Raw genomic sequence first — 91,600 nt, 5'->3', positions numbered from 1 at the left:
AGCTGTGTCGAACCGTGCTCACTCGATCTCGCTCAGGGTGATGTCCAGGCCGCCCACCAAGTCAGCCGCCAGGTTGTAGATCATCGCCCCAACCGTGGCCAGTGCCGTGATCAGGATGATGTTCAACGCACCGATCAGCCCCGTGTACCCGAGCACCCGGGCCGGCGCGAACCATGTCTCCGGGTTCATCCCGATCGCATCCTCCTCGGCCTCGCCACCTTCGACCAGGGAGGAGATCAGGTCGGTCACCGCGTCGAAGACACCGAGACTCGCGAGAATCACGTAGATGACGGCGACCGCGACGAACAGGATGATGAAGCAGACCAGCGACACAATGAAGCTGAACTTCATCACCGACCACGGCTCCACCCGGCTCAGGGTGAGGTGTGCCCGGCGAACCGCCTTGATCGCCGCCGGCGATGATCCCCGGCCGGCGCCGCCCACGCCCGCCACGCCGGTTTGGGTGCGGTCCTCGGCAGCAGAGTCCGAAGAGTCTGTACTGTCGTCCTGCTGCGCAGACGCCGCCCCCTTCTCCTCGCCTCCGGAGCCGCCGTCCGTCCCAGCCGCGTCTCCGTCCGTCTCGGTGGAGTCCGTGCTGTCGTTCTCGCTGGTGCCGGTGCTGTCGGTGGTGGAGTCGGAGTCCACAGCATCGGCGTCGGTGGTGGGATGCTCCTCACCATCCGTGTCCGTCGTGACTGGCTTCTTGGCGGCCTTCTGGGACTCTGTCGACTTTGCCACGTTATCGCTGGACTTTCCGTTCATTGGAGCGAACCAGTGTCGATACCCGACCCGCCCGCGCTGCGAGCCGGGTAGATCACCCTATTCACAGGGCAGACCGCCGGACCAGCGACCCGCCTACGGCCAGAGCACTAGGACAGTTCCTCCTCGAGATCCTCGTCCTGGATGTCCTCGTCCGGGCCGTCCCCAAGGGCCTCCGCATTCCTCGCGATCCCGACCACAGTGTTCCCGGGGTCGAGATTCACCAACCGGACGCCCATCGTGGTCCGGCTCGACCGCTTCACCTCCTCGGCCCGGGTGCGGATAACCCCACCGGCCGTGGTGATGGCGAAGACCTCGTCGTCCGCCTCCACCATCACCGCACCGACGAGCTTGCCCCGCGCCTCGACCACCTTGGCGGTCAGTACCCCCTTGCCGCCGCGATTCTGCACGGGGTACTGGTCGGCGGGAGTCCGCTTCGCGTATCCGCCCTCGGTCGCCACGAGCACGTCCGCCTGCCCGTCGGACTCGGAGATCACGTCCATGTTGAGCAGGTAGTCGCCCTCCAGGAAGCGCATACCGATCACGCCACTGGTCGCCCGGCCCATGGGGCGAAGCGACTCGTCGGAGGCGGAGAACCGGATCGCCTGCGCCTGGCTGCTGATAAGCAACAGGTCGTCCCCCGGATGCACCAGCCGGGCGGAGATGAGCTCGTCCCCCTCCCGCAGGTTGATCGCGATGATCCCCCCCGAACGGGAGGAGTCGAAGTCCGCCAGGCGTGACTTCTTCACCAGCCCGTCTCGTGTCGCGAGCACGAGGTAGGGAGCGACGTCGTAGTCGCGCAGCGCGAGTACCTCGGCGATCTCCTCGTCGGCCTGAAACTCCAGCAGATTCGCAACGTGCTGTCCCCGCGCGTCCCGAGCCGCCTCCGGCAGTTCGAACGCCTTCGTGCGGTACACCCGCCCCTTGTTCGTGAAACAGAGGATCCAGTGGTGCGTGGTGGTCACGAAGAAGTGCTGCACGATGTCGTCCTGCTGGAGTTGCGCCCCGCGCACACCCTTGCCACCGCGCTTCTGTGCCCGGTAGGCGTCCAGCTTGGTGCGCTTGGCATAGCCCCCACGCGTGATCGTGACCGCAACGTCCTCCTCGGCGATAAAGTCTTCCATCCGCATATCACCCTCAGCGGGGACGATGTGCGTGCGACGTTCATCGCCGTACTTGTGCACGATCTCGGTCAGTTCCTCGGAGATGATGCGACGCTGCCGCTGCGGCGATCCCAGAATGTCGTGGTAGTCGTTGATCTGGGCCATCAACTCGTCGTACTCGTCGGTGAGCTGGCGACGCTCCAGCGCGGCGAGTTTCCGCAACTGCATGTCCAGGATCGCGCGGGCCTGCACGTCGTCGATCTCCAGTAGCGAGATCAGGCCGGACTTCGCCTGGTCCGCCGAGGCGCTTTGGCGGATGAGGGAGATGACCTCGTCGATCCGGTCGATCGCACGCAGCAGGGCACGCAGGATGTGTGCGCGCTCCTCGGCCTTCCGCAACAGGTACTGGGTGCGGCGGACGATGACCTCGACCTGGTGATCCACCCACAACCGGATCAGCTGGTCCAGCCGGAGGGTGCGGGGCACACCGTCGACCAGCGCGAGCATGTTCGCGCCGAACGTCTCCTGCAACTGCGTGTGCTTGTACAGGTTGTTCAGGACGACCTTCGCGACGGCGTCCCGCTTGAGGACGATGACCAGACGCTGACCGGTGCGTCCGCTGCTCTCGTCCTTGACGTCGGCGATCCCGGTGACCTTGCCGTCCTTGACCAGCTCGGCGATCTTCAACGCCAGGTTGTCCGGATTGACCTGGTACGGCAGTTCGGTGACGACCAGGCAGTGCCGACCGCGGCTGTCTTCCTCCACCTCGACGACGGCCCGCATGGTGACAGAACCGCGACCCGTACGGTAGGCCTCCTCAATCCCCCGAGTGCCGACGATAAGGCCGCTCGTCGGAAAGTCCGGCCCCTTGATCCGCTGGATCAGAGCCTCCAGCAGTTCCTCCTCGGAGGCCTCGGGGTTGTCGAGGAACCAGTTCACCCCGTCGGCGACCTCCCGCAGGTTGTGCGGAGGAATATTGGTAGCCATCCCCACCGCGATTCCCGCGGAGCCATTGACCAGCAGGTTCGGGAACCGCGCCGGGAGCACCACCGGCTCCGAGGACCGCCCGTCGTAGTTGGGCCGGAAGTCCACCGTCTCCTTGTCGATGTCCCGGACCATCTCCATGGTCAGGGGAGCGAGTTTGCACTCGGTGTAGCGCATGGCGGCCGCAGGGTCGTTGCCCGGCGAACCGAAGTTCCCGTTGCCGTCAACGAGCGGCATCCGCATCGCCCAGGGCTGTGCCAACCGCACCAGGGTGTCGTACACGGCGGTGTCACTGTGCGGGTGGTAGTTACCCAGCACGTCTCCGACCACGCGCGCGCACTTGAAGTAGCCGCGGTCCGGCCGGTACCCGCCGTCGTACATCGCATACAGCACCCGCTGGTGCACCGGCTTGAGACCGTCGCGCACATCGGGTAGGGCCCGACCGACGATCACCGACATCGCGTAGTCGAGATAGCTGCGCTGCATCTCGACCTGGATGTCGACCGGCTCAACCCGGTGCGTCTGGGTCTCGGTGTCCCCGGAGGAGTCCGGGGTGGGCGAATCCGTCACTGGCGGCTCGATCCTCTCCGTACGTTCGCTGGTCTCAGCGGTCGACTCGGGCCTTCTCGATGGGCACGGAGCGGGCAACGCACCACGTCGGCCAGCCGACGGCGGGCTGGTGGGCGGGCAGCATCCATGCACAAGCCCCTAGATGTCGAGAAACCGAACGTCCCTGGCGTTGCGCTGGATGAAGGAACGCCGCGAATCCACGTCCTCGCCCATCAGCACGCTGAACATCTCGTCGGCCTGTGCAGCGTCGTCCAGAGTGACCTGCATCAACACCCGACGCTCTGGATCCATCGTGGTATCCCACAGCTCGCTGGCGTTCATCTCACCCAGACCCTTGAACCGCTGCACGAGGTCCCGCGGTCGGGGATCTCGTTTACCGGCTTCCAGCCCCGCCGCGATGACCTCGTCTCGTTCCCGGTCGGAGAACGCATAGTCGGCGTCGCTGCCGCGCTGGTCCCACTTGATCTTGTACAGCGGAGGGCGGGCCAGATAGACGTACCCCGCTTCCACCAGCGGCTTCATGAACCGGAACAGCAGGGTCAACAACAGGGTCCGAATGTGCTGACCGTCCACATCGGCGTCAGCCATCAGGATGATCTTGTGGTAGCGCAGCTTCTCAATGTCGAAGTCGTCGTGCACGCCCGTGCCCAGGGCCGTGATTATCGCCTGGACCTCGTTGTTCTTCAGGATGCGGTCGATGCGGGACTTCTCGACGTTGAGGATCTTGCCTCGGATCGGCAGGATCGCCTGGTAGTGCGGATCCCGTCCGCCCTTCGCCGACCCCCCGGCGGAGTCTCCCTCGACGATGTACACCTCGGAGGACTCCGGCTCGGTGGACTGACAGTCGGAGAGCTTTCCGGGCAGGGACGTTGACTCCAACAGGGTCTTGCGGCGGGTCAGGTCCCGTGCCTGACGGGCCGCGATCCGTGCGCGCGCAGCCTGACTCGCCTTGGTGACGATGTCCTTGGCCTCGCCGGGATTCCGCTCCAGCCAGCCACGCAGGTGCTCGTGGGTGACCCGCTGAACAAAGGACTTCGCCTCGGTGTTGCCCAGCTTCGTCTTCGTCTGCCCCTCGAACTGCGGATCGGCGAGCTTCACCGAGATGATCGCGGTCAGGCCCTCCCGGATGTCGTCCCCGGTCAGGTTGTCGTCCTTGTCCCGCAGCAGGCGCTGTTCCCGCGCGTAGCGATTCACGACGGAGGTCAACGCCGTACGGAACCCCTCCTCGTGGGTTCCCCCCTCCGCCGTGTTGATGGTGTTGGCGAAGGTGTGCACCGAGGGAGTGAAACTCTGGTTCCACTGCATCGCGATCTCGACGGCGATCCCCTCGTCCTCCTCCTCGAACGAGATGATCGACGCGTGGGCAGGCTCCCGACGGGCGTTGATGTGCCGCACGAAATCGGACAGGCCCGCGTCGTAGTGGTACGTGTGCACCACAGGAGAACCGTTGACGAACTCCGGCCGTTCGTCCCGGATGGTGATGGACAGTCCCTTGTTCAGGAAGGCCATCTCCTGGAGGCGCCCGGTCAGCGTCTCGAAGTTGTAGGTCGTGGTTTCGAAGATCGTGGGGTCAGCCCAGAAGGTGATCTGTGTTCCGGAGCTGTCCGTGACCCCACCCCGGGTCAACGCGGCCGTCGGTCGGGTGACTTCGTAACGCTGCTGCCAGATGTGACCGTCCCGGCGGACCTCCACCTCCAGGGCGCTCGCCAGCGCGTTCACCACGGAGACGCCGACACCATGCAGTCCGCCGGAAACCGCGTAGGACTTTCCGTCGAACTTCCCCCCAGCGTGCAGGGTGGTGAGCACGACCTCCACCGCCGGACGATTCTCCACCGGATGCTGGTCCACCGGGATACCACGCCCGTCGTCGGCGACCCGCACCCCACCATCGGCCAGCAGTGTCACCTCGATCGCCGAGCAGAAACCAGCCAGCGCCTCGTCCACGGCGTTGTCGACAACCTCGTAGACCAGGTGATGCAGCCCCCGCTCACCGGTGGTACCGATATACATTCCCGGGCGTTTCCGAACCGCCTCGAGCCCTTCCAGTACCGTGATTGACTCAGCGTCGTAGGCCAAGTGAGAACACCCTCCTGCTGGGGACACCTACCGGGCTCAAGGGAGCGCCATCCGGGAGCGCACAACACCACAGGGCGGAGTCAAGACGCACCCGGGGCCTCCACCGACTGCACGCACTCTGGTCCTCTGCCCCCGCGGGAAAGCCATGCCGGCGGAAGCGCCCGAAGAACTGTTTCCATAATACCCGGATCACGGACAGAAAGTGGCACGCACGGCGCTGTGCCGCACAGGAATGGACGAACGGCGCGGGGGATGACTCCCCACACGTGGAACCAGGATCGAAGCGACGCAAGGGAAACTGAGTGGCCGATGTCGGTCGGACAGACCTCCTTGGGCGTGCCGAACCCGCCCAACGCCACAAAAAATTCCTGTGACCTGCGCAAACGAAAGCCCTGACGAGGATGGGTGCGTGGCGGGCACGGGTGGTTCCCAGGCACGGTCAGCTCCCCCGCCCGCCACGCCGACGCTTCGTTCCGGGGCCACGAACCGTGATTTCGGCGACACATCCATCACCCAGCTCCTCGTTGAGCCGACGCCGTAGGTCCGAACGCAGCACGCGAACCTGACTCGCCCACGTCGTGGAGTCCGCGACCACGGTCAGCTCGCCCTCGGCGAAGGACTCCGGTCGCACGTGTTGCGCCACATGCTCTCCCACGATCTCCGACCACCGACCGAATACGCCCCCCATGGCCACCTGGTCGGCCCAACCGTGTTCGTTCAGCCATGCACGCACGGCCTCACCGAACATCTGAGGCTCCCCCCGGGGCCGTCGCGGACGCCGATCCGCCCCCCTGCGCGGGGCGCCGGCCCCAGCGCTCGCGCCCCGCTCTCTGGCGCGCGCACGTGCCTCCGCGAGTGCCTGGCGGGCAAGGTCGGCCCCGGCGGGGCGTGGACCCGCCCCACCTCCGGCAGGCGCCCCCGGTGGCGAGGCCTCCGACGCGCCGGGGGACTGGTTCGACGACTCGCTAGCGTCCGACACCGTTCACCTCTCCCTGGTCCACCTCGAACCGCGTTCCCCGAAGCTCCACCGGCACGTCCTCGGGCACCGCGGCAGTGACCAGTACCTGCTCCGCATCGCGCACGTACCGCGCCAGTCGGGACCGCCGGTCGGCGTCCAGCTCCGCGAAGACGTCATCGAGGAGCAGGACGGGGTCGTCCCCGTCGGCCCGGAGGGCCTCGAACGCCGCCAGCCGCAACGCCAGGGCGTAGGACCAGGACTCACCCTGGCTCGCGTACCCGCGAGCCGGAAGGTCTCCCAGGTAGAGCACCAGGTCATCGCGGTGTGGTCCCACAACAGTGACGCCGCGCTGGAGCTCCTGTTGCCGCACGGACCGAAGTGCCTGCTGGAGGTGCTCCGCGAGGACGTGGGCATCGTGGGGCCCCGCCTCCACCCACGACTCGTCCGGTGCGGCGGAACAGCGGTAGTCCAACCGAACGTCGGCCTGCACCGCCGCCAGGCCCGCGTAGCTCTGTGCCACCAGAGGCCGGAGCCTGCCCACCAGCTCCAGCCGCGCCGCGAGCAGCTCCCCGCCAACCTGGGCAAGCTGGGCGTCCCAGATCTCCAGGGAAGGTTCGTCCAGACGTTCCACCGATCCCGCCGCGGCACGGAGGAGGGCGTTGCGTTGCTTGAGAATCCGCTCGTAGTCGCCACGCACCCCAGCCATTCGCGGGGTCAACGCCACCAGCAGGTCGTCGAGGTAGCGCCGCCGCTCGGTCGGGTCCCCCCGCACCAGGGCCAGATCCTCGGGAGCGAACAGCACGGTGCGCAGGATTCCCGCCACCTCGCGTGGCCGGGTCGCGGGTGCGCGGTTCAACCGGGCTCGGTTGGCCCGTCCCGGAACGATCTCCAGCTCAATGGTGACCCGCCTCTCGCCACGGACCACCGCGACTCGGACCACCGCTCGCTCGGCGCCGGAACGGACCAGTGGGGCGTCGTTCGAGACCCGGTGGCTGCCGAGGGTGGCCGCGTAGCCCACGGCCTCCATGAGGTTCGTTTTTCCCTGTCCGTTCTGGCCCACGAAGGTACTGACCCCCGGCTCCAGTTCCAGATACGCCTCGGAGTAGGAGCGGAAGTCGGCCAACTGTAGGTGGGAGACGTACATCGTCGCTCCGCGGAGGTCGGGGACCGGGCCAGGAGAGGTGTCGGCTCCCAGGGCACGACGTGGGGAGCTGGATCAGGCGAACACGTGCCCATCGGCTGCAAGCTAGCCGGTGGGGGAGTGGTCCCCACCATCGTTTCCCGGCGGGGTAGTGCGTGGGACGCCATGCCCCCCGAACTGGTGTCGGAGGGCGGCGACCACCTTCATGGCGGGGGAGTCGTCCTGGCGGGAGGAAAACCGCGCGAACAGGGCAGAGCTGATCACGGGGGCGGGGACCGCGTGGTCGACAGCCGCCTGCACCGTCCAGCGTCCCTCCCCGGAGTCCTCGGCATAACCGCGCAGTCCCGCAAGCTCCGGATCTTCCTCCAGCGCACGCACGAGCAGATCCAACAGCCAGGACCGGATGACGGTGCCCTCACGCCAGCTGGCGAAGGTTCCCGGAACGTCGGTGACCACGTCGGAGGCGGCCATGAGCTCGTATCCCTCGGCGAAGGCCTGCATCATGCCGTACTCGATGCCGTTGTGGACCATCTTCACGAAGTGGCCCGCACCGGTGTGGCCGGCGTGGATCGCGGCGCCCGGTGTGGGAGTGAGCGAGTCGAGGATCGGCTGGATCCGGGCGATGTCGTCGGTGGAGCCTCCGACCATGATTCCGTAGCCGTTGTCGAGTCCCCAGACTCCACCGCTCACCCCCGCGTCCACATACGCGATGCCTCGTTCGGCGAGCTGGGCGGCATGGTGGCGGTCATCCCGGTAGTGGGAGTTTCCGCCCTCGACGACCATGTCCCCGGCATCGAGCAGGCCGGCGAGTTCGGCGACTGTCTCGGCGGTCGGGTCGCCGGCGGGAACCATGAGCCACACCACGCGGGGCGCGGGCAGTTGGGCCACGAGCTCGGCCAAGGTGTCCACATCCCCGGCTCCGGGAGTGGTGTCGTAGCCCACGATCTCATGGCCGTCGCGCCGCAGGCGCTCGGCCATGTTGCCGCCCATTTTCCCCAAGCCGACCATGCCCAGCCGCATGTTCACTCCTTGTCTGTGCCGGGGCTACCGTTCCGTGGTCCTCGATCCGGTGTGTCGCGACGGAAACCGCTAGGCACGGTCTAGCCGGAGAGCCGGACCGGCATGATCAGATACCGGTAGGTGGCGTCCGCCACGTCCGGCGACTCTGACTCAGTGTCCGCGTCCGCGTCCGCATCCGCGTCGACGGGTTTCGCGGTGATGATCGCGGGCTTGGTGGGGGTGGTGAAGTGCATGCGGGCGATGTCGGAGTCGATGGCGTTCAGACCGTCCTGGAGGAGGGATGGGTTGAACGCCACCTGGATCTCGTCGCCGTCGAATTCGGCCGGGAGAACTTCCACAGCCTGGGCATCGTCGCCGGTTCCGGCCTCCAGAACAACCTGGCCCTCGCTGAAGGCGAGGCGCAGCGGAGTGTTGCGTTCCGCGACGAGGGACACGCGCTTCACGGCCTCGATCAGACTCGAGGTCCGGAGTTCCGCGGTGGCGTTGAAGGAGTCCGGCAGCAGCGCACGGTACTTGGGGAAATCTCCGTCCAGCAGCCGCGTGGTGGTACGACGGCCACCACCGGCGAATCCGATCATGCCCTCCCCACTCTCGGTTGTGGACAGGGCGATCGAAACCTCGGCACCAGAGGTGAGGGACTTGGCGGTGTCGGCGAGTGTCTTGGCAGGAACCAGCGCGACCGCGGAAATGTCGGGCTGCTGTGGATTCCAGTGCAACTCGCGCACGGCGAGACGGTACCGGTCTGTTGCGGCGAGGGTGAGGGTGTCCCCTTCGATCTCGACACGCACGCCGGTGAGCATCGGCAGGGTGTCGTCGCGTCCGGCCGCGACCGCGACCTGGCTCACGGCGGCGGCGAAGGCGTCGCTGCCCAGACTTCCGGTGACTTCGGGCATCTGTGGGAGTGCCGGATAGTCCTCGACCGGCAGTGTGGGCAGGGTGAACCGGGCGCTGCCACAGACAACGATGACCTTGGCGCCGTCGGTGCTGAGCTCCACAGTCTGTGGAGGCAGGTTCCGGGTGATCTCGGCGAGGAGCCGCCCCGATACCAAGGTGGTTCCCGGCTCCTCGCAGTCGATGTCCACGGAGACCTCGGCGGAGACCTCGTAGTCGAAGCTGGACAGCCGCAGTCGGGTCGGGGATTCCCCGTCCGTTGTGGCGCCGGCGTCCAGGAGGATGCCCGCGAGCACGGGCACGGACGGCCGCACCGGAAGAGTGCGTGCGGTCCAAGCGACAGCGTCGGCGAGTACGTCGCGCTCGACCCGGAACTTCACGATCGGACTCTCCATCCTGCTGGTTGAACCTGCTGGGCACGGGCTATCCGACCAACCCGGGGCCGGTGGACCGGTGTGCCGAGGAGTGGGGAACGGGTTCTTACCGTACCGCCACTGCGGGGTGGTCGTTGCCACACAACACGTCCTCCACGTGCTTGGGGACAACCAGCCGTTGTCGGTGAACGGAAGGGGGCACGTGTCCACAGATCAGTCCCGTCCCGGGGATGACGCGGTGGGGGTGTGTTTATAGGGGCGTCGTAGTAGTAGGGGGTGTGGAAACTGGGGACAACTATTGTTTGCGCAGGTCATCCCGGAAGTTTTTATCCACCGACCTTGTGGGTAGCGCTTGGGGACAACTGTGGAACCTGTGGAGGTTCACTGCGGATCCACAAGCATCCCGATGTTTGTCCACGAGTTGTCCACGAGTTGTCCCCCGGATACCCACAGGACTAGTGAGCCGATGATGTGATCTCAGTATCGACTATCCACCGGCTGTTCACAGCTCCTCCCCAAGTTGCCCACAACTTTCGGGCTGTTGTCCCCAGAGTTTTCCACGAGTTTTCCACAAGTGGTGGGTATGCCGCAGCGAGACGAACGAGGGACTCCAGCCCGTCGAAATGTCGGAAATCTAGCTGGAGTGACGTGCGTGAGCAGTCCGGTGGATCTGGTTCGGGGGGAGTTCCGTACTCCCAAGCCTGTGGATAACCACGTGTGATCCTGACCAGATCCGCGTCCGTTGACGTGGACAGTGGTCCCTCGGGGGACCACCGGGTGGGGTGGTCAGGACTTGGACTGCTGCTTGATGCGGTTGGTCAATTCGGTGACCTGGTTATATATCGACCTGCGCTCGGCCATGAGGGAACGGATCTTGCGGTCCGCGTGCATGACGGTGGTGTGGTCCCGGCCTCCGAACTGCTGCCCGATCTTGGGCAGGGACAGATCCGTCAGCTCTCGGCACAGGTACATGGCGATCTGGCGGGCAGTGACGAGCACCCGGGACCGGGAGGTGCCACAGAGGTCGTCCGTGGTCAACCCGAAGTAGGATCCGGTCTGCGCCATGATCGTGGAGGCGGTGATCTCCGGCCCCGCATCATCGGGAATCAGGTCCTTGAGGACGATCCCGGTCAGGTGCAGGTCGACCGACTGTCGATTGAGGCTTGCGAAGGCGGTCACCCGGATCAGCGCACCCTCGAGCTCCCGGATGTTCGTGGAGATCTTGCTGGCGATGAACTCGAGAACCTCGGGAGGAGCAGCGAGTCCTTCCTGGGCGGCCTTCTTCCGCAGGATGGCGATGCGCGTTTCCAACTCGGGGGGCTGGACGTCGGTGATGAGTCCCCACTCGAAGCGGTTCCGGAGCCGGTCCTCCAGGGTGTTGAGCTGCTTGGGCGGACGGTCGCTCGACACCACGATCTGCTTATTGGAGTTGTGCAGGGTGTTGAAGGTGTGGAAAAACTCTTCCTGCGTCTGCTCCTTGTTCTCCAGGAACTGGATGTCGTCCACCAGCAGGACGTCGATGTCGCGGTAGCGCCTGCGGAACCCGTCCGCCTTGCCGTCCCGGATGGAGTTGATGAACTCGTTGGTGAACTCCTCCGAGCTCACGTAACGGACCCGTGCTCCATCGTAGAGACGTTGCGTGTAGTGCCCGATCGCGTGGAGCAGGTGTGTCTTTCCGAGTCCGGATCCCCCGTAGATGAACAACGGGTTGTAGGCCTTCGCGGGCGCCTCCGCAACGGCCACGGCGGCCGCGTGGGCGAACCGGTTACTCGAGCCGATCACGAAGGTGTCGAAGGTGTACTTGGGGTTGAGCCGCGCCGGTTCGGCCGAAGTGTGTGGCTGGTTGCCCGAGGTTGTGTCCGGACCTGCCGGTGTGGGCGGTGGTGGGACCGATGTTTGACCACCACTGTCCGCCGGGGTGGGGGGAGTTTCGTCGATCTCTGCGGCTGTCCCGGTGGTCTCCGAGAGTTCTTCGTCCGCGGGGGCGGTGTCGCTCTCGGTGGGGCCGGCCTCGGTGTCGTCGGGTGCTACCTCGGGATGGTCGCCACGGTCCTGGGGAGCGGTCCCGCTGGTGCGGGGAACGGCTGTGTGCGGCCCACCGGCCGGGGTGGCTGTCTCGGCGGTGGCCGGGGACGGTGCGGGGCCTGGGGCCGGCGCGGGACCGGCGGAGGGCTGCTGTTCGTGGGCTGGTTCGTGACTGGGCTCGGGCGAACCGAACTGACCGGTGGGGACAGCTTCGGAGGTTCGGGCGGGCCCGGGAAGGTCCTCGGTGACGGAGCTGGAGGCCGGTTGGGCTGGCGCTGCCGGGGCCGGCGCTGGGGGCGGTGGGGAGGTTTCGGCCGATGTGTCCGGCAGTGTGTCCGGGAGCGCGGCAGGTGTGCGGGATGTCTCCGAGGTCACCGGTGTTGGCGGGGTGGGGTGGCTGAGGGCACTCGGCGCGGTCGGCTGCATCGCGGACGGGTCGACGGTGACCGCAACCCGGATCTCGCGGCCGAGCTCGGCGGACAGGGCGTGTGTGATGGTGGCGCGAAGCCGGTTCTCCAGGACGTCTTTGGAGAAATCGTTGGGCGCCGCCAGCAGCGCGGTGTCCTCGATCAGTCCGAGCGGGCGAGTCTGGAGGAGCCAGGCGCGCTGTTGCGGTGGGACCTCGGTGTTGTCGAGTTTGTCCAGCACGCTGGCCCAGACGGTCGCGAGATTCGTCTGTGCGTCAGCCACAATGACCTGCCATGGTTACGCCCTCCTGGCCGGATGCTCTGTCCCGCGTCTCGCGCGACAGAGCGTATGCCGCGATGTGGACGGTGCGTACCGTCGTCCGCGGACCGGTCTGCTCCTGTGGATCAAACTGTCGTCGTTGCAGGCGCCGCTTTGGACTCGCCGCGCCGTGACGGCCGGCGTGCCCGGACGGGCCGATGGGGCAGATCCATGTCACTGTTTGTTGGCAGCCATGGATTTCTCCACGTCACATGGGTTGGTTCGGGCTGGAGAGCCGGATGGACGCAGGTCGGCTCCGGAACGGTAACGCCTCTGTCTCATGCCGTTCAACTTCCACGCTACCGAGCCGCAGGGTGGACGTGCATCACAATGCACAGCCTGTGGAAAACTGGATGACCCGGGGTGTATCGGTTGTGCGCGCCGACGAACCCCCAGCGCCTGGCGAACCCCTGGGGCCCGGGGCGCCGAGAACCTCGGATAGGGCCCGCGCCAATCAGGCCAGGTTGACCATGGCTCTTGTGACGCATAGAGTTTCTACGTTCTGGCTTTTGTTCCGATGGCGCGGACCGCGCGGTCGTCGCCGCGGGTGCCGTTCGGATGCAGTCCGTATCGTGGACGTGAGGTCTGCGGACCCATGCCCCCGGGCAGCCAGCACAACACACGCATTCCGATCAACGTCCCTGGAGCCCAGCAGTGAGCAAGCGTACGTACCAGCCGAACAACCGGCGTCGCGCGAAGGTCCACGGCTTCCGGCTGCGCATGCGTACCCGTGCCGGGCGTGCCATCCTGAACGCGCGCCGGCGCAAGGGCCGCGCGCGCCTGACCGTGCAGCACTGAGCGCGCGGAGCAATAACGCGACGAAGGGCCGGACGCCCGCCGAGGGCGCCGGCCCCCTTCGTGTGTCTACGGGGCGCCCCGTTGGGATGTGGCAGGCATGTTGCCAGTGGAACGCCGGATCCGGCGTAGACATGACTTCGAACTGACGCTTCGGCACGGGCGGCGTGCCGGTCGAGCCGGGCTCGGGGTGGCGCTTCTCGTTCCCACCACGAGCGAGAGCGCCACCCCGGCGCGGGTCGGTTTCGTCGTCAGCAAGGCGGTCGGCAACGCTGTGGTGCGGAACCGTGTCCGACGTCGATTGCGGGAGCTGATGCGAACGCGGATCGACTCGCTGCCGGCGGGTAGCCTGCTAGTAGTACGCGCCAAACCCGTTGCCGCAACCCTTGGATACGACATGCTCGCCAGTCAGCTCGACGGGGCGCTGCGCAGCGCGCGGCGCCCACGGCGGGATGGGCAGAACCCCGGGCAAGGCCGGAAGCGGGCCAATGAGTGAGGTCAGACCGACACTGCCAGCCCGGATCCTCATTCTGCCGATCCGGGCTTACCAGCGCCTCATCAGCCCGCTGCTGGGGCCGGTCTGCCGGTTCGAGCCCTCCTGTAGTCGCTACACCGTCGAGGCACTTCAGGTGCACGGTGCTGCGAGAGGATTGTGGTTGGGTATTCGCCGCATTGCTCGGTGCCAGCCGTTCCACCCGGGAGGGTGGGATCCGGTTCCCCCGCGGAGGCCGGATGTGCAGGGCACCGAGCCAAGCACGGGCGAGAACGGTACGCCGGGTTCTGCCGGCGGATAAGTGGTCTCGAAGACGATCGAAGGAGTGACCCGTGGAAGGGACCATGGAGCTGGCATGGCTGAGCCCGTTGTACAACGTGATCGGGACGGTGCTGGTCTGGATCCACTCCGGGCTCAGCACGGTGCTGAATCCGGACAGTGGATGGGCGTGGGGGCTGTCCATTGTGCTGCTGACGGTGTGTATGCGGCTGCTGATGTTCCCGCTGTTCGTCAAGCAGATGAACACCCAGCGCAAGATGCAGGATCTTCAGCCGGAGATCCAGAAGCTCCGGGAGCGGTACAAGAACGATAAGCAGCGGTTGCAGCAGGAACAGATGAAGCTGTTCCAGCAGAGTGGAACGAACCCGGCAATGGGATGTCTGCCACTGCTGTTGCAGTTGCCGGTGTTCTTCGCACTGTTCCAGGTGTTGCGCAGTGTGGCCGAAGGGCAGGCCCGTTACGGCTTCAGTGAGGAGCTGGCCGAGAGCGCCCGCAGCGCCATGGTGTTCTTCGCTCCGATCGCCGCGAACTTCACGATGTCAGACAGTGACCTGGCCCAGTTCGGAGCGGAGCCGATCGCGGCGAAGGCCGTGATCATCGTTGCCTGTGTGATCATGGGTGTCACGACCTTCCTCACCATGCGCCAGAGCATCTCCCGCAGCATCAAGCAGATGCCGGACAATCCGATGATGCAGACCCAGAAGTTCATGATGTACCTGGCGCCGGCCTTCGGGCTGTTCGGTCTGGCGATGCCGGTGGGTGTGTTGATCTACTGGGTGAGCAACAACATCTGGACCATGGGCCAGCAGCACTACCTGTTCCGGAAGAATCCCGCGAAGACGGCCGCCAGCAACGGGGCTTCGGGGGCCGGAAAGTCGACGGGCGCGCAGGGACACGACGCAGACAGTGCCGCTGAGGGGGATGCGGAGTCTAGGATCGTGCGGCAGCAGCCGAAGAAGAAGCCCCGGTCCAAGCGGCGGCAGCGCAAGTAGTCGTGACGATGGGGCAGGGCCGAGAGGCCAAGTTCCGGTCGGTATCCGCGGGGAAGTGAGGAGAGAGCCCACCGTGAGTGAGAGCAGCACGCAGGACCCTCAGGCCAGCCTCGGTGCGGTGGACACGTCCGCTGATGGTGAGCCGGCGAACCCCCCGGTCGTCGATGTTGCCGCGCTGGAGAATGAAGGGGATATCGCCGCCGACTACATCGAGGGTCTGCTCGATATCGCCGATTTCGATGGCGATATCGATATGGACGTCGAGGGTGACCGCGCGATGGTGTCTGTGGTCGGAGCGACTCTGGACGAGTTGGTCGGCCAGGACGGTGAGGTGCTGGAGGCGCTCCAGGAGCTGACGCGTCTGGCCGTGTTGCGGGGCACGGGGGAACGTAGCCGGTTGATGCTGGACATTGGCGGCTATCGCGCGGATCGGCGCAAGGCGCTCGCCCGAGTGGGGGAGGATGCGGTTCAGGAGGTGCGGCAGTCTGGGGAAGCCAAGTCCCTGGAGCCGATGACCCCGTTCGAGCGCAAGGTGGTCCATGACGTCGTTGCGGCGGCGGGGCTGGCGAGTGAGTCTGAGGGGACGGAACCGGATCGTTATGTGGTGATTCGTCCCGCGTAGACGCTGCGATACAGCCGTTTCTGCCTCTGGGTTTCACGTGAAACAGGGGCTTTGGGAGCACAGTCGCGCCCCCCACGAACTAGGATCGTGGGGGGCGTATTGTACGGCGAGCGAGAGGCAGCAGTGGGTCGCACCTGCGGTGCCGAGGGGCTGCAACAGCCACCCCGGGAGGCCGAAGAGCTGTTTGGCTCGGCGTTGTCGCATGTAGAGCGATACGCGGAGCTGTTGTCGAGTGTCGGGGTTGACCGTGGGCTGATCGGGCCGCGGGAGGTACCGCGACTCTGGGAACGGCACCTGATGAACTGCGGTGTCGTCACTGAACTGGTTCCGGAGCGAGCCGAACTTGTGGATGTGGGCTCGGGCGCCGGACTTCCGGGCGTGGTGTTGGGGATTATGCGCCCCGATATCGTAGTGACCCTGATTGAGCCACTACTGCGTCGAAGCGTGTTCCTGCGAGAGTGTCGTGAGGAACTCCAGCTGGACAACGTGACGGTGGTTCGAGGGCGCGCTGAGGAGCTTGCGGGCCAGTACTCCGTCGACGTGGTTACGGCGCGGGCTGTGGCTCCGTTGCCGCGGCTGGCTGGGTGGGCGTTGCCCCTGCTGCGGCCTGGAGGGCAACTCCTCGCCCTGAAAGGTGCGCAGGCCGAGGCGGAACTGGAGTCCGCGCGGAATGATTTGTTGGGGCAACGCGCGAGCTCTGCCGAAGTGATTCGAGTCGGGAACGGTAAGGTCGATCCCGCTACGACGGTTGTTCGTGTCACAGCCGATTCCCGAGTAGGTGAGTCCCGGACTTCCACGGGGCGCCGAGGGTCGGGCGGCGGACGGAAACGCGGACGGAAGAGGTGACCCCAATCGTGGTCGAAACTCAGTGGAGTGGCGCGGAGACGCCCGGGGGCCGCGAATCCGGGCTCCCGACCGGTGAGCATGGGGACGTGCTTGCGACGGTTTCCCGTGAAACATCGCCACACTCCGGTGACGCCGGAGAAGAACTGGGCTCGGAGAACGGCGATACGCCGATCGCTAGAGCGGCCCGGTCCGCCATGGCGGTGCAGGGGCGTTCCGGGGAGGACAGCTGGCCCCGGCCTCCGCAGTGTCGTGTCATCAGCGTGGCGAACCAGAAGGGCGGCGTTGGCAAGACAACGACAACGGTGAATCTCGCGGCATCCCTGGCCATGCACGGGAATCGGGTACTGGTCGTGGATCTCGACCCCCAGGGCAACGCATCTACCGCGCTCGGAGCGGACCGTTCCAGTGGGGATCGCTCGGTCTACCATTGCCTTGTCGAGGGGGACAGCCTGACGAATCTGGCGCTCCCCGTGGAGGGTATCGAGGGGTTGTGGTGCGTTCCCGCAACCATCGATCTTGCCGGGGCCGAAATCGAACTCGTGTCTCTGGTGGCACGGGAAGCGAGACTGAAACGTGCCTTTGCCGAATACGACTACAGCCAGCTGGACTACATCCTGATCGACTGTCCTCCCTCACTGGGGCTGCTTACGGTGAACGCGATGGTCGCCGCAGACGAGGTGATGATCCCGATTCAGTGTGAGTACTATGCTCTGGAGGGACTGGGGCAACTGCTGCGCAATGTGGAACTGGTTCGCTCGCACCTGAACACCACCCTCCAGATTTCCACGATTCTGCTCACCATGTACGACGGTCGGACTCGGTTGGCCTCCCAGGTTGCAGAGGAGGTGCGTGGGCATTTCGGAGAGCTCGTACTCAATACCGTGGTTCCCCGGAGTGTGCGTGTCTCGGAAGCGCCCAGTTACGGGCAGTCGGTGATGACATACGATCCTGGCTCGTCCGGGGCCATGGCCTATCTGGATGCGGCACGCGAACTCGCGTTCCGCGCAGAGACGTTGGCTGGGAGCGCGACGGCGTAATCCGCGCTGAAGGGAGTGCCAGTTGAGTCAGCAACGGCGGGGGTTGGGCAAGGGTCTGGGGGCATTGATCCCTCAGGGGCCCGAAGTCTCGGGCAGCGCAGGCAGCGCTGACGCACCGGAGACCACGACCGAGATCCCCGTGGAGGAACTGCCGGACGGTACGCATCTCGCTGAGATTCCCGTGGCATCGGTTGTACCGAATCCTCGGCAGCCACGACAGCACTTCGACGACGAGGCGCTCGCCGAGCTCACGGCCTCGATCGTGGAAGTCGGCCTGCTCCAGCCCATCGTGGTTCGCAAGCGCAGCAGCCAGGAGCACGAGCTGGTGATGGGGGAGCGCCGCTGGCGCGCCAGCCAGGAGGCCGGGCTGGACTACATCCCCGCCATCGTGCGTGATATCGGAAACGATGAGCTGCTGCGGAATGCGCTGCTGGAAAACCTGCACCGCCAGGAGCTCAATCCCTTGGAGGAAGCCGCTGCGTATCAGCAGCTTCTGGATGACTTCGGTGCGACCCACGATGAGCTCGCTCGGCGGATCGGGCGCTCCCGTCCCCACATCACGAATACCCTGCGGTTGCTCAATCTGTCCCCTCCGGTGCAGCGTCGCGTAGCGGCGGGGGTCATCACCGCCGGACATGCGCGCGCGCTGTTGTCCGTGGAGGACAGCGAACAGCAGGACGAGCTGGCGCGCCGCATTGTGGCCGAGGGCCTCTCCGTGCGTGCGCTCGAGGAGTTGATTACCCTCAACCAGCGCGAGGCGTCCAGTACGACCCCGGCGCGGTCCCCAGCGAATGTCGACAAGTCCACATCGCCGCAGGTCGACGAGTGGGCACATCGACTGTCGGATCGCCTGGACACGCGCGTCAAGGTCAGTATGGGGCAGCGCAAGGGTCGGATTGTCGTCGAGTTCGCCTCGATGGAGGATCTTGAGCGTATCGCCGCGATGATGAGCGACCGCGATTCCTCCTCCCGCTAGCGGGAGGAGGTGTGCCCCGTGGGTCTCTCGGCCGGGGCCGGTTCCGGCGGGCCGTGCCGGATCCGGCCCATCACTGCGCCCGGCCGGGGGATGCCGGGAGCTATTGGATGGTTGCGGCGGTTGGGGCGTGCGTCCATGGGGCCGGGAAAGGCCGATACGAGGTAGGAAGCGGGCGATGACGATGACGAGGCCGGCCGCACCGTATCGTCTGCGGTGCCGGTGCCCGCAACACCGATCCGGAGTGTCCTCGGGGAAGCGCAGACACTCCATGCCACGGCTCAGGTAACTGGAGCGCACCGGGGCGTCGATTGCCAACGAAAACGGGGCCACGTTCGAAACGTGGCCCCGTTTCACGTGAAACGCCTACGGCTCGTCAGACGTAGCCGTCCAGTTCCTTGAGGAGGAGAGCCTTGGGCTTCGCCCCCATAATCTGCTTGACCACCTGGCCGCCCTGGTACAGGTTCATCGTGGGAATCTGCATCACGCCGTACTCGCGAGGCGTGTTCGGGTTGTGGTCGATGTTCAGCTTGGCGATGGTGAGCTTCTCGCCATGCTCCGAAGCGATCTCCTCCAGAACCGGGGCGACCTGGCGGCACGGACCGCACCATTCCGCCCAGAAGTCAACGAGAACGGGCTTCTCGCTCTGGAGAACTTCGGTCGCGAAGTTGTCGTCGGTGACCTCGATGAGGTTAGCCACGATGGTTACTCCTGATTCGGTGAAGACATCGGCGATTTGCCGACGTGACCTGTGCTACGCGCCCTGCTCCGCCAGGTAGCGTTCCGCGTCGAGTGCGGCCGAACATCCCGTCCCGGCGGCTGTCACGGCCTGCCGGTACCTGTGGTCGACAACGTCCCCGCTGCCGAACACCCCAGGAATACTGGTCTTTGTGGTGGGGGCCTGAACGGCGAGGTACCCTTCCTCGTCGAGCTCCAGCTGATCGGCGAACAGTTCCACCCGCGGGTCGTGACCAATCGCGATGAACAGGCCGCTGATCTCCAGGGTGCGTTCCTCGCCGGTGACCCGATCGCGCAGGCGCACGCCGGTGACCTTCGTGTCCCCGAGAACCTCGGTCACTTCGCTGTTCCAGATGAAGTTGATCTTTTCGTTGGCGAAGGCGCGTTCCTGCATAATCTTGCTGGCTCGCAGCTCGTCGCGTCGGTGAATGACGGTGACCGAACGCGCGAAGCGGGTGAGGAATGTCGCTTCCTCCATGGCCGTGTCGCCACCACCAACCACCGCGATGTCCAGGTCACGGAAGAAGAAGCCGTCGCAGGTGGCGCACCAGGAGGTGCCGCGGCCGGAGAACTCGTCCTCTCCAGCGACTCCCAGTTTCCGGTGCTGTGAGCCGGTGGCGATGATCACGGTTTTGGCGTGGAAGGTTTCCGCGCCCGCCTTGACGACCTTCGGGGTGGCGGTCAGGTCCACCTCGGTGGCATCGATCGGTCGCAGGTCGGCGCCAAAGCGCTCGGCCTGCTTCCGGAAGTGCTCCATCAGCTCCGGCCCGAGGATCCCGTCCTCGAATCCGGGATAGTTTTCTACCTCCGTCGTGTTCATCAGTGCGCCACCGCTGGTGACGGACCCTTCGAACACGAGCGGCTGAAGCTCGGCGCGCGCCGCGTACACGGCGGCTGTGTAGCCGGCTGGCCCGGATCCGATAATGATCACATTACGTACGTCGCTCACGCCTCAGGCCCCTTTTGTCCCTGTGTCGTCCCGTTGGCTGCCAGAACTCGATCCTGCCAACAGTCGACCCTCCCGGACAATTCCCGAGCCGATGCCGATCCATCTGACCTGCTGGTCCCCGAGCCTGGCCCCAGTTCCTGGAGGTGGCATGTGTCGGATGTCCGGGTGGGGTCAGGGCCGTGGAACCGTGGTCTGGGCCATGAGGTCACTCGCGCCGGAGGGGCAGCCCGGAGTGACCACCTGGATGCGGTAGTCACCGTTCTCACCCGCCGGCAGGGCGAGCATCCACGCGGGATCTCCCGCGAAGCTCGCCACATCCACGAGGAGTGGGGTGGTGGTGTCGAAGGCCTCGATGCAGGTCTGGATCGCCTCGTCTTCAGGTGTTCCGTCCGGCTCGGGGAACGACAGGTCCGTGCCCGGTTCGGGCGAGGAACCCGAACCGGGGGCCGCGACGCCCGAATCGCTCAGGACTCGGGTGGCCGCGTCCTCGAGGTCGGTGGTGGCATAGTCCGTATCACTGGCAACCAGCATCGGCTGGGCAGGAAGGACCGCATCTGGCGATTCTTCCTCGGGGGCCGTATCGGTGTCGTCCTGGGATGCGGCCCCGTCCAGTGCCGGGGGGTCATCGGAGCCGAGAGTGGCTTGGAGGATGGCAGTGCCCCCACCGAGGAGGAATACGATGGCGGCTGCGGCTACGAGGTAGGGCATCCAGCGGTTGCTGCGCGTGTGCGCTCCGCGCGAAGGAAGAGTGAGTACCGTCCCGGATTCTGCCTCCGCTCCGTGGGGCTCCTGCTGTTGGTCGGCTGCACCGGTCCCGTCGACGCGTGGGTGTGGCTCCTGTCCTCCCGTTGGTGCGAGCTCCGATTCCGCCTGGATGAGTGCACTGACCGAGTTCGCAGTCTCGGCATCCAGGGATGGGTACGCGACCGCGGACAGGATTCCGGGAACCTCGGACAGGTCACGTACGTAGCGTGACCATGACTGTGAGCACTGTGCGCATGTGTCGATATGCGTACGCAGTATCTCTTCGTCCTCCGAATCGAGCAGTCCCTCGGCGAGCAGCGGAAGGAACTCCGCAGCCCATGCCTCGAAGCACGGCTCGCACTGGTCAATGTGCGCACGCAGCTCATGCTCACTGGCAGGATCCAACAACCCATCCGCCAGTTGAGCCAGCCGCTCCGCCTCAACGTGTGACGTCACGACTACTTGCCACCTCCTCCATGAACTGTGACGTCTCGGAGCGGCTAGCGGTTCCTGAATTGCTCGAGATATGGCATGAGCCTCGCCCGTCCCCGGGCACAACGACTCTTCACCGTGCCGGTCGGGACCTCGAGGATGGCCGACACCTCGTCAACTCGATAACCCAACATGTCGACAAGGACGAGGGCGCTGCGCTGGTCCTCGGGGAGTTGCTCCAGCGCCTGGTTCACGTCCAGTGCGATATCGCTGACTCCCGCGGGATCCCCTGTGGACTTCTGCTGCTGGTGCGCGTGCGCCAGCAGGTCCAGATTCTGCTCGTCAGCGGGATCGCTGCGGTTGGAACGCCGTCGGCGAATCCGGTCGTTGCAGGCGTTGACGACAATCCGGTGCAGCCACGTGGTGACGGCGGAATCACCGCGAAAACGGTGTGCCGCACGGAACGCGGAGAGGAAGGCGTCCTGGAGCGCGTCCGCGGCCTCCTCCGGCTCGCCCAGCACCCGGATCGCCACAGCCCACATCCGGTCTCGGTGCCGCCGTACGAGTTCGTCGAAGGCCTGCCTGTCGCCCGCCGTGTGTCTGGACAACAGCTCACTGTCGGAGAGCTCCTGCACTGCGTCCATCACCGTGTTCACACGTTCCCGCGCAGTTCGACATTATGGATCGTCGCTCGGTAGTCCGAACCGTCCGAGGGTAGTTCCGTCAACCAGATCAGTACGTACTGACCCTCGGCTGGCTCGGACAGCGTAACCGGAAGCTCTCCGGACACCCCAGTCTCCGAGTGGACAGGAGACAGTGCCCCCAGATCAACCTCGTCGCCGACCCGCACCTCCAGATCCGTTCCCCCGTCGCCGAGGTGCAGGTCAAGCTCGGAAACTTCCACATCCGCACCCATGTCGACAAGGAGACCCACACCGCTCTTGAGATTCCCGAACTGTGCCGAGGTGTAGCCTTGGGTGCTCCATCCGGTGGAGTTGTCGCCGTCGATCGCCTCGCCGGCGCGGTCGCTGTGCTCGTCCCCATCGCCTTCGGGGTCGAAGCTGTCCGCGCCCGCCGGGGTCAGCAGTTCGAGGTCCTCGTCGTCCGGGTCCTCCTCGGATTCGCTGTCGGCCGCACCGTCGCCCGGATCGGACTCCGCGCCCGCGCTCTCGACGTCCGGGACACCCCAGGAGCGTCCCAGCATCCAGGCGCCTACGACCACGGCGAGGACAACCACCAGCGCTCCGGAGCCGAGGGCAACCACCCGCCAGGCAGGCCCGCGCCTCTCGGACGCGGGAGCGGAGCGTGACCGCGTGCGCGGCGATGGTGTGGCGGCGCGACCGTGGGCGGCGGAACCTCCCGGATCCGGTGCCGTGGAGGGGGCCGGGCCCAGTGCTGGCGTGCTGGGTAGTGGGATCCGACGCGGCATTCCCGTCAGCTCGGAGGCGAACTCCTGGACACTGCGTAGGACGGGACGTGCGGGGGTGGGGGACACCTGGAGGGCCGACCGGCAGACGACCTCGTTGAGCTGTGGGGGAATCCCGGCGCGCAGATGGCGTGGTTCTGCCGGATGCCCCTCGTGAATGGGGGCGCTGGGGAGTCCAACCGGGTCGTTGCCCGGCCACTGTGCCGTCAGCGCCGCGTACAGGAGGCGTCCCAGGCCGACTGTGTCCACCACGGCCGGGTCGGCCCCGGCTGGCTGGCCGTTGATGGCGGCATCCACACTCAGCCCGGTGATCTTGACAGCGCCACCGGCACTCCAGAACAGCTTGTCCGGAGTCAGGCACAGGTGGAAGATCCCGGCCGCATGGGCGGCTGCGATCGCCTCGGCAGCCTCGGCAACCAGCCCAACCGCGTGTTCATGGCCGAGTGGCCCCTCACTGGTGAGGAGATCGTGGAGGGATTGCCCGGTGACCCATTCCTCGACCACGTAGGCGACCGGGCCACTGTCGTCGGCATCGAACACCTGGGTCAGTCGGGAGTCGGCCACTCTGCTCGCGGCTCGCGCGGAACGCACGACGTCCTGAGTCCGCCCGAAGGCGTCGGTCAGGGTCCATATCGCGACACGTCGAGCCAGAGTCTCGTCGGTCGCTTTCCATAACGCGGCACCACCGCTGTCATGGACACGCTCGTCGAGACGGTAACGGCCGGCGAGTCGCTCGCCCGGTTGGATGACGAAGGTGCTCATACTGGGAGTCGTGAACGGGACGTCAGGCTTCGGCGAGCGTTTCGGGAGCGTGGAATGCTCCTGGGGGAGCGGGAGCCGCTCGATCCGGAGGCCATGTCGTCTGTCCCCAACCTCCCCTCCAGTCCATAGCTGCTCTTCACCCGCTCGTGAAAGATCCGTTCCATGCTAGGACGCACGACGTCCCCCTGAGGAGGACAGAGTACGTCGAATTCATCATTCACGTATTCGACGCACTGTGTCCGAACTGCACCTGAGCGCTCAACCACGGCGGAACAGGCGAGCTCGTACGAGTTCCCAGCATGTAGTGACCTCAGTCACATTCATGCGTTGTGCCACAAGTAGGTATAGCACGCCGCCGACGAGCCCTCCCGTGAGGATGGCCAGTACCGCCGGTAGGTAAGTACCGGGCAGCAGGTCGAAGGTAAGGACCATAGCTACCCCGAAGATCATGCTGGGTATACAGGCGAGATACAGGCGGACGACGGTGCTGGCCATGCGACGGCCGTCCAGGCCGTTCAGACGTTGACGCAGCACCCACCAGGCGAGGGCACACCCGATCACGTAGTACAGGCCGTAGGCGAACGGGAGTCCGAGCACCACGTATGCGGGATCGAGGAAGAACAGCAGGCCAATCGCCGTCGCCGCGTGGGCGGCCTCCGCCGGGAAGACGATCATTGCCGGGACCCGAGTGTCACCGAGTGCGTAGAAGACACGGAGTAGCAACTGGAACAGGGTGAACGGGATGAGCATCAGGGAGAAGCCCATCAGGATCCAGCCGATGCTCTGCGCATCCTCGACCGAGGTACTTCCGCGGGCGTAGATGAGCACACAGAACGGGACCGCGAACACCACCATGGCCATGGAGATCGGTACGATCAACACGGCGGACAGGCGGAAGCCACGGGAGAAGTCCGTGCGCACCCGGTCCTTGCGTCCTTCGGCCACGTGCTCACTCAGCCTCGGGAGCAGGGCGGTGATGACGGAGACCGCGATGATGGCGTAGGGCAGCTGGAACAGCAGGAACGCGTACTTGTACGCCGTGATTCCGGCGCCGGCGGCCCCGGCCTCCGCGGCCGCGACACCAGCCCGGGTCGCGACGTTCGTGGAGACGAGCATGCCGAACTGCGCCACCCCGATGTAGACCATCATCCACGAGGCCGCCCGGAGAGCTTCGCCCAGCCCCGATCCCCGCAGGTCCAGCCGGGGGCGCCAGCGGAATCCCGCCGCCCACAGGGCCCACAGCAGCACCGTTGCCTGGATCGCCTGACCTGCGGTGGTCCCCAACCCCAGCAGCGCGATGTGCTCTGGCCGCATATCCGAGGGGGTCATGCCGGGGCCGGCAACCACCAGGAACATGCTGCCGACCGTGATGATGGTCAGATTGTTCAGGACCGGTGCCCACATAGGGGCGCCGAACCGGTTCCGCGCGTTGAGCATCGCGCTGACAATCCCGCTAGCGCCGATGAAGAAGATCTGCGCCAACAGGAAACGCGCGAGGTAGACGGATACCTCGTGCTGTTCCGGAGTGAAGCCGCCGGCGTAGAGCCGGATCAGCCATTCCGCGCACAGGATCGCCACCGCAGTGATCAGCAGCAGAGCCAGGAGCACGGAGCTGAACAGGCGCTGTTCGGTGGCCGCGCCACCGTCGGCGTCCGCCTTCCGGCGTTTGACGAGAAACGGAACGAACACACTGGCCAACAACCCGCCGATCAGCAGGTCGTTGATGATGAACGCCACACTGTTGGCCGTGTAGTAGGCGTCCCCGAGCAGGTGTGTTCCCAGGGCCGCGGCCAGCACCACGGTACGCAGGAAACCCGTGGCCCGGGACACCACGGTTCCGGCGGCCATGAGCATGCTGGATCGCACCATGCTGGGGCCGGCCGAGTGCTCGGCCCCACCGATCTCGTCCCCTTCCTCTCCGGGACGATCCGCGGTCCCCGGGTCGCGGTAGTCGTCGGGAGCCCCGCTGGTGGTGAGTCCCGACTCCGGTTCCGTGGGTGGTTCGCTGCGCTCGACAGCATCAAGCGCCTCCTCGGGGGCGACCACCCGAGTGACCGGAGTGCGCTCAGCGTTCTCGTTGGACACCTTGGATACTTCCTCGAACGTGCGATGGGGGACTGGTTCCACGCAATGGGAGACCGGCGGTGTGCCGGGCCCGGGCCCGCGCACGTTCGGGGGTAGGGAACGTGCGGGAACTCACACGGTGCCTACCGGCGCAGTCGCGTGCGGGCGAGATCGTATAGCACTCCCAGCTCCTCGATACGCAGCAGCCGGGCGCTCAGCAGGAAAAGCCCCGCGCCGAGCACGCATCCCAACACCGGAGCACCGAGTGTGGTGACGACCGTGAGCCCGAACTGGGACTCCAGCCACCATGCGATCCCGAGGCCCGCCGCGACCGCCGGAGCGGAGGCGACGTGCAGCCGCAACAGTGTGCCAGTAATGCGGCGGCCGTCAAGCCCGCCCAGTCGTCGGCGCAGAACCTCACCACCCACCAGGAGCCCCACGAGGAACGAGGCCATATAGCCGGCCGCGACACCAACCACCACATACCGCGGGTCCAGGAGCAGGTAGGCGGTCGTCCCCAAGACGGCATGTACGCCCAGCATCAGCATGCCCAGGAAGGCCGGGGTGCGGGTGTCGCTCATCGCGTAGAAGACGCGGAGCATGAGCTGGAAGACGGAGAAGGGCACCAGGCCCAGGGCGAACGCGACCAGGACGTAGCCGATGTTCTGTGCGTCAGCCACGGAGGTGCTGCCGCGAGCGAAAACGAGCACGCAGATGTGCACCGCGAACACGGCCATCGCCAGGCCGGCCGGAACGAGCACCACCGAGGACATCCGTAGTCCACGCGAGAAGTCGGCGCGCACCTCGTCCCAACGGTGGTCGGCGGCCCGGTCGCTCATCTGGGGCAGCAGCACCGTGATGATGGACACCGCGATGATGGCGTAGGGCAGCTGGAACAGCATGTGTGCGTAGTTGTAGGCGGTGATCCCCGCCCCGACACCGTCGCCCTCGGCTGCGGCGACACCGGCACGGTTCGCGAGGTTCGCAGTGATGAGGAGCGCGATCTGAAGGGAAATGATGTAGACGAACATCCATCCGGCCGTGCGCAGGGCCTCGCCCAGCCCGGATCCCCGTAGGTCCAGCCGAGGACGCCACCGGAAACCGGCGGCGGACAGTGCCAGGAACAGGATGAGGGCCTGAACCGCGAAGCCGCTCGCCGTCCCGATGCCCAGCAGCGCGATCTGGGCGTCGCTGATCTCCTCCGGAGTGGTTCCGGGACCGGCGACCGCGAGGAACGTTCCCCCCACGGCCATGATCACCAGGTTGTTCAGCACCGGGGCCCACACCGGAGCCCCGAACCGGTTGCGGGTGTGCAACATCGCGCTGAGGAAGCCACTCATCCCCAGGAAGAAGATCTGGGCGAAGAGGAACCGCGCCAGCGCAACGGACACGTCGAACTGTGCTGGTGTGAAGTTGCCCGAGTACAGGCGGATCAGGAGTTCCGCGCTGAGAATCGCCACAGTGGTGAGAACGAGCAGCGCGAGCACGATCGCGGTGAACAGCCGGTTCTCGGTCGCACGCCCCCCGTCCTCATCGCGCTTACGTCGTTTGACGAGGAACGGAACGATGACGCTGGCCATGAGGCCGCCGAGGAACAGCTGCTCGATGATGAACGGAATGGTGAGAGCCGTGTTGTAGGCGTCCCCGAGCAGCTGGGTGCCGAGCGCCGCCGCCAGCACCACGGTCCTGCCAAATCCGGTGATGCGGGAAAAAAGCGTGCCCACGGCCATGACCATGCTGGAGCGCACCACGCTCGATCCCGCGGAGCCGTCGTCCTGACCACCGTCCCCGGTCACCTGCCCGGCGGCCGTCGTGCCGTCCTGGTTGTCGTCCCCCGGAGGTTCCGGCGGGCTGGGGGAGGGATCCTGCCCCTCCGTGGCCGAGACGTCGTCGTGAGGGGTACCTGAATCGCCGTTGGTCGTGTCGGTGGCCACAGTGCGTGTGCTCCCTTGTGGAAAAGTGGGTCACCATGGGACCCCGGGGGGACGGATTACGGGGTTTCGTCCACACCGGGAGTGGTGGAGTCCGAGCTGCTGGCATCGTTGATGCGCGCATCCCCGGCGACGTTGACGTCCTCGGAGTGCGAGTCGTCGTCGGGTCCGTCGCCATTGTGTCGCATTTCGGGGGAGTTCTGGACGCTCGTATCCGCAGAGGACGCGGGCGTGTGCTTCCTCCGCCACCGGCGTATGGTCCGGAGCATCAGCAGCGCCACCAGCAGGAGAGCCGCGAAGCCACTGATCACCAGTGCGGAGGTCCCCAAGCCGGTCACGTTCACGGGCAGTGTGGTCTCGTCCTCGCTGATCGGCTCCCCATCCGCGTTGTGCAGGCCGATTTCCAGCTCCGTTCGACCGTTCACCGAGGCCGACAGGGGAACGTAGACCGTGGTCTTGCCCCCTGGCGCGATTTCCATGGTGTCCGCGTAATCCCCGACCGCCAGGCGCTCCGAGTTCTGCGAGAACACAGAGAGGTGCACCGTCACCGAATGGTCGGGCAGGTCGTTGGCGACGAGGATGGGCGCCTCTCCGGATTTGCTGGCCATAGTGACCGGCTCCCCGGGCATGATGCGGACACTGCCCATCGACTCTTCCAGCGCGGTTGCCACCTGCTGACGGGCGCTCGCGGCCGGCGCACCCTCCTCGGCCCAGGCCGCGGACTCCAGCCGGAGGATGGCTGGCCGGTAGGGGTCGTCGTCCTCGGTGAGGATACTGCTGAAGAGGTCCGCCTCCGCGCGGATGTCGCTGATCTGGTCGAGGTAGGCACTGCTGAGGCGGGCGGGACTGTCCTCCGCAGCCCGCAGATCCTGACGCTCGTCCAGGGGCTGTGCGTCCTCCGCAAGATCCTCCAGGGCCACCGGTTCCAACCACGGCAGGGATTCGGTGGCCGTCACCAGTGCCGAGAGCAGGTCCGCCGTCGGGTTCCACGTGGCGGGTGGGGCGGCGATCACGGTCTGGCCCGTGTCGGGACGCTCCGCACTGATCAACGCGGTCTCGGCGATGTAGCGCTGCTGGGCGAGGGTTGTCTCCCCCGGGGTGGCCACCGGGGTGCCGAGAATCTCGCTGAGCCGACGGTCGGTAGCAAGCGCCGTGACCTCGGTGTCGTCCCCCACCGTGAGCACGGTGGCGGCGTCGGGCGTATGACCGGCCCAGTCCTGTGCCGGTAGGGCCGAGTCGTCGAACACGAAAGTGGTGGCGCCCTCCTCGGCCAACAGCTCCAGAGAGGCCGCGTCCGCCGTCTTCCGGGGCAGCCACAGTCGTTCGGCCCCGACATCCAGGTCCAGTCGTTCGTCCAGGGTCTCCGTGGCGAGACGGTGTGCGGCGATGGCGTCCTGCTCCAAGTCGGCCTCGACCAGGCTCCCAATACTCGGACTGGCGTAGGCCGAAGGGACAACCGACGTCTCGGCCAGGCCCTCCTGGGCGCGGTCGAGCCATGCCCCCGCGTTGGGATCCGGCTCGTGCGGCTCCAGTCGCGGCTCGCCCTGGGCAGGGACCGCGGTGGGGTTCTGGAGCACCTGGTAGCTCGAGGTCATTCGGGACACATCATCCACGAGGGCTGGATCGACGGCCCAGGTCAGAGGGATTCCGTCCGTACGTGTCGCGGGAGGAGCCCCTCCCACGCCGTTGTCCTCGTCCTCGGAGCCCTCGGAACCCGAGGGCTCGTCCTCGTCGGGCTCGGATGCGTCGGTGGACTCCGTCTCCTCGTCCTCCGCGTCGTCGTCAGCGCCTTGGCTGTCGGCGCGGAGCCCCAGTGTCAGCAGCCGGTCCAGTCGTCCTCCCGGGGCGAGCTGCTCGGCGAGCTCGTTGCCGAGGTAGGTGTCGTCGTCCGCTCGCTGGGGCCGGTCGGCCAGCGGCCAAACCCAGGCAATCTCCGTCGGTTCGATCTCCTCGTCCGGCGATCCGGTGTAGGGCAGGAAGGAGTCCAGGGCGCCGAGTGTGGAGCCGGTGCTGTCCACAGCATCCACGGTGAGGGGATAGACCCCGAAGTCCTGCACGTCGATGTCCTCCATGTCGATACGGAGGGTGTAGTCGACGCTGTCCCCGGGCTCCAGAGCCTCATCCAGTGACTCGTCGGTCCCGAAGCGTTGGGGTTGCGGTGCCTCCCCGTCCGCATGGTGGGCCAGGCTGGTGCGGGTGGTCAGAGGCTGGGAGGAGTACCGGAGCCGAACGGTGACGGAGTCGAGGGGTGCGTCCTCGGTGTTTGTCACCGTTCCGGAAACCGTGAGTGTCGCATCCTCCGCCACAGCCATCGGGGTGATGCTCTCCACGGACAGGGCATCGGCCGGCTCTTCGATCGAGGAGTCCTGGGCTGCACTGTCCGCACTGCTGGCACTGCTGGCACTGCTGGCACTGTCAGGGTCATCCCCGTTGTCGGTGGCCGGGGCGGTGACCGGGGACACGGCCGGGGCGTCGGCCGAGGCAGCGCTGCTGGTGGCCGAACCTCCCAGAGTTTGCTCGGTCATGGGCGCGGAGCTTGCCAGTACAGGCAGCAGTGCGACGGCCGTCACAGCGGCCGGAGCGCAGTGAGCAAGTCGACGCACGCCTCGCAGTTCCCGTCCGGATTTCGGAAGTCGGCCCCCGTAGGAGGTTCGGGCAGCCCGAGCCACCCGGGTTGTGGCCATGGTCTGGCCAGACAATACCGTCTTCGCGGAGGTGGACCCACGTCCACGCTGCCCAGGCGTGCCAGCCGGAACCGATGGCGATTCGCGCGCACATCCGTGCTGCGCCTAGTCTCAGTGCTGTGTCGAAGGAAGAGGCCCACCACCGCACGGACGTCGTCGACCCCGGGGGAGCCCAGGCCGGTCCCGCGTCCCTGGAGGAACGTCAGCTCGCGGCCCTGGCGCTGCTCTCCCAGCGGTTCGGGACCGTGTGCGCCGAACTGGGGGAACGGTTCGCCGCCGCCGGCCACGAACTCGCGATTGTGGGGGGCCCCGTTCGAGACGCTCTCCTCGGCAGAGACGTCACGGACCTGGATCTCACCACTGACGCCACACCGCAGCGCATCCTGGAGTTGGTCGAGGGTTGGGCCGAGGCGGTCTGGACGATCGGCATTGACTTCGGAACTGTGGGCCTCCGCAGGTCCGGGCACCAGCTGGAGATCACGACCTACCGGACGGAGAGCTACCAGCCGAAATCCCGCAAACCCGAGGTGCGGTACGGGGAGTCGTTGCGTGGCGACCTGATGCGCCGGGACTTCACGGTGAACGCGATGGCGGTTCGGCTGCCGGAGGTGGACTTCGTAGATCCGTTCGGGGGCCTGGAGGATCTGGACGCGGGGCTACTCCGGACTCCCGCCCCGCCGGAGGAGTCGTTTGGCGACGACCCGTTGCGGATGCTGCGGGCCGTACGGTTCGCGGCACAGCTACAGTTCCGGATCGACGAGGGAACGCGGGACGCGGCGGCCCGGATGGCTGACCGGATTGCCATCGTGTCGGCGGAACGGTGCCGGGACGAGCTCAGCAAACTCCTGCTGACTCCGCAGCCGCGGATTGGCCTGGAGGAACTGGTCGATCTGGGGCTGGCCGCGCAGATCCTGCCGGAGCTTCCCGAACTGCGCCTCGAGATCGATGAGCACTTTCGGCACAAGGACGTCTACGAGCACTCGATGACCGTGCTGGAGCAGGCCATCGACCTGGAGCGGGAACGGGGTATGGAACCGGACCTGGTGCTTCGGCTCGCCGCCCTGCTGCACGACATCGGAAAGCCCCGGACCCGGGCCTTCGTCCCGGGCGGTGGAGTGACCTTTCACCATCACGAGGTTGTCGGGGCCTCGATGAGTAAGAAGCGATTGACGGCCCTGCGGTTTCCAAAAGACGTCGTGGCGGCGGTGACCAAGCTCGTATCCCTGCATCTGCGATTCCACGGATACGGCTCGGGAGAGTGGACGGACTCGGCTGTGCGGCGCTACGCACGCGACGCCGGCGATCAGCTGGAGCGACTGCACGTCCTCACCCGCGCGGACTGCACCACCCGCAACCGACGCAAGGCGGCGGCGCTGGCACGCGCCTACGACGACATTGAGCAGCGCATCGAACGGCTGGAGCGGGAGGAGGAGCTCAGCCAGCTCCGTCCGGACCTGGACGGCAACGAAATCCAGGAGGTCCTGGGCATCGGTCCGGGGCCACTCGTGGGCAAGGCCTGGCGGTTTCTCCTGGAGCTTCGGATGGAGCACGGCCCGCTCGGTAAGGAGGCGGCGGCCGAGGAACTGCGACGTTGGCAGGCCGAGCAGCCGAGCAACGGCTAGTCCGATTCGGGGAAGCGCGACGGTCCCATCCAGGGCGCCTCGGTCCCGCTGGCAGACACACCCATCGGCCCTGCTCAGTCCCCATCGTCCGGGGAATCCCCCCCCCAGGCGCCAGAGCCGCCTCAACTCCCCCTCATCGGGGGCTTGTTTCTTGGAGGTGCCTGGCTTGGCGACGTCCACCCCGCCCCCGCGCCCCGCCGGCCGTCGCGCCGGAACGTGCGTTCCCCCGGGCGGCGGGGAAGTGCCCCACGGCCTACCGCGCCCCGACCCCGCTGGCCGTCGTGCGCAGGGCCATTCGGCCCGGTAGGGCACCCCCAGCACATCACGCATCCCATCCCGCCGGCGGCCGACACGGCGCGTGCCCTAACCGCGCACCGCCCCCACATCCCCGGACGAACCGCGCGGGTGGGCTTGTCCTGTCTTCCGGCGGCCGGCATCGCGCCCTGGGGCGCCCTCCACGGCACCCCGGCCCACCGGAGCGACCCGACCAGCCACCCACCCCGCAGACACTCCACAGAGGCACGCTCTAAGTGACTGTGGCTGTGGTGGACGGAGTCACCGCACGATCCACACCGCGTGCCCGCACCAGCCAGCACACGCAGAGCACCGCGTACCCGAGGCTCATGGCCAGGACCAGGATGGGGGCGACGCCGCTGGGTGGCACGGTGAGTGCGGCGACGGCGGCAGCCGCGACGAAGGCCGCGTTGAACACCATGTCGTAGCAGGAGAAGACCCGGCCGCGGAAGGCGTCGTCGACATGGTGATGAATCATCGTGTCGACAGAGATCTTGATCCCCTGGGACACCACCCCCAGAGCAAACCCCGCCACCGGGAACAGCGCCACGCTGAACGGAAGCGCGAAAGCCACGAGGCACCCCGCCCCGAATCCGCACAGCACCGCGATCCAGCGTTCTTTGGAGATGCGCTCCGTCGCCCAGGGGGTGGCCATTGCCGCGACGAAGAAACCGGCTCCGGACGCGGCCATGGCCACCGAGAATCCGGCGAGCCCGGCCACCCCGCCGCCGGTGAACGTGTTGTTGTACAGCAGCAGCGTCACCAGGGTGGAGAGGCCGAAACCGAAGCGGTGCGCCGCGATGGTGGCCAGCCCGTACCTGGCTGGTGGGCGCCGCCAGATGTGTTGGGCCCCGGCGATCAGGCCGTAGGCGACATTGCGGACCGCGGCGCGCACCTCATCCGGTGCGCTCGCCAGATCCGGGCCCAACTGCCCTCGCCCCAGGGTGAGTGTGACCACGGCGGCGCCGAGGAACAGCGCCGCCGCGCCGACCATGATCACCGAGGTTCCCAGGGCCCCGTCCCCCGCGAGCAGGCGCAATCCGGCCCCGAGACCCGCGCCGAGGAACGTGGCGAAGGTTCCGCAGGTTGGCGTCACCGCGTTCGCCATGACGAGTTTCTCCCTGGGCACCACATGCGGAAGCGCTGCCGAGAGCCCCGCCAGGAAGAAGCGGTTAATGCTCAACAGGACGAGGGCGGCGAGTAGGAATGGGGCCCCGTCCGAGCCGACCGCGACGAGGAGGGCCGTGGCCACGGCGAGTACGGCCTTGAGTAGCGCGGAGTTCAGCAGGACCTGACGACGGGACCAGCGGTCGATCAGTACCCCTGCGAACGGCCCGACCACGGAGAACGGGAGGAGGAGAACGGCGAAGGCAACGGCCACCTCGGGGGCGGTGGTGTGCTGCTCCGGGTTGAAGAAGACGTAACTGGCCAGGGCGACCTGGTACACCCCGTCGCCCAACTGCGACACGATCCGCGTGCCGAAGAGTTTGCGGAACTCGCGGCCCCGGAGCACCGCAGCAAGGTCGCCGTGAAAAGACACACCGGAAGCCTATGTCGCCCTGGGGGTGCTGGGCCGCTGGGGCACCGGCGACCGGCCGCTGTGGGGGAGGCATGGTCGACCGCGCAGGCGCGGGAGCGAGGCGCCCACGCACGGCCGCGCATCCAGAATCCCCAGCCGCCATCCCTGCGGGTCCTGCGTCTGATCGTCGGGGCGACTCTGGGGATGCTGTCAGCTCACGTAGAGGTCACCCTCGGATCGGGAGATTCCCTCGCCGGTCCAGTCGACCTCGAGGACTACCTCGACCGAACCGTTGCTGGCGTCGACCCACATCTCTCCTTCGGACACGCAGGTTCCGTCGGGGTCGTCGGTCACCTCGTAGGGGCCGTACACGTGATCCGGTCCGGCGTCCTCGATGTCCGCGACCCAGTCGCACATGCGGGTGCCGTCCGACGCGTAGAGGAAGCCGCTGGCGATACGGCTGCCTTCGGTCAGGTGCAGGTTCAGGTCGAAGTCGTCGAACCAGATCCCGTCCGGGTCGTACTGGCTCATTTCCCCGGACCAGATCCCGTCCAGCTCGCTCGGAACCTCGGCGGAACCACCGATGCCCGCCGTGTCACTGTCGGGGTCGGGTTCCGCGTTCGCCGCGTCCTGACCACCGTTCGGGGTGTTGCGGCTGTCGTGTGCCGTGTTTTGGTCCTGGCCACCGAAGACCCCGAGGAACCACAACAGGAGAACAACAGCGACTCCACCGGCCACGATGACGAAGCCACCGATGAGCAGTCCCACCATGAGGCCGGATCCACTCTTTCGTGGCGGTGGTGGGGGAGCGTATCCGTAGGCCATGACAGGGCCTCCCTGCTGGAGTGAAGTTCTGGACGCGAACTCTGACGCCCCCGGCCGTGGCCCGGTTCCCCGCCTCAGTGTCGCGTCAGCACTCCAGACGCGGTGGAGATCCCCTGGGGCCAGGGTGCCTCCACATAGGCGTCCAGCTCGTCGCCCGAGGGCTCCAGCCAGATGTCGACGGTGCCCACGCAGGTCCCCGCCACATCGGTGGCAAGGACGGTGAACTCGAGTTCGTCGTCGCTCACGTCGGTGAGGGTCAGGTCCCAGTCACACATGTGGGTCCCGTCGGGTTCGTACAACTCCCCGGAGGCGAAGGGAGTTTCTCCTTCCAGATCAAGATGGAGATCCCATTCGCTCGCGGCCGCACCGTCGGGTGTGCGTTGCTGCATGCGCCCCGTCCACGTTCCGGACAGGTCCGGGGGCACCTGGGTGAGTTCCTCGGGGGCGGCGGTTGGGGAATCGGGCTGGGTGGGCCGGTCCGAACCCGGGCTCGGTTCCTCGCCCGCCTCGGCCCGGGCTTCGGTGTCCTCCTCGGCTTCGACGGTGGCCAGTAGCCACAGCGCAGCCCCACCCACGGCGGCCAGTCCCGCCACGGCCAGTGCCGTGATGACCCCGACGATGGCCTTCGCGTTCGGGCGCGGCGGGAGCTCGACTCCGGTGGAGTCCGGGAGGGGGGACGGCCGGCCGGAGTGCGGGAGATAGCCCATCGCGCTCGCATCCTCGTCTCGAGCCTCGCGTGGCGGCCTGTGCGGCCGCCACCGATGGTATGTCCCGCCTGCGTCCGCGCCGTCCCGACCGCCCCGGGTCAGGCGGTCTCCTCGCCAGCGATGAACCGTTCCACCAGATCGTGCGCCTCACTGTCCGAGTACTGTTGCGGTGGGGACTTCATGAAGTAGGAGGAGGCCGCGTGCAGCGGCCCGGAGATCCCTCGGTCCTTGGCGATCGCCGCGGCTCGGATGGCGTCGATGATGATCCCCGCGGAGTTCGGCGAGTCCCAGACCTCGAGCTTGTACTCCATATTCAGGGGGGCATCCCCGAAGGCGCGCCCCTCCAGTCGTACATAGGCCCACTTTCGATCGTCCAGCCAGGGAACGTGGTCGGACGGTCCGATGTGGACCGCCCCCGGATCGAGGTCCTGGGACAGCTGCGAGGTCACGGATCGCGTCTTGGAGACCTTCTTCGACTCCAGGCGGTTGCGCTCCAACATGTTGTAGAAGTCCATGTTGCCGCCGAAGTTCAGCTGGTAGGTCCGGTCCAGGGCCACGCCACGATCCTCGAACAGTCGGGCCAGCACCCGGTGGGTGATGGTCGCACCGACCTGGGACTTGATGTCGTCGCCCACGATGGGAACGCCTGCCTCCGCGAAGCGTCCGGCCCATTCGGGATCGGAGGCGATGAAGACGGGCAGGGCATTGACGAAGGCCACGCCGGCGTCCAGCGCACACTGGGCGTAAAACCGGTTCGCCTCCTCCGAGCCGACCGGAAGATAGGAGACCAGGACGTCGACGCCGCTGTCCTTGAGTGCGGCGACCACGTCCACCGGCTCCTCGTCCGACTCCGCCACGAACTCCCGGTAGAGATCGCCGAGGCCGTCGTAGGTCGGTCCGCGCTGCACGGTGACGCCGGTCGGGGGTACCTCCGCGATCCGCATTGTGTTGTTCTCGCTGGCGGTGATGGCGTCGGCGAGGTCGTGCCCAACCTTCTTCGCGTCGACGTCGAAGGCCGCAACCACGTCGATGTCTCCCACGTGGTACGGGCCGAACCGAACATGCATGAGTCCCGGGACCTTGTTGTTCGGGTCGGTGTCGGCATAGTAGTGGATTCCCTCCACAAGAGATGCCGCGCAGTTCCCAACCCCCGCGACGGCGACACGTACTGATGGCATGTTTCTGTATCTCCCCTGCCACTTGGTTCCTGCCGGCACGAGCCAGGCGTGCGGGTGTCTCCCGTCGCGTCTGGAGCCGTGCCGACTCTGATGGGCCTCGGTTTCGATGACCTGCCTGTCGAGCGAGGCCGGATAAGTCACATTCTGTTATCCGGAATCAGGTTCCCATGACTGGGTCCGTTGGCTGCGCAGATAGGATGACGCGCCCCGGATGTGCTGGCCAAACCTGTAACGTGCGAATCTGGCGGACCTACCTCCTCCCCGAACTGGACTGTGTGGCCTACGCTGACACTCATGTGTGTGAAACCCCCCAGGGGACACGTTGCAAGCACCGTGCCAGGTACGCTCACGCTTGAGTCGTTCGGACGCCGCGACAGGGCTGTCGCGGTCGTGGCTCGGTGGTGCCGCACCACGACACCACCCCGACAGGGGTGGGCCTGTCTCGGCCAGCCGGCTGTGCCACAGCTGGTCCGAAACAGCCCGGTGTGAGAAACAACAGCGATACAGGACCCCAGTCTTCCCGCCCGGTGAGTGGACCGGACGAATCGGAATGGCGGCCGCGCGATCCGGTCGGCAGCCCGGTGGTACGCAGGGGGTGGTGCCAGACGGTGGCACGCGGCTGTGCCGTGTCGCGTTGCGTGGCTCGTCGACGTCAACCCCCGCCCCGCGTACCGCGTCCAGGAAGCCAGACCCCCGGATGCCCGCTCCAGGGTGGCGGACCGGCCAGTGGCCCCAACCGGATGCTTCGACGTGGGGACCGCCGGCTGCCGGTGGAGCACGGCCGTTCGGCCTGACGAGAACTGACGAGGATCCGTGAGTACCGAGAGACGACGCAGCGCTGGAGGTCGGCGCCGTTCCGGCGATCCGGCCGGTGACGGACACGGAGCTGGTCCCCGACGCCGGTCGGAGCGTGCCCAGGCATCCCAGAGCGCCACACATTCCGCACGTTCCGAGAGTGGCCGGCGGCGCCCCCGCGCGGAGGGCGGCGCCCGCCCCGGTGGGTTCCGGCGGTTCTGTGCCAGGGCGTGGAAACCGTTCCTGGCGGTCTCCGGGCTGGCCGTGGTCGGGGTGGTCACGGCTTTCGGTATCTGGTACGCGGCCATGCCGGGCCCGGACGAACTGGGTGCGCAAGCGGAGGCCGACGCCACAGCCACCGTCATTCGGTTCGCCGACGAGAGTGAGGTGGGAACCACGGGTGAGATGAACCGGGTTCCCATCACCATCGACCAGGTGCCCGATGCCGTCATCGACGGTGTGCTCGCCTCCGAGCAGCGGCAGTTCTACCAGGAGCCGGCCATCTCCCCGGCTGGGACAGCACGAGCGATTCTCAGCGGTGGCGAGGCTGGCGGTGGTTCCAGTATCACGCAGCAGATGGCGCGGAACTACTACAACACCCTGTCGCGGGAGCAGACCTATACCCGCAAGATCCGGGAGATCATGGTCGCCATGAAGGTCGACCAGAGTCTGTCCAAGGACCAGATTCTGGAGCAGTACCTCAACACCATCTACTTCGGGCGCAACGCCTACGGCATCCAGGCGGCGGCCCAGGCCTATTTCGGCAAGAACATCGATGAGCTGGACGAGGCCGAGGGCGCGTTGATGGGGGCTCTCATCCAGCAGCCGGGCAACTTCGAGAACGCCCATCCGGACGACCCGATCTGGGAGGTCCTCCAGGACCGGTGGGCCTACTCGGTGAACGGCATGGTGGAGATGCACGAGAACGGCTGGGGGCGGGGCGGCCTCTCCCAGCAGGAGGCGGACGCGCTGGAGTTTCCCGAGCCGATCGAGCGGGAGGGGACCGGCTCCTACGACGGCTACAACGGCTACATCATCGAGGCCGTGAAGAGTGAGCTCGCCGAGCGTTACGATCTGCCCGCCGACCAGATCCAGCAGGGCGGCTACACCGTGACGACCAGCATCGACGAGGATCTCATGGAGGCCGCGGAGGCGGCCGTCGAACAGAACCGTCCCGAGGGTACGGCCGAGGAGACCAACTTCGGCCTGGCCGCGGTTGAACCGGAGACCGGCCAGATCCGTGCCTTCTACGGCGGTGAGAGTGTGTTCGAGGACACCGACAACTCACTGATCCAGCGTGGGCAGGCCGGGTCGGCGTATAAGCCCTACGTGCTGGCCGAGGGGCTGTCCCAGGGCATCGCGTTGAGTAGCCAGTTCGACGGTGACTCGCCACAGGAGTTCCCTGGCCTCGCGGGCGAGATCCAGAACAACGACAACCGGTCCTGGGGCACGGTCGATCTGGTCGAGTCCACCGCACACTCGGTGAACACCTCGTTCGTGGAGCTCGGAATCGAGGTCGGGGCGCAGAACGTCACCGATCTCGCCACCAACGCCGGGGTGTCGCCCGACCATGCGGAAACGGCGGAACTCGGGCCCAATATCGCACTGGGGACCTACAGTGTCACGGCCCTCGACCAGGCGTCGGGATACGCCACCTTCGCCAACGCGGGGACGCATATCCCGCAGCACATGGTGACCGAGGTCATCGACGCTAACAACGACGTCCTGGAGCCCAACGACGCGGATGTCATCGAAACCGGGGAGGAGGTGTTCTCCCCGGACGTGGCGGCCGATGCCACCTACGCAATGACGCAGGTGGTGGAAGGCGGCGGGGCGGAGAGCGCCGCCCTGGACGATGGCCGTCCGGTCGCGGGGAAGACCGGAACCTCGACCAATTCGGTTTCCGCCTGGTTCGCCGGATTCACGCCCCAGTTGTCCACCGCGGTGGGGCTGCACCGCAGTGACGGGGAACCGGTCCAAATCCCGGGCACGGACACGCTCTACGGGAGCACGGTTCCCGCCGCCATGTGGAAGGACTTCATGACGGTGGCGATGGAGGGGGAGGAACACCAACAGTTCCCACCACGGGCCAACGTCGGGGAGGAGCTCAACTTCGAGCCCTCACCGTCTCCCACACCTACGGAAACACCGACCGCGGAGGCGGACCCCACGCCAACGGAGTCGCCCTCGCCGACCCCCACTCCCACGGAGACCCCCACCTTCGAACCTCCGCCGCTGCCCGAGGCATGCCGGGACGCGGAGAGTATGGAGGAGTGGCACGAGTGCCGGGCCAACCAGCCCACGGAGGAGCCCGAACCGGGAAACCCCGATGGTGGCCCGGGGGACGGTGACGACAACGACAACGATCGCTTGTTCGGAGGTGACGGGAACTGACCGGGATCGTCGGAGTGTCCACAACGCCCGCAGTGTCCGCAGCGTCCGTAGAGTATCCCCAGCTCCGCGGACGGGGCATTGGGTGTCGGTCGCAGCTGGTAGCCTGATCAACTGATCGGAGGTGGGGTTTGCGGTGGTCCGGACTTCGGTACATCGTTCCCACCCACTCCTCCTGTCATGGCACGGCCATGACCGCGACAGTCCAAAGGAGGCATGCACGCCCATGCGTCGCTACGAGATGATGGTCATCCTCGACCCCAGCCTGGACGAGCGGACCGTGTCCCCGTCCCTGGAACAGTTCCTCGCCGTGGTCCGGAACGAGGGCGGTTCTGTGGAGAAGATCGACGTCTGGGGCAAGCGTCGACTGTCCTACGAGATCGCCAAGAACACCGAGGGGATCTACGCGGTGGTCGACCTCACGGCCAAGCCGAGCACGGTCAAGGAGCTGGAGCGGCAGCTGGGCATCACCGAGGTGGTCCTGCGCACCAAGGTGCTCCGCCCGGAGGCTCACTAGTCACGCCCGTCGCCCGGTCACGCATCCGACTCACGAATCCGGAGTTAGCCAATGGCAGGCGACACCCAGATCACGATCGTCGGGAACCTTGTCGACGATCCCAACCACACCTTCACCCCCAGTGGAGCCGCCCGGACCACGTTCCGGGTCGCATCGACCCCACGGTACTTCGACCGGCAGTCCGGGGAGTGGAAGGACGGCAACGCGCTTTTCCTCAACTGCACCATGTGGCGGCAGATGGCGGAGAACGGAGCGGAGACCCTACAACGCGGGATGCGTGTCATCGTGCAGGGTCGGTTGCGTCAGTACACTCCGGAGACGCCGGACAGCCAGGGGGAGCGGCGGACCTTCTACAACGTTGAGGTTGATGAGGTCGGCCCGAGCCTGCGGTACGCCACCGCCAAGGTAACCAAGACCCCGTCGCGTGGCGGCGGAGGCGGTTTCGGTGGTGGCCAAGGCGGCCAGGGTGGCGGCTTCGGCGGTCCCCAGCCCGGCAACCAGCCCCCGGCCAACGATCCGTGGGCCACCGGAGCCTCGGGTTTCTCGGAGGAACCGCCGTTCTAGAAACCGGCTCAACTGGGCCTACCCAGGGGAAGCAGGACCGCCTCTGGGGTTCTGTCCACTGTCCGAACTGACCATCCCCGGGATTTCCGGGGCTCTTCACCAAAGGAGCACCACGATGGCTAAGCCGGCAGCACGCAAGCCAAAGAAGAAGGTTTGCCTGTTCTGTCAAGAGAAGATGACCTACGTCGACTACAAGGACACGACGCTGCTGCGGAAGTTCATTTCCGACCGCGGCAAGATCCGTGCCCGCCGCGTCACTGGCAACTGCACGCAGCACCAGCGGGACGTCGCCACGGCGATCAAGAACTCCCGGGAGATGGCGCTGCTGCCCTACACCAGCACCGCTCGGTGACCGGGAACGTCTGGGAGGTTTGAGTCGTGAAATTGATCCTGACCCAGGAGGTCACCGGTCTCGGTGCCCCAGGCGATGTCGTGGACGTGCGGGACGGCTACGCCCGTAACTACCTGCTGCCCCGAGGCTTCGGGATCCGCTGGACGCGTGGTGGGCAGAAGCAGATCGACGAGATCCGTCGTGCCCGGAAGGCGCGGGATATCCGGGACCTCGACAGCGCACAGGACCTCGCGGAGCGCGTGCAGAAGCTTTCGGTACGCCTGCCGCGACGGTCCGGCCAGGGCGGTCGCCTCTTCGGCTCGGTGTCCGCGGCCGATATCGCCTCCGGTGTGCGGGAGGCTGGTGGGCCTGAGCTGGACAAGCGGCGGATCGAGGTACGTAACCCGATCAAGTCCGTGGGCGAGCACCGGGTGACAGTGCGGCTGCACCCGGAGGTGACAGCCACCATTTCCCTGGAGGTCGTGCCGGCCTAACGGAGAACACCACACGGGTGCCCACATTCCGAACAGGATGTGGGCACCCGTGTTTTTACTGCTCCGGTGTCTTTGTCCGTCGCAGTCCGTTCCACGTGAAACGAGTCATCCTGCCCATGTGTGGGTGGATCGGTGTGTCGTATTCGGTGCGCATACTGGTCGACACATACAGTGATACGGTTCGTGCCTTCCGTAATCCGCGAACGTGGGAGGGATGCTTCGTGTGCGATGGCGAGGACCGACGAGGAAACGCGGCCTACAGCCGTCGGGGGGTGGTCCGCGGGGCCGTGCTCGTGGCCGGGGGAACGCTGCTGGGATCGGCAGCGATTCTGGGAGCGGCGTCCGGGGCCAGCGCCGCGGCCACGCCGGGCGTCCTCACCCGGGAGGACTGGGATGCCCGGTCTCCCCGGAAGAAGGCGCAGGTTTTGACCGAGCCACCGGATCACATCGTGATTCACCACACCGCGACAGCCAACACCTCGGATTTTTCCCGGAGTCGGGCACTGTCCCTGTCCCGGGGGATCCAGAACTGGCACATGGACAACAACGGCTGGAACGATACCGGTCAGCAGCTGACCATCAGCCGCGGTGGCTATGTCATGGAGGGCCGCAACACGTCCCTGGAGGCGATCGCGGAGGGGAAGCACGTGGTTGGTGCGCATGTCGCGAACCACAATTCCCACACGCTCGGGATCGAGAACGAGGGGTCCTACGGGAGTGCGAGTCCGCCCGAGGAACAGCTCGCCGCCCTGGTCGCCACCGTGGCCTGGCTCTGTGCGGTCTACGAGCTGGACCCGGAGCAGGCGATCGTCGGACATCGGGACTTCAACGCGACCGCCTGCCCGGGCGACGAACTCTATGCCCTGCTCCCGTCCCTGCGGACCGAGGTCTGCGCGCGCATGGCCCGCGAGGGCCAGCGTCGGGCCCAGAGCGCACCCGTCGCCGAGGAGAATCGGCCCGCCTTCCCCGATGTTCCGGACACGGAACGCAGTGCCCCCTACTTCCACGGTCCGGCACTCGGGGAGGAGGAAGACCATCGCTGAGCGGTGGAGGTTCGGGGCGTGGGGGTTTCGGTGTGCGTGGTCCGCCGCCCTCCGGGACGGCTAACCCGCCCCCCACGGTTCACCGGACGGCTCCGGTGACGAGCCAGGCGGTTCCGCGAACCCGGAGCCCCAGAGTGAGTCCGCGGGCGAGTATCCACACGCCGAACGCGATCCAGAGCGCCACGAGGCCGGTGGCGGATCCCTGCGGGGTCAGCCACGGGACCGAGGCGCCGAGTGGAAGGAAGACCACCATGGTCCACAGGCTGGCCCACGCAAGGTAGCGCTGATCGCCAGCCCCCATGAGAATCCCGTCCAACACCATGACGATCCCACTGGCCGGCTGGAGGAGGGCAACGACGAGAAGCGTACTGGTGACCAGGGCAATGACCTGGGGGTCGGTGGTGAACACGAGAGCCGCCCAGGGGCGCGACACCAGGACGACCACAGCGAACAACAGCCCAACCAGGAAGCCCCACTCGACCATGCGGCGCGTTGCCGCGCGGGTACCGCGGACGTCCGCGGCGCCCAGGTAACGCCCCACGATGGCCTGGCCCGCGATGGCGACGGCGTCCAGGGCGAATACCAGCAGCGTCCACAGCTGGAAGGCGATCTGGTGGGCGGCGATCTCGGCATCCCCGAGGCGCGCTGCCACCGCAGTGGTGACGAGTAGGACGATACGCAGCGACACGGTTCGGATCAGGAGTGCGAATCCGGCACTGGCGGTCGCGGCCAGGCCCCGCCGCGTGGGGGCGAGGGACACTCCGTGCTCCCGGGCTCCCCGGGCAACCAGGGCTATGTACACGGCCGCACCGCAACTCTGTGCGATCACGGTCGCCCAGGCTGAGCCCGCGATCCCCCACCCCAGGCCGAGAACGAACCAGACGCAGAGCACCATGTTGGCGAGATTCGCCCCGACTGCGACGACCAGCGGGGCGGTGGCGTTCTGGAGCCCTCGTAGTACCCCGGTACCCGCGAGCGTGACCAGGAGTGCGGGCGTGCTGAGCAGACTCACCCGCAGGTAGGTCTCGGCGTGGAGGGCGACGGACTCGGATGCTCCCAGCAGCTCGACCAGGCTTGGGGCCAGCGGCCAGCCCACCGCGATGAGTGCCACGCCGATGAGTGCCGCGAGCCACATCGCGTCGACGCCGGCTCGCAGCCCCGCGGGAATATCGTCGGCGCCGTAGTGGCGGGCAACCGCTGCGGTGGTGCCGTAGGCAAGGAAAATGCACAGGTTCGCGAGCGTGAGCAGGATCTGGCTGGCCACTCCGAGCCCGCCCAGTTCGGCTGTACCGAGGCGGCCCACGACTGCGGTGTCGGTGAGGAGGAAGAGGGGCTCGGCAACCAGGGCAAAGAACGTGGGGACCGCAAGCCGGAGAATCTCACGGTCGTGCACATGGCGGAACGGGGCGGTGGGCAGCAGGGAGCGCATCGAAGCGGAGACTACCGTTCATCGGACGAGGGGATGACCAGTGGATGGAACGACCTGTGGACAGCCTGTGGACAAGTCTGGAGTAACTTTCTGATGCTCACATCCGGCGTATAACGTCTTCGCAGTTCAAAGGGGATATTTAGGCGCTAGATCCCAGTTATCCACAAGGGATGTGCACAAGCTATCCGCAAGATACCCCCAGCTATCCACAAGCTGTCCCCAGGGGCATCCACAAGCTACGTTGCTCTGGAGCTGGCGAGGCTCCACACTGAGGCGCCGGGGGTAGTTGACCGTGACCCGGTCACGGTTCCGCAGTCGGTGTGCCCTGCGCCAAGAGCAGATCCACCACACGTATCTTCGCAGGTGGAACTGGGGGAGCTCCGAGTGTCCCGCAGGACGGGCCCAAACACGGCGGGACACCAGACACAGCGGTCGTTGGGGGAACAGGTATGAGCATCGCAGAGGCGTCACCACCCGAGGGTGGGTTCGAACGGACGCCACCGCACGACGCACTCGCCGAACAGTGCGTCCTTGGCGGGATGCTGCTGTCGAAAGACGCGATCTCCGAAGTGGTGGAGATCGTTCGTTCCGCCGACTTCTACCGTCCGGCGCACCAGGTGATCTTCGACACCGCTGTGGACCTGTTCGCACGGGGGGAACCCGTGGACGCGATCTCGGTGAACGCGGAACTGACCAACCGCGGCGAGATCACCCGGGTCGGGGGCGCCCCCTACCTGCACACGCTCACCGAGTCCATTCCCACCGCCGCCAACGCCGGCTACTACGCGCGGATCGTGGCGGACCGCGCGATCCTGCGCCGTCTGGTCGAAGTCGGGACCCGGGTCGCGCAGCTGGGGTACACCGGAGGCAGCGACGTCAACGATCTGGTCGACCAGGCACAGGCCGAGGTCATGGGGGTGGCGGAGAAGCGCACCGGGGAAGATTACCTGCCGCTCAGCGAGGTCATGCCCGGTGCCCTCGACGAGATCGAGGCCATCTCCAGCCGCGACAGTGGGATGACCGGGGTTCCCACCGGGTTCACCGACTTCGATGCGTTGGCGAACGGCCTACAGCCGGGACAGATGATCATCATCGCCGCTCGTCCCGCGGTCGGAAAGTCCACCCTCGCCTTGGACATGGCGCGTGCCGCCGCGATCCAGAACCAGCTCACCACCGTGATCTTCAGCCTGGAGATGGGACGCAACGAGATCGTCATGCGGCTGCTGTCGGCCGAGGCGCGAATTCCGCTGCACACTATGCGTTCCGGGCTGATGACCGACGATGACTGGACCCGGATGGCGCGGCGGATGGGCGAGGTCGCTGGAGCGCCCCTCTTCATCGATGACTCGCCCAACATGTCCATGATGGAAATCCGGGCCAAGTGCCGACGGCTCAAACAACAGCACGATCTCAAGCTGATCATCGTGGACTACCTGCAACTGATGAATGCGGCCGGGCGAGTGGAGAGCCGCCAGCAGGAGGTCTCCGAGATGTCGCGATCCCTCAAGCTCCTCGCCAAGGAACTCGAGGTTCCGGTGATCGCGCTGTCGCAGCTGAACCGGGGGCCCGAACAGCGAACCGACAAGAAACCCCAGCTGAGTGACCTCCGGGAGTCCGGCAGCATCGAGCAGGACTCCGACATGGTGATCCTGTTGTACCGAGAGGACGCCTTCGAGAAGGAGTCCCCACGCGCCGGTGAGGCGGACCTGATCGTGGCCAAGCACCGAAACGGTCCGACCGCCACGGTGACCGTGGCGTTCCAGGGCCACTACAGTCGCTTTGTCGACATGGCGCCCGGCTGATCGCACCGGTGCTGGAGTCCGCGCGGGCGGGCCGTCGCCCGGCACCGTCGGCACCTGCGCCCCCGGAAATGAACGGCTCGCGCGTGGTTTTGGGCTTGGGAGCACGGTTGAGCCTGGTCTGGCGACGTCCACCCCGTCCCCGATCCCGTTGGCCGTGGCGCGGCCGGGATGGTCCTCATGCTGCCGAGGACATGTCCACGACGGGCGGTCGCGGTCCCACGGGCCAGCGGGCACAGGGGGTGCCGCGATGGTTCACCCGCAGGCGTTGTGGTGGCCCCTGGTGGCGGATGCCTGCCGCTGGGGAGCCAGGCCAGGGCTGGTGCGGGCCAGGCCTGGGCGCGGCACCGGGCACTCCGGCCCCCCGGGGGGGGATTGTGGTCACGGCAAGCACCAATCCGCTCGCGCCGTCTTGGCCGCCGGCGGCGTCGCACCCCGGTGGTCACCGGTGATGCCCTGTTTCCGGGGCGCTCCCCCGCACGACGGCCAGCGGGATGTGGGGATGGCGGCCGTGGGCTGGTGCCCCCGTGATGGGGGTACCGTGGTCCACTGCACGACGGCCAACGGGGCGGGCGGGGTGTGCTGGGGGTGTTCTGCCGGGCCGGATGGCCCTGCGCACGATGGCCAGCGATCGGGGACGGGGGAGACGTCGCCAGGCCAGGCCCAACCTCGCTCCCACCCCCGAGAAACAGGCTCTAACGCCACCGGGCCTCGGGGCGTCGCCGTCCGGACTCGTCTTCGACCAGAATCCAGGACAGCCGCGGGCCGGATGCACGATCCTCCCGACTGGGGCGCGGTGCGGGCACCAGGGCCTCGGCCGGGGTGAACTCGGGCGCGGGCCGTGGCGCGCGCGAGCGCAGCACAGAAGCGCCACCCATCCTGCGCATTACGCGGGTCATGTCGGTGCCTCCTGTTCATCCGGACGAGGTTTTCAGTTAACCGTCTGTTCACCTGGAAGTCAAAACACGGACACCGTTGGTCCCTGGGTGGCGCCCGTCGTGGAATGCCGGAGCCGTGGGAGCGGGCCTCGGGTCCTCAGTCGCCCTTGCCGGGGAAGATCAGGCCCACGACCTCAAGGTAGAGCTGCTCGGGATAGGGAACATAGTTGATCTTGCTCAGGGCCTGGTCCTGACCGGCCGACTCCATGATGAACGAGCCGTAGCCGATGATGCGCCCGAGCAGGGACCGTTCGAAACGCATGTCCGTGACCTTGCCCAAAGGCATCATGTTCACTTGCCGAGTGATGATGCCCGTGGTCAACAGCAGGCGTGCCGAGGTGATCACGAAGTACTCGACCGACCACTCGGCTACCTTCCACACGAACCAGACCAGACCGAGGAGCCAGATCCACCAGATCACGGCCAGGATGGTCGGGTCGGTGACCGTGTTGCTGAGCACACCCGCAAGGATGAGACTGCCCAGCACCACCGTCACCGGGCCCAGGAGCACGGCCGGATGGCGTCGCATCGTGATGACCTGTTCCTCGTGGGGAAGCAGGTACCGGTTGACCGAGGCGGGCGCCGCGTCGCCCGGCGTGACGAGCTTCATTCCGACCAGCCCTCTCCCGGAGCTCTGGTGTCCCTACACAGCCAGCGCGTTGACGAAGCGCGACAGCGAATCGGCGGCGTTCATCAGGCCGTCAAGTCCGGTATGGATAACCCCCGCAGCAGATTCGGGTTGAGTGAGTAGATAGAAGGCGACGAACGCGATGGCCGCAAACCCCAGCCATTTCTTCAACTTCGCCATGGCCGACTCCCCACAAGTGCAACGAACCCACTAACCCATGCTGATTGTTACACCGACACCCGTACCCGTAAAGGCAGTCGGCATTCTCGGCGTGCCGGACTGGTTCGTGTTTGGGAGGTCTGGATCAGCTTCGTTCCGCGTAGGCCAACTCGAGAACTTGCAGGTGTTGCCGGGCGATTCGCTCCACGAGCCGCGGTGTCGCCTCACCGATGACCTCTCGCGCCCCGTGGCGGGCTGAGTCGACACAGCGAACCACTGTCGCCTGGGCGTGAACCCCGTGAAACTCATGGTGTAGACGGTCGATGACCTGCTGAAAGTCTCCCGAATGCGTTTCCTCGAACATGTGGCTCCCTGCGGGTGGTGGTTCGCTGGTCACTCCGATGTCAGTGGAATCTGTCACATGTGGGCCTGGGGTGGCCCGTCGCCGGTCCTCTTGGGACGGCCATCATCGCGCCTGTCCGTAACAGTGAAGTATCGTTCTAGATTCGGACAGGACAGATATCCGATTGCGACGTGGATCTCTTGGACCCATGGTGACCAACGTTTGTGCTGGTGGTCGTGGTTCTGGTGCGGGTGATCGGCCGCGCTACATCGATCCGTACAGCCGGTCTCCGGCGTCACCCAGCCCGGGGAGGATGAACCCGTTCTCGTCCAGGCGGTCATCGACAGCCGCGGTCACCACCCGGACCCGGGGGTGGCTCTGGTGGGCTGGGTCGGCAGCGAGTTTTCGGTCCAGTGCCTGGAGACCTTCCGGTGCGGCGAGAAGACAGATCGCGGTCACCTGGTCTGCCCCACGGTCGAGTAGCAGTTGGAGTGAGGCGGCGAGGGTGCCTCCCGTGGCCAGCATGGGGTCCAGCACGTAGCACTGGCGGCCGGACAGGTCTGCCGGGAGCCGATCCGCATAGGTGGCTGGCTGGAGGGTTTGTTCGTCGCGTGCCATCCCGAGAAAGCCAACCTCGGCGGTGGGCAGGAGACGGGTCATTCCCTCGAGCATCCCCAGGCCGGCCCGGAGAATGGGAACGACCAGGGGAGCGGGGTCGGTCAGTTGGACCCCGGCGGCGGGCGCGAGGGGAGTCGTAATCGTGACATCGGCCACCCGAACATCCCGTGTCGCCTCGTAGGTCAGGAGTGTGACCAGTTCATCCGTGAGGCGCCGGAAGGTCGGGGAGTCCGTGCTGGATTCCCGCAGCACCGTCAGCTTGTGGCTGACCAGTGGGTGGTCGATGACGAGTGTTTCCACCTGCAACCCCTGACCTTTCTCGGGAGCGACGTAGGAGTAGTTGCCCCAGCTCAAGGTACCGGCTCTGTGACGGTCAACCGCCGCGCAAGCCGGACCGGAGCCGAGCTGACGCCGAACGGATTCCGCTCCGTGGGGCCAGGGATCCCGAAAGCGTCGGGAGATTGCGGTTATCATGACCCTGCCCCGGGTCGTCTGTGATCCTGGGCCAAGTGCCGGCCGGCCACGTGGGGTGACGATGACGGGACTCGAGCCGCTCGAGCCAGACGAGGATGACGGCGCTCGGGACTTCGTCGCGGTTGCGTACCGCGAGGAGGAGTACTGGGACGTCGACCTGTTCCCGGTTGCCCTGACCCACGATCTGCACGGGCTCCTGCACGCCCTGCGCCAGCAGCCCAGCATCAGCGGTGCGATCGGGTTCGTCTCCGTGGACGACGACTTCTTCATGATCGTGCGCGTCTCCGGGCGGGACGTCAGCAGTGTGTTCCTGTCGGACGTAACCGCCGCACTGGAGTGGCCGGTCGCCCGTGCCGCCCTGGAGTACCTGGATATCGATGTCCCCGATGAGGAAGCGCTGGACCAGGTGCTGCCCGCGGGGGACTTGTCCATCCTCGCTGATCTCGGGGTGGACGAGATGGAGCTGGGGGCCCTGGCGGGCGCGATCGACCTGTACCCGGACCAGGTCCTCGCCAGTATCGCGGAACGTCTGGGGTTCGCCTCGTCCTTCCAGCGGGCCGTGGACTCCCTGAGCTAGTGAGGGGTGTCGGCTGTGCGGAACCCGTCGGTCGGGTCGACCACTCCCGGGCCCGAGGGGGTCACCTGGGACGAGGCGATGTGCCTGGCTCTGGACGAGGCGCACACGGCGGGGCAGGAGGCGGAGGTTCCGGTGGGTGCGGTCGTCCTCGCACCTGACGGTGCGGTACTGGGGCGTGGGCACAACGCGCGGGAAGCAACGGGTGACCCCACGGCACACGCGGAGATCCTCGCATTGCGGGCGGCCGCCGGATACCGCGGTCGCTGGCGTCTGGACGGATGCACCCTGGTGGTCACCCTGGAGCCGTGCACCATGTGTGCCGGTGCCCTGGTGCAGGCACGGGTGGGTAGCCTCCTCTACGGTGCTCGGGACGCCAAGGCGGGGGCGGTGGGCTCGCTCTGGGACGTGGTCCGGGACCGGCGCCTGAACCACTGCCCGGAGGTTGTGCCACCCGACCTGCTGGCTCCGGAGACGGTGGATCGCTGTGCGACGCTGTTGACCGAGTTCTTCTCCGCTCGACGTCTCCGGTAGAGTTGTCCGCGGTGGAGTCGCCTAGTGGCCGAGGGCGCTCGCCTCGAAAGCGAGTGAAGGGCAACCTTCCGTGGGTTCGAATCCCACCTCCACCGCCGTACGGTCCGGTACTGCTCGGTGTTGGGGCAGTGCCGGACCGAGTTCTCTCAGAACCACTCGTCGCAGCTGTGCACGCGTGCCGGAACGGTTTCCCGTTGCTGTAGCGCGGCCCGAAGCACACGGTGGAGCCCGTCCTCCAGGTACAGCTCGCCCCGCCAGCGGATCACGTGGGGAAAGAGATCTCCGAAGAAGGTGGAGTCTCGTGCCAGCAGCTGTTCCAGGTGCAGAATCGCCTTGGTGGTGACCAGTGTGTCCAACCGCACCTGGCACGGCGGGAGCCGCGCCCAGTCCCGTTGGGCAAGCCCAGGATCGGGATAGGGCCGGTCGGTGCCGACGCGTTTGAAGACCATGGGGTCAGTGTAGAGAGGCCGTTGTCGATCACTGGGGACAGGTCCGTCCCCAGGGCAGCGGCGCGCGCCAACACCCCTGTCCCCAGCACGGGGGATCTCGACCGTCCCCACACAACCGTGTCCCGTTGCCGTGGTGCGGGGCTGGTGGACTGTCCCCTCTCCTCCCAGCTTGCTACGGTTCCCTATGCTCGTGCCGACGCCCGCCCGATCCGGCGCCAGGACCGCTTCCCGACGTTGAAGGTGCCCCATGCGATTCGATCACACCAGCCAGTCCCGTCCCTCGCCACGCTTCCGGCCCGCCGTCGCCGTCGGCGCGACCCTGGCCGCGGGGATGATTCTCGTCAGTTGTGATGCGGACTCCCTGGATGACGAGACCTCCTGGTTCGATGACCTGTTCTCCTCGGACGAGTCGGATACCTCGAACGCCGAAGACGACGCTGACGCTGACGCTGACACCGCTGTCGGGGATCCCGAGGACGGTGACACCGACGACGCCGAGGACACCGACGACGCCGAGGACACCGAGGACGCCGACGACGACGAGGATGATGACGAGTCCTGGTGGGAGGGACTCTTCGGCGGTGGCGACGACGATTCCGACGCCGACGACGCAGACGACACCGAGGACGCCGACGACGACGAGGATGATGACGAGTCCTGGTGGGAGGGACTCTTCGGCGGTGACGACGATTCCGACGCCGACGACGCAGACGACACCGAGGACACCGAGGACACCGACGCCGACGAGGCGGAGAGCCTGGCCCTGCCCGAGTCCTGCACCGAGGTGGGGGCGGATCAGGTCGCGTCCGGGCTGGCTCCGGCTGGTGCGGTCATGGAGGAGGAGTCCGGCGAGGTCGAGGGCCGTTCCGAGGCTGAGCAGCTTGTGTGTTCCTGGTCTACCACGGGTGGCGAGGGGCCGGCGGAGTCCTTCGCGGTTGTCTTCACCCACGGGGCGGACCCGGGGGCGCGGCTGGACGTGGGACAGTCCACCGAGGGCGACGAGATGAACTGGGAAGTGGACATCGACGTCGACCTGGAGAACTACCGCAGTCCGGAGGCGGACGCGTTGGGCGGTGACCTGGACTACCTGCGAACCGTGGAGGGGTCCACCCAGAGCCTGCACCTGTCCCTGCCGGATCGTTTCTACGTATCGGTGATCTCCGTGGCCGGGGATGCCTCCCAGGAGGAGCTGGAAGAGGCGGTGTTGGCGGTCGCCGAGCGGCTTGACCGCTAGGTTCTGCGGGGTAGAGGTTGTTGACGCTGAGGCGGGGGCGACATGAGGAGAGCAGGCCCTCGGTAGCGGTGGTGGGCTCCTCGCACGCGCCGTGTTGGCCGCCGGCGGCGTCGCGCCCCGGTGGTCACCGCTGGTGTCCTGCTTCCGGGGCGCTCCCCCACACGACGGCCAGCGGTGCGGGGGCGGTGTGTTCTCCCGCACGGCGGTGCGTGGGTACGGGGGTGGGCGTGTTCCGAAGCAGCCAGGACACCCTCCACACACGGCCAACGGGCGATCGTGGTTCCGGTGGTGGGCTCCTCGCGCGCGCCGTGTTGGCCGCCGGCGGCGTCGCGCCCCGGTGGTCACCACTGGTGTCCTGTTCCGTGGGCGCTCCCCGCACGACGGCCAGCGGTGCGGGGGCGGTGATCGTGAGGCGACCCCGCTACCGGAGGGGAGCATCCCGCACGGCAGCCAGCGCGGCCTGGGGGGGGCGGTGCTGGCGTCCGGGAGTAGGCCCCCGATCATGAGGCCAGGATTACGAACCGGTCCGGGGCTCGGGGTGGAGGCTCCCCGAGCCCCGTGGACGGAGGTTCAGTCTTCGACCGGAATCTCCTCGAGTTCCCCGAACGGCCCGGCGCGCAGGGTCAAGTCCTCGACCTCGGCGGGCGGGGCCGGGAACACCGCCACGAGATCGTAGGTATTGCCGGGCTGGAGCTCGTGTACCTCCTCGGCGAAGTTGGCGGTGCGACCGTCGTCGAGTGTCATCTGGGACACGTAGCGAACCAGGTCGGTCTCGGGGTCCAGGAGCTGGAACCCGCCGAGTGAGCCGGAGCTGAACTGGTCCGGGCCACCGGCCTCCCGGTCTTCCAGGCCCCCCATATTCGGTAGTACGGGTTCGTCCGTGGTGTTCGTCAGCGAGATCGTCCCAATGACATAGGAGCCGTCCCGGCGCAGGGGATACACGTCCAACCGCACGTCGTCCCGCTCCGCGGTGGCTGCGACATCGCCGTGGTCCTCGGCGAAGGGGGCCGGCCAGTGCACCGTTCGCTGCGCGACGCCGAGACCATCGGAGGTGTCCTCCTCCACATCCTCGTCGTCCGTCGACTCCACCACCTGGTAGGAGAATTCGACCCGGCGGTTCCGGGCGCGAGCTTCCTCGTCGTCGTCACCGCCCTCGACAGCGATGGGCTCGGTGCTGCCACGTCCCTCCACGAGGTAGGTGTAGTTGCCCTCGAGCTCCTCCTGGAGCAGGTCCCGGACCGTTTCGGCGCGCTCCTCGGAGAGGTTCTGGTTGTAGGAGTCGGAGCCGATCCCGTCCGTGTGTCCGACTACCGTGATCTCGGGGTCGTCGGGACTCACACTGTGGGTCATGGACTGGGCGGCTTCCCGCACAACCTCCTCGGCGTCTGCGGTCAGCTCGGACTCGTCGAACTCGAACATCACGTCGGAGTGCAGCGAGATGGTCTCGGTGTCCCCGTCGCGGGTGATCGAGGCGACCTCGGAGTCCACGAAGCTCTCGACCCAGCCCTCCTCGGCTTCGGCGTCGTCGTCCGGAGGCCGGTTCTCGAAGGTGAGGTTCTCGGAGGGAGGATTGTCGGGGGAGAGGTGGTCGGCCCCGTTGGGATTCTCCGGGGCGGGCTGCTCCTCGTCCACATCCTGCACCGGGATTCCGGTCATGGCTCCGAGGCCGCTGCCCACGAACGTGACCTGCCCCACCTCGTCGGGAAGTGGGGGGAAATAGCGCCGGTACTCGTTGGTGACGCCGTCGTGCACCGGATAGAGCCCGTCGCCGTTGGGGCTGACGGAGCCGTACTTGAGCCCGTCCGGATCGACGTATTCCCGGTAGACACGGCCGGTGATCGGGTCCACCAGTGTGTTCGGCATCGCCAGATTTCGGTTGGCTCCGACGAAGCCGTCCGGATAGTCGACTTCATAGTGCAACACCGTGTGCTCGGGGGTGCGCTCCAGAGCGGTGATGGAGAAGCGCATCACCTCGTCGTTACCTGTGTCCTGGAAAATCCGTCCTTCCCGGGTGTAGGGGAACTCCTCCTCGACCGGTGGGGGGCCGTCGTCCTCGAAGAGGGTACAGCCGCCCAGGAGGAGGCTGCCCATGGTCAGCAACGCTGTCGCAGCGATTGGCCTCGTCCGCACCATGCGGGGCAACTCCGATCGTTGAGGGAACACGCCAGGGTCGGCCACCCCCACGTGGATGGGAGAGCCGCACGAGTCTCGCAGAGTCTTGCACACAGTCTCCACCGGAGCGGGAGTCACCATGGCCGTGCACGGAGTGGGGTCGGGCGCCCAGGGTGCGTCAGCGCGCGGGGTCCGTTCCGGTCCACATTCCGGGGGATCCGGGGTCCATCGTGGGATTGCCCCGGCGCGTGTAGTAGCCGCTCGTCCACCGGTAGACCACGAAGGCACTGCCGACCGGCGAGTCCATGGCCCGTGCCAGGTCGGTGGCGAACAGGCCCCAGTCCATGCCCACGGTGTTCGTGCGCAGCAGCACACACAGCTGGACGATCGCGGTGTGGGCGTGGGCGGTGCCGAACTGGGCGAAGCGTTCCACCGCGGTCCACAGGCGTTGGTCGTCGAAGATGTCGCGGCGGGGGTCGTCGGCGACAATGCGGTGCAGGGCCACATCCACAGGGCGGTCGGGAACGTGGGTGCGCGGGCCGTGGTGGGCGAGTGCGTAGGCAGCAACCGCGGTTCGGACGGCGAGGTTGTCCGTGAGTGGCTCGCGGGCGAGATTCGGTAGCTGCACCTGCTGATTGGGAGGCGGTTGGTGGCCCGTGGCCAGACTCAGGTGCACCTGGTCGCGTATGTCGGTGTACCGCGCCTCGTCCATGGGAGAAGAGACTAGCCAATGGTGGTTGCCACGGTCAGGGTCGGCGGGCCTGCTGTACGATCCGCGGCGCCCGCCCGCGCACTGGGTGTCGGCCGGGGCTGCACCGGGGAGACGGACCGAGACCAAACGAGACCAGAACTGCCCAGCAGGCATGCGAAAGCCCCGGCCAGTATCCCGGCCGGGGCTTCATGTTCTGCCTGGCGGCAGTCTGCGGAGGATAAGGGATTCGAACCCTTGAGGGGTTGCCCCCAACACGCGTTCCAAGCGTGCGCCCTAGGCCACTAGGCGAATCCTCCGCGGACAAGCCTACCGTCCATACGCGAATGCTTCGAACGCTCAGGCCGGTTCCATGTTGTCCGAGCGCCACCGGTGTCGCATTGGGGTTGGCGCGATCGGTCCTCGTGGACGCTACACTGGACGCAGCCCCTCGTGCGGCGTCACCTTATGAACCTCCCCAGGGCCGGAAGGCAGCAAGGATAAATGAGCTCTGGCGGGTGCGCGAGGGGTCTTTTGCGTTCTTAGGTCCCAGCTGTCCGTGCCACAGGGTTGAATGGGGGCACGGGAGGAGCAACGCGGGCCGCGTGCCTGTAGAGGGAGCCGTGATCGCGTCGTGAGTATCGCGTTGTACCGCAAGTACCGGCCGGCGACATTCGGCGAGGTACGCGGGCAGGAGCACGTCACCGAACCGCTGCGTCAGGCACTGCGCAATGGTCGGGTGAACCACGCCTATCTTTTCAGCGGTCCCCGCGGCTGCGGGAAGACGTCCAGCGCCCGGATCCTCGCGCGCTCCCTGAACTGCGTCGAGGGTCCCACGCCCGACCCGTGCGGCCGCTGTGAGCCGTGCGCCGCGCTCGCCCCCGACGGGGGTGGCAGCATCGATGTGATCGAGATTGACGCCGCGTCGCACGGTGGGGTGGACGATGCGCGTGAACTTCGGGAACGGGCGTTCTTCGCCCCGGTCAGCTCCCGCTACAAGGTGTATGTCATCGACGAGGCGCACATGGTCACCCGGGAAGGGTTCAACGCGCTGTTGAAGCTCGTCGAGGAGCCGCCTCCGCACCTGAAGTTCGTGTTCGCGACCACCGAACCCGACAAGGTCATCTCCACGATTCGGTCGCGAACCCACCACTACCCGTTCCGCTTGATTCCGCCGGGTGCGCTGCGGGAGCTGATGGAGGAAATCCTCACCGAGGAGCAGATCCCGTTTGACGCGGCCGCCCTGCCTCTGGTGGTCCGAGCCGGTGGCGGATCGGCGCGGGATGCATTGTCCATCCTGGACCAGTTGCTCGCCGGGTCAGACGAGCACGGAATCACCCGGGAGGGTGCGGTGGCGCTGCTCGGCTACACCGACTCCGGGGTGTTGGGCGAGATGGTCGACGCTTTGGGGGCCGGGGACGGGGCGGCCGCCTTCCAGCTCGTGGACCGGGTTGTCGAGGCCGGGCAGGACCTGCGGAGGTTTACGGCTGATCTCCTGGAACGCCTGCGGGATCTGGTCGTCCTCGTCGCTGTTCCGGACGCTCTGGACAAGGGCCTGATCAATGTTGATCCCGGCGCGGTGGCCACGATGCGAGACCAGGCACAGCGGATCGGACCGGCCGAGTTGACGCGCATGGCCGAGGTACTCAACACCGGTCTCACCCAGATGCGGGGGGCGACGGCCCCCCGGCTGTTGCTGGAGATCCTGTGCGCCCGGGTCTTGGTTCCGGCCACGAACACGTCCGGGCACGCTGCGGGGCCGGGATCGGCGGTGTCAGCAACGCCGGCAACGCCAGCAACGCCGGCAACCCCCCCGGCAGCGCAGCCAGCCGTCCAGAGTAGGGCGCAGTCTGCGCAGACGGCCCAGACGGAGCGGACACCGTCGGTGCCGGCCGCGCCCGGGGAGTCGGCGGCAACCAGCGGGACGGATGCAGGTGCCTCGGAACCCGCGGGGGCGGCGCCGTCGGCCAACGCCCCGCCGGACCAGCACACCGAGGTTGTTGGGGAGCGGTCCACGCCCCAGCAGCCGGCTCCCGGGGCCGCCGGCACTGCCCCGGCCGGATCCGCTGCGGGGGGTGGTGCCCCGAGTGGCCCCGAGGAGCGCCTCCGTGGCGCCTGGCCGCAGATCCTGGAGGAGGTGAAGCGGCGTCGCCGGTTCAGCTGGATGGTGCTGACCGGTGGTGATGCACAGGTGCTTTCGGTGACCAGCACCGAACTCAAGCTTGGCTTCCCGCGTCCCAACGACGCTAAGGGCTTCGTCACCAGCGGGGCGGATCGCCTGCTCCAGGAGGCCGTGCAGGCGGTGCTCGGGGTGGAGCTCCAGGTGTCCGCAAGTTCGCTGAACGAGGCCAAACAGGCGCAGGGCGCCCCCCAGCCACCCGCGGGTACCGCGGTGACCTCCGCGCCGGCCGCAGCGCCCCCGGCCGTGGGGCGTGGCGGTGGCCAGGTGGCGGATCCCGGGGATGGTTGGCCTACCGAACCGCCGCCTGTGGATGAGGATCCCGGGCCTGCCGACGAGCCGCCGGCTCCGGCCGTGGATCCTGTCCAGCCGCCGACCGTGCAGCCCCAGACCGAGTCGCGGGAGGGCCCTGCGGCGGCTCGGCCCGGTAGCGGTTCGGAGCAGGAAACCCGGGAGGGCGGCGGGCCCGCGGATGATACGGAGTCCGGAGTGGAGTTACTGAAACGGGAACTCGGTGCCCGGCTGGTGGAGGAGACGGAGCACCGCGGCGCCTGATATTCGGGGCTGCGGTCGGTCACGGTCTGCTGTGATCTGCCAGTGCACGCACTTCGGGAAATCACCGGCTACGCTCGCAAGCGAGGCACTCGCGACCCGGCGTGCAAAGGAGAGGGCAGTGAACCCTGAGGGCGAGATGAATATGCAGGCCATCCTGCAACAGGCCCAGCAGATGCAGCAGCAGCTCATGACCGCGCAGCAGGAGCTTGCCGAAGCACAACTCCAAGGGTCCGCGGGTGGCGGTCTGGTGACGGCCACGGTCAGTGGACGTGGCGAAGTGCAGGACATCTCGATCTCCGCGGAGGCGATCGATCCCGCGGACACGGCTGATTCGGCCCAGACCATCGCCGATCTCGTGCTGGCGGCGATTCGGGACGCGGAACAGCGGGTGGAGGAGCTACAGCAGGAGAAGATGGGCCCCCTCTCCGAGGGGTTGGGTGGCGGTATGCCCGGAGGCATGCCGGGAATTCCCGGGATGTGAGGCAACGCAGCGCACAACGGGGGTGCTCTGTCCGGCAGGGTGGGCTGACCGGAACCGTCACCCTCGCGAACTTGGACGGCGGGACCAGGGATGACCGAAGGGCATGAGGGGGCTGTCCAGAGCCTGATCGATGAGCTCGGGCGGTTGCCCGGGGTCGGGCCGAAGGGCGCGCAACGGATCGCGTTCCACGTCCTTGCGGCGGACCCGGCGGATGTACAGCGGCTGGCGAGCGCACTCGTCGAGGTGAAGGAGCGGGTGCGGTTCTGTGCCGTGTGCGGCAACGTCGCCGAGGAGGACCGGTGCCGGGTCTGTCGGGACCCGCGTCGGGACACGGCGGTGATCTGTGTGGTCGAGGAGTCCAAGGACGTCGTCGCGATCGAACGGACGCGGGAGTTCCGCGGTACCTATCACGTCCTGGGCGGGGCTATCAGTCCGATCGACGGCGTTGGGCCGGACGATCTTCGGGTCAAGGAGCTGATGTCACGGCTCGCCGACGGCTCCGTGACCGAGCTGATTCTGGCCACGGACCCGAACCTGGAGGGGGAGGCAACCGCGACCTACCTGGCGCGCCTGGTTCGTCCGATGGGACTGAAGGTGACCCGTCTGGCCAGCGGGTTGCCCGTGGGCGGTGACCTGGAGTATGCGGATGAGGTCACGCTCGGGCGTGCGTTCGAGGGGCGCCGGAGTCTCGAGTAGGTAGGCCCGGACGCGGGGAGTGCTGATGCCCACCAGCACGGATATCTCCACCGTGGGTATTATCGAGAGTTGACTGTCAAGATTTCCGATTCCCCAGGAGCGCCGACCGTGGCTTTGATCGTGCAGAAGTACGGTGGCTCCTCCGTCGCCGACGCGGAGGCCATCAAGCGGGTAGCCCAACGGATCGTGGCGCAGAAAAAAGCGGGCTACGACGTCGTTGTCGTGGTCTCCGCCATGGGCGACACCACGGACGAGCTCCTCGATCTCGCCGAGCAGGTCACTCCGCTTCCGCCCGGACGCGAGATGGACATGCTGCTGACGGCGGGGGAGCGTATGTCGATGGCCCTGGTCGCCATGGCGATCGGCAACCTGGGGTATGAGGCCCGTTCCTTCACCGGATCGCAGGCCGGGGTGATCACCACAGCCCTGCACGGCAACGCGAAGATTATCGATGTGACGCCGGGGCGCATCCAGGAAGCCCTGGATGACGGGGCGATCTGCATCGTCGCGGGCTTCCAGGGCGTGGCGGAGGACAGCAAGGACATCACCACCCTGGGGCGTGGGGGCTCCGACACGACCGCGGTCGCTCTCGCCGCCGCCCTGAACGCCGATGCGTGTGAGATCTACAGCGATGTGGACGGAATCTTCACCGCCGATCCCCGCATTGTTCCCAGCGCGCGGCGGATCCCGACGATCTCGTACGAGGAGATGCTCGAGCTGGCGGCGTGTGGCTCCAAGATTCTGCATCTGCGCTGTGTCGAGTACGCGCGGAGATACGGCATTCCGCTGCACGTACGGTCGTCGTTCAGTCAGAAGCCCGGTACCTGGGTCGTCTCGGAAGTTGAGGAAACCGAAGGCATGGAACAACCGATCATCTCCGGTGTCGCCCACGACCGCAGTGAGGCCAAGATCACGGTCGTGGGGGTTCCCGACCGGGTCGGCGAGGCCGCGGCACTGTTCACCAGTCTCGCCGAGGCTGAGATCAACATCGACATGATCGTGCAGAACGTCTCGGCCGTTGCGACGAACCGAACGGATATCTCGTTCACTCTCCCGGCGACTCATGGGCAAACCGCGCTCAACGCCCTGAAGAAGCTTCAGGACCAGGTTGGGTTCGAGTCGATCCGGTACGACGACCAGGTGGGTAAGGTCTCTCTGGTGGGTGCGGGGATGCGTTCGTATCCCGGGGTCACCGCCCGCTTCTTCGACGCCATCGCGAATGCCGGGGTCAATATCGAGATGATCTCCACCTCGGAGATCCGGATTTCGGTGATTGTTGAGGAGGGGCAGGTCGACGCGGCGGTCGCCGCGGCACACACCGAGTTCCAGCTGGACTCCGACCAGGTGGAAGCAGTTGTCTACGGAGGTACCGGGCGATGAGTAACCGTCTCCCCACCCTGGCCATCGTCGGTGCCACGGGCGCCGTTGGCAGTGTCATGCTCGACATCCTGTCCACACGCGAGAACGTGTGGGGGGAGATCCGTCTGGTGGCCTCGCCCCGTTCGGCCGGCAAGCGGCTGACCGTGCGCGGTACGGAGGTCGAGGTCCAGGCGCTCGCGCCCGAGGTGTTCGACGGGGTCGACGTCGCAATGTTCGACGTACCGGACTCTGTGTCCGCCGAGTGGGCTCCCGTGGCTGTGGAGCGCGGGGCCGTCGCCGTGGACAATTCGGGGGCGTTCCGGATGGAACCGGATGTCCCGCTGGTCGTCCCCGAGGTGAACCGTGCGCAGGTTCGCAACCGTCCCCGTGGCATCATCAGCAACCCGAACTGCACCACGCTCTCCATGATCGTCGCGATGGGGGCCCTGCACGCGCGGTTCGGCCTGGAGCAGTTGGTCGTCTCCTCCTACCAGGCGGCCTCCGGTTCCGGGCAGGAGGGCATCGACACGCTGCGGGACCAGACCGAGAAGGTGGCCGCCGACCGCACCCTGGGCGAACGTGCGGGAGACGTGCGGGCGGCCGCCGGCGATCTGGGACCCTTCCCTGCGCCCCTGGCCCTGAATGTGGTCCCGTGGGCCGGCTCCCTCAAGGACGATGGCTGGTCCTCGGAGGAACTGAAGGTGCGGAACGAGTCGCGGAAGATCCTGGGCCTGCCGGGGCTGTCCGTGTCGGCGACCTGCGTCCGTGTCCCCGTGGTGACGACCCATGCCCTGGCTGTCCATGCCACGTTCTCTCAGGAGGTGACCGCGGATGCGGCACGTCAGCTGCTGGGGGCCGCGCCGGGTGTGACGGTGCAGGATGACCCGGCCGCAGGGGAGTTCCCCACCCCCGCGGACGTGGTAGGAACCGACCCGACCTGGGTTGGACGTATTCGACAGGCCCTGGACGATCCCCGATCGCTGGACCTTTTCCTGTGTGGCGACAACCTACGCAAGGGGGCTGCGTTGAACACCGCACAGATCGCCGAGGTGGTGGCTGAGGAGCACACCACCGGGTAGTTGCCCTCCGTAGTGGAATCACAACGGGCTGGCCGAGGCCGGTGTGCGCGGTTCGGCGTCTGGATCCCGGATCTGTGCCGGTCTGCGCTGGTCGTGTGGTTCCACGGACGTGCCGACATCGCATCGTGCCGGGGCTACGTGGGGCAGCGGCACGATGCGATGCCCGTCCGCTGCGGGGCTCACTCGTGTGTGGGACGCTGGGCGGGGATCTGGCCGGTCAGGCTGAGTCGGTAGGCGAGCGTGCACCGGTCGGTGGCCGCCACGAGGTCGGAGGTTTCGACCGCACGTTGGCCGCTGTAGTGGGTGCGTTCGACCGCGATGACGAGTTGTCCGGGGGCGATGCGCAGCACTGTCGCCTCGGGTTCCCGGGCGGGACGTACGGAGACGTTCTCCCGAACCTGGTCGATGATCACACCGACCCGGGCCAGCCGGTCGATGGGATTGCGTTGTGGCTGGGCCTGGCTGGGGGCATGGTGACTGCCGTGGGTGAAGACGGCGGGTTCCCACGAGGTGTGGGCGAGGATCGGTGTCCCCTCTGACCTGCCGATGCAGCGCGTCTGGTACACGAGGTCGCCTTCGCGTAGGCGTAGTCGGCGTGCCTCCAGGGTCGAAGCCCGGAGTGTGGCCACCCCGACACACTCTTCGGGGAGGGGGGAGACGGGCCCGGTGTCCCGGTCGGTGCGCGCCACGGTGTGCACACTGGGCCGGGAACGCACGAAGTAGCCGGATCCGCTACGGCTCTCCACGAGCCCCTCGGCGGCGAGGAGGCGTAGCGCATTGCGGGAGACCTGTTCGCTGACCCGGTGGCGAACGGCCAGTTGGGCACGTGAGGGCAGGCGTGTTCCCGCGGGAAGTTCACCGTCGACGATTGGCCGGCGCAGTGCCTCGGCGAGTTCGACGTACCTGGGCTGTCCCGCCGTCACGATGGGCCGCAACCAGGTGGAGCCGCGGGGCCGAGGCCCGGAGTTGCGGGGGGGAAACCTGACCCACCGTGCGGTGGGTGTGTCGGGAGCGGACCGGTTCCTGCGGGGGCCGGGGACTCCTCCCGGGCGGAACGAACCGTCCGGGACACGCCGGCGAGCTGTCTCTGTTCGCCCATGGTGTCCAGTAAAGCAGTGTCTGCGCAGGCGGGGCGGTCGAACTCGTCAGTAGGTGGGGTCGCTCTTCGGTGTCGGGGTGCCTGCGTGGCCGTGCCGGGGCGATCCATGCGTGTCTGGGATTCGGTGCGGTACGGAACACCAGCAAGTTGTTACTCTTTGTATCGTAATAGTGTCTATATGTGGTTGGAGGTGGGGTACGGATGGACGAGGCTCGTGATCTGATGGCCGGACTGGCTGTGGTGATCGGGATTCTGGGCATTCTGCTCGCCCTGGCGGTGGTCGTACTGATCATCGCCGCGTTGATCTCGATCCTGATGTATCGGGGGCTCACCGGGGGCGGGAAGCTGCTGTGGATCCTGGTGGTTCTCTACTTCCCGGTTCTCGGAAGTGTCGCCTGGTTCGTTGTCGGTAAGAAGGGCTACCTCAACCAGGCGCTGGGCATCGAACCGGGTCCAGCGCAGCGGGAACCACTCCAGCAGGGTCATGGAACCTCCTAGGTGCCACAACCAGCGGGGGCGCAGAACTCCGCCAACGGCGACCGGTGGGGTGGGGCGCCGCTACGCCCCACCCCACCCGCGATGTCGACATGTACAGAGATCGGTTAGACGACGATACGCATCGGGTGTTCCAATACCTCGGCCAGCTCCCGGAGGTATTCGGCCCCCGTGGCGCCGTCCACAGCCCGGTGGTCGACCGACAGCTCCAGGGACAGGGTGTTTCGCACAGCGAGCTCGTTGTTGTGTACCACAGCCTCGGGACGCATCGCCCCCACCGCGAGGATCGCGGCCTCCGGCGGGTTGATCACCGCGGAGAAACTGTCCACGCCGAACATGCCCAGGTTGCTGACACTGAACGTCCCCGCGCTCATGTCCTGCGGCGTCAGCTTGTTGTTCCGGGCCTTCTCGGCCAACTCCCGGACCTGCACCGCGATGTCGGAGACACTGGTTCGATCGGCGTCCCGGATCACCGGAACCACCAGACCCCCCTCGATGGCCACGGCCACCCCGATATTCACGCGATTGTGCCGCAGGAGCCGCCCGTCCACCCACGAGGAGTTCACCGCGGGATGGCGCCGGAGGACGCTCGCCACGGCTTTGATGATCAGGTCGTTGAAGCTGACCTTGACCCCGGTGTCGGCCAGCTGGTTGTTGATCTGGGTGCGGAACTCGCGCAGTGGCTCGGCGTCGATCGTGCGCCGCAGGTAGAAGTGCGGAACCTCCTGTTTGGCCTCGGCCATCCGACGCGCGATCACCTTGCGGACGTTACTGAGGGATACCTCTTCCGAGTCCCGCCCGTCGTCGGACTCCGCGGCGGCTGGTGCTGCCGGAGCGGCCGGCTGCGTGGTGGCGGGACTCTCGCCGCCGGCAGCTGAGGATGTCCCGCGGGCGTTGGCTGCGGCCTCGATGTCGGCCCGCACCACCCGGCCCTTGGGGCCGGAACCCTGGATCGTGTTGATGTCCAGCCCGTACTCGCGGGCCAGACGGCGGGCCAGCGGCGACGTGCGCCCCCGCTCCTGGCCGTCGGTCCCGGAGGTTGCCGCACTCCCGGTGGTGGAGTCGGCCTGCGGGGCGGCTTCCGCCACCGTCTCCGTCTGCTGGGCCCCGGTCTCGGTCTTCTCCTCCGGTTGTGCGGACTGTTCGGCTGGAGCTGGCGGAGTGGCGTCCGGAGTGTCGCCGAGGATACCGATCACGGCCCCGATGGGGACCGTGTCTCCCGCGGACACCGTCTGTTGGATGAGATAGCCCTCGTCGAAGGCCTCGTACTCCATGACGGCTTTGTCGGTCTCGATTTCGACGAGGACGTCTCCGGGGGAGACCTTGTCCCCAAGCTGTTTCTGCCAGCTGCTGATCACGCCTTCCTCCATGGTGTCGGAGAGGCGTGGCATGTAGATCTCGGACATCTGAGCTTCCCCCGTTATCCGACCCGCCGGCCGACGGCGTTCAGGGTTTCCTTGGCGGCAGTGGTGATCGACTCGAGTGACGGCAGCGCCGCGGTCTCCAGCGGTTTGGCGTAGGGCAGCGGCACCTCGGCCATGGCGACCCGGCGTACCGGAGCGTCCAGGTAGTCGAAGGCTCCCTCCTGGATGGTGGCGGCGATCTCGGCCCCGATCCCGTAGGTGAGCCAGTCATCCTCACACACCACCGCGCAGTTGGTGCGGCGCACCGACTCCACAATGGTTTGTCGGTCCAGGGGGCGTAGGCTGCGTAGATCCACCACCTCGGCGTTGATGCCCTCCTCGGCGAGCTGTTCGGCCGCCTGCCCGGCCATCATGGCCATCCGGGAATAGCCGATCAGCGTAATGTCGGTTCCGGGGCGGGTCACTGCGGCGCGCCCAATCTCGGCGACACTGGTGTCGTCGTCGGGCACCTCACCCTTGCTGTTGTAGAGGCCGAGGTTCTCCAGCAGCAGCACCGGGTCGTCGTCCCGGACGGCGGCGCGCAGCATGGACGCGGCGTCCGCCGGGGTGCTGGGTGCCAGCACCTTGAGTCCGGGAACGAAGGAGTAGTACAGCTCGATGTTCTGGGAGTGGGTGGCGCCCAACTGCTGGCCACCGCCACCCGGGGTGCGGATCACCATGGGGACACTCGTCTGTCCGCCGAACATCCCATAGACCTTGGCCGCGTGGTTGACGATCTGGTCGATGGCGATCAGGGAGAAGTTGATCGTCATGATCTCGACCACGGGCCGAAGCCCCAGCATGGCCGAGCCGACGGCCGCCCCGACGAACCCCTCCTCGGCGATGGGGGTGTCGCGGACCCGGCGTTCCCCGAATTCCGCGAGTAGGCCCTCGGTGATCTTGTAGGAGCCTTCGAAGACCCCGATCTCCTCGCCCATCGCGTAGACGTTCTCGTCCCGGTGCATCTCGGCCCGCAGGGTTTCCCGCAGGGCCTGGCGGTATGTGATCACGGACATACCCGAATTCCTCTCCTCTCCGCGCTTCCTCGGTCGCTCGTCACGACTCGGCGAAGACCGGGTCGGTGGGCATGCGTCGTGACTCGTTGGCCACAGGTGTGGCGTAGGTGTAGTCGAACAGGGTGGACACCTCGGGGTGCGGACTGTTCTCGGCGAAATCCGCGGCCTCGGTGACCTGGGCCTTAACCTCGCTGTCGATCTCGGTTCGGCGTTCCTCGGTCAGAACTCCGGCCTTCTCCAGCTCCGCGGAGAAGATGGCCAGCGGATCGTTGGCGGTGTCGCGTGCTTCCTCGACCTGTTCCTTGGTCCGGTACTTGGCCGGGTCGACGACGGAGTGTCCCTTCATCCGGTAGCTGGTCGCCTCCAGCAGGAAGGGCCGTTGTTCGGTGCGGGCGCGTTCGACGAGGGATGCGGTGGCATCCCGTACCGCGAGAACGTCCCGGCCGTCCACGCGTTCGCCCTCGATCCGGAAGGCCGATCCGCGCTTGTAGAGATCGGGTTCGGCCGAGGACATCTCCACGGTGGTGCCCATGCCCGTGAAGTTGTTCACCACCGCGAACACGATCGGGAGGTTCCACAGGCTGGCGATGTTCAGGGACTCGTGCCATGCGCCGATGTTGGTGGTGCCGTCGCCCATCTGGCACATGACCACCTCGTCCCCGCCGCGGTAGGACACGGCAAGGGCGGCCCCGGTCGCCAGGGGGAGTTGGCCGCCGACAATGCCGTAGCCACCGAGCATCCGAACCTCGGTGTCGTACATGTGCATTGAGCCGCCCCACCCCTTGGCCACGCCGTCGGAGCGTCCGTAGAGCTCGGCCATGACCCGGTGTGGGCTCATGCCCTTGGCGATGGCATAACCGTGGTCCCGGTAGTTGGTGAAGAGATAGTCGTCCGGGCGCAGGGGGTCGATGAGGCCGACGACCGTGGCCTCCTCGCCCAGGTTGAGGTGACAGTAGCCGCCGATGCGGGCCTGCGTGTAGGCCTGGGCGGTACGCTCCTCGAATCTGCGGACCAGCAGCATCCGGCGGTAGTAGTCCAGCAGCGCCTCGGGCGGCTCGTTGGCGATGCCGGAGTTGGTCTGGGAGCCGCGGCCCTTGCTCTGCCTGCTCTGCCTGCCCTGCTTGTCCTGGCCTTTGGTGGCTCGGCTGCCTTTGGACTTGCTGGGACTGGACTCTGCGTCAGCCATGCTGGTGCCTTTCTCGTACATGCACCGCGGGTCCGCTGTGGCCGGTGGGCCAGCGGCCGGTGCGAGAAGTCCTGTCTGTCCGGGACTCCCCAGGGGTGGCGCCCGGTATGGCTCAGATGTGGGCGCCACCCGAGTGGCTGGTTCTCAGTGTGACCTTAATCGCGGCCACTCTAAGATTCGATCGATGATCGATCAAGATCTGATTGGTCTCGTTCCGGATATCTCCGTCACCGCGTGGGGCTACACCTTGTCCCGCGCGGCGGCGACGTAGTTGTGTACGTGATCGCTGAGCATACGTCCGACCGTCGGGTCGCGATGCCGAAAGGCCTCGGTGATCGCTGTGTGGTCGGCTGCCTTCGCGTGCAGTTCCATGTCCAGCCAGCGCACGGACAGGGCGGTCCAGATCTCCACTCCCAGGGACTCCCAGGTGTGCAGCAGTACCCCGTTTCGCGCGGCGCGAACGATTTCGCGATGGAAGTCCACGCTGTGCTTGATCTGGGCTTCGACGTCCCCGTCCGTGCTCGCCCGCTGTAGGGCGGCGACCTCTCGCTCCAGGGGGCTGGGGTCCTCCGCCAGACGCGGCGCGGCGAGCTCCGCGGCGACCAGCTCCAGCCCGGCCCGAACCGGGTAGATCTCGGCCATCTCCGCGATACCGAACGCCCGAACTCGCGCCCCCTTGTTCGGTACCGACTCGATGAGGCGCAGTGCTTCCAGCTCGCGGAGTGCTTCCCGTACCGGAGCCTGGCTTACACCGAGCTCGACGGCGACCCGACGTTCGACGATGCGCTCACCTGGCTTCCACCGGCCAGCGAGAAGCCCGTCGACGAGGAAGCGTCGAATCTGCTCGCGCAGTGGGTTGCGGGCCAGGGAGGCCGGGTCGTCAGCTCCGTTCGGGAGGTCGCCCATCCATACCTTCCAATGCCAGTGTGGGGCTGCCTGCGGCGAGTGGGCCTGGGGATGTGCCCGGGCCGGCAGCTGCCGGTGTCGGTGGATCGTGATCGCCCCTGTTGTATCAAGGCGATACCAGGCTGTGACCTCCCGGTTTGGGGTGGGGCGGGTGTGCGCGCATCCGACAGGGTAAGCTCGACTGCCGGAAATGTTCCGAACAACCCAGCCGGCCGTGTCGGGGTACCCCTCGATACCCGAGCCGCGCTTCGATCCCGGAGGCGTGACTCAGGAGCACAACGTGCTTTGGCCAGTCTATGAGGGTTGGGCAGTTGCCCGCGGGGCGCAGCGACAGGGGTGCGTGCCCGAGCGATTGCGATGTCCACAGGGTCGACCACAGTGGGCGGGTGTGACCCCGCGCCGCGCGATCGTGCCCGAGGCCTGCCCACAGTTGTGAGACAGCACTGAGCACATGATCCATGAATACCGGCACACCCGGACGACACGACAATCGGTTCCCGGAACGACAGCCCGGGCCACCCGCCCCACGATGCGTGACTATCTCGTTCACGTTCTGTGTCGACTGCTCAGTGATCGGGTGACCCTCGGCCTCGCGATCGCGCTGGCCGCGATGGTCGTGCTGGCGCTCGGCCCGCTCCGTCCGATCGACACGCTGCTGAACACGCTGCCCCGGCTGGAGTCCGAGACCCTCCGCACCCTACTCATCTACTGGCCGGACACGATTGCCTCACGGGCGGTGGCACTGCCGGTCCTGGGCGTGGTCGCCCTGCGGTTGACCCTCTGGGTCCGCAGCTGGCGTCCGATCCTGTTGGCCGGTGGCTCGGTGTTCGCGATGATCTGCCTGGTCTCCGCTATGAAGCTGGTATTGGCCAGGTCACATCCCCGAACGCACGACCCCTCCTTCTTCGTGGACTTCGGGCAAAACTTCTCGTTCCCCTCGGGACACGGCGCCAACGCGGTACTGATCTACGGGATCGCGCTGTTCCTCATCGTGCGCTACCGGGCCGTTCGTCCGCAGGTTGCGGTCCGACTCGGGGTGGCGATCGCCGGAATCGCGTTCGTGCAGTCGGCGGTGTCGATCTATCTCCAGTTCCACTGGTTCAGCGACCTGGTGACCGGAATGCTGGCCGGCGCGCTGGTCCTGCGGATGGCCATGGTGCTGGACGGACTGATTCCAGAAGGCTTCACCCGGGGCTGGTGGCCGTTCACCGCTCCCGCGCGGCCGGAGCCGCCCCTGATGCCCGCCCACGTGCAGCGGGAGGCGGGAATGCGCCACCGTCCCGCCCCGGGTCGGGGCCAGAGACGCGCGGTCGCGCGGCCGATCCCGGTACGTCCGCCGGCTCGGCCGCACAGCCGTCCGAAGCGCCCCTCCGCTCCCGGCCCTTCGTAGCAACAGTCACGAGACCGGCACTCGCCGTCCCGGCTTTCGCACTGCGACGGTGGGTACAGCTGTCCTAGGATCATGACAAAGCCTGCTGTGGCCCGTGAATCGGCCCGAGCCACGACGGGTGCGTTGCCAGTGAGCTGACCGAACGGAGTGTGCGGCGTGGAGAGGCGCAACGATCCGCTGCACGGCGCGGCCCACGTGCTCCCCCTCCCGGGATCGACCTACCCGACCCTGGCATGTCGGGGCGTCAACTACGACGTGGGAACCAGAATCGGGAGTCGACTCTCCCGGCGCGCCTGGGATCCGGCCGCGGTACGGCAGGACATGTGGGTGATTCGACGCAGGCTGCACTGTGACTCGATCATGATCTACGGCACCGACCTGGACCGTCTCTTCGAGGGAGCGACGATCGCCCTCCAGGCCGGATTGCACGTTTGGCTCCAGCCACGGTTCCACGATGCGGACCCCGCGCGGACGCTGGAGCACCTCGCGCAGACAGCGCGTGGGGCCGACGGCCTGCGCGAGGAGCACTCCGCGGTGTATCTCTGCCTCGGTAGTGCGCTGAGTGTGCACGCCAGCGGCATCGTGTCCGGGGACGACATGGCGCAGCGCCTGGCACGTGTGCAGGATCCCGGTAGTGATACGGAACGCTCCGCGGCCAATGAGCGGCTGAACCGGCTCCTGGCCAAGGCCCTGTCCGTCGCCCGGTCGGACTTCTACGGCAAGGTGACCTACGCCGCCGGTCTCTGGGAGGACGTGGACTGGCGTGGTTTCGACATCATCGGACTGAACTACTACCGTCCCGGAGCTCAGCCCGCCGGCATGGGCCGTGACCTGGAATCCTGGCAGCGCCAGGATCTTCCGGTGGTCATCACCGAATTCGGTTGCCCCAGCTATGCGGGGGCGCAGGAGCATGCCGGGGAGATGGAGGAGTCGGCGGTGGACCGGAGCCGCCCGACCCCGCAACTGCGCGGGGAGTACACCCGCGACGAACAGGTGCAGGCAGAGTATGTCGCCCAGATGCTGGAACAGTTCCGGACCACACGTCTCGCCGGCGCCTTCGTCTTCGAGTTCGACGCGCCGAGTCACCCGTACTCTCCGGATCCACGCTTCGACCTGGACATGGTGAGTCACGCGTTGGTGCGCACGCCCGCTGCCCCCGCCAGGGGTGGGCCGCGCTGGGAACCGAAGGCAGCCTTCGAGGAGGTCGCCCGAATCTACGCGGACGCCTGAGTCCGCGGAGGCGCGGCTGTCGCTCGCCCTGTCGGGCTGGGCGCTATCGGGCTGGGTGGGCCGGGCTCAGGCGGTGCGCCAGCCCCGTGTTGCGTCGACCCGCGGCCGCGTTGCGCACGGCGCGGTTCAGGGCCTTGCGGGAACCCACCAGGACCACGAGCTGCTTGGCGCGCGTCACCGCCGTGTACAGCAGATTGCGCTGCAACATCATCCAGGCACTCGTGGTCACGGGGATGACCACCGCCGGATACTCGCTGCCCTGGGAGCGGTGCACGGTGACGGCATAGGCGTGTGTCAGCTCATCCAGTTCCGTGAAGTCGTAGGAAACGTCCTCGTCCTCGTCGGTGCGTACCGTAACCTCCTGATTGACCTCGTCGATGGCGGTGACGACACCCAGGGTGCCGTTGAAAACCCCGTTGCGGCCCTTGTCGTAGTTGTTTCGGATCTGGATGACCTTGTCGCCGACCCGGTAGGTGCGTCCTCCGTACCGCCGTTCCGGAATTCCCGCGCCCGCGGGAGTCAGCGCTTGTTGAAGCAGCACGTTCAGGTTTCCGGCCCCAGGCGGTCCACGATGCATAGGGGTGAGTACCTGCACGTCCCGCCGCGGGTCCAGGCCGAATTTGCGGGGGATGCGCCGGGCGACAACGTCCACGGTGAGCTCGGCGGTGGCCTCCGGGTCATCGCTCGCGAACAGGAAGAAGTCGGAGAGTCCCTCGGTGCGGGGCATACTGCCGGCGTTGATCCGGTGGGCGTTGGTGACCACCCCCGACTCCTGGGCCTGTCGAAAAACCTGGGTGAGGCGGACGTTCGGAATCGGCGTGTCCGGCGATAGCAGGTCGCGCAGCACCTGTCCGGCGCCGACGGACGGCAGTTGGTCGACGTCCCCGACCAACAGGAGGTGCGCACCGGGAGGCACGGCGCGGGCGAGCTTATTGGCTAGGAGCAGGTCCAGCATGGATGCCTCGTCCACGACCAGGAGGTCACAGTCCAGTGGCCGGTCCCGGTCGTAGGAGGCGTCCCCGCCGGGCCGCAGTTCCAACAGCCGGTGCACGGTTGAGGCTTCGTGCCCGGTCAGCTCGGTGAGTCGCTTGGCCGCTCGGCCCGTGGGTGCGGCGAGGAGGATCCGGGCCTGTTTGGCCGCGGCCAGGGTGATGACCGAGGACACCGTGAAGGACTTGCCGCAGCCGGGACCGCCGGTGAGGACGGCGACTTTCTCGGTCAGGGCGAGACGTACGGCACGTTGTTGTTCCGGAGCCAGGGTGGTGCCGGTGCGTTGTCCCAGCCAGTCCAGAGCGCGGTCCCAGTTCACCTCGGTGAAGGCGGCCAGTCGATCGTTGGGAGTCTCCAACAGTGCGTGGAGCTGGTTGGCGAGGCCGAGCTCGGCACGGTGGAACGGCAGCAGGTACACCGCCGTGTGGGCTGTGTCGTCGCCAGCCGGGAGTTCCTCGCGCAGGACGCCCTCCTCGGCGACCAGTTCACTCAGACAGTCGATGACGAGGCCAGTGTCAACGCCGAGGATGCGCACGGCCGCGGAGATCAGATCCTCTTCGGGGAGGTAGCAGTGCCCGTCGGAGGTGGACTCGGACAGCGTGAACTGGATCCCGGCCTTGACCCGATCCGGGCTGTCGTGCGGGATGCCGGTCGCCTGGGCGATCGTGTCCGCGGTCTTGAAGCCGATTCCCCACACGTCGTTGGCGAGCCGGTACGGCTCGGTGCGTACCACTGAGATCGACGTGTCCCCGAACTTCTTGTAGATCCGAACCGCCAGGGAGGTGGAGATATTAAGTCCCTGGAGAAATACCATCACCTCTTTGATGGCCTTCTGTTCCTCCCAGGCATCGGCGATCATGCGGCTGCGTTTCGGGCCGAGGTTCGGCACCTCGGTCAGCCGCTGGGGGGTCTCTTCGATGACTTCGAGCGCATCGGCTCCGAAGTGGTCGACGATGCGCTCTGCCATCCGGGGGCCGATGCCCTTGATCAGGCCGGAGCCCAGGTAGCGACGTACGCCCTGCACGGTCGCGGGCAGGACCGTGGTGTAGTTCTCCACGTGGAACTGGCGGCCGTACTGCGGGTGGGATCCCCAGCGTCCGTGTAGGCGCAGCGACTCGCCGGGGTGGGCGCCCAGCAGCGAACCGACGACGGTCACCAGGTCGTCGCTGCGTCCGGTGTCGACACGGGCAACCGTGTATCCCGTGTCCTCGTTGGCGTAGGTGATACGTTCCAGGACGCCGTCGAGAACCGAGAGTCGGGGCGCACCCGATTCGCCCGCACCGCTCATGCGCGCTGGCCTCCCATGCTTGGCCCGTGGTTTCTGGGGCGGAGTATAGGTCGCTGCCGGGCCTTGGGTGGTGATTCGTGTACTCAGCTGGAGCAGGCGCGGGTCTGGGGGCCTCGGCGTGCACACACCGGGTCGTGGCTGGTCCGCGACGGGCGCGAGACATATGGGTGCGGTCGCCGCCCCCGCGAAGGGAGATCCCGTGGAGACGACGAGGGCGATTCGCTATGAGCGGTTCGGTGGTCCGGAGGTGTTGACCCACACCTCGATACCGACCCCCGAACCGGGGCCGGAGCAGGTGCGGGTGGCGGTTCGGTTCGCTGGGGTGAATCCGATCGATGCCAAGATTCGGCGGGGGATGTTTGCCCGGGAGGAGCAGCCCAGTCAGCCACGCGGCACCGGAATGGACGCCGCGGGTGTGGTCGATGCGGTGGGGGAGGAGGTCACGGGGCTGCATGTGGGGCAGGCCGTGTTTGGGCAGGTTGCTACCGGGGCGGCGGCGACACACGCCCTGGCCGCGGCGCATCGGCTGGTCGTCAAGCCGGAGTGGCTGTCTTTCGAGCAGGCGGCGGCGCTTCCCGTGCCGCTGACCACGGCGGTGCGGGTGCTGGATGAGCTTGCCGTGGGCGCGGGGGAGACGCTGCTCGTGCACGCGGCTGCCGGTGCGGTTGGGATCGTCACGGCACAGCTGGCTCGGGCCCACGGTGCCACGGTGGTGGGTACGGCCAGTCCCGGGAACCATGACTTCCTGCGGGAGCTGGGGGTGATTCCGGTTTCCTATGGCGACGGCTGGGAGGAGCGGGTTCGTTCCGTTCTGTCGGACAGCGGCGGTGTGGATGCGGTGTTGGACGCCTCGGGGCGGGGTGTGGTCGCCGGCTCGGTGACGCTGACCGGTGATCCGCACCGGGTGGTGAGCATTGCCGACGATGCGGCACCGGAGTATGGCGCACGGTTCTCCAGTAGTGGTGGACCGTCCCTGGCCGAGGCGGTGGACCGGTGTGCCCCGCTGTTGCGGGACGGCCGGGTGTGGCTGCCGATCGCGGCGACGTTTCCCCTGGCCGAGACCGCCGACGCCTACGCGCGCAGTGAAGCCGGGCACGTGCGTGGCAAGCTCCTGATCCACGCCGGGTGAAAGGCCCTCCTCATTGCCGCCCCCATTGGCCGTTCGCGTCCCTCATCGGCTTTCCGTGGCGTTCATGGTATGGAGGTGGCCCCTGAGGGGCTACAGCCACCGTGCGGCCACCCACGAGCCTGGGGCGGGTGGGTCGGGGCCTGCCGCTGGCGCAGGTCCCGACCCGGTGGATTTCGTGGGGGGCGCGGGTGGCCCGTTGGGCGGTGATGGTGCGGCCGTAGCTGTCGCGGGCGCTCCACCAGCGGCGGGCGTGCGGGGCCATCAGGGCCAGGTTGCGTCCAGATTCGGCGAGAAAACGCGTGATCTGGCCAACTCGTGCCAGCTCTGAGGAGGCTGGGCTCCTGCTGCGGACGGCAGGCCCCTGAGTGCCGCCGGCCGTACCGGCACGGCCGGCGGCGACTAGTGCTCGTCGGCGCTGGTCTCCTTACCGACGACGTTGGCCATGACGAGCGCGAGCACGAGGATCGCGAAGAACGACAGTAGTAGGATCCATCCGATCATCGTCGCATCCTCCCAGTTCAGCTCCGAGACTCGTCGTTTTCGGTTTTCCCGGGTCTGCTGTCGCTGAATCGCCGGCCTCCGCCGCGTCGGTGCACCGGTGTTGGCGTGGGTACCCCGAACGCTGCGCCGGGCCGGCTCCCGATCGGACTCTCCTCTTGTCGTTCCGGGTGTGGTGCGCGACAATAATAACTGACCGAACATTCGGTTAGGGGAGAGCGCGATGACGACGGACCACGTCCAGGAAGCCGATGTGGGGCCTGGGACCGCACAGCTGGAGGCGGAGTTCCAGAACCGGGTGGCAGCCGACCAACGGATCGAACCACGGGACTGGATGCCGGAGGCGTACCGCACAACCCTGGTGCGTCAGATCGCCCAGCACGCGCATTCCGAGATCATCGGGATGCAGCCGGAAGGGGACTGGTTGGGTCGCGCGCCGAGTCTGCGCCGCAAGGCGATCCTGTTGGCGAAGGTCCAGGATGAGGCCGGGCACGGGCTGTACCTCTACGCCGCGACGGAAACGCTCGGTGTCGATCGCGCCGACCTGACCGAACGTCTGATCGAGGGGCGGCAGAAGTACTCCTCGATCTTCAACTATCCCACGCTGTCTTTCGCCGACGTCGGCGTTATCGGGTGGCTGGTCGACGGCGCCGCGATCTGCAACCAGGTTCCGTTGTGTCGGAGCTCCTATGGCCCCTACGCGCGGGCGATGGTGCGGATCTGTAAGGAGGAGTCCTTCCACCAGCGGCAGGGCTACGAACTGTTGTTGACGATGATGTCCGGCACAGACGACCAGCGCCAGATGGTCCAGGACGCGACGAACCGCTGGTGGTGGCCGTCGTTGATGATGTTCGGCCCCCCGGACGGGGAGTCCCCCAACACCCGGCAGTCCATGGCCTGGCGGATCAAGCGGCACACCAACGACGAGCTACGGCAGCGCTTTGTCGACATAACGGTTCCCCAGGCCCACCGGCTCGGGGTGGAACTGCCCGACTCGGCGCTGAGCTGGAACCCGGAGCGCGGGCACTACGACTTTTCCGAGCCCGACTGGGACGAGTTCACCCAGGTGATCAAGGGGTACGGTCCGTGTAACGCGGAGCGGATATCGCGCCGTGCGGCGGCCCATCGCCGGGGGGCTTGGGTGCGGGAGGCGGCGGCCGCACACGCGGCCAAGTCGCGACGGCGGGAGGAGGACCGGTGAGTACTGGGCAGGAGCGGTCCGAGTGGCCCCTGTTCGAGGTGTTCGTGCGGGGTAAACGCGGTCTGAACCATGTGCATGTGGGATCGCTGCACGCCCCGGATGCGCGGATGGCGGTCCATAGTGCACGCAACCTGTACACACGGCGCAATGAGGGCGTCAGCGTGTGGGTGGTGCCGTCCTCGGAGATCACCGCGTCCAGCCCGGACGAGCGGGATCCCATGTTCGCTCCGAACGTCGACAAGGTGTACCGCCATCCCACGTTCTATCCGATCCCCGACGATGTGCCGCACATCTGAGGAGGAGGGTGAGCGTGCACGGTAGCGAAACCACGGACAACGCCTATGTGGCGCTGACGGAGGAACACTCCGGTTCCGAGGACCGGTGGGCTTTCGGCACCGGATTCAGTGAGGCTCTGGCCGGTGTCGACACCACGATTCCGGGCCATGTGAACCGCGCCGACCTGAGTACCTACTGTCTGATGCTCGGCGACGACGCCTTGGTGCTGTCGCAACGGCTCATCGAGTGGTGCACGGATGCCCCCGAACTGGAGGAGGAGGTGGCACTGGCGAACATCGCCCTGGACCTCCTGGGGCAGGCGCGCCTACTGCTGGCACGATCGGGGGTCGCCGAGGGAATCGGCCGCGACGAGGACACCCTGGCCTACTTCCGCGATGCCGAGGAGTTCCGGAACGTTGTGCTGGCCGAAGTGCCCGGTGGAGACTTCGGCCGGTCCGTACTACGGCTGCTGGTGGTCGCCACCTGGCGTCTGGCCCTGTTCCGGCGCCTCGTGGACGCACACGATCCGGTCCTGGCCGCGATCGCGGCACGTGGGGTGAACGAGTGCACCTACCACGCGGAGTACGCCGCGGCCTGGACGGTACGTCTCGGCGATGGCACCGACTACTCCCACGAGCGCATGCTGGCGGCGGTGGCGGACGTGGATCCCCACTACGCGCAGCTGTTTCGTGCCCACCCTGTGGAGAAGCGGCTCGCCGAGCAGGGCGTGGCCACGGATCCCGCCACCCTCCGGGAGGAGGTGGGCACCGCACTCGAGCCGGTCCTGGACGCCGCGCGTCTGGACTGGCAACCGACGGCGGCGCCGGGGACACCACCACCGTGGGGTAGGGACGGCCAGCACACCCCCGGGCTGTCGGAACTGCTCACCGAGATGCAGTCCGTGGCACGCGCCCACCCGAATGCACGGTGGTGAGCTCGATGACCACCCAGATTCCCACCGACCCCTGGCAGGTGGCCGCGCAGGTCGTCGATCCGGAGCTCCCCATGGTGACCGTGGCCGATCTCGGAATCCTGCGCGAGGTCCGCACGGACCCACGGGACCCGGCCATGGTGGAAGTGACGATCACCCCCACATACGCGGCCTGCCCCGCTCTCGCCGAGATTCGCGCGGATCTTCGGGGTGCCCTGAACCGAGCGGGCTACTGTCGGGTTGCGGTACGAACCGTCCTGAGCCCGCCGTGGAGTAGCGCGTGGATCACCGCGGAGGGTCGGCGCAAGCTCGCCGCGCACGGGGTTTCGCCGCCGGGACAGGCCGCCCCCGCAGCCTCGGGTCCCGTGACGGTGTCCCTGGCGGCGACCCGGCTGGACGCAAGCTGCCCGCGCTGTGGATGCGCGGACACGGAGTTGTTGTCCCGGTTCGGCCCCACGCCCTGCACGGCGTTGGCGCGGTGTCGTGGCTGCCGTGAACCCTTCGAGCACGTGAAGGAGATCTGAGTCGTGTCGAGTGCCAGCACCGCTCCCGAGACCCGGGACACGTCCGCGGCGCCTCGGTCGCGACGGTTTCACCGGCTCCGCGTGGCCGATGTGGAGCGCCTCTGCGCGGATGCCGCGGCGGTACGTTTTGAGATTCCCCCTGAGCTCGCCGAGACTTTCGCCCACCGTCCGGGGCAGTCGATGACCCTGCGGCGTTTCGTGGACGGGCGCGAGGAGCGGCGTGACTACTCGATCTGCGCACCGGTCGGCGAGCCGCCCCGGGTGGGGGTACGGCTCGTCCCCGGAGGGGCCCTGTCGACCTGGTTGGTGTCCGAACTGGAGCCGGGGACTGAGGTCGAGGTTCAGCCGCCCCGCGGCCGGTTCACCCCCGACCTGGACGTATCGGCACACCACGCGCTGCTGGCGGCCGGGGCCGGGATCACCCCGATCCTTTCGATCGCGGCCTCCCTGCTGAGCAGGACCCGGTCCCGGGTCACCCTGGTCTACGGAAACCGGCGCAGTGACACCGTGATGTTCGCCGACGAGCTGGCCGACCTCAAGGACCGGTACCCGGAGCGGCTGGAGCTGCTGCACGTGTTGTCCCGCGAACCCCGCGAGTCCGATCTACTCAGTGGACGGCTGGACGCGGGGAAGATCGATCTGCTCCTGCGGGAGTTGGTCGATCCCGACCATGTGGACCATTGGTGGCTGTGCGGGCCGCTGGCCATGGTGCAGGATGCGCGTCGGAGCCTGGACCGCCGCGGTGTTCCACCGGCGCGGGTGCACCGGGAACTCTTCTATGTGGGAGACGCGCCTCCGGAGCCGCTGCGCCACGAGGAGCCCCCTTCGGCCGGTTCGGGAACTGCGGTCACGGTTGTTCTCGACGGCCGTGCCAGTACCCACACCCTGCCGCGCGACGTCCCGATCCTGGACGCGGCCCAACGGTTCCGCGCGGATCTGCCGTTCGCGTGCAAGGGTGGGGTGTGCGGCACCTGCCGCGTACTGGTACGCGATGGGGAGGTGACCATGCGGCGCAACTTCGCCCTGGAGCAGGACGAGTTGGACGCCGGCTTCGCGCTGTCCTGCCAGTCGCTGCCCGTCACCGATCAGGTGACCGTGGACTACGACGCCTGAGTGCGCGATCGGCGCCCCGGGCAGGTGCCGCACCCGGTGTCCGTCAGGGACGCACGGCCCCCTGGAAGTGTTGGTCCCAGTAGTCGGCGAGGTTGACGACCTCGACGTGGCGACCACTGCTGGGGGAGTGCACCATCTGGCCGTCGCCGGCGTACATGCCGTTGTGGCTGATGCCCTCGTAGAAGAACATGATGTCTCCGGGCCGTAGCTGACCGCGGGACACGCGGTTGGGCATCTGGTACTGCTGTCCGGTGGTGCGGGGGATACTCACTCCTGCCTGGGCCCAGGACGTTTGCATCAGTCCCGAGCAGTCGTAGCCGTCGGGGCCGGTGCCACCCCACTGGTAGGGCGTGCCCACCTGGGCGTACGCGAAGTCCAGAGCGGTCCGGGCGTTGCCGGAGGCGTCTCCGTCGTAGCTGGCTCCCTGGGATGCGTCGCCCGTGGTCGGGTTGTCCCCCTCGAAGTCGGCGAGGAGTGCCTCCTGCTCCGCCAGGGCCTCCTCGATCTCCTCCCGCTGTTCCGCGAGCTCGTCCAGGTGTTCCTGAGCCTCCTCGTACTCGGTGTCGGCGTCCGCACGCAGCCCTTCGAGTCGCTCGGCCGATCCCACGTACTCCTCGAGCAGGGCGGAGCGGTTCTCCGAGAGGTAGTCGAGGTCGTCGGCCTGCTCGATCAGGTCCGCAGGGTCATCCACCGCCAAGGCCGTGGTGGGGGATTCGAGATCACTTCCCTGGTAGGCGGAACTGGCGAGGTGAACCACGGACTCGCGTAGTTCGTCGTAGTTGTTCTCCTCCGATTCGATCTGTTCCTCGACCTCGTCGAGTCGGCTTTCGGCGGAGTCCAGGTCCTCCTCCGCAACGTTGTACTCCTCAACGAGGTCGCTGATCTCCTCGCTGAGTTCTTCGATGCGGTCCTGAACCTCCTCCTCGGTGGGTTCCGGATCCGCGTGGGCGACTCCGTTCGGGATCAGGATCCCGCCCGCCGCGGCGACGCTCAGGCTCGCCGTGAAGCTGCGCTTATTCCGACGGTTGTGCTGTTTTGGCTGAGACACGACAACTCCACATATCCACATAACGCTGTACTGGGGACGCCAGGGGCGTGGGCGAGACGGCAGGCCGTCGTGTGCCGACGGGGCGCTCGCGAACACGTGGGACACACGTGTCGGGGTGCGGATGGGGAGTGGAATCTAGACGCGGCGCACGCAGAGCTCGACCAGTGTCTGTACACCGGTTCGGGTTCGACGGTGTCGTTTGCGCCGGAAGGCGACGCCGCGTTGCGGCACCGCCAGCCACAGGCTCAGCAGACCAACGGCACCGACCACGGCGACGTGCAACGGTAGCGGTACGTTCGTGCGGGTGTCGGCGCTGGCCTCGGTCGTCTCGGCGCAGGGATGCTCGTCGTCCTGGCCGGACTGTGTTCCGGAGGTGTCGGTGGGGCACTCGGTGGCCGCCGAGTCGGTACTATGCGGCGGCGCGGCGGCGTGTGCCGTGGCCGAATGGCCAACGAGGCAGGCCAGAATGACCATGAGCATGCCCAGAGCGAGCAGCGCACGCATTCGGGCTGCTTGGGGCAGGGAAGACAACACCGACATCGCGGGTAAGAATAGCGGAGCCTGGCGGACACGGCCACAGAACCGCAACGAGGATCCCGGCGTCGAAACGCCGAGACCCTCTGGGGACTCCCGGATCCGGCTGTTGTTACGGGAGTCGGTGCGGACACCCCACAGCCTAGCCCGAACGGGAGATCGACAGCACTCTCGATGCGCCGATTCCTAGTGGGGTGTGAGGTCGACCCGGCGGAGCAGTTGCGCGTTGAGCGCGACCACGATCGTGGACAGACTCATCGCGATCGCACCGACCGCCATGGGAAGAACAAAGCCGATTGGTGCGAGTACTCCGGCGGCCAGCGGGATCGCCACCAGGTTGTAGCCCGCGGCCCACGCGAGATTCTGCACCATCTTGCGGTAGCCCGCCGTCGAGAGCGTGCGCACCGAGAGCACACCGCGGGGGTCGTCGGAGGCGAGGACGACCCCGGCCGATTCGATCGCCACGTCTGTTCCGGCACCGATCGCGATACCGACGTCCGCGCGGGCCAGTGCCGGTGCGTCGTTCACCCCGTCGCCGACCATCGCCACGATGTGGCCCCGATCCTGAAGATCGCGGACCACCTGGTCCTTCTGTTCGGGGCGAACTTCTGCGAAAACCTCGTCGAGTCCGAGGCGGGCGGCCACCGTGTCGGCGACCGAGCGGGCGTCCCCCGTGACCATGGCGACCCGGACCCCCTGCCGGTGCAGCTCCGCAACCGCTGCCGCGGACTCCGCGCGGATCTCGTCCGCGAGGGCGAGAGCGGCGATGACGGTGCCGTCCACGACCACGTGCAGCACGGATGCCCCCTGTTCGCGCCACTGTCGGGTCTGTGTCGCCAGTGGTGGGGGTTCGGACAGCCCCGTCTCGGTCAGTAGGGCGGGACCTCCGACACGTACCTCGTGCTCACCCACCTGTGCCGCGATTCCGCGCCCGGTGAAGGAGCGGAAGTCCGTGGCGGTGGGGAGTTCACCTGTCTCCTCGGCCCGGCGCACGATCGCCCGGGCCAGGGGGTGTTCGGAGTCGGATTCGGCCGCACCCGCGAGGGACAGCGCCTGCGACTCCGTCCAGCCGGTCACCGTGGCCACCTCGGTGACCGCGGGGCTGCCCCTGGTGAGGGTGCCGGTCTTGTCGAAGAGCACGGTGTCGACCACGCGGGTGCGTTCCAACGCCATCCGATCCTTGACCAGGATTCCCGAGCGGGCCGATTTGCTTGTGGAGATTGCGATGACCAGGGGGATGGCCAGGCCGAGAGCGTGGGGGCAGGAGATGACCAGAACCGTCACCGTGCGTTCGACGGCCATCAGGAGATCGCCGAGGGCAGCCCAGACCACGAAGGTGACCGTGCCCGCGCTGAGCGCGATCCAGAACAGCCAGGCGGCGGCACGGTCGGCCAGCGCCTGGGCGCGGGACCGGGATTCCTGAGCGTCGGACACGAGGCGGCGAATTCCGGCGAGGGTGGTGTCCGAGCCGAGGGCGTCCACCCGGAGTCGTACGGAGGAGTCGGTGGCCACGGTTCCGGCGACGACACGGTCCCCGCCCGTGCGGGACACGGTGCGGGACTCCCCGGTGATCATGGATTCGTCCATGGCTGCGGTTCCGGCAACGATGGTGCCGTCCGCGGGGACACGCCCTCCAGAGCGCACCAGCACGGTGTCCCCCACGGCCAGGTCGCCGACTCCGATCTGGGTCACCGTACCGTCCGCGGCGACACGCTCTGCGGTGTCCGGAAGCAGTTCGGCGAGAGCGTCCAACGCGCCCGAGGCCTGTCCCAGGGCGCGCATCTCCAGCCAGTGCCCCAACAGCATGATGACGACAAGCAGAACCAGTTCCCACCAGAAGTCCAGATGGGGGCCGACGACTCCGAGAACACTGAGGGAGCTGGCCACGAAGGCAACGGTGATGGCCAGGGACACCAAGGTCATCATTCCCGGCGTCCGGGAGCGCAGTTCGCTGGCGGCTCCGCTGAGGAAGGGCCAGCCGCCCCAGAGGAACACCACCGTGCCCAGCGTCGGCGGGATCCAGGCCAGCTCGGTCGGGACGGGGTAGCCGAGCCAGCCGGCGATCATCGGGCTGGTGGCGACCACCGGTATGGCCAGCAGCAGGCTCCACCAGAACCGGAGGCGAAACACGGCTGCATGGTCGCCGTGGCCGTTGTGTCCGGTGTGTGGTCCGTGCTCGTCAACGGAGTTGTGGTGTGTCCCGTGTGGGGTGCCGGGTTCCGGGGCTGTCGCTTCGGCTGGCGAGTGGTCGTGCGGATCCATGGTCATCCCGTCTTCGTGGGTCCCTTCTCCTCTATATACCCCCTAAGGGTATATAGAGTCAATGGTGAAGCCCGCGCGTCGAAAGATCCCCAGCCACACATGAGTGAAAGCGAACTGAAAGAACCCCGGTCTAGGGTGACGAGTCCGCAGGATCGGTACCCCGGTAGGACGGACCGCGGGGCCGGCCTGTGTGCGGGGGCTCGTAGCTGACCGGAGAAGCTCCGGCCAGCACGCACATTCGGGCCCGGGTAGTCGCCAGAGGACGGCGACGGCATCGAGGAGGTATCCGTGGGGACCACGGTCATGGACGGCGTGCGACAGGGTGACCACGAACTGGAGGTGCCTGTCGCCGGACTGGAGGTCACGGCCCGTGTGTGCGCTCCGATGCTGACCGAACCGTGGCGTCAGCCCGTTCCGGGTGAACCCACCCCCGCGCCGGAGGAGCCCCGCGAGGATCGCGAGGATCGCGAGAATACGGAACACCCGGAGGACGAGAACACCAACGCCTCCGGCGGCCGTTGATCCGAACGGGCGCTACACGTGTTGTGTCCGTGCTCGGGGAAGGGGAGCACGGACACAACACCACCGCAGCACCACTGTGCTGTATCGGGCGATGCCCCTGCTGGTAACGTCCCGTTGTGGATTTCACCGTCCTCGGCCCGGTTTCGGCGTCGCTGCCCGGAACGACGGTCCCGCTCGGCGGTCCGCGACAGCGCTGCGTGCTGGGTGTGCTGCTCGTTGAACTCAACACGAGCGTCCCCGTGGACCGCCTCGTTGAGCTCCTGTGGGGGGAGGACCCCCCACGCACGGCGCGGGCCATCATCCAGGTCCAGGTCTCCCACCTGCGCAAGGCTGTTCCGGGGGTGATCCAGACAAGCTCTGGGGGATACCGGGCTGAGGTGGATCCAGAGCGGGTGGACCTGCATCGCTACCGCCGGCTGGTGGCCGCGGCCCGAGCGGCCCCCGTCCGGGAGGCACTCCCGCTGTGGCGCCAGGCCCTGGACTGTTGGACGGGCACGCCGTTGCAGGACCTCGGCTCTGCACGACTGTGGTACACGGTCGCGCTTCCACTGCTTGAGGAACGCTGGGACACGCGCCTCCAGTGGGCGGAGGCGGCTTTGCACCAGGGGCACGCCTCCGAACTCATCACCGTCCTGCCCGCGTGGGTCCGGGAGGATCCCCTCCGGGAACGGCTCGCCTACCTGCTGATCCGAGCCCTGTTCACCGAAGGCCACCGAGCGCGGGCGCTCGCCGTCTACCACGAACTACAGCAGCACCTGGCCACCGAACTCGGTGTGGACCCCAGCCCCGAGGTTTCCGAACTCCACCAGGAGATCCTCGCCGATTCCGAGCAGACCACCGCAGTCGGCCTGGCCACGGTGACCCCAACCGGGCAGGACACCGGAAGCCACAGCACCCCCGGTGCAGCAGCCGCACCATCCACCCCCCGGACCTGGCGCAATGACCTGCCGCGCGAAGTCGCCGACTTCACCGCACGGGAACACGACGCGGCACAGGTACGTGCGGCGGCATACGCCGACGGTCCCGGCCTGTGCGCCATCACCGGACCCGGCGGAATCGGCAAGACCAGCCTGGCAACCCATGTGGCACACCGGCTGGTCGGCACGTACCCGGATGGCCAACTGTTCTTGGATCTGCACGGTCACAGCACGCACCGGCCTCCCCTGTCCCCCCGGGCCGCCCTGGGGATGCTTCTCCGGGCCAGCAGGGTGACCGCGGGCAACATGCCGGAGCGCACCGAGGAACGTGCGGCACTCTGGCGCTCCCTGGTCGCCGGGTGTCGGCTTCTCCTGGTTCTGGACAACGTGGCAGACACGGAACAGCTCACACCTCTGCTACCAGCAACGAACGAATCCCTGACCCTGGTGACCAGCCGGTGCGACCTGTCGTTCCTCACCGGGTCGCACACCGTATTCCTGAGCGCACTGAACGTGGACGAGTCGGTGGAGCTCCTCCGCTCTATCGTCGGTCCCGAACGCGTCCGTGCCGACCCCGCGTCCGTCCGCGGGGTCGCCGAGCTCTGCGCGGGCCTACCCCTGGCACTGCGCATCGTTGGTGCCAGGATGATCGCCCGGCCGAAGTGGACCTTCGCCGAGCTCGAAGACCGGCTGCGCCGGGAGGAACGACGCCTCTCCGAACTACGCGTCCGGGGCCAGAGTGTCTCCGGCGCATTCGAGGTTTCCTACCGGCAGCTCCGGGCCGATCAACAGCAGGCCTTTCTGCTCCTGGGCCGGATGCTGGGGTCCAGTATCGACAGCCATGCCGCCGCGGCGCTGCTGAACCAGGAAGTGGACTCCGCCGAGGACATCCTGGAGGAGCTGGTACGCGCATGTCTCCTCGAAGAGCCCAGCCCGGGCATGTTTCGATTCCACGACCTCATCGCCGTGTTCGCCCGACACCGGGGAGACGACATCCTTTCCGCCGCCACGGTCGACCGGGCGCGGGAGCGACTGGCGCAGCACTATCGCAGCACCGCACGACGGGCCGCCCACTGGATCGGCCCCCCGGCACACGAGGCCCTGACCGACGGGAATGTCGACGACCGTTGGAACAGCCGGGCGGACGCGCTCGCCTGGTTCGACGCGCACGCGGCGAATCTGGTCGCCACCGTGGACCATTTCACCGAGCGTGGAGCCGGAACCGCGGCCTGGCAGCTCACCGACGGCCTGGGACGGTATTACGCCGCCCACGGCAACCTCGACCCCTGGCTGTCCACCCACGAGAAGGCGTTGTCCGCCTCCCGCTCCGAAGGCGATGACACCGGAATCTCCGTGACCCTGGTGGGACTCGGAATCGCCAACTGTCTGGCGGGCCGGTTCGCCCTCGCCCGCAGAATGTTGGCCGAGGCCAAGGACCGCTTCGTTCAACTGAACGACCGCGTGGGCGAGATGCGGGCAACAGCGAACCTCGGCATGGTTGACGAACGCATGGGGAGGTTCGCCGCGGCCCTGCACTCCTTCAGCCAGGTGCTCGAATACGCGATCGAACGTTCGGACACCGAACTGGAAGCTCTACAGCGGACCAACATCGCCCTGGTACGGCACATCCTCGGCGACTCCGACCACGCCGCCGCCGAGTGTGCGACCGTGCTGGACCTGTGCCGGAACGCCCACCTTCCACACCGTCGCGCATCGGCCCTGCGTACGTTGGCGCTCGTGCACGCCCGACGGGGAGACCTCACGACCGCGCAGGACCAGATACGCCAAGCCCTGGACCTGTTCGAAGAGCTCGGAGACACGACCGGCCTCGTGTACACCAGGAACAAACGTGCGGTCATCCTGCGCGAGGCCGGCCACCTCGACGCCGCGGTGACCAGCCACTTCTCCGCGCTCGAACTCGCTCACCACAAGGGAAACCGCGACCCCGAGGCAGGTATCCAGGTCGACCTTGGGGAAACACTCATGCGGGTGCACGCCCACGGGGACGCCCGCCATGCCTACACCACCGCGCTGTCGCTCGCGCGGGAACGAACCGAACGATACACCGAGGGGCGGGCACTCCTGGGACTGGCGGAACTGGCCCACCATGGTGGAGACACTGCCGGCCGGGACACGCACCTCCGCGGGGCGGCCGAGATCCTCACAGAACTTGGCGTCCCCGAGGTCACCCGAATCGAGGAATTGAACCGCCGCGCAGGCCGGGAATCAGGCACGGCGACCCCTCCAGGGACGATTCCGTGACCAGGGATCTTGTTATGTGAACGCAATATGTCGGCATCGTGTCCGGTGATCCGAGGCGCTAGGGTCATGGACGTTCCGTCCGATCATTCCAGGAGTTCCCCCATGTTCCCTCGACCCAGCGGCGCCGTGACGCGCCCCCGCCCACCGCGTTCTGTGCTAGCCGTGGGCACTGTCCTGGCCACAGCAGCGAGCGGCCTGTTCCTGGCCGCTCCCGCCCAGGCCAACCCCGGGCCGCCCGGCGACAACGGCACGGTCAAGGTTCATGACGTGGACACACCGGCCGAGGATCCGCGCAACGAACCACGTGTGTGCGACTTCTATCTCGCTGGTTCCCAGTTCGATCCCGGCCAGGAGATCGAGTGGCAGATCCTGTCCTGGCCGCCCACCGGTGACCGCACGGAGGTTCTGGCCGGCGAGTTGACGCTGGACGACGACGGGCACGGCCGCACCGAGGACCTGGGACTGGACGACGGCCACTACCGCCTGATCTGGAACTTCGAAGGTCAGCGCGGGGCCGGCAAGCACAAGGTGTTCTGGGTGGAGTGCGACGATGACGGCGGGGAAACCACCCCGCCGCCCGAAGAGGGCGAGGAGACCACCCCGCCGGATGATGGGGAAGAGACCACCCCGCCGCCCGAAGAGGGCGGGGAAACCACCCCGCCGGATGGTGGGGAAGAGACCACCCCGCCTGAGGATGGTGAGGGGCCAGCCGCGGGGGGCGAGGACGAGCCGGCGGACGAGAAGTCGGATCCGGGTGCGCAGGACAGTGCCGCAGAGGATGGTACGGGGGCCAGTGATTCCCTTCCGGTGACCGGTGCGGAACTCGGGGGGCTTATTGCCGCTGCGGTGCTCGCCCTCGGTGGGGGTACGGCAGTCTGGTTGATGGCCCGACGTCGTCCGGGCGCGGGCGCTGCGGAGCCAAGCGCGGAGTAGGTGTGCCTGGGGCCGCCGGCAGCTGTCGGTGGCCCCAGACTGTTCGGAGTCCCCAGAGCCCGCTGTACGCCAGCGGCGCCGCCCGGACTTCTGGAAAACACCGACGGCGAGACCCTCGCTGTTGCCCAGCTGGTGGTCAGTGAACCGGTCACCAACGCGATCCACGACACGACATCCGTCAGCGTTCGACCATGGCAGCACCATAGATCCCGGCGCCCCCACAGGCGCCCAAGCCCGGGGGTTCGGGCCGCCTGAGTGGGTGCGCGGCGGCCCAAGCTTCCCGCTGGCCGTCGTGCGGCGGAGGGCGCCCAGCGCCGCACCCCCACCGGCAGCCGCGCCTTGACCTGCTTTGGCCAGGCCGTCGTGGTGCTGCGCCACGACCGCGACGCCACCAGCCCCGCGATGCTGGCCCGCGACGGCCGGGATCGGGCGCTGCACCGCCGACCGCTACGTCGACGACAGCATCGACGTGCTGTCCCGCAATGCCCCCGACCTGGAAAACGCCCTCCACCACTCCCGCCGCGACAGCGCACGGGTGATTCTGGACGGCACACTCTTCGACAGCGACCGCTGCGCCGAGCGCAAACCCGACGATGACAGCGTCGACCTGTGGTACAGCGGCCACAAACACCGTCACGGAGGCAACGTGCAGTTCATCGCCGATGCTGATGGAGAACCCGTGTGGGTCTCCGCAGCCGAGCCCGGACCCGTCTTCGATATCACCGCGGCCCGCCTGCACGCGCTCCCGCTCCTGCCTCGGGCAGCACAGAACGGACTGGTCGTCCTGGCGGATTTGGGCTATGAAGGAGCCGGTGCCGCGGCGTGCACGTGCCCGTCAATCGCCTCGGACACGTCACACGAGAACGCTTCAGCGCCGATAACGCCGATAACAAGGCCGGCCAACCTGGCACTGCGCTCCATGCGCAGTATCGGCGAACGGGCGATGACCCTGCTCGTAGAGCGGTGGCGGCTGCTGCGCCACACCACCAAACGTCCCACCCGAATCGACGAGCTGGTCAAAGCCGCCCTGGCCCTACACAAATTCGAAAAACAAACTCGCTGAGATCACCTGACTGTGCGCCCGATGTTTGGCGAAGTCCACCGAGCGCTGGCAGAAGCCACAATCGCGGTCATAGAGGAACAGGCCAGTAGCTGGAATATTTTCCCTGCTGAGGAGGCGGCCTACCACTGCGGACCACCCGTTCGAGAGAGAAGGGAGATACTATCACGGCCACAGTCTGGGAGCGATAAGCGAGAGTCGGCCTGCACCGAGTGACGTCACTCCTCCCCTCGCTCGGAGTGGTTTTCGTCCGTAGTGCGGTCGCGTCGTGCCCGTTCATCACGCACAGCTCTCGAACTCATGAGCGCACCCGCAATGACCAGCGTCACGCAGACTGCCAGGGAGGCGAGCAACATGATCATCTGCATATCCCCATCGTTGACCAGGATGAGGGAAACTCCACCGACCGCTGTTGCGGTGCCTGCGGCTGCCATCCAGGGAGCGGACTTTCGCTGGACCTCGTACCACGCTTCGTCATCGCTTAAGGTCAGATCGGTTCGGATGCCGAAGAGAGGGTTGGGGTGCAGTTTCCCTTTGGCTCCGGTATAGGCAGCGACCAAGAGCAGGCCCGCAGTCACCAAGATCACGAACGAGGTCCATACAAGTGCACCCCCCGTAAGCGGCTCGGACGCTGCGACAACGAGGTCGCCGGACGTGTCAGCGAGATTCCTGGAGTTCACACTTCCACCTTCCTTCATTGTGTGACGACCTCCTGGCGATGGTCTTTCCCGTCCGGAAACGTATCCGACCCCTGTCGAACGAGTAGCTTAGCGGGTACCCAGCGAGGCAGTGGGCCGCCCGGTCGTACCGAATAAAGGATCAATGCCCCGAACATGATGAGGGAAAAACCGGGGAGTCCGATCACGAGAGCGATCAGCGTGTGCAGGATAATTCCCGCCACCAACGCTACGTATCTCAACCTGTGGCCCCCGAACAGACAACACGCGGTCAGGAATTCCACCAATAGTGTTCCCCGGGTCACCGCAGCGAGCACCGGGCCGCTGATCAGAAGCCACTCCACCAGCGGTCTCAGATGATCCGGGACGCCGAAGGATGAGTGCAGCACCCAATACCAGACCGATGTTCCGTCCCTCCATGAGGTGACCGCAAGTTTCCCGACACTGGAATGGAAGTAGATGAAGCACACCTGAATCCAGATGAGAGTCAAGGCAATTGCGTTGGCCACGTGAACCCCGGTCGACCCAGGGGGCTGTGGCCACTCGGGGCCCATTCCCAGATCATGGGGGCCACGGAAACCCGATGGGGGCGCCACACAGCAAATGGGGGAACAAGAACCCGACACCACCATCCCCCCGCGTGCGCGGAGAGCCCCAGCTCGGGAGAATCGATGCCGTCTACACCCACATCACGTCGCGGATGCGGACTGAGCTGTGCGAGTCGTTGGCCGACCGGGTGGAGAACGCACTTCGCGCTCCCGCTAGCCTCTCCCCGGCCGTAGCGGGAGTGCGGGATGCCCAACTGCGGGAGGCGCACGCCACGATCATCTCCCAAACGTCTCCCACAGACACGAAAAAGGCGGTCACCCCCTCTGTCGCCGAACGAGAGTAATCGCCTGACCTGCATCTTCACTTGTGGAGCCAAGGGGAGTCGACCCCGTGACCTCTGGTATGCAAAACCAGCAGCCACACAACATCGACCATAGTCATTCAAGTATGCGCAGGTGAGCGGATCGGACGCGCGGGGTCTTGCGGGGGGCGACGGGGGATGCCGACTAGAAAAAATCTAGGAAATCCATAGAGGGGATGCTGAGCGCTGGTCCGGCGAACTACTGCCCGCGCCCGCAGTCACGCGCTACCGTTCGAAGACACCGCCTGCCCGGCGCTTCGGTGTCCTGCGTCTGGCCGCTTCCGGACAGTGGGTGACGTTGTGGTCACGGTGGGTACGTCTGGGTCAGTATCCCCACATCCCCTACCCCCGGAGCGCGCGATGGGTAAGCACGGGAAGCCGGTCGACTGCGGAGTGTGTGGCGGCAAGGGCGGCTGGAACAAGTCCGATGACGGCAACACTGTCTGGGAGGCGTGCTGGGGCTGCGGCGGGACGGGCAAGCAGCAGTGAGCAGCGTATCCAAGGCGATGGCGGCCGTTGATCGTGCCCACTACATTCCGGGCTTGATCTACGTCCGTAGCGAGAACACGGGCTGGCTGATCCCGCTACATCGTGACGAGGAACCCGACCGGTGGCGCGCCGAGGTGGACCAGGACGCCCCGGTGGTGACTGCGGTCGCCCCCGACCCGCGCGCCCCCGCCGAGATCCTGGAGCCCGCCACCGGCCGCGGCTACGAGTCGACGTCGTCCAGCACGGCGCCCTGGCTCATGGCGCGCATGCTGGACGCGCTCCAGCTGGAACCGGGTATGCGGGTGCTGGAGATCGGCACCGGTACCGGGTACAACGCGGCACTGGTAGACCACCTGGTTGGGCCATCCGGGCACGTGGTCAGTGTGGAGGTCACCCCAGAGGTAGCCACCCGTGCCCGGGCCGCGCTGGTCCGCGACGGGCGCCACGTCACGGTGGTCACCGGAGACGGGGCCGAAGGCTGGCTGCCGGGGGCACCCTATGACCGGATCATCGCCACGGCCTCCGTGGCCAGCATCCCGCCCGCGTGGCTACAGCAGACCTGCCCCGGCGGCATCATCCTCGCGCCGCTGGCAGACACGGTCCACCCGGCCGGACCGCTCGCGCGGCTGGCGGTGAACGCCGACGGCACGGCCCAGGGGGCATGTCTAGGCGAAGCGCACTTCATGCCGCTGCGCAGCGACAGTGTCACAACTGCGCCGCAGCAGGCCGAGGGCACAGCCGACCAGATTGGCATCAACGTAGACACCACCGGAACACCCCGACTGTGGCGTCTGGCCCCCGACAATGCGGCGGGGTAAAGTAGCCGTGGGAATAGGTGCTGCCCCCGACGCGGAGTCGTTGGGGGCAGCTTTATGTGTGGGTGGTCAGAGGCGTTCGGCTTTGACTGAGGTCAGGAACGCGCGCCATTCAGTACGGGGGAAGGCCAGCACGGCGTGGTCGGGGTACTGGCTGTCGCGCACAGCGGAAGCGTTTAGTGTGTCGGCGACCTCGACGCAGTTGTTGCGGTCGGAGTAGCTCGACTTCCGGAAGTTGTCACTGGGGAATAGGTTCATCGTTAGTTCCTAGAGCATGGCCTTGAGCATCTGAATCGATGCCTCTGGGTGACGTGCGGACGTCCGTACATGATCGAACACCTTGCGATACCGGTCTACTTCCTCCTCCTCTAGGTACAGTCCATCGGTATCGGTTTCTAGGTAGACCACGGGGTTCACGTTCTCAGCGAAATGCATGAGCACGAAGGGTCCTTGAAGCGCAGCATGCATGCCGGATGCGAACGGCAGAACCTGAAGTGTCACTGTGTTGTCGGCCTCTGCGACATCGACCAGATGCTGAACCTGGTCCCGGAACACTGTCTCGGCGGGCTGGAAGCGGCGCAGTGCTGCTTCGTCGATGACTGCCCACAGGTCCGGGGCGCTTGGTCGCTCCAGCACAGTCTGGCGTTGGCGTCGCGTCTCGATCGCTCGTTCGATGTCGATGTTGGAGCGGTAGAGGCTGGCACGCATCAACAGTTCGACGTAGCCCGCTGTCTGGGGGAGCCCTGGGATCCGAGCCAACTCGTAGGTATGGATGCTGGTTGCTTCGGCCTCGAACTCCGGGAACTCATCGGTGAACACATCAGAGTACTTGGACCACCAACCGCGTTCTCGGGCCTGGCGTGTCAGGTCGAGGATCGCCTCCCGGCGACGGTCCTCGGTAACACCGTAGGTGTCGAGCAGCCCCTTGATCTCCATGACAGTCGGGAACTGACGAACACCGGTCTCGATGTTCGAGATCTTGCCCACTGACCACTCGGTTGCGGCCGCGACGTCCTCCACGGTCATACCTGCGTCCTGACGAACTCGTTTCAGCTCTGCGGACAAGCGTCGGCGACGTATGGACAGTCGCTGTTCAGCCATGGTGTCTCCTGCGCTGGTGTCTGTACTTCGAATGTTACGGGTGTGCTGTGACCTGCGCGAACCACTCATAGGTGAAGACTCCAGACATGACGTTGCGAAGGTGATGACATCAAAGATGAAGCATCTTCTCATGAACGATTGAAAATCTGAAACTTCAGGTGCAACATGGAGGGCACCTGTTCCCGAGGTCGGCCCTCCCAGCCGGCTGTCCCCCTGAGGAGGGGTCATGCGTCTACTGATGTTTGTGATCGCCACGTTGGGTCTGTCGTGGTTGACCCGTCGTGGGTCCGTGCCGGGCGCGCTGCCGCCCGCGTCTCGTGTTCCGTCGGAGCCGCCTCGGTGGGGGGAGGAGTCTGCCGGGGATGGTGTGCACAGCGCCGGGACGGCAGCGGT

The 91,600-nt window shown here is 67.0% G+C and carries 81 protein-coding genes, 2 tRNA genes and 1 other RNA gene; 41 read left to right on the top strand and 43 right to left on the bottom strand.

The window, feature by feature from the left end; translation table 11 throughout:
* Positions 1-18 precede the first annotated feature (18 nt).
* From RIF23_RS14350 to dnaA, 8 genes are all read right to left on the bottom strand, one after another.
* Positions 19-738: a DUF3566 domain-containing protein gene (locus RIF23_RS14350; RefSeq protein ID WP_310913033.1), complete on the bottom strand. Its 720-nt coding sequence runs from the start codon at positions 736-738 to the stop codon at positions 19-21.
* Positions 739-869: 131 nt separating this feature from the next.
* Positions 870-3,416: a DNA gyrase subunit A gene (gene gyrA / locus RIF23_RS14345; protein ID WP_310913032.1), complete on the bottom strand. Its 2,547-nt coding sequence runs from the start codon at positions 3,414-3,416 to the stop codon at positions 870-872.
* A gap of 138 nt (positions 3,417-3,554) precedes the next feature.
* The gene (gyrB, locus tag RIF23_RS14340; protein WP_310913031.1) at positions 3,555-5,492 is read right to left on the bottom strand and encodes a DNA topoisomerase (ATP-hydrolyzing) subunit B; all 1,938 of its coding nucleotides are present in this window, start codon (positions 5,490-5,492) and stop codon (positions 3,555-3,557) included.
* 439 nt (positions 5,493-5,931) lie between these two features.
* Positions 5,932-6,471 carry a DUF721 domain-containing protein gene (locus RIF23_RS14335; RefSeq protein WP_310913030.1) on the bottom strand — a complete coding sequence of 180 codons (540 nt, stop codon included), beginning with the start codon at positions 6,469-6,471 and terminating at the stop codon, positions 5,932-5,934.
* Complete coding sequence (gene recF / locus RIF23_RS14330; RefSeq protein ID WP_310913029.1) at positions 6,458-7,594, bottom strand: DNA replication/repair protein RecF; 1,137 nt, start codon at positions 7,592-7,594, stop codon at positions 6,458-6,460. Before recF ends, RIF23_RS14335 begins: the two co-directional genes overlap by 14 nt.
* Before the next feature lie 102 nt (positions 7,595-7,696).
* Positions 7,697-8,611 carry a phosphogluconate dehydrogenase (NAD(+)-dependent, decarboxylating) gene (gene gnd / locus RIF23_RS14325; protein WP_310913028.1) on the bottom strand — a complete coding sequence of 305 codons (915 nt, stop codon included), beginning with the start codon at positions 8,609-8,611 and terminating at the stop codon, positions 7,697-7,699.
* Between the two features lie 80 nt (positions 8,612-8,691).
* Positions 8,692-9,882 carry a DNA polymerase III subunit beta gene (gene dnaN / locus RIF23_RS14320; protein WP_310913027.1) on the bottom strand — a complete coding sequence of 397 codons (1,191 nt, stop codon included), beginning with the start codon at positions 9,880-9,882 and terminating at the stop codon, positions 8,692-8,694.
* Positions 9,883-10,662: 780 nt separating this feature from the next.
* Complete coding sequence (gene dnaA, locus RIF23_RS14315) at positions 10,663-12,591, bottom strand: chromosomal replication initiator protein DnaA (RefSeq protein WP_310913026.1); 1,929 nt, start codon at positions 12,589-12,591, stop codon at positions 10,663-10,665.
* A 690-nt stretch (positions 12,592-13,281) separates the two neighbouring features.
* Here dnaA and rpmH point away from each other — a divergent pair.
* The 8 genes from rpmH to RIF23_RS14275 all read left to right on the top strand — a co-directional run bounded on the left by rpmH (position 13,282) and on the right by RIF23_RS14275 (position 18,667).
* The gene (gene rpmH / locus RIF23_RS14310; RefSeq protein WP_310913025.1) at positions 13,282-13,425 is read left to right on the top strand and encodes a 50S ribosomal protein L34; all 144 of its coding nucleotides are present in this window, start codon (positions 13,282-13,284) and stop codon (positions 13,423-13,425) included.
* 97 nt (positions 13,426-13,522) lie between these two features.
* Complete coding sequence (gene rnpA, locus RIF23_RS14305; protein WP_310913024.1) at positions 13,523-13,918, top strand: ribonuclease P protein component; 396 nt, start codon at positions 13,523-13,525, stop codon at positions 13,916-13,918.
* Positions 13,911-14,216 (top strand): membrane protein insertion efficiency factor YidD, encoded by a 306-nt coding sequence (gene yidD / locus RIF23_RS14300; protein ID WP_310913023.1) that lies wholly within the window; start codon positions 13,911-13,913, stop codon positions 14,214-14,216. Before rnpA ends, yidD begins: the two co-directional genes overlap by 8 nt.
* 43 nt (positions 14,217-14,259) lie before the next feature.
* On the top strand, positions 14,260-15,186 hold the full coding sequence (yidC, locus tag RIF23_RS14295) for a membrane protein insertase YidC (protein WP_310913219.1): 927 nt from the start codon (positions 14,260-14,262) through the stop codon (positions 15,184-15,186).
* Positions 15,187-15,304: 118 nt separating this feature from the next.
* Positions 15,305-15,808 carry a Jag family protein gene (locus RIF23_RS14290; protein ID WP_310913218.1) on the top strand — a complete coding sequence of 168 codons (504 nt, stop codon included), beginning with the start codon at positions 15,305-15,307 and terminating at the stop codon, positions 15,806-15,808.
* A 150-nt stretch (positions 15,809-15,958) separates the two neighbouring features.
* Positions 15,959-16,654, top strand: coding sequence for a 16S rRNA (guanine(527)-N(7))-methyltransferase RsmG (gene rsmG / locus RIF23_RS14285; protein WP_310913217.1), 696 nt, complete (start codon positions 15,959-15,961; stop codon positions 16,652-16,654).
* Positions 16,655-16,848: 194 nt separating this feature from the next.
* Positions 16,849-17,691 (top strand): ParA family protein, encoded by an 843-nt coding sequence (locus RIF23_RS14280; RefSeq protein ID WP_407659478.1) that lies wholly within the window; start codon positions 16,849-16,851, stop codon positions 17,689-17,691.
* 22 nt (positions 17,692-17,713) lie between these two features.
* The gene (locus tag RIF23_RS14275) at positions 17,714-18,667 is read left to right on the top strand and encodes a ParB/RepB/Spo0J family partition protein (RefSeq protein WP_310913022.1); all 954 of its coding nucleotides are present in this window, start codon (positions 17,714-17,716) and stop codon (positions 18,665-18,667) included.
* A gap of 373 nt (positions 18,668-19,040) precedes the next feature.
* Here the strand turns inward: RIF23_RS14275 and trxA are convergent, their stop codons facing one another.
* The 8 genes from trxA to RIF23_RS14235 form a co-directional block, all read right to left on the bottom strand.
* Entirely contained in the window at positions 19,041-19,364 is a 324-nt protein-coding gene (gene trxA, locus RIF23_RS14270) for a thioredoxin (RefSeq protein ID WP_310913021.1), read from the bottom strand.
* Between the two features lie 54 nt (positions 19,365-19,418).
* Positions 19,419-20,351 (bottom strand): thioredoxin-disulfide reductase, encoded by a 933-nt coding sequence (gene trxB / locus RIF23_RS14265; RefSeq protein WP_310913020.1) that lies wholly within the window; start codon positions 20,349-20,351, stop codon positions 19,419-19,421.
* Positions 20,352-20,522: 171 nt separating this feature from the next.
* Positions 20,523-21,551 (bottom strand): zf-HC2 domain-containing protein, encoded by a 1,029-nt coding sequence (locus RIF23_RS14260; protein ID WP_310913019.1) that lies wholly within the window; start codon positions 21,549-21,551, stop codon positions 20,523-20,525.
* Between the two features lie 44 nt (positions 21,552-21,595).
* The gene (gene sigM, locus RIF23_RS14255) at positions 21,596-22,171 is read right to left on the bottom strand and encodes an RNA polymerase sigma factor SigM (RefSeq protein WP_310913018.1); all 576 of its coding nucleotides are present in this window, start codon (positions 22,169-22,171) and stop codon (positions 21,596-21,598) included.
* An 8-nt stretch (positions 22,172-22,179) separates the two neighbouring features.
* Positions 22,180-23,715: a hypothetical protein gene (locus RIF23_RS14250; protein ID WP_310913017.1), complete on the bottom strand. Its 1,536-nt coding sequence runs from the start codon at positions 23,713-23,715 to the stop codon at positions 22,180-22,182.
* Positions 23,716-23,973: 258 nt separating this feature from the next.
* A complete protein-coding gene (gene murJ, locus RIF23_RS14245; RefSeq protein ID WP_310913016.1) occupies positions 23,974-25,800 on the bottom strand; it encodes a murein biosynthesis integral membrane protein MurJ in 1,827 nt (608 codons plus the stop codon).
* A 122-nt stretch (positions 25,801-25,922) separates the two neighbouring features.
* Positions 25,923-27,713 carry a murein biosynthesis integral membrane protein MurJ gene (murJ, locus tag RIF23_RS14240; protein ID WP_407659473.1) on the bottom strand — a complete coding sequence of 597 codons (1,791 nt, stop codon included), beginning with the start codon at positions 27,711-27,713 and terminating at the stop codon, positions 25,923-25,925.
* Positions 27,714-27,769: 56 nt separating this feature from the next.
* Entirely contained in the window at positions 27,770-30,235 is a 2,466-nt protein-coding gene (locus tag RIF23_RS14235) for a DUF6049 family protein (RefSeq protein ID WP_407659472.1), read from the bottom strand.
* A gap of 350 nt (positions 30,236-30,585) precedes the next feature.
* On the opposite strand from RIF23_RS14235, the gene RIF23_RS14230 reads away from it, so the two are divergent.
* Positions 30,586-32,016: a CCA tRNA nucleotidyltransferase gene (locus RIF23_RS14230; RefSeq protein ID WP_407659476.1), complete on the top strand. Its 1,431-nt coding sequence runs from the start codon at positions 30,586-30,588 to the stop codon at positions 32,014-32,016.
* A gap of 526 nt (positions 32,017-32,542) precedes the next feature.
* On the opposite strand, the gene RIF23_RS14225 is transcribed toward RIF23_RS14230, so the two are convergent.
* From RIF23_RS14225 to RIF23_RS14210, 4 genes are all read right to left on the bottom strand, one after another.
* Positions 32,543-33,850: an MFS transporter gene (locus RIF23_RS14225; protein ID WP_310913015.1), complete on the bottom strand. Its 1,308-nt coding sequence runs from the start codon at positions 33,848-33,850 to the stop codon at positions 32,543-32,545.
* 189 nt (positions 33,851-34,039) lie between these two features.
* Positions 34,040-34,654: a hypothetical protein gene (locus tag RIF23_RS14220; protein ID WP_310913014.1), complete on the bottom strand. Its 615-nt coding sequence runs from the start codon at positions 34,652-34,654 to the stop codon at positions 34,040-34,042.
* A 74-nt stretch (positions 34,655-34,728) separates the two neighbouring features.
* Complete coding sequence (locus RIF23_RS14215) at positions 34,729-35,361, bottom strand: hypothetical protein (protein ID WP_310913013.1); 633 nt, start codon at positions 35,359-35,361, stop codon at positions 34,729-34,731.
* A 98-nt stretch (positions 35,362-35,459) separates the two neighbouring features.
* Positions 35,460-36,539, bottom strand: coding sequence for an inositol-3-phosphate synthase (locus RIF23_RS14210; RefSeq protein WP_310913012.1), 1,080 nt, complete (start codon positions 36,537-36,539; stop codon positions 35,460-35,462).
* Positions 36,540-37,352: 813 nt separating this feature from the next.
* Here RIF23_RS14210 and RIF23_RS14205 point away from each other — a divergent pair.
* The 6 genes from RIF23_RS14205 to RIF23_RS14180 all read left to right on the top strand — a co-directional run bounded on the left by RIF23_RS14205 (position 37,353) and on the right by RIF23_RS14180 (position 42,674).
* The gene (locus RIF23_RS14205) at positions 37,353-39,728 is read left to right on the top strand and encodes a transglycosylase domain-containing protein (RefSeq protein WP_310913011.1); all 2,376 of its coding nucleotides are present in this window, start codon (positions 37,353-37,355) and stop codon (positions 39,726-39,728) included.
* 223 nt (positions 39,729-39,951) lie between these two features.
* Positions 39,952-40,242: a 30S ribosomal protein S6 gene (gene rpsF / locus RIF23_RS14200; protein ID WP_310913010.1), complete on the top strand. Its 291-nt coding sequence runs from the start codon at positions 39,952-39,954 to the stop codon at positions 40,240-40,242.
* A 51-nt stretch (positions 40,243-40,293) separates the two neighbouring features.
* The gene (locus RIF23_RS14195) at positions 40,294-40,806 is read left to right on the top strand and encodes a single-stranded DNA-binding protein (protein ID WP_310913009.1); all 513 of its coding nucleotides are present in this window, start codon (positions 40,294-40,296) and stop codon (positions 40,804-40,806) included.
* A gap of 115 nt (positions 40,807-40,921) precedes the next feature.
* Entirely contained in the window at positions 40,922-41,158 is a 237-nt protein-coding gene (gene rpsR, locus RIF23_RS14190) for a 30S ribosomal protein S18 (RefSeq protein ID WP_310913008.1), read from the top strand.
* A gap of 26 nt (positions 41,159-41,184) precedes the next feature.
* Entirely contained in the window at positions 41,185-41,631 is a 447-nt protein-coding gene (gene rplI, locus RIF23_RS14185; protein ID WP_310913007.1) for a 50S ribosomal protein L9, read from the top strand.
* A 221-nt stretch (positions 41,632-41,852) separates the two neighbouring features.
* The gene (locus tag RIF23_RS14180; RefSeq protein WP_310913006.1) at positions 41,853-42,674 is read left to right on the top strand and encodes a peptidoglycan recognition protein family protein; all 822 of its coding nucleotides are present in this window, start codon (positions 41,853-41,855) and stop codon (positions 42,672-42,674) included.
* A gap of 79 nt (positions 42,675-42,753) precedes the next feature.
* Here RIF23_RS14180 and RIF23_RS14175 read toward each other — a convergent pair whose 3' ends face one another.
* Positions 42,754-44,103 carry an MATE family efflux transporter gene (locus RIF23_RS14175; RefSeq protein ID WP_310913005.1) on the bottom strand — a complete coding sequence of 450 codons (1,350 nt, stop codon included), beginning with the start codon at positions 44,101-44,103 and terminating at the stop codon, positions 42,754-42,756.
* Between the two features lie 449 nt (positions 44,104-44,552).
* On the opposite strand from RIF23_RS14175, the gene dnaB reads away from it, so the two are divergent.
* Positions 44,553-45,905 carry a replicative DNA helicase gene (gene dnaB / locus RIF23_RS14170; RefSeq protein WP_310913004.1) on the top strand — a complete coding sequence of 451 codons (1,353 nt, stop codon included), beginning with the start codon at positions 44,553-44,555 and terminating at the stop codon, positions 45,903-45,905.
* Positions 45,906-46,597: 692 nt separating this feature from the next.
* Here the strand turns inward: dnaB and RIF23_RS14165 are convergent.
* The 5 genes from RIF23_RS14165 to upp all read right to left on the bottom strand — a co-directional run bounded on the left by RIF23_RS14165 (position 46,598) and on the right by upp (position 48,888).
* A complete protein-coding gene (locus RIF23_RS14165) occupies positions 46,598-46,801 on the bottom strand; it encodes a hypothetical protein (protein WP_310913003.1) in 204 nt (67 codons plus the stop codon).
* Between the two features lie 136 nt (positions 46,802-46,937).
* A complete protein-coding gene (locus RIF23_RS14160) occupies positions 46,938-47,450 on the bottom strand; it encodes a PH domain-containing protein (RefSeq protein ID WP_310913002.1) in 513 nt (170 codons plus the stop codon).
* 33 nt (positions 47,451-47,483) lie between these two features.
* Positions 47,484-47,648, bottom strand: coding sequence for a hypothetical protein (locus RIF23_RS14155; RefSeq protein ID WP_310913001.1), 165 nt, complete (start codon positions 47,646-47,648; stop codon positions 47,484-47,486).
* Positions 47,649-47,772: 124 nt separating this feature from the next.
* Positions 47,773-47,991, bottom strand: coding sequence for a three-helix bundle dimerization domain-containing protein (locus tag RIF23_RS14150; protein ID WP_310913000.1), 219 nt, complete (start codon positions 47,989-47,991; stop codon positions 47,773-47,775).
* A gap of 243 nt (positions 47,992-48,234) precedes the next feature.
* The gene (gene upp, locus RIF23_RS14145) at positions 48,235-48,888 is read right to left on the bottom strand and encodes a uracil phosphoribosyltransferase (RefSeq protein WP_310913212.1); all 654 of its coding nucleotides are present in this window, start codon (positions 48,886-48,888) and stop codon (positions 48,235-48,237) included.
* 235 nt (positions 48,889-49,123) lie between these two features.
* On the opposite strand from upp, the gene RIF23_RS14140 reads away from it, so the two are divergent.
* The 3 genes from RIF23_RS14140 (at position 49,124) to RIF23_RS14130 (ending at position 50,265) form a co-directional block, all read left to right on the top strand.
* Positions 49,124-49,639, top strand: a complete 516-nt coding sequence (locus RIF23_RS14140) for a tRNA adenosine deaminase-associated protein (RefSeq protein ID WP_310912999.1) — start codon at positions 49,124-49,126, stop codon at positions 49,637-49,639.
* Between the two features lie 78 nt (positions 49,640-49,717).
* Positions 49,718-50,170: a nucleoside deaminase gene (locus RIF23_RS14135; RefSeq protein WP_310913211.1), complete on the top strand. Its 453-nt coding sequence runs from the start codon at positions 49,718-49,720 to the stop codon at positions 50,168-50,170.
* 10 nt (positions 50,171-50,180) lie between these two features.
* A tRNA-Ser gene (locus tag RIF23_RS14130) sits at positions 50,181-50,265 on the top strand.
* 51 nt (positions 50,266-50,316) lie between these two features.
* Here RIF23_RS14130 and RIF23_RS14125 read toward each other — a convergent pair.
* Positions 50,317-50,619, bottom strand: coding sequence for a type II toxin-antitoxin system VapB family antitoxin (locus tag RIF23_RS14125; RefSeq protein ID WP_310912998.1), 303 nt, complete (start codon positions 50,617-50,619; stop codon positions 50,317-50,319).
* 247 nt (positions 50,620-50,866) lie between these two features.
* Here RIF23_RS14125 and RIF23_RS14120 point away from each other — a divergent pair, with 247 nt between their 5' ends.
* Positions 50,867-51,853, top strand: coding sequence for a hypothetical protein (locus tag RIF23_RS14120; protein WP_310912997.1), 987 nt, complete (start codon positions 50,867-50,869; stop codon positions 51,851-51,853).
* Between the two features lie 570 nt (positions 51,854-52,423).
* Here the strand turns inward: RIF23_RS14120 and RIF23_RS14115 are convergent.
* The 3 genes from RIF23_RS14115 to RIF23_RS14105 all read right to left on the bottom strand — a co-directional run bounded on the left by RIF23_RS14115 (position 52,424) and on the right by RIF23_RS14105 (position 54,973).
* Positions 52,424-53,986 carry an OmpA family protein gene (locus tag RIF23_RS14115; protein ID WP_310912996.1) on the bottom strand — a complete coding sequence of 521 codons (1,563 nt, stop codon included), beginning with the start codon at positions 53,984-53,986 and terminating at the stop codon, positions 52,424-52,426.
* Positions 53,987-54,143: 157 nt separating this feature from the next.
* Positions 54,144-54,677: a type I-E CRISPR-associated protein Cse2/CasB gene (casB, locus tag RIF23_RS14110; protein ID WP_310912995.1), complete on the bottom strand. Its 534-nt coding sequence runs from the start codon at positions 54,675-54,677 to the stop codon at positions 54,144-54,146.
* Between the two features lie 211 nt (positions 54,678-54,888).
* Positions 54,889-54,973, bottom strand: a tRNA-Ser gene (locus tag RIF23_RS14105).
* Between the two features lie 122 nt (positions 54,974-55,095).
* Here RIF23_RS14105 and ffs point away from each other — a divergent pair.
* From ffs to RIF23_RS14075, 6 genes are all read left to right on the top strand, one after another.
* An RNA gene (ffs, locus tag RIF23_RS14100) (signal recognition particle sRNA small type) lies at positions 55,096-55,191 on the top strand.
* A 96-nt stretch (positions 55,192-55,287) separates the two neighbouring features.
* Positions 55,288-57,387 (top strand): DNA polymerase III subunit gamma and tau, encoded by a 2,100-nt coding sequence (locus RIF23_RS14095; protein ID WP_310912994.1) that lies wholly within the window; start codon positions 55,288-55,290, stop codon positions 57,385-57,387.
* Positions 57,388-57,523: 136 nt separating this feature from the next.
* Positions 57,524-57,868, top strand: a complete 345-nt coding sequence (locus tag RIF23_RS14090) for a YbaB/EbfC family nucleoid-associated protein (RefSeq protein ID WP_310913210.1) — start codon at positions 57,524-57,526, stop codon at positions 57,866-57,868.
* Between the two features lie 90 nt (positions 57,869-57,958).
* Complete coding sequence (recR, locus tag RIF23_RS14085; protein WP_310912993.1) at positions 57,959-58,564, top strand: recombination mediator RecR; 606 nt, start codon at positions 57,959-57,961, stop codon at positions 58,562-58,564.
* A 108-nt stretch (positions 58,565-58,672) separates the two neighbouring features.
* Complete coding sequence (locus RIF23_RS14080) at positions 58,673-59,944, top strand: aspartate kinase (protein ID WP_310912992.1); 1,272 nt, start codon at positions 58,673-58,675, stop codon at positions 59,942-59,944.
* Complete coding sequence (locus RIF23_RS14075; protein ID WP_310912991.1) at positions 59,941-61,002, top strand: aspartate-semialdehyde dehydrogenase; 1,062 nt, start codon at positions 59,941-59,943, stop codon at positions 61,000-61,002. Before RIF23_RS14080 ends, RIF23_RS14075 begins: the two co-directional genes overlap by 4 nt.
* A gap of 179 nt (positions 61,003-61,181) precedes the next feature.
* Here RIF23_RS14075 and RIF23_RS14070 read toward each other — a convergent pair whose 3' ends face one another.
* The gene (locus RIF23_RS14070) at positions 61,182-61,925 is read right to left on the bottom strand and encodes a GntR family transcriptional regulator (protein WP_310912990.1); all 744 of its coding nucleotides are present in this window, start codon (positions 61,923-61,925) and stop codon (positions 61,182-61,184) included.
* Between the two features lie 377 nt (positions 61,926-62,302).
* Between RIF23_RS14070 and RIF23_RS14065 the strand changes: the two genes are divergently transcribed.
* On the top strand, positions 62,303-62,599 hold the full coding sequence (locus tag RIF23_RS14065; protein WP_310912989.1) for a PLDc N-terminal domain-containing protein: 297 nt from the start codon (positions 62,303-62,305) through the stop codon (positions 62,597-62,599).
* Between the two features lie 104 nt (positions 62,600-62,703).
* On the opposite strand, the gene RIF23_RS14060 is transcribed toward RIF23_RS14065, so the two are convergent.
* The 4 genes from RIF23_RS14060 to RIF23_RS14045 all read right to left on the bottom strand — a co-directional run bounded on the left by RIF23_RS14060 (position 62,704) and on the right by RIF23_RS14045 (position 67,107).
* Positions 62,704-64,002 (bottom strand): dihydrolipoamide acetyltransferase family protein, encoded by a 1,299-nt coding sequence (locus RIF23_RS14060; protein WP_310912988.1) that lies wholly within the window; start codon positions 64,000-64,002, stop codon positions 62,704-62,706.
* 14 nt (positions 64,003-64,016) lie between these two features.
* Entirely contained in the window at positions 64,017-65,015 is a 999-nt protein-coding gene (locus tag RIF23_RS14055) for an alpha-ketoacid dehydrogenase subunit beta (protein WP_310912987.1), read from the bottom strand.
* A gap of 40 nt (positions 65,016-65,055) precedes the next feature.
* Positions 65,056-66,201: a pyruvate dehydrogenase (acetyl-transferring) E1 component subunit alpha gene (pdhA, locus tag RIF23_RS14050; protein ID WP_310912986.1), complete on the bottom strand. Its 1,146-nt coding sequence runs from the start codon at positions 66,199-66,201 to the stop codon at positions 65,056-65,058.
* Between the two features lie 240 nt (positions 66,202-66,441).
* Entirely contained in the window at positions 66,442-67,107 is a 666-nt protein-coding gene (locus RIF23_RS14045; RefSeq protein WP_310912985.1) for a GntR family transcriptional regulator, read from the bottom strand.
* A gap of 451 nt (positions 67,108-67,558) precedes the next feature.
* On the opposite strand from RIF23_RS14045, the gene RIF23_RS14040 reads away from it, so the two are divergent.
* Both RIF23_RS14040 and RIF23_RS14035 read left to right on the top strand, forming a co-directional pair.
* Positions 67,559-68,497 (top strand): phosphatase PAP2 family protein, encoded by a 939-nt coding sequence (locus RIF23_RS14040; protein WP_310912984.1) that lies wholly within the window; start codon positions 67,559-67,561, stop codon positions 68,495-68,497.
* 156 nt (positions 68,498-68,653) lie between these two features.
* A complete protein-coding gene (locus tag RIF23_RS14035) occupies positions 68,654-69,727 on the top strand; it encodes a hypothetical protein (RefSeq protein WP_310912983.1) in 1,074 nt (357 codons plus the stop codon).
* A 43-nt stretch (positions 69,728-69,770) separates the two neighbouring features.
* Here RIF23_RS14035 and recD2 read toward each other — a convergent pair whose 3' ends face one another.
* Positions 69,771-72,005, bottom strand: coding sequence for an SF1B family DNA helicase RecD2 (gene recD2 / locus RIF23_RS14030; RefSeq protein WP_310912982.1), 2,235 nt, complete (start codon positions 72,003-72,005; stop codon positions 69,771-69,773).
* 199 nt (positions 72,006-72,204) lie between these two features.
* On the opposite strand from recD2, the gene RIF23_RS14025 reads away from it, so the two are divergent.
* From RIF23_RS14025 to paaE, 6 genes are all read left to right on the top strand, one after another.
* Positions 72,205-73,134 (top strand): NADP-dependent oxidoreductase, encoded by a 930-nt coding sequence (locus RIF23_RS14025; RefSeq protein ID WP_310912981.1) that lies wholly within the window; start codon positions 72,205-72,207, stop codon positions 73,132-73,134.
* Positions 73,135-73,855: 721 nt separating this feature from the next.
* Positions 73,856-74,833, top strand: a complete 978-nt coding sequence (gene paaA / locus RIF23_RS14020; protein WP_310912980.1) for a 1,2-phenylacetyl-CoA epoxidase subunit PaaA — start codon at positions 73,856-73,858, stop codon at positions 74,831-74,833.
* Positions 74,830-75,129 (top strand): 1,2-phenylacetyl-CoA epoxidase subunit PaaB, encoded by a 300-nt coding sequence (gene paaB / locus RIF23_RS14015; RefSeq protein WP_310912979.1) that lies wholly within the window; start codon positions 74,830-74,832, stop codon positions 75,127-75,129. Before paaA ends, paaB begins: the two co-directional genes overlap by 4 nt.
* A 14-nt stretch (positions 75,130-75,143) precedes the next feature.
* The gene (gene paaC / locus RIF23_RS14010) at positions 75,144-76,043 is read left to right on the top strand and encodes a 1,2-phenylacetyl-CoA epoxidase subunit PaaC (protein WP_310912978.1); all 900 of its coding nucleotides are present in this window, start codon (positions 75,144-75,146) and stop codon (positions 76,041-76,043) included.
* Between the two features lie 5 nt (positions 76,044-76,048).
* Positions 76,049-76,564, top strand: a complete 516-nt coding sequence (gene paaD, locus RIF23_RS14005; protein ID WP_310912977.1) for a 1,2-phenylacetyl-CoA epoxidase subunit PaaD — start codon at positions 76,049-76,051, stop codon at positions 76,562-76,564.
* A gap of 3 nt (positions 76,565-76,567) precedes the next feature.
* Positions 76,568-77,677 carry a 1,2-phenylacetyl-CoA epoxidase subunit PaaE gene (gene paaE / locus RIF23_RS14000; protein ID WP_310912976.1) on the top strand — a complete coding sequence of 370 codons (1,110 nt, stop codon included), beginning with the start codon at positions 76,568-76,570 and terminating at the stop codon, positions 77,675-77,677.
* A 43-nt stretch (positions 77,678-77,720) separates the two neighbouring features.
* Here the strand turns inward: paaE and RIF23_RS13995 are convergent, their stop codons facing one another.
* The 3 genes from RIF23_RS13995 to RIF23_RS13985 form a co-directional block, all read right to left on the bottom strand.
* Positions 77,721-78,725: a C40 family peptidase gene (locus RIF23_RS13995; RefSeq protein ID WP_310912975.1), complete on the bottom strand. Its 1,005-nt coding sequence runs from the start codon at positions 78,723-78,725 to the stop codon at positions 77,721-77,723.
* A gap of 135 nt (positions 78,726-78,860) precedes the next feature.
* Entirely contained in the window at positions 78,861-79,229 is a 369-nt protein-coding gene (locus RIF23_RS13990; RefSeq protein ID WP_310912974.1) for a hypothetical protein, read from the bottom strand.
* 216 nt (positions 79,230-79,445) lie between these two features.
* A complete protein-coding gene (locus RIF23_RS13985; protein ID WP_310912973.1) occupies positions 79,446-81,521 on the bottom strand; it encodes a heavy metal translocating P-type ATPase in 2,076 nt (691 codons plus the stop codon).
* Between the two features lie 288 nt (positions 81,522-81,809).
* On the opposite strand from RIF23_RS13985, the gene RIF23_RS13980 reads away from it, so the two are divergent.
* From RIF23_RS13980 to RIF23_RS13965, 4 genes are all read left to right on the top strand, one after another.
* The gene (locus tag RIF23_RS13980) at positions 81,810-82,043 is read left to right on the top strand and encodes a hypothetical protein (RefSeq protein WP_310912972.1); all 234 of its coding nucleotides are present in this window, start codon (positions 81,810-81,812) and stop codon (positions 82,041-82,043) included.
* Positions 82,044-82,159: 116 nt separating this feature from the next.
* On the top strand, positions 82,160-85,222 hold the full coding sequence (locus RIF23_RS13975) for an AfsR/SARP family transcriptional regulator (RefSeq protein ID WP_310912971.1): 3,063 nt from the start codon (positions 82,160-82,162) through the stop codon (positions 85,220-85,222).
* A gap of 102 nt (positions 85,223-85,324) precedes the next feature.
* Positions 85,325-86,155, top strand: coding sequence for a hypothetical protein (locus RIF23_RS13970; RefSeq protein WP_310912970.1), 831 nt, complete (start codon positions 85,325-85,327; stop codon positions 86,153-86,155).
* Positions 86,156-86,504: 349 nt separating this feature from the next.
* Entirely contained in the window at positions 86,505-87,218 is a 714-nt protein-coding gene (locus tag RIF23_RS13965) for a transposase family protein (RefSeq protein WP_310912969.1), read from the top strand.
* A 215-nt stretch (positions 87,219-87,433) separates the two neighbouring features.
* Here RIF23_RS13965 and RIF23_RS13960 read toward each other — a convergent pair whose 3' ends face one another.
* Both RIF23_RS13960 and RIF23_RS13955 read right to left on the bottom strand, forming a co-directional pair.
* Positions 87,434-87,895 carry an SdpI family protein gene (locus RIF23_RS13960; RefSeq protein WP_310912968.1) on the bottom strand — a complete coding sequence of 154 codons (462 nt, stop codon included), beginning with the start codon at positions 87,893-87,895 and terminating at the stop codon, positions 87,434-87,436.
* A 14-nt stretch (positions 87,896-87,909) separates the two neighbouring features.
* A complete protein-coding gene (locus tag RIF23_RS13955; RefSeq protein ID WP_310912967.1) occupies positions 87,910-88,401 on the bottom strand; it encodes a hypothetical protein in 492 nt (163 codons plus the stop codon).
* Between the two features lie 761 nt (positions 88,402-89,162).
* Between RIF23_RS13955 and RIF23_RS13950 the strand changes: the two genes are divergently transcribed.
* Positions 89,163-89,291: a hypothetical protein gene (locus RIF23_RS13950; protein WP_310912966.1), complete on the top strand. Its 129-nt coding sequence runs from the start codon at positions 89,163-89,165 to the stop codon at positions 89,289-89,291.
* Complete coding sequence (locus tag RIF23_RS13945) at positions 89,288-90,109, top strand: methyltransferase domain-containing protein (protein ID WP_310912965.1); 822 nt, start codon at positions 89,288-89,290, stop codon at positions 90,107-90,109. Before RIF23_RS13950 ends, RIF23_RS13945 begins: the two co-directional genes overlap by 4 nt.
* Before the next feature lie 66 nt (positions 90,110-90,175).
* Here the strand turns inward: RIF23_RS13945 and RIF23_RS13940 are convergent, their stop codons facing one another.
* The gene (locus RIF23_RS13940; protein WP_310912964.1) at positions 90,176-90,364 is read right to left on the bottom strand and encodes a DUF397 domain-containing protein; all 189 of its coding nucleotides are present in this window, start codon (positions 90,362-90,364) and stop codon (positions 90,176-90,178) included.
* Between the two features lie 9 nt (positions 90,365-90,373).
* Positions 90,374-91,207 carry a helix-turn-helix domain-containing protein gene (locus RIF23_RS13935; RefSeq protein ID WP_310912963.1) on the bottom strand — a complete coding sequence of 278 codons (834 nt, stop codon included), beginning with the start codon at positions 91,205-91,207 and terminating at the stop codon, positions 90,374-90,376.
* Positions 91,208-91,600: the final 393 nt, after the last annotated feature.

This window comes from Lipingzhangella rawalii, from assembly GCF_031628175.1.
In the GTDB taxonomy this organism is placed as follows: Bacteria; Actinomycetota; Actinomycetes; order Streptosporangiales; family Streptosporangiaceae; genus Lipingzhangella_A; species Lipingzhangella_A rawalii.
This window is presented reverse-complemented; position numbering and strand designations above follow the sequence as displayed.

Coding starts and splice junctions, on each gene's coding strand:
- gnd (WP_310913028.1), bottom strand. CDS start 8,611: ATGCGGCTGGGCATGGTCGGCTTGGGGAAAATGGGCGGCAACATGGCC.
- RIF23_RS14195 (WP_310913009.1), top strand. CDS start 40,294: ATGGCAGGCGACACCCAGATCACGATCGTCGGGAACCTTGTCGACGAT.
- pdhA (WP_310912986.1), bottom strand. CDS start 66,201: ATGGCTGACGCAGAGTCCAGTCCCAGCAAGTCCAAAGGCAGCCGAGCC.
- rnpA (WP_310913024.1), top strand. CDS start 13,523: ATGTTGCCAGTGGAACGCCGGATCCGGCGTAGACATGACTTCGAACTG.
- recR (WP_310912993.1), top strand. CDS start 57,959: ATGACCGAAGGGCATGAGGGGGCTGTCCAGAGCCTGATCGATGAGCTC.
- paaD (WP_310912977.1), top strand. CDS start 76,049: ATGACCACCCAGATTCCCACCGACCCCTGGCAGGTGGCCGCGCAGGTC.
- RIF23_RS14220 (WP_310913014.1), bottom strand. CDS start 34,654: ATGGCCTACGGATACGCTCCCCCACCACCGCCACGAAAGAGTGGATCC.
- RIF23_RS13935 (WP_310912963.1), bottom strand. CDS start 91,207: ATGGCTGAACAGCGACTGTCCATACGTCGCCGACGCTTGTCCGCAGAG.
- RIF23_RS14175 (WP_310913005.1), bottom strand. CDS start 44,103: ATGCGCTCCCTGCTGCCCACCGCCCCGTTCCGCCATGTGCACGACCGT.
- RIF23_RS13940 (WP_310912964.1), bottom strand. CDS start 90,364: ATGAACCTATTCCCCAGTGACAACTTCCGGAAGTCGAGCTACTCCGAC.
- RIF23_RS14045 (WP_310912985.1), bottom strand. CDS start 67,107: ATGGGCGACCTCCCGAACGGAGCTGACGACCCGGCCTCCCTGGCCCGC.
- paaA (WP_310912980.1), top strand. CDS start 73,856: ATGACGACGGACCACGTCCAGGAAGCCGATGTGGGGCCTGGGACCGCA.
- RIF23_RS14075 (WP_310912991.1), top strand. CDS start 59,941: ATGAGTAACCGTCTCCCCACCCTGGCCATCGTCGGTGCCACGGGCGCC.
- RIF23_RS14160 (WP_310913002.1), bottom strand. CDS start 47,450: ATGAAGCTCGTCACGCCGGGCGACGCGGCGCCCGCCTCGGTCAACCGG.
- RIF23_RS14120 (WP_310912997.1), top strand. CDS start 50,867: ATGCGATTCGATCACACCAGCCAGTCCCGTCCCTCGCCACGCTTCCGG.
- RIF23_RS14215 (WP_310913013.1), bottom strand. CDS start 35,361: ATGGGCTATCTCCCGCACTCCGGCCGGCCGTCCCCCCTCCCGGACTCC.
- RIF23_RS14125 (WP_310912998.1), bottom strand. CDS start 50,619: ATGGTCTTCAAACGCGTCGGCACCGACCGGCCCTATCCCGATCCTGGG.
- yidD (WP_310913023.1), top strand. CDS start 13,911: ATGAGTGAGGTCAGACCGACACTGCCAGCCCGGATCCTCATTCTGCCG.
- RIF23_RS14235 (WP_407659472.1), bottom strand. CDS start 30,235: ATGACCGAGCAAACTCTGGGAGGTTCGGCCACCAGCAGCGCTGCCTCG.
- recD2 (WP_310912982.1), bottom strand. CDS start 72,005: ATGAGCGGTGCGGGCGAATCGGGTGCGCCCCGACTCTCGGTTCTCGAC.
- RIF23_RS14150 (WP_310913000.1), bottom strand. CDS start 47,991: ATGTTCGAGGAAACGCATTCGGGAGACTTTCAGCAGGTCATCGACCGT.
- RIF23_RS14140 (WP_310912999.1), top strand. CDS start 49,124: ATGACGGGACTCGAGCCGCTCGAGCCAGACGAGGATGACGGCGCTCGG.
- RIF23_RS14135 (WP_310913211.1), top strand. CDS start 49,718: ATGTGCCTGGCTCTGGACGAGGCGCACACGGCGGGGCAGGAGGCGGAG.
- dnaB (WP_310913004.1), top strand. CDS start 44,553: ATGAGCATCGCAGAGGCGTCACCACCCGAGGGTGGGTTCGAACGGACG.
- RIF23_RS14210 (WP_310913012.1), bottom strand. CDS start 36,539: ATGCCATCAGTACGTGTCGCCGTCGCGGGGGTTGGGAACTGCGCGGCA.
- RIF23_RS14065 (WP_310912989.1), top strand. CDS start 62,303: ATGGACGAGGCTCGTGATCTGATGGCCGGACTGGCTGTGGTGATCGGG.
- RIF23_RS14280 (WP_407659478.1), top strand. CDS start 16,849: ATGGCGGTGCAGGGGCGTTCCGGGGAGGACAGCTGGCCCCGGCCTCCG.
- yidC (WP_310913219.1), top strand. CDS start 14,260: ATGGAGCTGGCATGGCTGAGCCCGTTGTACAACGTGATCGGGACGGTG.
- RIF23_RS14060 (WP_310912988.1), bottom strand. CDS start 64,002: ATGTCCGAGATCTACATGCCACGCCTCTCCGACACCATGGAGGAAGGC.
- RIF23_RS14115 (WP_310912996.1), bottom strand. CDS start 53,986: ATGGTGCGGACGAGGCCAATCGCTGCGACAGCGTTGCTGACCATGGGC.
- RIF23_RS14155 (WP_310913001.1), bottom strand. CDS start 47,648: ATGGCGAAGTTGAAGAAATGGCTGGGGTTTGCGGCCATCGCGTTCGTC.
- RIF23_RS14090 (WP_310913210.1), top strand. CDS start 57,524: ATGAATATGCAGGCCATCCTGCAACAGGCCCAGCAGATGCAGCAGCAG.
- RIF23_RS14055 (WP_310912987.1), bottom strand. CDS start 65,015: ATGTCCGTGATCACATACCGCCAGGCCCTGCGGGAAACCCTGCGGGCC.
- recF (WP_310913029.1), bottom strand. CDS start 7,594: ATGTACGTCTCCCACCTACAGTTGGCCGACTTCCGCTCCTACTCCGAG.
- RIF23_RS14040 (WP_310912984.1), top strand. CDS start 67,559: ATGATCCATGAATACCGGCACACCCGGACGACACGACAATCGGTTCCC.
- sigM (WP_310913018.1), bottom strand. CDS start 22,171: ATGGACGCAGTGCAGGAGCTCTCCGACAGTGAGCTGTTGTCCAGACAC.
- RIF23_RS13970 (WP_310912970.1), top strand. CDS start 85,325: ATGTTCCCTCGACCCAGCGGCGCCGTGACGCGCCCCCGCCCACCGCGT.
- RIF23_RS14165 (WP_310913003.1), bottom strand. CDS start 46,801: ATGACCCGCGTAATGCGCAGGATGGGTGGCGCTTCTGTGCTGCGCTCG.
- RIF23_RS13950 (WP_310912966.1), top strand. CDS start 89,163: ATGGGTAAGCACGGGAAGCCGGTCGACTGCGGAGTGTGTGGCGGCAAG.
- casB (WP_310912995.1), bottom strand. CDS start 54,677: ATGGACGAGGCGCGGTACACCGACATACGCGACCAGGTGCACCTGAGT.
- RIF23_RS13990 (WP_310912974.1), bottom strand. CDS start 79,229: ATGCGTGCGCTGCTCGCTCTGGGCATGCTCATGGTCATTCTGGCCTGC.
- RIF23_RS14250 (WP_310913017.1), bottom strand. CDS start 23,715: ATGAGCACCTTCGTCATCCAACCGGGCGAGCGACTCGCCGGCCGTTAC.
- rpsF (WP_310913010.1), top strand. CDS start 39,952: ATGCGTCGCTACGAGATGATGGTCATCCTCGACCCCAGCCTGGACGAG.
- RIF23_RS13985 (WP_310912973.1), bottom strand. CDS start 81,521: ATGGATCCGCACGACCACTCGCCAGCCGAAGCGACAGCCCCGGAACCC.
- rpsR (WP_310913008.1), top strand. CDS start 40,922: ATGGCTAAGCCGGCAGCACGCAAGCCAAAGAAGAAGGTTTGCCTGTTC.